At 63.5% G+C, this 110,373-nt stretch carries 114 protein-coding genes, 2 tRNA genes, 3 pseudogenes and 1 riboswitch (2 of these 120 cut by a window edge); of the genes and pseudogenes, 44 read left to right on the top strand and 75 right to left on the bottom strand.

Features of this window, described 5'->3' with window-relative positions:
- Positions 1-503 (top strand): annotated as a pseudogene (locus ASD63_RS02800) (transporter substrate-binding domain-containing protein); its annotated part reaches 274 nt to the left of the window's first position; the annotation flags it as partial.
- A 78-nt stretch (positions 504-581) separates the two neighbouring features.
- Here ASD63_RS02800 and ASD63_RS33880 read toward each other — a convergent pair.
- The 4 genes and pseudogenes from ASD63_RS33880 to ASD63_RS02785 all read right to left on the bottom strand — a co-directional run.
- Positions 582-773 (bottom strand): annotated as a pseudogene (locus ASD63_RS33880) (ATP-binding cassette domain-containing protein); the annotation flags it as partial.
- A gap of 2 nt (positions 774-775) precedes the next feature.
- Positions 776-1,498: an ABC transporter permease gene (locus tag ASD63_RS02795; protein ID WP_060528781.1), complete on the bottom strand. Its 723-nt coding sequence runs from the start codon at positions 1,496-1,498 to the stop codon at positions 776-778.
- Positions 1,498-2,217, bottom strand: a complete 720-nt coding sequence (locus ASD63_RS02790; protein WP_034788148.1) for an ABC transporter permease subunit — start codon at positions 2,215-2,217, stop codon at positions 1,498-1,500. Before ASD63_RS02790 ends, ASD63_RS02795 begins: the two co-directional genes overlap by 1 nt.
- 33 nt (positions 2,218-2,250) lie before the next feature.
- Positions 2,251-3,675 carry a M20 family metallopeptidase gene (locus ASD63_RS02785; protein ID WP_060528780.1) on the bottom strand — a complete coding sequence of 475 codons (1,425 nt, stop codon included), beginning with the start codon at positions 3,673-3,675 and terminating at the stop codon, positions 2,251-2,253.
- Positions 3,676-3,968: 293 nt separating this feature from the next.
- Between ASD63_RS02785 and ASD63_RS02780 the strand changes: the two genes are divergently transcribed.
- Positions 3,969-4,625: a GntR family transcriptional regulator gene (locus ASD63_RS02780; protein ID WP_034788143.1), complete on the top strand. Its 657-nt coding sequence runs from the start codon at positions 3,969-3,971 to the stop codon at positions 4,623-4,625.
- A gap of 28 nt (positions 4,626-4,653) precedes the next feature.
- On the opposite strand, the gene ASD63_RS02775 is transcribed toward ASD63_RS02780, so the two are convergent.
- Together ASD63_RS02775 and ASD63_RS02770 are read right to left on the bottom strand one after the other, a co-directional pair.
- A complete protein-coding gene (locus ASD63_RS02775; RefSeq protein WP_060520584.1) occupies positions 4,654-5,298 on the bottom strand; it encodes a VIT1/CCC1 transporter family protein in 645 nt (214 codons plus the stop codon).
- An 83-nt stretch (positions 5,299-5,381) separates the two neighbouring features.
- Positions 5,382-6,272, bottom strand: coding sequence for a LysR substrate-binding domain-containing protein (locus tag ASD63_RS02770; protein WP_034788138.1), 891 nt, complete (start codon positions 6,270-6,272; stop codon positions 5,382-5,384).
- A gap of 112 nt (positions 6,273-6,384) precedes the next feature.
- Here ASD63_RS02770 and ASD63_RS02765 point away from each other — a divergent pair, with 112 nt between their 5' ends.
- The 4 genes from ASD63_RS02765 to ASD63_RS02745 all read left to right on the top strand — a co-directional run bounded on the left by ASD63_RS02765 (position 6,385) and on the right by ASD63_RS02745 (position 9,515).
- The gene (locus ASD63_RS02765) at positions 6,385-6,663 is read left to right on the top strand and encodes a hypothetical protein (RefSeq protein ID WP_051659126.1); all 279 of its coding nucleotides are present in this window, start codon (positions 6,385-6,387) and stop codon (positions 6,661-6,663) included.
- 99 nt (positions 6,664-6,762) lie between these two features.
- The gene (locus ASD63_RS02760) at positions 6,763-6,966 is read left to right on the top strand and encodes a DUF1127 domain-containing protein (RefSeq protein WP_034788135.1); all 204 of its coding nucleotides are present in this window, start codon (positions 6,763-6,765) and stop codon (positions 6,964-6,966) included.
- A gap of 794 nt (positions 6,967-7,760) precedes the next feature.
- Positions 7,761-8,765: a GlxA family transcriptional regulator gene (locus ASD63_RS02750; RefSeq protein WP_034788530.1), complete on the top strand. Its 1,005-nt coding sequence runs from the start codon at positions 7,761-7,763 to the stop codon at positions 8,763-8,765.
- Positions 8,766-8,915: 150 nt separating this feature from the next.
- The gene (locus ASD63_RS02745) at positions 8,916-9,515 is read left to right on the top strand and encodes a YdeI/OmpD-associated family protein (protein ID WP_060528779.1); all 600 of its coding nucleotides are present in this window, start codon (positions 8,916-8,918) and stop codon (positions 9,513-9,515) included.
- A 250-nt stretch (positions 9,516-9,765) separates the two neighbouring features.
- Here the strand turns inward: ASD63_RS02745 and ASD63_RS02740 are convergent, their stop codons facing one another.
- The 6 genes from ASD63_RS02740 to ASD63_RS02715 all read right to left on the bottom strand — a co-directional run bounded on the left by ASD63_RS02740 (position 9,766) and on the right by ASD63_RS02715 (position 15,231).
- Positions 9,766-10,212 carry a DUF805 domain-containing protein gene (locus tag ASD63_RS02740; protein WP_127889108.1) on the bottom strand — a complete coding sequence of 149 codons (447 nt, stop codon included), beginning with the start codon at positions 10,210-10,212 and terminating at the stop codon, positions 9,766-9,768.
- A gap of 200 nt (positions 10,213-10,412) precedes the next feature.
- Positions 10,413-10,889 (bottom strand): VOC family protein, encoded by a 477-nt coding sequence (locus ASD63_RS02735; RefSeq protein ID WP_034788525.1) that lies wholly within the window; start codon positions 10,887-10,889, stop codon positions 10,413-10,415.
- 123 nt (positions 10,890-11,012) lie between these two features.
- Positions 11,013-12,305: a diguanylate cyclase gene (locus ASD63_RS02730; RefSeq protein WP_244497210.1), complete on the bottom strand. Its 1,293-nt coding sequence runs from the start codon at positions 12,303-12,305 to the stop codon at positions 11,013-11,015.
- A gap of 292 nt (positions 12,306-12,597) precedes the next feature.
- Complete coding sequence (locus tag ASD63_RS02725) at positions 12,598-13,431, bottom strand: response regulator (protein WP_034788121.1); 834 nt, start codon at positions 13,429-13,431, stop codon at positions 12,598-12,600.
- Positions 13,432-13,616: 185 nt separating this feature from the next.
- Complete coding sequence (locus tag ASD63_RS02720; protein ID WP_034788119.1) at positions 13,617-14,690, bottom strand: cyclic nucleotide-gated ion channel; 1,074 nt, start codon at positions 14,688-14,690, stop codon at positions 13,617-13,619.
- A gap of 130 nt (positions 14,691-14,820) precedes the next feature.
- Positions 14,821-15,231, bottom strand: a complete 411-nt coding sequence (locus ASD63_RS02715; RefSeq protein ID WP_051659123.1) for a GFA family protein — start codon at positions 15,229-15,231, stop codon at positions 14,821-14,823.
- Between the two features lie 180 nt (positions 15,232-15,411).
- On the opposite strand from ASD63_RS02715, the gene ASD63_RS02710 reads away from it, so the two are divergent.
- Both ASD63_RS02710 and ASD63_RS02705 read left to right on the top strand, forming a co-directional pair.
- Complete coding sequence (locus ASD63_RS02710) at positions 15,412-15,828, top strand: nuclear transport factor 2 family protein (protein WP_034788108.1); 417 nt, start codon at positions 15,412-15,414, stop codon at positions 15,826-15,828.
- Positions 15,829-15,948: 120 nt separating this feature from the next.
- A complete protein-coding gene (locus ASD63_RS02705) occupies positions 15,949-17,358 on the top strand; it encodes an adenylate/guanylate cyclase domain-containing protein (RefSeq protein WP_034788105.1) in 1,410 nt (469 codons plus the stop codon).
- 41 nt (positions 17,359-17,399) lie between these two features.
- On the opposite strand, the gene ASD63_RS02700 is transcribed toward ASD63_RS02705, so the two are convergent.
- The 11 genes from ASD63_RS02700 to ASD63_RS02650 form a co-directional block, all read right to left on the bottom strand.
- Positions 17,400-19,157 (bottom strand): adenylate/guanylate cyclase domain-containing protein, encoded by a 1,758-nt coding sequence (locus tag ASD63_RS02700; RefSeq protein WP_060528777.1) that lies wholly within the window; start codon positions 19,155-19,157, stop codon positions 17,400-17,402.
- Between the two features lie 171 nt (positions 19,158-19,328).
- Complete coding sequence (locus ASD63_RS02695; protein WP_034788518.1) at positions 19,329-20,090, bottom strand: MBL fold metallo-hydrolase; 762 nt, start codon at positions 20,088-20,090, stop codon at positions 19,329-19,331.
- 156 nt (positions 20,091-20,246) lie between these two features.
- Positions 20,247-21,803 carry a caspase domain-containing protein gene (locus ASD63_RS02690; protein ID WP_060528776.1) on the bottom strand — a complete coding sequence of 519 codons (1,557 nt, stop codon included), beginning with the start codon at positions 21,801-21,803 and terminating at the stop codon, positions 20,247-20,249.
- Positions 21,804-22,117: 314 nt separating this feature from the next.
- Positions 22,118-22,396, bottom strand: a complete 279-nt coding sequence (locus ASD63_RS02685) for a hypothetical protein (RefSeq protein WP_034788099.1) — start codon at positions 22,394-22,396, stop codon at positions 22,118-22,120.
- 168 nt (positions 22,397-22,564) lie between these two features.
- On the bottom strand, positions 22,565-25,366 hold the full coding sequence (locus ASD63_RS02680) for a mechanosensitive ion channel family protein (RefSeq protein ID WP_082572758.1): 2,802 nt from the start codon (positions 25,364-25,366) through the stop codon (positions 22,565-22,567).
- Positions 25,367-25,492: 126 nt separating this feature from the next.
- Entirely contained in the window at positions 25,493-26,053 is a 561-nt protein-coding gene (locus ASD63_RS02675) for a DUF924 family protein (RefSeq protein WP_034788096.1), read from the bottom strand.
- 91 nt (positions 26,054-26,144) lie between these two features.
- Positions 26,145-27,128, bottom strand: coding sequence for an iron ABC transporter permease (locus ASD63_RS02670; RefSeq protein ID WP_034788510.1), 984 nt, complete (start codon positions 27,126-27,128; stop codon positions 26,145-26,147).
- An 87-nt stretch (positions 27,129-27,215) separates the two neighbouring features.
- On the bottom strand, positions 27,216-28,169 hold the full coding sequence (locus tag ASD63_RS02665) for an ABC transporter substrate-binding protein (RefSeq protein ID WP_034788092.1): 954 nt from the start codon (positions 28,167-28,169) through the stop codon (positions 27,216-27,218).
- Positions 28,166-28,969: an ABC transporter ATP-binding protein gene (locus tag ASD63_RS02660; RefSeq protein ID WP_034788088.1), complete on the bottom strand. Its 804-nt coding sequence runs from the start codon at positions 28,967-28,969 to the stop codon at positions 28,166-28,168. The genes ASD63_RS02665 and ASD63_RS02660 overlap by 4 nt, the downstream gene beginning before the upstream one ends.
- A gap of 22 nt (positions 28,970-28,991) precedes the next feature.
- Entirely contained in the window at positions 28,992-29,405 is a 414-nt protein-coding gene (locus tag ASD63_RS02655) for a DUF1636 domain-containing protein (protein WP_034788085.1), read from the bottom strand.
- A 104-nt stretch (positions 29,406-29,509) separates the two neighbouring features.
- Positions 29,510-29,726: riboswitch (cobalamin riboswitch) on the bottom strand.
- A 177-nt stretch (positions 29,727-29,903) separates the two neighbouring features.
- Positions 29,904-30,380 (bottom strand): RidA family protein, encoded by a 477-nt coding sequence (locus ASD63_RS02650; RefSeq protein WP_200949942.1) that lies wholly within the window; start codon positions 30,378-30,380, stop codon positions 29,904-29,906.
- Between the two features lie 481 nt (positions 30,381-30,861).
- Here ASD63_RS02650 and aspT point away from each other — a divergent pair, with 481 nt between their 5' ends.
- From aspT to ASD63_RS02635, 3 genes are all read left to right on the top strand, one after another.
- Positions 30,862-32,550 (top strand): aspartate-alanine antiporter, encoded by a 1,689-nt coding sequence (gene aspT / locus ASD63_RS02645; protein ID WP_226020693.1) that lies wholly within the window; start codon positions 30,862-30,864, stop codon positions 32,548-32,550.
- A gap of 58 nt (positions 32,551-32,608) precedes the next feature.
- Complete coding sequence (locus ASD63_RS02640) at positions 32,609-34,261, top strand: bifunctional aspartate transaminase/aspartate 4-decarboxylase (protein ID WP_051659121.1); 1,653 nt, start codon at positions 32,609-32,611, stop codon at positions 34,259-34,261.
- A gap of 179 nt (positions 34,262-34,440) precedes the next feature.
- Entirely contained in the window at positions 34,441-36,120 is a 1,680-nt protein-coding gene (locus ASD63_RS02635; RefSeq protein ID WP_051659120.1) for a TrkA C-terminal domain-containing protein, read from the top strand.
- 177 nt (positions 36,121-36,297) lie between these two features.
- On the opposite strand, the gene ASD63_RS02630 is transcribed toward ASD63_RS02635, so the two are convergent.
- The 3 genes from ASD63_RS02630 to ASD63_RS34825 form a co-directional block, all read right to left on the bottom strand.
- Positions 36,298-36,777 (bottom strand): SRPBCC family protein, encoded by a 480-nt coding sequence (locus tag ASD63_RS02630; RefSeq protein ID WP_034788082.1) that lies wholly within the window; start codon positions 36,775-36,777, stop codon positions 36,298-36,300.
- 128 nt (positions 36,778-36,905) lie between these two features.
- Positions 36,906-38,681: an SLC13 family permease gene (locus tag ASD63_RS02625; protein ID WP_060528775.1), complete on the bottom strand. Its 1,776-nt coding sequence runs from the start codon at positions 38,679-38,681 to the stop codon at positions 36,906-36,908.
- Positions 38,682-38,889: 208 nt separating this feature from the next.
- Positions 38,890-39,045, bottom strand: a complete 156-nt coding sequence (locus ASD63_RS34825; protein WP_156552968.1) for a hypothetical protein — start codon at positions 39,043-39,045, stop codon at positions 38,890-38,892.
- 858 nt (positions 39,046-39,903) lie between these two features.
- Between ASD63_RS34825 and ASD63_RS02615 the strand changes: the two genes are divergently transcribed.
- Positions 39,904-40,203 (top strand): hypothetical protein, encoded by a 300-nt coding sequence (locus ASD63_RS02615; RefSeq protein ID WP_034788071.1) that lies wholly within the window; start codon positions 39,904-39,906, stop codon positions 40,201-40,203.
- Positions 40,204-40,221: 18 nt separating this feature from the next.
- Here the strand turns inward: ASD63_RS02615 and ASD63_RS02610 are convergent, their stop codons facing one another.
- Positions 40,222-41,115: a LysR substrate-binding domain-containing protein gene (locus ASD63_RS02610; protein ID WP_034788068.1), complete on the bottom strand. Its 894-nt coding sequence runs from the start codon at positions 41,113-41,115 to the stop codon at positions 40,222-40,224.
- 142 nt (positions 41,116-41,257) lie between these two features.
- Between ASD63_RS02610 and ASD63_RS02605 the strand changes: the two genes are divergently transcribed.
- Both ASD63_RS02605 and ASD63_RS02600 read left to right on the top strand, forming a co-directional pair.
- Positions 41,258-41,650, top strand: a complete 393-nt coding sequence (locus tag ASD63_RS02605; protein WP_034788065.1) for a RidA family protein — start codon at positions 41,258-41,260, stop codon at positions 41,648-41,650.
- A gap of 1 nt (position 41,651) precedes the next feature.
- Entirely contained in the window at positions 41,652-42,764 is a 1,113-nt protein-coding gene (locus tag ASD63_RS02600; protein WP_034788062.1) for an NADH:flavin oxidoreductase, read from the top strand.
- A gap of 72 nt (positions 42,765-42,836) precedes the next feature.
- Here ASD63_RS02600 and ASD63_RS02595 read toward each other — a convergent pair whose 3' ends face one another.
- Positions 42,837-43,802 carry an MBL fold metallo-hydrolase gene (locus ASD63_RS02595; RefSeq protein WP_034788060.1) on the bottom strand — a complete coding sequence of 322 codons (966 nt, stop codon included), beginning with the start codon at positions 43,800-43,802 and terminating at the stop codon, positions 42,837-42,839.
- Between the two features lie 74 nt (positions 43,803-43,876).
- Entirely contained in the window at positions 43,877-44,992 is a 1,116-nt protein-coding gene (locus ASD63_RS02590) for an alpha/beta hydrolase (RefSeq protein WP_060528774.1), read from the bottom strand.
- Between the two features lie 119 nt (positions 44,993-45,111).
- Between ASD63_RS02590 and ASD63_RS02585 the strand changes: the two genes are divergently transcribed.
- Positions 45,112-46,140: a helix-turn-helix domain-containing protein gene (locus tag ASD63_RS02585; RefSeq protein ID WP_034793840.1), complete on the top strand. Its 1,029-nt coding sequence runs from the start codon at positions 45,112-45,114 to the stop codon at positions 46,138-46,140.
- A 107-nt stretch (positions 46,141-46,247) separates the two neighbouring features.
- Here the strand turns inward: ASD63_RS02585 and ASD63_RS02580 are convergent, their stop codons facing one another.
- The 10 genes from ASD63_RS02580 to ASD63_RS33870 all read right to left on the bottom strand — a co-directional run bounded on the left by ASD63_RS02580 (position 46,248) and on the right by ASD63_RS33870 (position 54,487).
- Positions 46,248-46,622, bottom strand: coding sequence for a DUF1515 family protein (locus tag ASD63_RS02580; protein ID WP_034793518.1), 375 nt, complete (start codon positions 46,620-46,622; stop codon positions 46,248-46,250).
- The gene (locus ASD63_RS35935) at positions 46,609-46,866 is read right to left on the bottom strand and encodes a hypothetical protein (protein WP_082572756.1); all 258 of its coding nucleotides are present in this window, start codon (positions 46,864-46,866) and stop codon (positions 46,609-46,611) included. Before ASD63_RS35935 ends, ASD63_RS02580 begins: the two co-directional genes overlap by 14 nt.
- Before the next feature lie 120 nt (positions 46,867-46,986).
- Positions 46,987-47,190: a hypothetical protein gene (locus ASD63_RS02570; protein WP_034793500.1), complete on the bottom strand. Its 204-nt coding sequence runs from the start codon at positions 47,188-47,190 to the stop codon at positions 46,987-46,989.
- On the bottom strand, positions 47,187-48,071 hold the full coding sequence (locus ASD63_RS02565; RefSeq protein ID WP_177235700.1) for a hypothetical protein: 885 nt from the start codon (positions 48,069-48,071) through the stop codon (positions 47,187-47,189). Before ASD63_RS02565 ends, ASD63_RS02570 begins: the two co-directional genes overlap by 4 nt.
- Positions 48,047-48,535: a hypothetical protein gene (locus ASD63_RS02560; RefSeq protein ID WP_034793497.1), complete on the bottom strand. Its 489-nt coding sequence runs from the start codon at positions 48,533-48,535 to the stop codon at positions 48,047-48,049. The genes ASD63_RS02565 and ASD63_RS02560 overlap by 25 nt, the downstream gene beginning before the upstream one ends.
- Positions 48,535-49,443 (bottom strand): hypothetical protein, encoded by a 909-nt coding sequence (locus ASD63_RS34820; RefSeq protein ID WP_034793487.1) that lies wholly within the window; start codon positions 49,441-49,443, stop codon positions 48,535-48,537. Before ASD63_RS34820 ends, ASD63_RS02560 begins: the two co-directional genes overlap by 1 nt.
- A 64-nt stretch (positions 49,444-49,507) precedes the next feature.
- Positions 49,508-51,325, bottom strand: coding sequence for a phage portal protein (locus tag ASD63_RS02550; RefSeq protein ID WP_234798744.1), 1,818 nt, complete (start codon positions 51,323-51,325; stop codon positions 49,508-49,510).
- A 120-nt stretch (positions 51,326-51,445) separates the two neighbouring features.
- The gene (locus ASD63_RS02545; RefSeq protein WP_034793485.1) at positions 51,446-52,576 is read right to left on the bottom strand and encodes a hypothetical protein; all 1,131 of its coding nucleotides are present in this window, start codon (positions 52,574-52,576) and stop codon (positions 51,446-51,448) included.
- Between the two features lie 197 nt (positions 52,577-52,773).
- Positions 52,774-54,213 (bottom strand): terminase large subunit, encoded by a 1,440-nt coding sequence (locus ASD63_RS02540; protein WP_060528773.1) that lies wholly within the window; start codon positions 54,211-54,213, stop codon positions 52,774-52,776.
- Positions 54,098-54,487: a hypothetical protein gene (locus tag ASD63_RS33870; protein ID WP_143106225.1), complete on the bottom strand. Its 390-nt coding sequence runs from the start codon at positions 54,485-54,487 to the stop codon at positions 54,098-54,100. The genes ASD63_RS02540 and ASD63_RS33870 overlap by 116 nt, the downstream gene beginning before the upstream one ends.
- A 549-nt stretch (positions 54,488-55,036) precedes the next feature.
- On the opposite strand from ASD63_RS33870, the gene ASD63_RS02530 reads away from it, so the two are divergent.
- From ASD63_RS02530 to ASD63_RS02525, 4 genes are all read left to right on the top strand, one after another.
- Complete coding sequence (locus ASD63_RS02530; protein WP_051659282.1) at positions 55,037-55,405, top strand: tetratricopeptide repeat protein; 369 nt, start codon at positions 55,037-55,039, stop codon at positions 55,403-55,405.
- Positions 55,406-56,020: 615 nt separating this feature from the next.
- The gene (locus ASD63_RS34815; RefSeq protein ID WP_156400691.1) at positions 56,021-56,191 is read left to right on the top strand and encodes a hypothetical protein; all 171 of its coding nucleotides are present in this window, start codon (positions 56,021-56,023) and stop codon (positions 56,189-56,191) included.
- Positions 56,192-56,423: 232 nt separating this feature from the next.
- Complete coding sequence (locus ASD63_RS36540; RefSeq protein WP_255380915.1) at positions 56,424-56,555, top strand: hypothetical protein; 132 nt, start codon at positions 56,424-56,426, stop codon at positions 56,553-56,555.
- Between the two features lie 376 nt (positions 56,556-56,931).
- A complete protein-coding gene (locus tag ASD63_RS02525; protein ID WP_090425664.1) occupies positions 56,932-57,231 on the top strand; it encodes a hypothetical protein in 300 nt (99 codons plus the stop codon).
- A 113-nt stretch (positions 57,232-57,344) separates the two neighbouring features.
- Here ASD63_RS02525 and ASD63_RS02520 read toward each other — a convergent pair whose 3' ends face one another.
- Entirely contained in the window at positions 57,345-57,893 is a 549-nt protein-coding gene (locus ASD63_RS02520) for a BA14K family protein (RefSeq protein ID WP_034793472.1), read from the bottom strand.
- A 191-nt stretch (positions 57,894-58,084) separates the two neighbouring features.
- Positions 58,085-59,167 (bottom strand): D-alanine--D-alanine ligase family protein, encoded by a 1,083-nt coding sequence (locus ASD63_RS02515; protein WP_034793469.1) that lies wholly within the window; start codon positions 59,165-59,167, stop codon positions 58,085-58,087.
- Between the two features lie 186 nt (positions 59,168-59,353).
- Between ASD63_RS02515 and ASD63_RS02510 the strand changes: the two genes are divergently transcribed.
- The gene (locus ASD63_RS02510) at positions 59,354-59,935 is read left to right on the top strand and encodes a dienelactone hydrolase family protein (protein ID WP_034793467.1); all 582 of its coding nucleotides are present in this window, start codon (positions 59,354-59,356) and stop codon (positions 59,933-59,935) included.
- A gap of 71 nt (positions 59,936-60,006) precedes the next feature.
- On the opposite strand, the gene ASD63_RS02505 is transcribed toward ASD63_RS02510, so the two are convergent.
- The gene (locus ASD63_RS02505) at positions 60,007-61,659 is read right to left on the bottom strand and encodes an arylsulfatase (RefSeq protein WP_051659281.1); all 1,653 of its coding nucleotides are present in this window, start codon (positions 61,657-61,659) and stop codon (positions 60,007-60,009) included.
- Between the two features lie 507 nt (positions 61,660-62,166).
- Between ASD63_RS02505 and ASD63_RS02500 the strand changes: the two genes are divergently transcribed.
- Positions 62,167-63,123 (top strand): hypothetical protein, encoded by a 957-nt coding sequence (locus tag ASD63_RS02500; RefSeq protein WP_034793464.1) that lies wholly within the window; start codon positions 62,167-62,169, stop codon positions 63,121-63,123.
- A gap of 34 nt (positions 63,124-63,157) precedes the next feature.
- On the opposite strand, the gene ASD63_RS02495 is transcribed toward ASD63_RS02500, so the two are convergent.
- From ASD63_RS02495 to ASD63_RS34800, 9 genes are all read right to left on the bottom strand, one after another.
- Entirely contained in the window at positions 63,158-63,364 is a 207-nt protein-coding gene (locus ASD63_RS02495; protein WP_034793461.1) for a hypothetical protein, read from the bottom strand.
- 305 nt (positions 63,365-63,669) lie between these two features.
- Complete coding sequence (locus ASD63_RS34810; RefSeq protein WP_127889113.1) at positions 63,670-63,855, bottom strand: hypothetical protein; 186 nt, start codon at positions 63,853-63,855, stop codon at positions 63,670-63,672.
- Between the two features lie 8 nt (positions 63,856-63,863).
- A complete protein-coding gene (locus ASD63_RS02485; protein WP_034793455.1) occupies positions 63,864-64,082 on the bottom strand; it encodes a hypothetical protein in 219 nt (72 codons plus the stop codon).
- Positions 64,083-64,092: 10 nt separating this feature from the next.
- A complete protein-coding gene (locus ASD63_RS02480) occupies positions 64,093-64,374 on the bottom strand; it encodes a hypothetical protein (RefSeq protein ID WP_034793452.1) in 282 nt (93 codons plus the stop codon).
- Positions 64,375-64,928: 554 nt separating this feature from the next.
- Positions 64,929-65,102, bottom strand: a complete 174-nt coding sequence (locus tag ASD63_RS34805; RefSeq protein WP_156552970.1) for a hypothetical protein — start codon at positions 65,100-65,102, stop codon at positions 64,929-64,931.
- Positions 65,099-65,704, bottom strand: coding sequence for a hypothetical protein (locus tag ASD63_RS02475; RefSeq protein WP_034793449.1), 606 nt, complete (start codon positions 65,702-65,704; stop codon positions 65,099-65,101). The genes ASD63_RS34805 and ASD63_RS02475 overlap by 4 nt, the downstream gene beginning before the upstream one ends.
- Before the next feature lie 86 nt (positions 65,705-65,790).
- Positions 65,791-66,384 carry a helix-turn-helix domain-containing protein gene (locus ASD63_RS02470; RefSeq protein WP_060643541.1) on the bottom strand — a complete coding sequence of 198 codons (594 nt, stop codon included), beginning with the start codon at positions 66,382-66,384 and terminating at the stop codon, positions 65,791-65,793.
- The gene (locus tag ASD63_RS35400; RefSeq protein WP_159415454.1) at positions 66,374-67,051 is read right to left on the bottom strand and encodes a hypothetical protein; all 678 of its coding nucleotides are present in this window, start codon (positions 67,049-67,051) and stop codon (positions 66,374-66,376) included. Before ASD63_RS35400 ends, ASD63_RS02470 begins: the two co-directional genes overlap by 11 nt.
- Complete coding sequence (locus tag ASD63_RS34800; protein ID WP_060643539.1) at positions 66,972-67,706, bottom strand: hypothetical protein; 735 nt, start codon at positions 67,704-67,706, stop codon at positions 66,972-66,974. The genes ASD63_RS35400 and ASD63_RS34800 overlap by 80 nt, the downstream gene beginning before the upstream one ends.
- A gap of 814 nt (positions 67,707-68,520) precedes the next feature.
- Here ASD63_RS34800 and ASD63_RS02455 point away from each other — a divergent pair.
- A complete protein-coding gene (locus ASD63_RS02455; RefSeq protein WP_082566246.1) occupies positions 68,521-69,171 on the top strand; it encodes a S24 family peptidase in 651 nt (216 codons plus the stop codon).
- Positions 69,172-69,876: 705 nt separating this feature from the next.
- On the opposite strand, the gene ASD63_RS02445 is transcribed toward ASD63_RS02455, so the two are convergent.
- Positions 69,877-70,125, bottom strand: a complete 249-nt coding sequence (locus tag ASD63_RS02445) for a hypothetical protein (RefSeq protein WP_034793442.1) — start codon at positions 70,123-70,125, stop codon at positions 69,877-69,879.
- Positions 70,126-70,366: 241 nt separating this feature from the next.
- Between ASD63_RS02445 and ASD63_RS02440 the strand changes: the two genes are divergently transcribed.
- The 3 genes from ASD63_RS02440 (at position 70,367) to ASD63_RS02430 (ending at position 71,492) form a co-directional block, all read left to right on the top strand.
- Positions 70,367-70,798 carry a hypothetical protein gene (locus ASD63_RS02440; protein WP_034793413.1) on the top strand — a complete coding sequence of 144 codons (432 nt, stop codon included), beginning with the start codon at positions 70,367-70,369 and terminating at the stop codon, positions 70,796-70,798.
- The gene (locus ASD63_RS02435; protein ID WP_034793412.1) at positions 70,795-70,986 is read left to right on the top strand and encodes a hypothetical protein; all 192 of its coding nucleotides are present in this window, start codon (positions 70,795-70,797) and stop codon (positions 70,984-70,986) included. The genes ASD63_RS02440 and ASD63_RS02435 overlap by 4 nt, the downstream gene beginning before the upstream one ends.
- Before the next feature lie 101 nt (positions 70,987-71,087).
- Positions 71,088-71,492, top strand: a complete 405-nt coding sequence (locus ASD63_RS02430) for a hypothetical protein (RefSeq protein ID WP_034793402.1) — start codon at positions 71,088-71,090, stop codon at positions 71,490-71,492.
- A 35-nt stretch (positions 71,493-71,527) separates the two neighbouring features.
- Here the strand turns inward: ASD63_RS02430 and ASD63_RS02425 are convergent, their stop codons facing one another.
- Entirely contained in the window at positions 71,528-71,680 is a 153-nt protein-coding gene (locus ASD63_RS02425; RefSeq protein ID WP_034793400.1) for a hypothetical protein, read from the bottom strand.
- A gap of 547 nt (positions 71,681-72,227) precedes the next feature.
- On the opposite strand from ASD63_RS02425, the gene ASD63_RS02420 reads away from it, so the two are divergent.
- Entirely contained in the window at positions 72,228-73,214 is a 987-nt protein-coding gene (locus tag ASD63_RS02420) for a glycosyltransferase family 2 protein (RefSeq protein WP_034793796.1), read from the top strand.
- Positions 73,215-73,438: 224 nt separating this feature from the next.
- Positions 73,439-73,681 carry a hypothetical protein gene (locus ASD63_RS02415; protein ID WP_034793396.1) on the top strand — a complete coding sequence of 81 codons (243 nt, stop codon included), beginning with the start codon at positions 73,439-73,441 and terminating at the stop codon, positions 73,679-73,681.
- A gap of 124 nt (positions 73,682-73,805) precedes the next feature.
- On the opposite strand, the gene ASD63_RS02410 is transcribed toward ASD63_RS02415, so the two are convergent.
- Together ASD63_RS02410 and ASD63_RS02405 are read right to left on the bottom strand one after the other, a co-directional pair.
- Entirely contained in the window at positions 73,806-74,537 is a 732-nt protein-coding gene (locus ASD63_RS02410; RefSeq protein ID WP_051659275.1) for a class I SAM-dependent methyltransferase, read from the bottom strand.
- On the bottom strand, positions 74,534-76,105 hold the full coding sequence (locus tag ASD63_RS02405) for a GMC family oxidoreductase (RefSeq protein ID WP_034793394.1): 1,572 nt from the start codon (positions 76,103-76,105) through the stop codon (positions 74,534-74,536). The genes ASD63_RS02410 and ASD63_RS02405 overlap by 4 nt, the downstream gene beginning before the upstream one ends.
- A 250-nt stretch (positions 76,106-76,355) precedes the next feature.
- Here ASD63_RS02405 and ASD63_RS02400 point away from each other — a divergent pair, with 250 nt between their 5' ends.
- Positions 76,356-76,556, top strand: a complete 201-nt coding sequence (locus tag ASD63_RS02400; RefSeq protein ID WP_034793392.1) for a hypothetical protein — start codon at positions 76,356-76,358, stop codon at positions 76,554-76,556.
- A 73-nt stretch (positions 76,557-76,629) separates the two neighbouring features.
- On the opposite strand, the gene ASD63_RS02395 is transcribed toward ASD63_RS02400, so the two are convergent.
- Positions 76,630-76,896 carry a DUF1127 domain-containing protein gene (locus ASD63_RS02395; protein ID WP_034793390.1) on the bottom strand — a complete coding sequence of 89 codons (267 nt, stop codon included), beginning with the start codon at positions 76,894-76,896 and terminating at the stop codon, positions 76,630-76,632.
- A gap of 678 nt (positions 76,897-77,574) precedes the next feature.
- On the opposite strand from ASD63_RS02395, the gene ASD63_RS02390 reads away from it, so the two are divergent.
- Entirely contained in the window at positions 77,575-77,940 is a 366-nt protein-coding gene (locus tag ASD63_RS02390) for a GFA family protein (protein WP_244497218.1), read from the top strand.
- A 284-nt stretch (positions 77,941-78,224) separates the two neighbouring features.
- Here ASD63_RS02390 and ASD63_RS02385 read toward each other — a convergent pair.
- Positions 78,225-78,300: transfer RNA gene (locus ASD63_RS02385), tRNA-Lys, on the bottom strand.
- A 134-nt stretch (positions 78,301-78,434) separates the two neighbouring features.
- Positions 78,435-79,004, bottom strand: a complete 570-nt coding sequence (locus ASD63_RS35570; RefSeq protein WP_063979481.1) for a hypothetical protein — start codon at positions 79,002-79,004, stop codon at positions 78,435-78,437.
- A 296-nt stretch (positions 79,005-79,300) separates the two neighbouring features.
- Here ASD63_RS35570 and ASD63_RS02375 point away from each other — a divergent pair.
- Positions 79,301-79,376 (top strand) — tRNA-Lys (locus tag ASD63_RS02375).
- 55 nt (positions 79,377-79,431) lie between these two features.
- Here the strand turns inward: ASD63_RS02375 and ASD63_RS02370 are convergent.
- From ASD63_RS02370 to ASD63_RS02360, 3 genes are all read right to left on the bottom strand, one after another.
- Positions 79,432-80,349, bottom strand: coding sequence for a PhzF family phenazine biosynthesis protein (locus ASD63_RS02370; RefSeq protein ID WP_034793378.1), 918 nt, complete (start codon positions 80,347-80,349; stop codon positions 79,432-79,434).
- A gap of 251 nt (positions 80,350-80,600) precedes the next feature.
- Complete coding sequence (locus ASD63_RS02365) at positions 80,601-81,341, bottom strand: NUDIX hydrolase (RefSeq protein ID WP_034793376.1); 741 nt, start codon at positions 81,339-81,341, stop codon at positions 80,601-80,603.
- Positions 81,342-81,343: 2 nt separating this feature from the next.
- Positions 81,344-82,450, bottom strand: a complete 1,107-nt coding sequence (locus ASD63_RS02360; RefSeq protein WP_034793373.1) for an endonuclease/exonuclease/phosphatase family protein — start codon at positions 82,448-82,450, stop codon at positions 81,344-81,346.
- Between ASD63_RS02360 and ASD63_RS34795 the strand changes: the two genes are divergently transcribed.
- Positions 82,422-82,952 (top strand): hypothetical protein, encoded by a 531-nt coding sequence (locus tag ASD63_RS34795; protein ID WP_156552972.1) that lies wholly within the window; start codon positions 82,422-82,424, stop codon positions 82,950-82,952. The genes ASD63_RS02360 and ASD63_RS34795 overlap by 29 nt on opposite strands.
- Entirely contained in the window at positions 82,906-84,363 is a 1,458-nt protein-coding gene (locus ASD63_RS02355; protein WP_226020699.1) for a CYTH and CHAD domain-containing protein, read from the top strand. The genes ASD63_RS34795 and ASD63_RS02355 overlap by 47 nt, the downstream gene beginning before the upstream one ends.
- A 48-nt stretch (positions 84,364-84,411) precedes the next feature.
- On the opposite strand, the gene ASD63_RS02350 is transcribed toward ASD63_RS02355, so the two are convergent.
- The 6 genes from ASD63_RS02350 to ASD63_RS02325 all read right to left on the bottom strand — a co-directional run bounded on the left by ASD63_RS02350 (position 84,412) and on the right by ASD63_RS02325 (position 91,610).
- Positions 84,412-85,959: a DUF1254 domain-containing protein gene (locus tag ASD63_RS02350; RefSeq protein WP_082566244.1), complete on the bottom strand. Its 1,548-nt coding sequence runs from the start codon at positions 85,957-85,959 to the stop codon at positions 84,412-84,414.
- Positions 85,960-86,335: 376 nt separating this feature from the next.
- Entirely contained in the window at positions 86,336-87,253 is a 918-nt protein-coding gene (gene dapA, locus ASD63_RS02345) for a 4-hydroxy-tetrahydrodipicolinate synthase (RefSeq protein ID WP_034793367.1), read from the bottom strand.
- Positions 87,254-87,716: 463 nt separating this feature from the next.
- Positions 87,717-88,358 carry a hypothetical protein gene (locus ASD63_RS02340; RefSeq protein WP_034793361.1) on the bottom strand — a complete coding sequence of 214 codons (642 nt, stop codon included), beginning with the start codon at positions 88,356-88,358 and terminating at the stop codon, positions 87,717-87,719.
- 2 nt (positions 88,359-88,360) lie between these two features.
- Positions 88,361-90,514 (bottom strand): molybdopterin cofactor-binding domain-containing protein, encoded by a 2,154-nt coding sequence (locus ASD63_RS02335; protein ID WP_034793358.1) that lies wholly within the window; start codon positions 90,512-90,514, stop codon positions 88,361-88,363.
- 4 nt (positions 90,515-90,518) lie between these two features.
- The gene (locus ASD63_RS02330; RefSeq protein ID WP_060528772.1) at positions 90,519-90,974 is read right to left on the bottom strand and encodes a (2Fe-2S)-binding protein; all 456 of its coding nucleotides are present in this window, start codon (positions 90,972-90,974) and stop codon (positions 90,519-90,521) included.
- Positions 90,975-91,214: 240 nt separating this feature from the next.
- On the bottom strand, positions 91,215-91,610 hold the full coding sequence (locus ASD63_RS02325; RefSeq protein WP_034793353.1) for an Ohr family peroxiredoxin: 396 nt from the start codon (positions 91,608-91,610) through the stop codon (positions 91,215-91,217).
- A gap of 150 nt (positions 91,611-91,760) precedes the next feature.
- On the opposite strand from ASD63_RS02325, the gene ASD63_RS02320 reads away from it, so the two are divergent.
- Positions 91,761-92,246 (top strand): MarR family transcriptional regulator, encoded by a 486-nt coding sequence (locus tag ASD63_RS02320; RefSeq protein ID WP_034793351.1) that lies wholly within the window; start codon positions 91,761-91,763, stop codon positions 92,244-92,246.
- Positions 92,247-92,373: 127 nt separating this feature from the next.
- On the opposite strand, the gene ASD63_RS02315 is transcribed toward ASD63_RS02320, so the two are convergent.
- The 3 genes from ASD63_RS02315 to ASD63_RS02305 form a co-directional block, all read right to left on the bottom strand.
- Positions 92,374-93,405, bottom strand: coding sequence for a DUF3095 family protein (locus tag ASD63_RS02315; RefSeq protein ID WP_034793350.1), 1,032 nt, complete (start codon positions 93,403-93,405; stop codon positions 92,374-92,376).
- A gap of 199 nt (positions 93,406-93,604) precedes the next feature.
- Positions 93,605-94,087 (bottom strand): transcription elongation factor GreA, encoded by a 483-nt coding sequence (gene greA, locus ASD63_RS02310; protein WP_034793328.1) that lies wholly within the window; start codon positions 94,085-94,087, stop codon positions 93,605-93,607.
- 167 nt (positions 94,088-94,254) lie between these two features.
- On the bottom strand, positions 94,255-95,631 hold the full coding sequence (locus ASD63_RS02305; protein ID WP_234798746.1) for a phenylacetate--CoA ligase family protein: 1,377 nt from the start codon (positions 95,629-95,631) through the stop codon (positions 94,255-94,257).
- A gap of 322 nt (positions 95,632-95,953) precedes the next feature.
- On the opposite strand from ASD63_RS02305, the gene ASD63_RS02300 reads away from it, so the two are divergent.
- Complete coding sequence (locus ASD63_RS02300; protein WP_034793325.1) at positions 95,954-96,607, top strand: glutathione S-transferase family protein; 654 nt, start codon at positions 95,954-95,956, stop codon at positions 96,605-96,607.
- A 63-nt stretch (positions 96,608-96,670) separates the two neighbouring features.
- Here the strand turns inward: ASD63_RS02300 and ASD63_RS02295 are convergent.
- Positions 96,671-97,811 (bottom strand): annotated as a pseudogene (locus ASD63_RS02295) (amidohydrolase).
- Between the two features lie 157 nt (positions 97,812-97,968).
- Here ASD63_RS02295 and ASD63_RS02290 point away from each other — a divergent pair.
- On the top strand, positions 97,969-98,502 hold the full coding sequence (locus tag ASD63_RS02290; protein ID WP_034793323.1) for a putative immunity protein: 534 nt from the start codon (positions 97,969-97,971) through the stop codon (positions 98,500-98,502).
- A 7-nt stretch (positions 98,503-98,509) separates the two neighbouring features.
- Here ASD63_RS02290 and gcvA read toward each other — a convergent pair whose 3' ends face one another.
- Entirely contained in the window at positions 98,510-99,454 is a 945-nt protein-coding gene (gcvA, locus tag ASD63_RS02285) for a transcriptional regulator GcvA (protein WP_051659274.1), read from the bottom strand.
- A gap of 124 nt (positions 99,455-99,578) precedes the next feature.
- Here gcvA and ASD63_RS02280 point away from each other — a divergent pair, with 124 nt between their 5' ends.
- Complete coding sequence (locus ASD63_RS02280; RefSeq protein ID WP_034793321.1) at positions 99,579-100,283, top strand: SDR family oxidoreductase; 705 nt, start codon at positions 99,579-99,581, stop codon at positions 100,281-100,283.
- Positions 100,284-100,353: 70 nt separating this feature from the next.
- Here ASD63_RS02280 and ASD63_RS02275 read toward each other — a convergent pair whose 3' ends face one another.
- Positions 100,354-101,556 (bottom strand): histidine kinase, encoded by a 1,203-nt coding sequence (locus ASD63_RS02275; RefSeq protein ID WP_082936511.1) that lies wholly within the window; start codon positions 101,554-101,556, stop codon positions 100,354-100,356.
- Between the two features lie 249 nt (positions 101,557-101,805).
- Between ASD63_RS02275 and ASD63_RS35565 the strand changes: the two genes are divergently transcribed.
- The 3 genes from ASD63_RS35565 to ASD63_RS02265 all read left to right on the top strand — a co-directional run bounded on the left by ASD63_RS35565 (position 101,806) and on the right by ASD63_RS02265 (position 103,403).
- A complete protein-coding gene (locus tag ASD63_RS35565; RefSeq protein ID WP_034793319.1) occupies positions 101,806-101,949 on the top strand; it encodes a hypothetical protein in 144 nt (47 codons plus the stop codon).
- A gap of 293 nt (positions 101,950-102,242) precedes the next feature.
- A complete protein-coding gene (locus tag ASD63_RS02270; protein WP_034793767.1) occupies positions 102,243-102,740 on the top strand; it encodes an N-acetyltransferase in 498 nt (165 codons plus the stop codon).
- 246 nt (positions 102,741-102,986) lie between these two features.
- Positions 102,987-103,403 carry a hypothetical protein gene (locus ASD63_RS02265; protein WP_034793318.1) on the top strand — a complete coding sequence of 139 codons (417 nt, stop codon included), beginning with the start codon at positions 102,987-102,989 and terminating at the stop codon, positions 103,401-103,403.
- 38 nt (positions 103,404-103,441) lie between these two features.
- Here the strand turns inward: ASD63_RS02265 and ASD63_RS02260 are convergent, their stop codons facing one another.
- Entirely contained in the window at positions 103,442-104,344 is a 903-nt protein-coding gene (locus tag ASD63_RS02260) for a LysR family transcriptional regulator (RefSeq protein WP_034793316.1), read from the bottom strand.
- Between the two features lie 298 nt (positions 104,345-104,642).
- Here ASD63_RS02260 and ASD63_RS02255 point away from each other — a divergent pair, with 298 nt between their 5' ends.
- The 5 genes from ASD63_RS02255 to ASD63_RS02245 all read left to right on the top strand — a co-directional run bounded on the left by ASD63_RS02255 (position 104,643) and on the right by ASD63_RS02245 (position 109,674).
- Complete coding sequence (locus tag ASD63_RS02255) at positions 104,643-105,416, top strand: SDR family oxidoreductase (protein ID WP_034793314.1); 774 nt, start codon at positions 104,643-104,645, stop codon at positions 105,414-105,416.
- Between the two features lie 238 nt (positions 105,417-105,654).
- Positions 105,655-107,952 (top strand): mechanosensitive ion channel family protein, encoded by a 2,298-nt coding sequence (locus tag ASD63_RS02250; RefSeq protein ID WP_143106223.1) that lies wholly within the window; start codon positions 105,655-105,657, stop codon positions 107,950-107,952.
- Positions 107,953-108,128: 176 nt separating this feature from the next.
- Positions 108,129-108,260 (top strand): hypothetical protein, encoded by a 132-nt coding sequence (locus tag ASD63_RS36535; RefSeq protein ID WP_256385282.1) that lies wholly within the window; start codon positions 108,129-108,131, stop codon positions 108,258-108,260.
- 416 nt (positions 108,261-108,676) lie between these two features.
- Positions 108,677-108,799, top strand: a complete 123-nt coding sequence (locus ASD63_RS36530; protein WP_255380501.1) for a hypothetical protein — start codon at positions 108,677-108,679, stop codon at positions 108,797-108,799.
- Between the two features lie 482 nt (positions 108,800-109,281).
- The gene (locus ASD63_RS02245) at positions 109,282-109,674 is read left to right on the top strand and encodes a hypothetical protein (protein ID WP_034793299.1); all 393 of its coding nucleotides are present in this window, start codon (positions 109,282-109,284) and stop codon (positions 109,672-109,674) included.
- Between the two features lie 175 nt (positions 109,675-109,849).
- On the opposite strand, the gene ASD63_RS02240 is transcribed toward ASD63_RS02245, so the two are convergent.
- Positions 109,850-110,373, bottom strand: the 3' portion of a protein-coding gene (locus tag ASD63_RS02240) for a nucleotidyltransferase domain-containing protein (protein ID WP_309142277.1). The gene runs 277 nt beyond the window's last position; only the last 524 of its 801 coding nucleotides appear in the window; its start codon lies off the right edge, out of view — the gene reads right to left on this strand; it ends in the stop codon at positions 109,850-109,852.

The raw sequence follows: 110,373 nt of genomic DNA, 5'->3' as shown, positions 1-110,373 counted from the left end.
AGGCCTTCGCGACGCTGAAGGGCGGTGATCTCGAAACCCTGCCGATGAAGGGCGAGCTCTTCTCGCTTGCCTCAAACGAGGCCGGCGCGCGCAAGGCGGTCGACGAGCTGAAGCCGCTGATCGAAGGCAAGACCATCGGCGTCCAGACCGCCTCGATCGCGGCGCGCTTCATCGACGAATATCTGAAGGACGTCGTCGAGGTGCGCGAATACAAGACGACCGAGCAGCACGATCTCGATCTCGTCGCCGGCCGCGTCGATTTCGTCATGGCGTCCATGGGCTACCTGAAGACGACCGTCGAAAAGCCCGCCAACAGCGACATGGTCATCACCGGCCCCCGCTTCCAGGGTGGCTTCCTCGGCGCCGGCAGCTCCGTTGGCCTGCGCAAGAGCGACCCCGAATTGAAGGCGCTGTTCGACGACGCAATTGCCGCTGCCAAGGCCGATGGTACCATCAAGCGCCTGTCGGAGAAGTGGTTCGGCTTCGACCTGACGCCGCAGTAATCCGGGTCGGTTCGCCCTCTCAACCAAAGCACCGCGCGTTCCGTCGAACGCGCGGTGTTTTCTGTGTTTGGAATGCCCCGCGCTTCCTCGCGCGCTTGCGATGATGCAGCGAAGCAGCGTCGACTTGCCGGAGCCGGAGGATCCGAGGATGGAAATCACCTCACCCTCGCGCGCGTCGAGCGACACGCCTTTCAGCACCTCGACCGGGCCGAAACTCTTGTGAAGGTCGTGCACGCGGATCGCGACCGGTGCGGTGACGGCGGCGGACATGTTCAATGGGCTTCTCCCTTGAGTTCGGCGGAGATCGGCAATGGCGCGCGCAGCTGCGGGTTAAACCGGTGTTCGGCAAACGCAACGAGCCGGGTCAGCGCGAAGTTGATGGCGAGATAGATGAGACCGGCGACGACGAAGACCTCGATCACCCGGTAGCTCTCCGAGATCAGCTTGGCGGCGACGCCGGTGATTTCCATCAGCGTGATGATCGAGGCGAGCGAGGTCGCCTTGACCATGGAGATCATCTCGTTGCCGTAACCGGGCAATGCCTGGCGCAGCGCCTGCGGCATGACGATGCGCCGAAAGATCATGACGCGCCCCATGCCGCAGGCCCGCGCTGCCTCGACCTGGCCGTGCGGAACCGAAAGGAGGCCGCCGCGGATGATTTCGCTCGCATAGGCGGCCGTGTTCAGCATCAGCGCCAGCACGGCGCACCAGTAGGGTTCGCGCAGAAGCGGCCAGAAGATGCTGTGGCGAACGGCGGGAAACTGGCTGAGGCCGTAATAGATCAGGAAGATCTGCACGAGCAGCGGCGTTCCGCGAAACAGGAACACGTAAGTGCGGGCAAAGAGATCGAGCGCAAGAATGCCCGACAGACGGGAGAGCGCCAGCCCAAGAGCCAGCACCGAACCAAGCGCGATCGATGTCGCGGCAAGCTCCAGCGTCAGCGGCAGCGCCGTCGCCAAGCTCCAGAAGGTTTCGAGGGCAAATTTGATATCCATCAGCCCCTCCTGACGCCGCGCGAGAACCGGCGCTCGGTAACCTGAAGAACCAGGCCCGACACGGTCGAAATCGCGAGATAGATCATGGCTGCAATGAAGAAGAAGTCGAAGGGACGGCTGGTCGATCCGGCGCCGATCTGAGCCTGACGCAAGAGTTCGACGACACCCGTGACCGAGACCAGTGCTGACTCCTTCAACACCACCTGCCAGACATTGCCGAGACCGGGCAGCGCATAACGCAGCGTCAAGGGTGCAATGATGCGGCGAGACTTGAGGAGCCGGCCCATGCCGCAGGCGGTTGCCGCCTCCAACTCGCCCGGATGCACGGCGCGGAAGGCGCCGCGATAGACCTCGGTCTGCTGGGCGCCTGAGGTGATGCCGACCGCAAGCGCACCGGCGATGAAGCCGGGGAAGCTGACGAAACCCTCCGCACCGAACAATTGGCCGACGGCCGTCACCACGGCGCTGCCGCCGAAATAGAAGAGATAGATGACCAGGAGGTCGGGAATGCCGCGAAGGACCGTCGTGTAGGCCTCGGCGCAGCCACGGACGACCGGGCCGCCGGAGATCTTCGCCCAGGCGCCGAAGGTGCCGATGAGGCCGCCGATCGCAAAACCGGCAATCGCGATCAGGATCGTCATCCAGGCGCCGGCGGCAAGCGCCGGGCCCCAGCCGTCCGGCCCGAAGCTGATGATGTCGAGGAAACCGGGCTCAGTCATCGCAGCGCCTCCCTTCGCTTGTCGATCGATGACTTAACCATGGCTCACCCCGGGGATCGGCGGGTCGACATCGTCAGGAATGGGATTGACGAAGGGCGTGCCCTCGAGCCTTACGGCATGGTCGGCCTTGGCGGCGGCAATGAGCGCGGGATCGAGGATCAGCTCCACCGCCGTGCTCGCCATCACCTTGGCCGCGTGCTCCATGCCCTTGTGGGCGGCCGGCAGCTTGCCTTGCGCCACCAGCTGCCAGGAATGGCCGGGCGTGCCGATCGCGTAGGTCGCGCCGCGCATCTGCACGGTCGGCACCACCCAGCTCACCGTTCCGACATCGGTGGAGCCGACAAGCGTGCCGGCGCCGTTTTCCGGCGGAAAGATCGTGTCGCAGAGCGAAACGCCCCGTCGCAGCTTGAGCCCGAAACGCTCGAAGGCAGAGGCGATATCCTCGCCGGTAAAGGTCTCCTGGAACTTTGCCGCCGTCCGCCGATCGTCCTCGTCGAACTGCGGCGGTCCCAGATGCTCAAGCTGGCGGTGCATCAGCGCTTCGAGCGGGGTGTTTCCGACGAGGTTGGCGTCGCCGCTGACGATCTCGTCCGTGACCGTGGTGCCGGTCATCAGCGCCGCGCCCTTGGCAACGCTGCGGACACGTTCCACGAGATCGAGCAGTTCCGGCAGGCTGCGGGCGCGCACGAGATAGCGCGCCTTGGCGCGGGCCTGCACCACGTTCGGCGCGTTGCCGCCGGTGTCCGTCACCGCATAGTGGATGCGCGCCGACGATGGCATGTGTTCGCGAAGATAGTTGACGCCGACATTCATCAGTTCGAGCGCATCGAGCGCGCTGCGGCCGAGATGGGGGGCAGCCGATGCATGCGACGCCCGGCCGCTGAAGCGGAAGTCGAGCTCGTTGCAGGCAAGCGAAATGGGGTTGTTGACGCCGGCAAAGGGTGCGGGGTGCCAGGAAATCGCGATATCTACATCGTCGAACACGCCAGCGCGCACCATGAAGCCCTTGGACGAGCCGCCCTCTTCCGCCGGGCACCCGTAATAGCGCACCCGCCCCTTGATGCCGCTGGCCGCGAGGTAATCCTTGACGGCGGTCGCCGCCATCATCGCGCCGGCGCCGAGCAGATTGTGGCCGCAGCCATGGCCATTGCCGCCGTCGACCAGAGGCCGTTCCTCGGCAATGCCGGCCTCCTGGCTGAGGCCCGGCAGCGCATCGAACTCGCCGAGAATGGCAATGACCGGTCCGCCCTCGCCCGCCTCGCCCATGACCGCCGTCGGCATGCCGGCGATGCCGCGCGACACACGGAAACCTTCGGCCTCCAGCAGCGCGGCGTGTTCGGCCGACGAGGAAAACTCCTCGTAATTGGTTTCCGGCGTATCCCAGACCCGGTCGCTGAGCACGAAGAACCGTTCGCGCTTGGCTTCGAGGAGGTCCCAGACGGCATCGGCATTTTTCATCGTTTCTTGACTTCCGCAACAATAGTAACCAGAATTGGCGCCAATTTATGATAACATTTTTGGATACACAAGAGGGTCCTGAAACATTTCGAGCGATGTGCACAACGGCGAGAGGCAGGCAGGCAACGCCGCTCTCCCGCATTGAATTGTTCACGACAGCATCATAGTTTCTCCAAAAATGGAGCCAATTCCGCTGCGGCGGGCGACGCGAGGCACGCGCCGGGGACTTGGGACATGCACCAGCAACGTGCGTCAGAGGCCGGTGACAGGCGGAAAGAGAGTGTAAGGCAGGAATGAGCGACGATCTGACGGAAATGCTGGCGCCCGAGGAAAAGCCCGAGGACAAGAAGGACGTTACCGACCTCCTGCTGCACGACATCCTGACCGGGACCCTGCCGGCCGGCGCCTGGCTGAAGCAGATCGACCTGGAGCGCCGCTACGACTGCACGCGGCCGGAGGTGCGCCGGGCGCTCGACCGGCTGTCGCAGCGCAGGCTGGTGCAGCACAATCCCAACCGCGGCTACCAGGTCTATGAACTCGACGACCAGCGCACGCAGGAAATCAGCGATATCCGCGTGATTCTCGAAACCGGCGTCGCCGACCGCATGGTTGCCAATGCAACGCCCGCCACCATCGCCGAACTGCGGCAACTCGCCCGGCAGTTCGACGAGATGTCGTTTCGCGGCTCCATCATGGAGCACTATGACGCCAACCTCGCCTTCCACCGCGCGCTTCTCATGCTCTCGGGCAATTCCGAACTCGTCGACGTCGTTGCCGAAATCCGCCAGCGCACCGTATCGGCCCCGGTATCGCAATGGCGCACCCGCGCCCGCATCGAGCAATCGGCCCGCGAGCACCACCTGATGGTCGACGCGCTGGAAGCCCGGGATCTGCCCGAACTGAAACGGCTGATCGAAATCCACATCCGCCAGGCACCGATCAAGGTGTGAGCGAACCCTCGTCGCTCAAGGGCGAAAGTTATCCGCCAAAGAGGATCGTCACCGCCACCAGAACCGCGCCGATCGCAGCCATCGCAAAGGCCATCGGCCAGGGGCTTCGGCCCATGTAGCGGCCGAGGCGCGCGCCGATGACGAAGAGCATGACGAGCGCAATGGCGTTGGAGGCGCGCATGGCGAGCGCGACATTGTCCGTCAGCAGGAAGGGAATGCTTGGCGGCAACGTCGAGGCGACGACCAGCAGGAAGATCGCGACGGCTGCCTTAAGGTCGTGCGCAGTCACCACCCTGTGCCTGGGATCGGCGGAAAGGGCCCTCACCCGGACAAGCAGCGCTTCCGTTTCCTTGGGCGAAGAGACGCGGCGCACATCGTCCGGCAGGCTTTCGAGAAACAGTTCGCGGGCGCGATCGAGCCGCTCAGACCTGAGCCTGTCGAGAAAACCGCGCCGTCGCACGCGCTCCACCACCGTCGTCAGCACATACATGACGCCGTCGACGATGCCCCAGGCGATGTTGCAGCCGAGGGCGGCGACGAGCACGGCATTGACACCGCCCTCGCCGGCCGTGACCGTGCTCATGGTTCCCGTGAAGGACAGCGCCATCAAGAGGCCGAAGATGATCTCCGACAGGCGGTCGATCGGATCGAGAACGCGCGACCGTTCGCTCATGGCCGGGCACTCGACGAAAGTGGCCAGGACGACAGGAAGGCGGTGGGCAGCGACCGGGAAGAGCGCAACCGCGATATCTCCCCTTACTGGACCTGCAGATCGGCGAACGCGTCGCGCACATGGTCGGCGACCGCCAGTACAGGCGCCGGCGCATCGCTGATCACCTGCAGGCCGATATTGTAGTGGCCGAGATCCGGCAGGCCGTCGCGCTCGCCGAGTTGCACCATTTCCCCCTGGACGAGGTAACGCGGCAGCGGCGCGATCGCGAGACCGGCAAGCACGGCGGCGCGCTGCCCGGTGGTATAGGCGCTGAGGAACGCAATGCGGAACTTGCGGCCGGCGCGCGCGAGTTTCTCTACCGCATCCGCCCGCCAGACGCAGCCGTCCTCCCACATCGACACCGGCAGCGGATCCTTCAGATGCGCGCTGCCGCACTTTGCGCCGGCCCAGACCAGCTTTTCCTGCATCAGAATTTCGCCATTGCGGGGCGTTCCCTCGGTCAGGCTGTTGAAGATGGCGATATCGAGCCGGTGCTCGTCCACCTTCTTGCGCATGGCGTTGCTCATGCCGATCGACACATCGACCGTGACGTTCGGATAGGATTCGGCGAAACGCTTCAGCACCTCGGGCAGGATGCGCTCGCCAACGTCCTCAGGCGCGCCGACGCGCACGACGCCGTTCATATCCGGCAAGAGAAAGCGGGAAACCGTTTCGTTGTTGAGCGACAGCAGGCGGCGGGCAAAGCCGAGCAGCAACTCGCCCTTCGGCGTCAAGGTGACCGAGCGGGCGTCTCGCAGGAACAGCGTACAGCCGAGCATCTCTTCGAGCTTCTTGATCTGCATCGAGACAGCCGACGGCGTGCGGTAGACGGTTTCGGCGGCGGTGGTGAAGTTGCCGGTCTCGGCAATCGCGATGAAAGTCTTCAGCACGTCCATTTCGAGAAGCGGAAGCGCATGGCGCATCAGCATGTTCATGGCGTCAACCTCATTCAAAAAAACTGAAAGATAGCTTCACTTCATTTCGTTTGATTGAACATCAGCAATGGCCGATAGTCAAGCTCAAGGACGACGCAGGAAGGAGAAACGCATGTCCACCGCAGCCCTTGTTATCGCCGCTTCGAAGAGTTCCCTCCGTAACAGCCGCCTGCCGCAGGCAGTGGTAAAAAAAGAGCATAGCAGGAGCAACGACATGGTCCTCAACGCCCTCAATCAAATGATCGCCGTCCTCGACGGTGTTGCAAGGCAACGACGCGAAAAACAGATCGCGCGGAATCGGGTGGAAGCCCGGCGCGAACTCGCCAAACTGCCACAGAGAGTCCGTGACGACGTGATGTTTGCGGACCCGCTAATCAATCACCATGTTTGATGAAAGGCATCAAACATATTCGTTGGAATGATAAGTCAGGTTAGGCCATAAATACCATCATGGTCGCGACCGGCTGAGACACTCAGAAGGAGCCATGAAATGTCCAACACTCAGTTTTCATCGGCCTCGGAACGGGCATCCTCCCACTCGTCCCTTCCGGGTCTCTTCAATCTGCAGGTTCGTGCCTGGGCAGTATGGAAGCGTTATCGCCAGGAACGGGCCCTCGAGAACCTGTCCTATGACACGCTGAAGGACATCGGCTTCCCGTCGGTGGACGATGCGGTGCATAAGACCGAACAATGAATGACGGCGTGATCTGTCCCTTCTGAGGGCGTCACGATCCGGATGAATCGAAGGGCATCGCCGACAAGGCGGTGCCCTTTTCCTTTGCGTTCGAACGTGTCGTCGCGCAATCCGAAACGCAATGCGGCCTAGGTCAGCAACTCTGCGAGAAGCGACGGCCGACTGAGGAAACAGCCGGCGACAAGCCCCACGAACCCGAGCGCCAACGACCCCACGATGCCGTGGCCCAACCATCCGGCGTGGGCACCGATGGCGGTTGTCGCGACGATGACCGAAACAGTCCACAGGGCCTTCAGCAGCGAAACGGCGCGCCTCAGAGCTGTTGGCTGATTCTGCCCCACGCAAAGTACCCTTCCAAAGAGACCGCCGCATCGCATGTAATGTCGAAAGCACGCGCCGCCAATGGTGTGTGATCATCGGCCGATTTGGCTCGCACCTCTACTCGCAGTGCCGTTAATCAGGCTAGCGATCGATCCCACGAGGTCCACTTGTCTTTTACCGACACCCGCACCAGCCGTGTGAAGCGTCGCAATCGGCAAACACAACCCTGGAGAGCGCTTTGCGAATGTTGCGTATCTCTGGCAGTTCTTGTCCGATAGCGTCAACAGCGCTGTAAAAACTGCCGCTTTCCTTACAAAAGCCTGAAAGCGGGGCCGAGCCGCCTTTCACCGCGCGATGTCGCAATGCGAAATCTCTTTGCGGTCGCTGCTATCCATGCGAATGTCGCAAACAGACAAGCCGAAGAGTATCTTCCAAGCGACGAATATACCGCATCGCCAAGCATGGGAAGCCTCATGAACAAGCCACTGACCAAAAAGCGTTCTCTCGTCTTCTTCCTGGTGCCGAACTTTTCCATGCTGCCCTTTTCGGCGGCGATCGAAACGCTCCGCATCGCCAACCGCATGCTCGGCTACGAGGCCTATTCCTGGCGCCTCGCATCGTCCGACGGCGAAAAGGTCCTGTCGTCGAGCGGTATCGCGCTCGAGGTCAACTCGTCGCTTGCAGACGAGCGCAAGTTTCTCGGCGGCGAAAACCGCCCCTCGATGGTGCTGGTCTGTTCCGGCATCTATGTCGAGGACTTCAACAACAAGTCGGTCAATGCCTGGCTGCGCGAGGTCTACAATCGCGGCGTCGCCGTCGGCAGCCTCTGTACCGGCGCCCATGTGCTGGCGTCGGCCGGTCTTCTGACCGGCAAGCGCTGCGCCATCCACTGGGAAAACCTGCCGGGCTTTTCCGAAAGCTTCCCGCAGGTCGACGTCTATGCCGACCTCTACGAAATCGACAGCAACATCTACACCTGCGCCGGCGGCACCGCCTCGCTCGACATGATGCTGAACCTGATCGACCAGGATTTCGGCGAGAGCCTCGTCAACCGCGTCTGCGAACAGGCGCTGACCGATCGCGTGCGCGGGCCCCATGACCGCCAGCGCCTGCCGCTGCGCGCCCGTCTCGGCGTGCAGAACGCCAAGGTGCTGTCCATCATCGAACTGATGGAGGCAAACCTCGCCGAGCCGCTTTCGCTGCTCGAAATCGCCGAGGGCGCCGATCTCTCCCGCCGCCAGATCGAGCGCCTCTTCCGCCAGGAAATGGGCCGCTCGCCTGCACGCTACTATCTCGAAATCCGCCTCGATCGCGCAAGGCACCTCTTGATCCAGTCGTCGATGCCGGTGGTCGAAGTGGCCGTAGCCTGCGGCTTCGTCTCCGCCTCGCACTTCTCCAAGTGTTATCGCGAACTCTACAACCGCTCGCCGCAGCAGGAGCGCGCCGACCGCAAGCTGACGCTGCAGATGGCGCGATAAGCGGCAGATCAGATGGATCAGACAAGGGCGGAGCTTCTCCGCCCTTTTTCGTTGGTGACACTTTCCGCTTGTGCCGTCCTGGCGCTTGCACGCGCCGCTGTTTTGGATTGAATGGTCGGCGTTTCAGGAGAGCGAGGAGCACGCCAAACGATGGCCCCCGTGGAGATCAATCCCGCCAAGGTTCATGAATTCAAGGACTTCCAGAGCTTTTACGACTGGCTCGCCACCCACCACCAGAGCGAAACCGAAGTGTGGATCAAGACCCACAAGGTCAGCTCCGGCCTCGCCTCGGTCACGCCCAAGGAGGCGATCGACGCGGTGCTCTGCTGGGGTTGGATCGACGGCGTGCGCAAGGGGCACGACGACAGGAGTTTCCTCCAGCGCTATTCGCCGCGCGGCAAGAAGAGCATCTGGAGCCAGATCAATGTCGACAATGTCTCGCGCCTGATTGCCGAGGGCCGTATGACCGAGCACGGGCTCAAACAGGTCGATGCCGCCAAGGCCGACGGCCGCTGGGACCGCGCCTATGCCAGCGGCAAGGACATGCAGATCCCCGACGACCTGCAGGCGGCGATCGACGCTGAGCCCGAAGCCCGCGAAATGCTTGGCAAGCTCAGCGCACAGAACCGCTTCGCGCTCGCCTTCCGCACCCACAACATGAAGACCGAAGCCGGGCGCAAAAAGAAGATCGAGACCTTCGTCGAGATGCTGAAGCGCGGCGAAACGATCTATCCGCAGAAGAGCAAGTAAAGCGATTGAGGGGCACGACCGAAAGGTCGGCCCGAGACCGATCCGGCACCGGCAAGGCTCGACGCCCGACGGCCGGGGGCCCAAAGCTGTTTGCACGCTCAATCTTGGCAATATCCGGCTTGATCATGCCCGGCATCGCCACCGTCACGCGCTTGGCACGTGCAGGGGCGAAAAATGAACGCCGAAGGCGACACTCGTTCTGTCGGACGCACACAAACGTCGCCTTAGCCCTTTGACTTACAGCCCGGCGTCACTGACCGGCGCGGCCGAAGCGCGCGGCACCACCTCCGACGAAGCGTAGGACCGGCGGACCAAAGCGGTTGTCACCCTCCTCGCTCGCGAGGTAGCCCAACATGACGAGGCCCAAGAGCGGCCCGACGACCGGGACGAACAGCGCAAGGTTCCACCACCCGGAACGGCCATGGTCGTGCCAGCGCTCGGTGTTGACCGTGAAGCCGAAATAGAAACTCGCGGCGATGATGAGGATGACAAGCATATGCATAAGGCTGAAGCCCGCGGCATAATTGTCGACGCCCGAAAGCGCCAACAACGCCCCGCCGGCGAACATCGCGGCTATCGCCGCAATGCAGATAACGATCTGCGCCAACCACCAGGCCTGACGTCCGATACGGCCATCAACACTCGTAAACATCTGTAAATTCACGTCGTCTCCCCCCAACAGCCAGTGCGCTTCCAAGTGCCCCCGCGCCGGCCAGCCTTGTCATCCGATAAAAGGTTCCCTCATAAACGGGTAGATGTCTTCGCGCCAAAAAGCGCCCCATGGTTGCACAGGCAGGCGGCCTTGTGCCTGGCATCTCGAGCGTCGCTGGAGGCGGGGCATGGCCCGCCTGCCGCTTCCATAACTTGCGGGTCCTGCACCCACGAGACAACCGGCTTCTAGCCGTGAAACGCCCGCTCCAGTTCGGCGATATCGAGCTTGATCATACCGAGCATCGCCTCCGTGACGCGCTTGGCGCGCGCACGGTCGGAATGGGCGACCATGTCGCCGAGCACCCTTGGCACGATCTGCCAGCACAACCCCCAGCGGTCGCGGATCCAGCCGCATTGTTCGATCTGTCCACCGTTTTCGCTGATCGCGTTCCAAATCCGGTCGATCTCCTCCTGGGTATCGCACTGGATCATGATCGAGAAGGAATGGTTGAACGGATCGAGGGGCCCGGCTTCGAGCGCCAGGAATTCCTGGTTGCCGAGCGTGAACTCGATGGTCGTCACGCTGCCGGGCGGTCCGCTCGGGCTTTCCGCCGGCAAGGTGGTGACGCGGATGATTGCCGAATTGGGAACGAGCGAAACATAGAAGTCGACGGCCTGGCGCGCCTCCTTCGCAAACCAGAGATTTGAAACGACATTGGTCATGATTTGGTCCTCCTCGTGCCGCCTGATCATGGGCGGTAACCGAAGGACGATCGACTTCGTTCCAAGCCGACAGGTGACGGATCATTATTTCCGAGGGTGGGCCTGCCGGTCTGGCCCGGCAGTTTACGAGGCCAGCGCGTCGAGCAGCGCCAACTCGGAAATCACCCGGTTCCGGCCGGCATGCTTGGCCATGTAGAGAAACTGGTCGGCGGCATGCAGGTAGTTCTCGAAGGCCTCCGAGGTCTCGATCGTGGCAAGCCCGATCGAGACGGTAATCGTCAGCTCCTCGTCGTCGGCGACGATGCGGGATTTTGCGAGTTCCAGGCGCAGCGCGTCGCAAAAGGCGAAGGCGCGCCGCACGTCGCAGCCGTTGAAGAGGATGCCGAACTCCTCGCCGCCGAGGCGGGCGAGCAGATGGTCCTCGCCAACGAGCACGGAGAGGCGCTTGGCCACATGCTTCAGCACGATGTCGCCGATCTCGTGGCCATAGGTGTCGTTGAGGCGCTTGAAATGATCGATATCAAGCACGGCGATCGCCGTCGGCTCGCCGCGCCTGAGGCACTGCTCGACCAGCCGCGGCCCCGCCACGAAGAAGTGTCGGCGGTTGTAGAGGTCGGTGAGGTAGTCGCTGGCCGCCTGCCGCTGCAGCGTCTGCAGCCGCTTCTGCACGCCGGCCGCCTGCGCAATGCGCCCATTGAACTCCGCTTCGAGGAAGGGCTTCTGAATGAAATCCGTACCGCCCGCTTCGAGGAAACGGGCGCCGGCACGCCGGTCGCCGCTGTCGGAGAGACCGATGACCGGCACCGCACCGTCGCCCCGCCGCCGTTCCACCTCGGCAAGCAGCGCTGCGCCGGACATGTCGGAGAGATCAAGGTCGGTGACGACGAGATCGACGGCCTCGCCGCTGTCGAGCACCTGCAGCGCATCGGCGGCAGATGCGACCTCGCAGACGGAAATCCGCTTGCGCCTCAAGATGCCGGCCAGTTCGCTGCGCGAGGCGGCATCGGAATCAGCAAGCAACACCGTCGTCTTGCCGTTGGTCAGCGCCCGATCAACGGCGCCAATCAAGAGATTGATCGATTCCGGCTGGTGCTTGATGACACAATCGAGCGCGCCGCGCCTGAGGATTTCCTCGCGCGTATGGTCGTTGAAGGCCGCGGTGAAGACGACGGCCGGCACCTGGTTGTCGAGGATGAATTCGAGCGCCTCGCAATTGGGCGCATCCGGCAGGTTGAGATCGAGAACGGCGAGCGAGAAGCTCTCCGGCGCCTGCTCCAGCGCTTCCTTCAGCGCCGCCAGCGAGTTGCAATGGGTAACGCGAATGCCGTGGACGGACTCAAGCCCGTACTTCAGCGCCGTCGCAAACATCCGGGAATCTTCGACAACCAGCATGCGCTTGTCACTGTGCTTCTGCACAGAATTCACCCGGCCTGGCGTGCGGCGCAATCTCACGTCCCTGCAACCCCTCTCGAGCCACAGGCGTGCTTCCCTCAAGGGGTGACGCTGGCTCCCGAAATCTTCAACCCGGCCACTTGCCGCGCCTGGCCTTTCGGCCGGCGTGATCCGTGTGACCGGGTTCCCCGCTCCTGCTGCGGCGGATTGAAGACCGTTCGGATTGCAATTTCGTTAATACGGCAACCTGTGCGCGGCGTTTTTGGTGCACCCACCCAATAATTCTTAGGGGTTTTTACCCATCCTGCTTTGATGGTTAAGCAGGAACCCTAACTTTTTCACTGAGTGTGCGGATCTTGGTCAGCGTATCCAGGTTCTGGTTGACGCGGCAGTAGAATTCCTCGTTGACGAAGGGACGAACGACGAAGTCGTTGCCGCCGGCCTTGAGGAAGCGCGCCGACAGAAGGCGGTTGGTCGACGACGAAACACCGATGATGCGCAGCTGGTGCGGCCCGTAGGAACTGCGAATGCGCCGCGTCAGCTCGAAGCCGTCGATATCAGGCATGTTGTAGTCGGTGATGACGAGGCCGATGTCCGGATTGTTCTTGAGGAGCTCCAGCGCCATCGCGCCGTTTTCGGCCGAGCTGGTGCGGAAGTTGTAGCGCTTGAGCTGCGTCGTCAGCAGCGCGCGTGCGGTCGGACTGTCGTCGACGATCAGCACATGGTGCTTGTGGTTGGTGAGGAACCGGCAGACCGATTCTGCCAGCATGTCGACGGCAAAGACGCTGTCCTTGATGACGTAGTCGACGATCTCCTTGGCCAGAATCTTCTCGCGCGTCGATTCCTGGAACGAGCCGGTGAAGACGACCGTCGGCACGCTCATCTCGATCAGGTAGTTGAGCGCCTCGCCGTTTTCCGCCCCCGGCAGGTTGATGTTGGAGATGGCGAGCGAGGCCGGGAATGTCGCGTTTTCGACGGCGAACTGCAGATCGTCATAGTCACGGCAGACGATGACATCGATGTCGAACAGCTCTTTCAGCCGCTTCGAGACCATCGAGGAAAAGAGGTTGGAGTCCTCGGCAAGCACGATGCGGTGCTCGGCAAGGGATTCGCCGGAATAATACATTCCGGAAACGCCAAAAAATGACATTGAACGCCTATGTGAAAGAGTGTCCCCCTACAGCTCCGCGCGTTCTTCATGCCCGCCTAGTCGCTGTAACTTGCAGGCGCCATGCTAGAGGAGAAAGGCTTTCTTCGGTGTTAATAAGCGGCCGGCGAATTAACGAGACCGGCGTGCCGGCTTGAGACGTCCGGCCGCCGTGACGCCGGCTTTTCTCATGCCTCCGGGGCTCGGCCACGCCGCGTCTCGGCGGTCCGGCGGATGACCTCGGCGATCTCCGGATTGCTGCTCGACAGCATCTGGAAATCCTCCGAATAGAGCGACAGCAAAGAGACTTCTGTGGCAGCCGTGACGGTCGCAGAGCGCGGCTCACCCGATATCAGCGCCATCTCGCCGAAGAAGCTGCCGGGGCCGAGCTCGACCGGCGTCGGTGACGGCGTTGCAATCGTCACGCGCCCCTCGACGATGAAGTACATCTGGTCGCCCGGCTCGCCCTTGCGGCAGATGATGCTACCTGCCGGCACCGCCCGCGGCCGCAATGCCCTGACGATCTCGACGAAGGCGGCCGAGCCGAGCTTTTCGAACAGCGGCACCGCCGCGACCAGCTGCCAGTTGCGCACGAAATCCTGGCGGCGCACTTCTTCGAAAAACCCGGTGGCGAGAATGCCAGCCCAGAGCGCAAAGATGCCGATACCGCTCATCATCACCAGACCGGCAAGCACCCGGCCGGCCAGCGTCTGCGGGATCTCGTCGCCATAGCCGGTGGTCGACAGCGTCACCACCGCCCACCACATGGCCTGCGGAATGCTGCCAAACTTGTCCGGCTGGATGTCGCGCTCGATCAGATAGGCGACCAGCGATGCGCCGAAGAGCACGATGCCGAAGAGCGAGGTGACGCCGACGAGATTGGGCGCGGCGCGCGCCACCACCCGGCCGAGCAGCCGGAAGAAGGTGGAATGGCGCAAGGGCTTCAAGAGCCAGACTCCGCAATAAAGGCTCTGGTCGCGCGGATCGGCGAACAGGAAGGCGGCCAGCGGAACGACGACGGCCACCATATCAATGACGAGATGCGGCATCAGCGCGCGACGATCCGCCGTGGGCCAGGCGGCGAGCGTATCGGCCAGCTGCAGCACATAGAAAAGCCAGAGGCCGCCAAGCACCAGCTCCAGCGAGAGCCGCGCCGTCGCGCCGATATTGCGCGTGGTCAGCGCCGCGACGGCGGCAAGGCCGAGCGCTGCCAGCAGTCCGTTGAGCGGCGTGGAAATTCGTAAGGAAGGCCGTGCCGACATTCACTCCCCCAGCGTCCGCTCGCCGACGACGCCTCGGCCGGACGGGGGCGGCAACGCTTTGATCTAAAGCACAATTCACTGCATGAATCGATGCTCATTTAAGGGGATTCGAATTTGTAGCGAAACAGGCCTAGTAGCGGGTGTCGGACGGCTCCTCGTCGCCTGTGCGTTCGCGATCTTCCTGGTACTGCGCGGCACCCTCCACTGGCCGCAGCCAAGGCTCCCGGCGCTTGACCCAGAGTTCGTAGCTCGGCTTCAGCGTCGTCGGCGCCTGGGACAGGATGCCGAGCTTGACCTCCGCCTCGCGCGCGTCGACTGAAAAGACACGCGAGCCGCAATGCGAACAGAAGCACCGGCCCTGGAAATCCGAAATTTCGCCCGAATATTCAAACTGTTCCGCGGGCCAGATGCCATAGAAGGTGAAGGCGGATCCGCTCTCCTTGCGGCAGTCCATGCAATGGCAGATGCCGACCCGGATCGGTTCGCCGCGCACCGAGAGCGCGACCCGACCGCAAAGGCATTTTCCCGATAGCGCCGTCATGTTCCTACCCCCTGTCCCAACCGTGATGCCAGACCAGGGAAACGACGTGGTCGGTTGTTCGGTTCCCACGCTTGTTGCCGGCATCAAGATGCGCTCTGAGATCGCCTGAACCCGACTGTCTTGGCGGAACCTTTCGCGGTTTGACGCCTTCTGCCGGTATGCCAAACGGAGGTACGAACCATGGCACATGCCGACGAACAGGAGATTATCGACCTCGAACAGGAATTCTGGCGAACCATTCTGGAGAAGGACACCGAGGCATCCGTGGCCATGCTGCCCGAACGCTCGATTGTCGTCGGCGCGCAAGGCGCAGCGGTGCTCACGCCGGACGACTATCGCAGAATGGCAGAACAGGCCGAGCGTTCCTGGAAGCTCAAGTCGTTCCGCCTCGACGACGTCAGCGTGGTCTTTCCGCGCGAGGACGTCGCCGTCATCGCCTATACGGTGACGGAAGAGATGGATGTGGACGGGCAGCCTTTGACACTGAAAGCCGCCGACGCCACCACCTGGATACGCGAGAACAGCGGTTGGCAGGCCTGTCTGCACACGGAGTCCGTGCTTGGCGATCCCTTCGGTCGCGACCGCAAGGTAGCCTGAGGAGTGCTGGCGAGGTAGAGCGTAGCGAATGACGGGAAGGCGGTCGGCCGCTTTCCCCTCGACCAATCCTCACCGATAAACCGTCTGCCCCGGCGCCCGTTTTCGGTGTAGGATGCCGGCATGAGTGAAGCCCAGCCTCTGTTCGATATGCTGCGCCAGACCGTGCAGCCTGAAATCGCCGGCGTATTGGAGCGATTTGTCCGGGAAGCGCCGGACCGCAAACTCGGCCGCATCAACGCACTCGCCTTTGCCGCCGAGCACGGGCTCGACGAGGAGAAGGCGATCGCCGCCTTCCTGCATGCTTCCCGCCTCGGGCTTTTCGAGCTTTCCTGGAATGTGCTTTGCCCCGGCTGCGGCGGCGTACTCGATGCCAACACCTCGCTGAAGACCGTGCAGAGCGACACCTATACCTGCTCTCTCTGCGCCGCCGGCTATGAGCCGACGCTGGACGAGATGGTGGAGGTGACCTTCACCGTGAACCCGCGCATACGCCACATCGAGGCCCACAGCCCGCATGAACTGACGCCGCTCGAATATTTCCGGCAGATCTACTGGGGCTCCGGCATTGAGTTGCCCGAGGAGGGCTACGAGGCCCAGGTCGACGATTTCATGATCGAGGCACTGGAATTGCCGCCCGGCGAAAAGGCGGTGATCTCGCTGCAGATGCCGGCGGAATTCATCATCATCTTCGAGCCGGTGACCCATGCTGCGCAGTTCATCGACGTCAAGGGCGAGCCGACCAAGGAGCGGCGCACGCTGTCGCTCGTCTTCGACCGCGGCCATCGCCACGACGAAGCGCTGACCATGCAACCCGGTCCCTTGCGCATCCAGGTGGAAAACCACACGGATGTCCGCACCCTGCCCTCGGTCTGCATCGCCAACGACGCGCTGCACGATATCCTCGGCCGCCGCCGGCCGTTCCTGACCGCCAAGCGGCTGCTCTCCAACCAGACCTTCCGCGACATCTACCGCACCGACACGATCGACGTAGACCAGCGGCTGAAGATCACCAGCCTCACCTTTCTCTTCTCCGACCTGCGCGGCTCGACCGAGCTCTACGAGCGGGTCGGCGACCTCGCCGCCTTCGATCTGGTGAAGACCCATTTTAGTGTCGTCAACGAGATCGTCGCGGCGGAGGCCGGCGCGGTGGTCAAGACGATCGGCGACGCCGTCATGGCCACCTTCCCGACGCCGGACCGGGCGGTTGCGGCCGCCATGCGCATGCGAGACGCCATGCGACAGCTGAACGAGGACCGCGGCTCGGAAGACCTGCTGCTGAAAATCGGCATCCACGAGGGACCGTGCATCGCCGTCAGCCTCAACGAGCGGCAGGACTATTTCGGCCAGACGGTCAACATCGCCTCTCGGGTCCAACACCTCGCCAGCTCGCGCGAAATCTTTGCGACCGGTTCGGTGCTCGACGATCCTCGCGCCTCGAGCCTGCTCAGCGATCGCGGCCTCAACCCGCAATCGCACAATGTCGCGCTCAGAGGCATCACGAACGAGATCAGCATTTTCTCGATCCCGTGAGGCTGGCCGGGAACGGAACGCCCATATCCCGCGAGCGGCGATCAGCGTTCGGGCAAGCCGGCTTGCCGTAGCGCCTCGGCCATCTGATGCTGCCACTGCGGTATCCTCTGAAACCAGGGCAGTGCCCGATACCGCTCGATCGTGAACCCCGGCTCTGCTGCCAGCAGCTTCTGCGCCGCCCATCGGGCGGTCTCCATGTCCCCGGTCATCGCCGACCAGGCCGCGAGGTGGCGATAGGACCAGGTCACGTCAGGATAGTTGTTGACGACGTCCTGGGCGATCGCGATGGCTTCGGAGAGAGCCCCTTGCATGGCCATGGAAAAAGCCATCCCCAGTTTCATGTTGAATGCGAGCGGGTCTCTCGGGCTCAGCGTCATCCCACGCCGGAACCGCTCCGTTGCGCGTGCGGGATCGTCCGTGAAGATCGCGATCCAGCCGAGCCGAGCCCATGCCCAGGCATTGTTCGGATCAAGCGCCAGCGCCTTTTCGATAAAGGTGGCGGCGCGATCCTGATCGCCGCAGATGCTCATTGCCGCGCCAGCCGCAGTCAAAGCGGTCGGATCGTCGCTGATCGAGCCTGCACCTTCGATCGCTGAACGCGCCTGATCCAGTTCCTGCTCCGGCCGGTCGGTCCATAGGTAGGAGGCGCTCGAGGCATGGCACCACGCCAGAAGCGCATGCGCGCGGCCGTAGCCGGGATCGACCAGGATCGCCTGCCGAAGCAGTTCGATCGCCTGGTTGTTGCTATCCCTGCGGCGCCCCCATAGATTGGGGAAGGCGCGCATGACGAAATCATAGGCGCGCAGACTGGCCGGCGGCTTGCGCTTGGCAAGCTCGATCTCGGCATCGCGGATGGCCGGATGAATGGCGCCTGCCACCTGCGCGGCGATCCGATCCTGGAACTCGAAAATATCCTCGATTGCGCCCTCGTAGCGATCCGACCAGGATTGGGTCCGCGTCTCGGCGTCGACCAGTTGCACGGAAATGCGCAGCCGGTCGCCACCGCGGCGCACGGTGCCTTCAACCACATAGGTGACACCGAGCTCCCTGCCGACGTCACGCACGTCGACGAAGCGCCCCTTGTAGGTGAAGGCGGACTGGCGCGCGATGACGAAGAAATCCCGGACGCGCGAGAGCGCTGCAGTGATCTCCTCCACGACACCGTCGACGAAGTACTCGTCGCCTGGACCGCTCAGATTGTCGAAGGGCATGACGACGAGCGACGGCTGGTCCTTGCTGCGACCGGCCAGCGGCGCCCCGTTGAGGACGCCACCTCCGACAGCGATCTCGTCTTGCCATTCGACCCGGAAAACCAGAATGGGCCGGGGGATGTTCTTCAGGTTCCGCTCTCCGAGGCTGGTCAGCGCGAAGGGCACCTTGCCGTCGAGATGTTCGCGCACCGCCCCGGAAATACAGATGCCCGACGGGACGGCGATCTCCTGCAGGCGCGCGGCGATATTGACTCCGTCGCCAAGCAGATCGTCTCCCGACACGACGATGTCGCCGAGATTGACACCGATGCGAAACTGCAGGTGACGTTCGGGGGGCAGTTCCTGCGCATCGAGAAGACCGCGCTGGATTTCCACCGCGCAGCGGACGGCCTGAACAGCGCTTGGAAACTCGGCGACGAGACCATCGCCGGCACTGCCGAAGATGCGGCCGCCATGGTCATCCACCAATTCGGCAATCCGCCCCCGGCAAAGGTCGAGCGCGCGAAGCGTGTTCTCTTCGTCGAGCGCTGCGAGGCGACTGAAGCCGGCGACATCGGCCGCAAGGATGGCTGCGAGCTTTCGATCCACAACGGTGACCGCTCCTGCGGCGGAGGATTTCGTTGTGTTTAATATGCGCGAATTTTCGAATATTCACAGATACCTGTGGCAAGCGAGAGCGGATCAAGACCGCAGCCGGTCAAGAAGGGCCCCCGGCAGCCGTGCCGCGTAACAGCTTGTCTGCTGCGACCTGTCGGCCGCCTAGACCACGGGCGGTATCAAGGTCAACACGTCGCCATCATCCGGAATGAGCAGCCTGGGCAAGGCGATGCCGTGGGCGCTGGCGGCGGCGCGGAGATCACCTCGGCTGACCGTCGCATGGTCGAGCGCCTCCATGTGCGTTGCAACCACGATGCTCTTCTTGGAGGCCTCGCAGACCGCGATCGTCTGCGCCGCATCCATCACGATCAGGGCGCCGTCCCAGCGTGCGCCGCAGGAATGGGTGACGATCACATCCGGCTTCGTATCGTGGATGGTCTTTTCGATGGCCGGATAGAGCACCGTGTCGCCGGCCCAGTAAACCGTCGGCTCGCCCTTGGCCTCAAGGCTGAAACCCATGACCGGCCCCATGTCCTGAACGACAGGACCAAGGCCGTGGCTGCCGTCACGTCGGGTGAGCTTCAGGCCCTGCCACTGCGCCTTGCCGAGAAGGGGCGTGACGTCGCGAAAACCAGCGCCACGGATCGCCTCCTCGTCGCCCGGCTGGCAGAAGATCGGCAGCCCCTTCGGCAAGCGATGCTTGGCGGTGTCGTCGAAGTGGTCCTCGTGCAGATGCGAGATAATGACGAGTTCGACCCCGGCAAGAATGGTATCGGTGTCGAACGGCAGCCCGACCAGCGGATTGGGCGCCCGCCCCGCAAAGGACGGCAGGCTGTCCTTCGGCCCGAGAAAGGGATCGATCAGCACCGTGTGACCGGCATAGTCGAGCTTGAGTGTCGCATTGCGGATAAGCTGGAGCTTCATGGGGTGTCCTCCCTTGCCGGAACCGGCCTTGACCATCGCGGCGATCCTTGCGCATGCGGCAGCGAAATCAAGCCCTGAAATGACGCGCGAGGGTTGAGAAACGCCGCCGCCCTTCACGCCAACCCCGTTCGATGGCGCCAGCATGCGCTGTCCGCTTTACCGCCAGCCGCAATCCCACGGCTGGCCCCTTGCGGTGCGATGACAGGCAAAGGCCCGGCCGCAGGAATGGGTGGCGGAAATCGTCATGCGGCCCCGGCCCGAGCCGCGGGCAAACATCTGCCGGAACGCGACATCGGCATTTGCGGGGCAATTGGCAAAGCTCTTTTTCTGCAGTTCGGCCGGTGGGCTGATCGCGCGGGTGCCGGTGTTTTTCTGCGGTGCCTTGATCGTGCCTTGCGTCTCGCCTGGTTGCGGTAGCTTCGCCTCGCGCCGGATCGTGACGCAGCGCCCGTCCTTCGCCTCTTCGTTACGGCCGCAAGCAAGCGGGCAGATCCGCACCTTCTCCGACTTCAGGCGACCGAGCACGTCGCTGGAGGGTTCGAGCGTCGCAAGGTCGACCTTTGCGAACTTGCCGAAAGCTTCGAGCGCCTTGCGACTGCCGGCACCCCAGACGCCATCCTCGCTGCCGGCGCGACAGCCCAGCCGGTTGAGCTCAACCTGTACGGAACGGGCCAATGTCGTGTCGTCGGCATTGGGCGCGGCCAGCGCCGGATCGATGGCCGCCACGGCCTGGCCACCCGATCCGCCGGGCACGCCTTCGGATGTAGGCACTGAAGCCCGCTCGATGATCTTGATCTTTGCCTTGGCGAGCGATGCGAACGCACCGTCGGGATATTGCTGCAGATAGGCGTCGAAGAGGTCGCGGTCGGTCGCATCCTTGATCGTTTCCCAATAGGCAAGCTCGGCGGCCTCACCCGTCGCGGGCGCCTCGGCCGGCGCCGGCTTGCCGTCAACGGCGGGCTTCAGCACCACTTCGCCGGTCAGCGAGGAATTGTCCCAGGGCACCTGCTTGCCGCCGGTTGCCGCCAGCACGTCGCGGCGCACGTCGATCAGTTCGCGGGTGATGTCGCGCCCCGGCTGGCCGAGATGTTTCAAGAGCGCCGATGTGAACGGCGAATTGCGCCCCGATCCGTCGAGGGCAACATTGCCGGGCTGGGTGGAGAAAGCGATCAGCGTGCCGATGCCGGTGCCGACCTTGGCCAGGCCGCGGCCGACCGAGGCGGAGCGCGTGCCCATCGAGCGGGCGAGATTGACCGCTAGCGGATTGTCGCGGCAGGCGTCGAGCAGGATGATATTGACCCGCGTACTGCGCTCCATCGCCGACAGGATCAGGTTCATCGGCACTGCCTCGAATTCGAGATCGACAGAGGAAGCGAGCGTGGCATCGACGGGGGCGAGATAGTTTTCGCCGTTCACCTGCAGGCCGTGGCCGGCATAGAAGAACAGCGCGAGGTCGGCGCCGTCGAGCCGGCCGACGAAGTCCCGCACCGCCCGGCGCACACCCGAGAGGTCGAGATCAGCGCCGGTCACCACCTCGAAGCCCAGCCCTTCGAGCTTTGCCGCCATGTCGCGCGCGTCATTGCCGGGATTGGGCAAGGTGGCCACATGCTGATAGGCGGAATTGCCGATGACCAGCGCCACACGCTTTTCGGCCAGCGCCTCCGATGCGAAAAGCACCAGCAGAACGGACAGGGCGATGCGAAGGAATGGCATGGCTCCCCCCGGCAATGCGCGGATGATCGCGACCACGCGCGTCACCCCAACGCCCAAGCGTGCTACCGGCAATGCAGCCTGTCAATGCAAGGAGAGTGTCCGGCAGGCCCGACGCGGGCTTGCCCGCCCGAACGAATGAGAGCTTCGGCGCCCTCGCCCATCCCTTGGGATTAGGCTTCGAGCGAAGAGAGCACCGCGACCGTTACTAAAGGGGCTGCCGGCGCCATCAGCGACGGCACCTGCCGACCTATCGAGCGAATGGAGTGCCGCCCGACAGCGGCGCGCCTGCCGCACCGCCGTCGCGGAATGAAAGGTTACTTGACGACGACGTTGCCGTTGACGATCTCGACGTTCTCGTCGCCCTGCAGGCCGATGCGGTCACCGCTCGGCGCGGTGACGAAACAGCCGCTGGGGCAGATCATTTCGGTCGCTCCGGATGCGATCGCCACTTCCACACGGCTTTCACCCTCGACGACGATCAGAACGGCGGTCTCGCTGTCCTTGTTCGTGACAGTCGCGGCACTGGCAGCACCGGCCATCGGCGCGCCTGCCATCAGCAAACCGGAAAGCAAAGCAATCACAAATTTCTTCATCGCCCATCGACGCCAGACGCGCCGCCCTCTTGCCGAGCCGGCCGCCCCGTCGGTTACGCGACGCTGCGCCGGCCACCTCTTCAGCCGATGACCAGCGTAGTCGGTCACCAGAAGAATTGCATGCTTTTTATGGCAGGCCGGCTGAATAGTGGCTGAACGGTCCGTTTATCAGCGGTTTGGGTTTGCCCGGCGGCTGGCGCTCCGGCGGCTGCTTGCCCCCTCCACTTCGCGCTCCTCATCGAGCGGCGCCGCAGCGGCAGTTTTCTTGTCCGAAGCGGCAGACTTGGCTGCGGCCCTTTCCTCGGCGGAGGTGGCGCCCTTCGGCTCGCCGACCTCTTCCGGGTGGTGGCTTTCGATGCCGGTCTGGTCCTCGACCGGCACGTCCTCGATCTTGACCGGGAACGGCGCACCGATGCCCTCGTCGCGGAAGCGTTCGTAGATCGAGACACGCAGGTCGTTGCGCACGCCGCCGCCGGTCAGGACGTCGGCCACGTAGATGCGCAATTCGAAGGTCATGCGGTCATCGCCAAAGGCGGTGAAGCCGACGCTCGGCGACGGGTTCTTCAAGACCATGGGATGGGCGGCCGCGATCTCGGCGAGCAGCTCCATGATCCGGCGCGGCTCGCTGGCATAGGTGACGGTGATGGCGATTTCGGAGCGGCCGAGCTTGTTGCGGTGCGTCCAGTTGCCGACCGAGGCGTTGATGAGCAGCGAGTTCGGCATCATGATCGACTGGTGCTGGAAGGTCTCGATCTCGGTCGCGCGGACAGAGATGCGCTTGACGAAACCTTCGGTCGTGCCGCTGACGATCCAATCCCCCACTTTGAACGGGCGCTCGACGAGCAGGATGAGCCCCGAAACGAAGTTCGAGACGATGTTCTGCAGGCCGAAACCGACACCGAGCGAGAGAGCACCGGCAACGAGCGCGAGGTTGGAGAGGTCGATGCCGGCCGCCGACAGGCCGATCAGCCCCGCAAGCCCGACGCCGGTATAGCCGATGCCGGTGCGGATCGAGTTGCGCACGCCCGCATCGACCCGGCTGCGTGCCATGATGTTGCCGTCGATCCAGCGCTGCACGAAACGGGTGACGGCGTAGCCGAGCGCGAAGAACAGGATGCCGGCGAGGATGCCAACCAGCGAAATCGTGATCGAGCCGATCTTGATCTCGGTCACCATCCGGTAGGCCCAGGACTCGATGTCGGCGACCTGGAAGCCCCACTGCAAGAGGATCAGCGGGATGAAGAACATCACGACCAGCGCGTAGATGCTGAGGCCCGCGGCAAGGCCGATCTGGTCGAGCGCCACCTGTTCGAGATTATAGCGCCGCTCGAGATAACGCCCGGCGGCGGTCTCCGCAAAGGCGCCCTGCTTGGCAACCGCCCGGCCGGTGAGGATGCCGATATACATCGTGACAAGGATCGCGCCCGTAATGATGATCTGCGTGGCGATGAAGCGGGCAAGACCGACATAGCCCGACACAGCGGCAATGATGAGCAAGGCGCCGGTCGCGAGCAGCGCGAAAGACACCACCCGCGGCCAGGCGCGGCCATGGGCGTCGAAGGATTCATCCTTCCTGAGCGTCGGCTTGATCCAGGCCGAAGCCATGATGATCAGGCCGATGACGATGGAGGCAATGTAGCTCTTGACGACGGTCAGGACGACAGGCGAACCGAGCGCCTCGCTGACGCCGCCGAAGAGGTAGTCGAGGCCGTTGACCAGCGCCATGGCGAAGATCGCGATCATCAGCATCCGCGCGCCGCGATCGGAAACCCGGACGAGCCGCCAGCGCGAATCGCGCGGCGACAACACGGCCTGAGCGAGCCTCGTCACGAAGAAGACGACGACGGCGACCCCGAGCGTGATTGCAATGATCGGTGCGATATCGGAACGCAGCACGTTGAAGCCGCGCAGGAACAGGAAGCTCGAGACCGCGAAGGCTGCCGACGCGATGGTCGGGATCAGTGTCGACCAGAATGCGACGGAGAGCCGCCGGAAGTAGCTCGGCTCCTCATCGGTAATGTCATGCTCGATCAGCGGGCGAAAGAGCCTGCGGCTGCCGGAAAGGAACACGAGCGCCGCCAGCAGCGACAGGAATAGCGCCGTCAGGAGCGGCACGCGCTTGTAGTTCCAGGCAAAGCTCAGCCAGCTCCCGACGCTGCGCGACAGCACCCGGGTCTCGTCCGCCGTCGCCGTCAGCGCGTCGTCGAACATTCCGGTCGACACTTCGGTATTCTTCAGGAGCGTATTGGAAAACAGCGCGCGCCTTGTCGCGGTAATGGCGTTGGACAGCTTCGTCGCCTGCACCGACAGGCCTTCGGCCTCGCCGGTCAGCGCGTTGATCGCGCCGCGCTCGGCCATCAGCCGCTTGCGCTCGGCGGTCACGATGTCGGCTTCCGGCGGCTGTCCCTCGGCCGGCGGATCGCCAAGTTCGGTCAACCGCGCCTTGATCTCGTCGAGGCGCGGGCGGGTCGAGACCGAGACGCCGATGATCTGCTTGGCGAGCGCATCTACCTGCACCTTCAGTTCGGCAAGCGCTATGTCGTCGTCCTTGGCCTTCGCGACCTGGTCCGTCAGCCTATTCAGTTCCACGCCGGCCTTGGCAAGCTGCTCCGCCGTCTGGTTTTCGGCCGGCGGCGTCGCCTCGGCCTGAGCGGCATCCTGCGCCGGGGCCGGCGTGCCCTGTGCCGGTTGGGTTGCGGTTGCCGCCGGTGCGGCGGAATCCGGCGTCGTGCCGGCAGCAGCTGGCTGAGCGCCCTCCTCGGTCACCGGCTTGCCAGCCGGCTGAGAGGGGGTCTGGGTCGATTGCGCTGGCTGCGCGGACGGCCCCGACTTCTGACCCGGCTGGGCTCCATTCTGCGCGGTCGCCTGTGTCGGCTGCGCCGCCTTCTGGGCCATGACCGGGCCGCCCACGGCAAGCGCCAGCAGGCAGACGAGAATGGCGGGCAGTTTTCCGACAGAACGCAATTTCATGATCCTTGCAGATTGAGACCGTGGTCCGGAATCGCTCCGGCCGTCTTCACGTTTCGATGTGAATACGAAAGACGGCGGAAAGATGCAAAGAACGGCGATAAATCCCCGTCAGCGCCCGCTTTCCCGTTAAAAACCGGCGCCGGGCTGCGCCAGATAGGCAAGTTCGGCCTCCGTCGACGGCCGCGCCAGGAAGGCGTTGCGATGCGGGAAACGACCGAACTGCTCGATCACCTCGCGGTGCCGTATGGCATAGTCGAGATAATCGGCATCGCCGAGCTCGGTAAAGAGCTTCACCGACATGGTCTGGTCGGTAAGGTTTTCCGAATGCTCGAAGGGCAGATAGACGAAGGCGCGCCATTCCGGCTTGATCGCCATGTCGGCACCGGCGCCAACGGCGAGCTTGGCCTCGTGCAGTGCCAGGCAATCGGTGGCAAAGGCGAGCGGCGTGCCGCGAAACATGTTGCGCGGCATCTGGTCCAAAAGCACGATCGCCGCCAGCCGGTTTTCCGGGCTCGCGCGCCAGATCTCGTCGACACCACGCGCCAGCGCCAGGTGCGACGCCTGGAAGCGGCGGATACAGGCCTGGTCGAGTTCGTGGCTCGTCCCGAACCAGTCGTCATAGGTGAGTTCGCCAAACCAGAAATTCAGAACGTCCTGCGGCGTGCAGATGTCAGCTTCGTTCGCCATATGCTCCTCATGCGGGCCAATCGCCGATCCCTCGGCTGCGCTAACACATAGGCCGGAACCGGCCCTTGTCCATAACGTGTTCCTACCCGCCTTACGCGCGTCGCTTCAGGATGGCAATGAAGGCGATGCCGCCGACGAGCCCGGTGACGACGCCGATCGGCATGTCCTCCGGCGCCATGATGACGCGGGCGGCCAGATCCGCAAGGATGAGCGTCAGCGCCCCGAAGAAGGCCGAGAGCGGAATGACCCGCACGTTGTCGCTGCCGGCCAGAAGCCGCACGAAATGCGGCACCATCAGCCCGACGAAACCGATCGCGCCGGAAAAGGCGACCATCACCCCGGTCAAAAGTGCGGTGACGACGAACAGCGTCAGCCGGAAGCGGCGCACGGGAATGCCGAGCGTCATCGCGGTTTCGTCGCCCATGGCGAGCGCATTGATTTCGCGCGCCCGGATCATCAGCCAGCCGAGGGACGCGAAAAGCACCACGCCGGGATAGACGAGCTGCGACCATTGCGCCAGGCCAAGACCGCCGAGCATCCAGAAGATGACCGTATGGGTCGCCCTCGGGTCCCCAAGGAAAATCATGAGGTTGCCGACGGATGTCAAGACGAAGGCGACCGCGACGCCGGCCAGCACGAGACGGTCGGCGCTGCTCCCGAGCACGCGGGAGACGAAGGCGACGAGCACGGTTGCGAGCAGCGCGCCGGCAAAGGCAAAGAGCGGCACCGTGGCAAGACCGAGGATCATGCCGGTGTGCAGCAGCGCCACGATCGCGCCGAGCGCGCCGCCGGAGGAAACGCCGAGCAGATGCGGATCGGCAAGTGGATTGCGCGTGACCGCCTGCAGCACGGCGCCAGTCAGCCCCAGCCCGGCGCCGACGAGGCCCGCCAGCATGACGCGCGGCAGGCGCACGTCCCAGACGATGCTCTCGCGCCCCGCCGACCAGAAAGCCTCGACGCTGCCCAGAGAAATCTTGCTGGCGATGATCGACCAGACGGTCGCAACCGGGATCGGCGCCGAGCCGAGCGATACGCCGGCCGTGACGGTCAAGGCCAGCAGCAAAAGCGCCGCCATGAGACCGGCACCCGCCTTCAGCGCCCGTGCCGGCGCTAGGCGTGAAACGGCGACGGGACCAGGCGACGCATCCTCAGCCAGCATCGCTTACAGGCCCTCGCCCTGAAAGGCCTTGGCAAGCCTGGCAATGGCGTCGATGTTGCGCGGGCCTGGCGTCGCTTCGACATAATCGAGCACGACGAAGCGATCGTTCTTGACGGCATCGACATTCTTGAAGGCCGCATTGTTCTTCATGAAGGCGATCTTGTCCTCGGCCTTCACCTCGCCGTAGTTGACGATGACCACCACTTCCGGGTTGCGCTCGATCACCGGTTCCCAGGAGATTTCCACCCAGCTCTTTTCCACGTCGTCCATGATGTTGGCGCCGCCGGCGGCCTCGATCATCGCCGTCGGAATGCCGAAGCGACCGGAAGTAAACGGCTTCTCCTCGCCGGAATCATAGACGAAGACCCGCGTCGGGTTAGCCTTGCCGGCGTTCGCCTTGGTGATCTCGGCAAGCTGGCGGCGATAGCCGTCAACCAGCGTCTCGGCGCGATCCTCGACGCCGAAGATGCGGCCGAGATTGAGAAGATCGACGAACATGTCGTTCATATCAGGCTTCTGCTTGGCCATCACGTGGATGCAGGATTCGGTCAGCTCGTAGACGCCGATCTTGAAGGGCGCCAATGTCTCGGGCGTGACCTCGCCGCCGACCTTCATGCCGTAGTTCCAGCCGGCAAAGAGGAAATCGGCATCGGCGTTGAGCAGCACTTCCTTGGTCGGATATTTCTCCGAAAGCTCCGGCAGTTCCTTGACGCCTTCGCGCAGCTTCTCGTCCAGCGTCTTCCAGCCGGAAACGCCGGTATAGCCGACCATGCGGTCCTGGAGCCTCAGCGCCAGCATCATCTCCACCAGGTTGACGTCGTTGGCGATCGCCCGCTTCGGCGCCGCGTCGAAGGTCACCTCGCGGTTGCAGCTCTTGACGGTGACCGGATAGGCGAGCGCCGGCGTGGCGGCGGCAAGCACGAAAAGAAGGGAAAATGGGGCAATATTGATCTTCATGAAATCGATCCCTGTCGAGGAAGTGAAAAGGAAAAGCGGGCGCCGCCGGCAGCGGCATTGTGAACGGTGGCGGTGACGCCGAAGGCGGCCGAAAGCTCGCTGGGGCTGAGCACCTCTTCGGGCGGGCCGAAGGCCGTCAACCGCCCGGCGGTCAAGATCGCGACATCTGTCGCAAACTCGGCGGCGAGGTTGATGTCGTGCAGCGTCGAGACGATTGTCAGTTTCAGCGTTTGCAAGAGCTCGAGGATTTCGAGCTGGTGGCGGATGTCGAGATGGTTCGTCGGCTCGTCGAGGATGATGATGCGCGGTTCCTGTGCCAGCGCGCGGGCGATCAGCACCCGCTGCTTCTCACCGCCCGAAAGCGTCGAGAACTGGCGACCGGCAAGATGGGCGAGATCGAGATGCGCGAGCGCGTGCTGCACCCGCTCGCGGTCGAAATCGTTCCAGCCGCTCAAGCCCTCCCGCCGGGGAATGCGTCCCATCATCACGACGTCGCGCACGCTGAAGGGAAAATCGCCGGGCATCTCCTGCAAGACGACGGCGATTGTCCTTGCCGCCTCGCGGGCCGAGATCGACCAGAGATCGACGCCATCGACCGAAACACGGCCGGCATTCGGCTGCACCGCCCGGTAGAGGCAGCGCAGAAGCGAGGTCTTGCCGGCGCCATTCGGCCCGAGGATCGCAAGCCGGCTGCCGGCCGCGATCGCAAAGCCGATGTCGTTGACCAGCGTCAGGCCCGAACGCGGCCCCCAGCGAAGGCCCTCGACCGTGAGGGCTGCACCCGTTGCGTTGCAGCTCATGGGTTCGTTCCTCTGCGCGACCTCATTGGAAGTGCCCGCCGAGATCTTCGGAGACGAGCATCGCCGCGGGAATGCGGGCAAGCGTCTTGCCTTTCAGCCCGCGCGGCCGTTCCGCCGCCCGCGTCATGCCATCGCCACGCTCGGCATAGGTTGTGGCAAAGCGCACGAGATCGTCGATGTCCTCTTCCGGCGAGACGTCGCCGAAGAGATAGGTCGCCTTCCCCGTCGCCTGGAAGGCGATGGTGCAGGGCCGCGTGCAGGCCGCCATGCAGACCGTTCCGGCGATCGAGAAATCGCGATCGAGCGGTGCGCCGAGCGCTGCGATGCTCAGGTTGAGCCGCTTGATCAGCTCGGCACCGGGCACGCATGGGCCGCCGGTGAAGCGGCAATCGGTGCAGACCGTTATCTTGTGCTGTCGGAAATTCGGCTCAGCCATTCCTGCCCTCCGCCGGACTGACGGCAAGAGATGGCGAAACGGCAAGAGGACGGAAAACCGTCGTATGAAAGCCAGTTCTTTTCCATCGGAACACCCCGTCCGTTGTGGTTGATCGGTTCGATGGCAGGTCTCCTGGCTCGCGGGTCGTGGCGCATCCACGTCTTCCCGGTCTTCGACCAGTGACATGGTGTGAATGCGCTTTCCGCTCACAGTTGCGGGGGCAGCCACGGTCTCGGCCCCATCAGGGTCGTCCGTTCCGTGTTCCCTTTTCAGCCGCTTCCGCATTGTCGCGGACGCAGCACCATCAACGCCTTCCTCGCATGAATCGGCGGATGAGACAACCGCACGACACAGGCGGGAGGGATCTATCAACATGCGGCGTTTCGTCATGCGAGATTTGTTATAAAATAACATTACGTAGCGCAAGTCGAAAATTGGGCGCCGGACACAATCCGACGCCCGCGATAGCGACCACGCTAAAAGACGTGCCGTGCTACCTCAGAACTCCGGCGGCAAGAGTTCGGCCGTCAGCGTCACCGCGACAGAGGCGTTGCCCGGCAGGTTGCGCACGCCGCAGACGGAGCGAACATGGCCAGCCCTTTCGCCAAAGGCGGCCGCCAGAAGCTCGGAAGCACCGTCGAGTACCTTCGGGTGCTCCAGGAAATCCTCAGTGCAGGCGACATGTCCCTCCAGCCGGACGATCTGGCGAATACGCTCGAAACGGCCGAGATGCTCATGGATCTGCGCCAGCGCGTTGAGCACTGCCAACTCTGCGGCCTTGCGCCCCTCGTCGATGGTCACATCGCGCCCGAGCAGCCCCGTATGCACGAAGCGCCCGTCCAGCAATGGCCCCTGCATCGAAACATGAAGCATCTCACCCGCCTCGATCACCGCGCGATAGGCGCCGAGCGGCCTCGGCGGCGTCGGGAGCTGAACGCCAAGTGCGCCGAGCCTTCGGATAACCTCGTCCATCATTGCTTCCCCTCCTCGTCACCTTACGAACCGGCCGCCTTGCGGAGACGACACCGCTTTTTTCTCAAGCCCACGAAATTCTGCCGCCCCTATCGCAAGCAGCAAGACGCGCCGTTCCGTGCCCAGCAACTTTTCCAAGCATAACCAAGAGAAAACGCCTCATGCCTCACGTTGGGAGATAACGTTACGAATTACAACACCAGAGTTGAAGTGCCATCGCGATCCGGGCCAGTGCCGCGGTCTTGCGATCGAATGCGACCGACACATCGCGGCGGCCTCGATCCCCAACCCCAAGTAAAAACGCTGAAATGTAACATACGTTACGCTCACGTAACCCTATGCCCGTTGAGAATTTCGACAACCGAAGCGACAATTGCCGGGATTAAGATTGGGCATCGACAAGCCTCGGAAACAAGCTCAACTTAGCCGCGCAGATCCCGAAATGAAGTGACGGCAACTCAACTTTCAGAAGGGAATAGCATCAGTGAATCCCATTGATTTCTTCGTCGACACGCTTCGGACCTATCCGCCTGTCGCCGTCTTCCTCGCCCTCGGCATCGGCTTCCTCATCGGTCCGATCAAGGTCGCGGGGTTCAACCTTGGAAATGTCACCGCCACGCTGCTTGCGGGCGTTCTCATCGGACAGCTGGGTATCCAGGTTTCCGGCGACCTGAAATCCACCCTGTTTTTGATTTTCCTCTTCGCCGTCGGCTACGGCGTCGGGCCGCAATTCGTGCGGGGCTTGAGCACCGATGGACCGAAACAGATCGCCTTTGCGCTCTCCGTGCTGGTGCTGTGCCTCGTCGTTCCCTATCTCTGCGCGCTGATTGCCGGGCTGCCGCTCGGCTATGGCGCCGGCATGTATGCCGGCTCGCAGACGATCTCGGCTGCAATCGGGGTTGCGACCGACCAGATCAATTCGCTCGGGCTGACGCCGGAGCAGGCCAAGACCTTTGCCGACCAGATCCCGATCGCCTATGCGGTGACCTATATCTGGGGCACGATCGGCTCGGCGATCATCCTCGCCCAGCTCGGTCCCAAGCTTCTTGGCATCGACCTTCCGGCGGCCTGCCGCGAATACGAGGCCAAGCTCGGCGGTGGCAGCGAAAGCAGCGAGCCCGGCATTACGCGCGCCTATCACGACTTCGGCCTCCGGGCCTATCGCGTCGACGCGGCAAGCGGGCTCACCGGAAAACCGGTCAAGGACATCCTTCCCGGGATCCGCGTCTTCGTCGAGCGCCTGCGGCGCGGCGACCAGATCATCGAGGCCGATGGCAACACCGTGCTGCAGCCGGGCGACGTCGTCGCCTTTTCGGGCCGGCGTTCGCTGCTCGTCGAAAACCTCGACAACAAGCTGCTCGAGGTCGAGGACAAGGAGCTGCTCAACGCGGAAGCCGAAGTCCTCGATGTCTACGTGACCAGCAAGGCGCTCGCCGGCAAGACGCTGGCGGAAGTCAGCACCATGGATTGGGCGCGCGGCGTCTATGCTCGCAAGATCATCCGCTCGCTGGTTGAGATCCCGGTGCTGCCCGGGACGACGGTCGAGCGCGGCGACATCGTCACCATCGGTGGCGCGAAACGCCATGTCGAAGCGGCGATCAAGGCGCTCGGCTTTGCCGACCGGCCTGTCGAGACGACCGACATCGCCTTTCTCGGCTGGGGGCTTTTCATCGGCGCGATGATCGGTGCGCTGACGATCACGATCGGCGGCATCCCGATCGGCCTTTCGACCTCCGGCGGCGCGCTTCTGGCGGGCCTCGTGCTCGGCTGGCTGCGCACCACCTACCCCGCCTTCGGCCGCATCCCGTCACCGGCGCTGTGGCTGATGAACACGCTCGGCCTCAACATCTTCATCGCCGTCGTCGGGATCGGCGCCGGCCCGGGCTTTGTCGCAGGCCTGCAGGAGGTCGGCATTTCGCTGTTCATCTGGGGCGTGGTCGCCACATCGATCCCGATGATCGCCTCGGTGCTCCTCGGCCACTATGTCTTCAAGTTCCACCCGGCGATCCTGTTTGGCGCCTGCGCCGGTGTGCGAACGACGACGGCAGCGCTCGGCATGATCCAGGAGGCGGCCAAGAGCAAGGTGCCGGCGCTCGGCTACGGCATGCCCTACGCCATCGGAAACACGCTGCTGACCATCTTCGGCCTCGTCATCGTCATCATGCTCGCCTGAGGCGAACGGGCGAAGCCGACCATCGTTCAAAATGCATAGATCACAGGGAGTGTGGACCATGTTGGACAGAAATTTCTACGACAGCCTTTCCGATCTCAGCCCGTTCGAAATCAAGGACGAACTGATCAAGCTCGCCAAGTCGAGCTCACAGAAATCCGCCAAGGCTTTCCTCAATGCCGGCCGCGGCAACCCGAACTGGACGGCGACACGCGCTCGCGAAGCCTTCTTCCTGCTCGGCCAGTTTGCGCTGACGGAAGCCAAGCGCGCCTATTACGACCCGAAGGCCGGTGTGGCCGGCATGCCGCCGAAGGACGGCGCCCACGCGCGGTTCGAAAAGTGGACGAAGAAGCTGCTGCAAAACACGGCCGACTGGGACGAAGAGGATGAAGGCATCCCGCCGGCAAAGACGCTTTCCGACGCCGTCAACTACGCCATCACCACCTTCCGCTTCGATGCGGACGCCTTCGTGCACGAGCTCACGGACTCGATCATCGGCGACAACTATCCGGTTCCCGATCGGGCGCTGCACCACAACGAGATCATCACCCACGAATACCTGATGTGGGCGATGTGCGCCGGCCACCGACCGAAGGCAAAGTTCGACCTTTACCCGGTCGAAGGCGGCACCGCCGCCATGTGCTACATCTTCAAGGCACTGAAGAACGCCCGCCTGCTTAACGCCGGCGACACGATCGCGCTCGGAACGCCGATCTTCACGCCCTATCTCGAAATGCCGGAGCTGGAGGACTACGATCTCAAGACCATCAACGTCAGCGCCGAGCAGGAGGACCGGTTCCAGTTCACCGACGAAGACATCAAGGCGCTGGAGAACCCCAAGGTGAAGGCGTTGTTCCTGGTCAACCCTGGCAACCCGTCCGCAGTGGCGATGGATCCGGATTCGATCAAGCGCCTTGTCGACCTCGTCAACAAGAAGCGCCCCGACCTGATCGTGCTGACGGACGACGTCTACGGCACCTTCGTTCCGGGCTTCCAGTCGCTGCTTGGGCATCTGCCGCGCAACACGATCGGCGTCTACTCCTATTCGAAGTACTTCGGCTGCACCGGCTGGCGCCTCGGCGTCATTGCCGTCGCCGAGGACAACATCTTCGACGAGAAGATCAAGGCCCATGGCGAACCGATCCAGAAGCTCCTCGAAAAACGCTACAAGGCGATGACGCCGAAGCCGCGCGAGGTGAAGTTCATCGACCGCATCGTCGCCGACAGCCGCGACGTGGCGCTGAACCACACCGCCGGCCTGTCGCTGCCCCAGCAGGTGATGATGACGCTCTTCGGCCTGGTCGAGCTGATGGACGTCGAGAAGGCTTACCAGAAGGCCTGCATCGCCATCTGCACCAAGCGCTTCTGGAACCTGATCGAGGGCATGGGGGTCGAGTCCAATCCGGGCATCTATTTCGACCACTATTACGGCATCATCGACTTCGAGTTCTGGCTGCGCAAATATGTCGGCGAGGATGTCGTCACCTGGGTGAAGGACAACATCCACCCGCTCGACATTCCCTTCCGGCTTGCCGAGGACCACGGCATCGTGCTGCTCAACGGCTCGGGTTTCGATGCGCCGAGCTGGTCGGCACGCGTCTCCTTCGCCAACCTCAATGACGAAGCCTATTCGCAGATCGGCCGCGCCGTGCGCTCGGTGGCGCGCGGTTACGTCCAGACCTACCAGGCCGCCAAAGGCCTGAAGATCAGCTAGCCGATCGGGCGGCCGGCAGCCATGCCGGCCGCCCTTCCCCAACGCCTGGCCAGTGTTTCCCTCGGCCGACAAGCATCCCCGCATCTCCGGCTGGCGACTTTCTTTCCGCCGGCTCAGCGACCAGCGCATCATCCAGCTGAAGCGGCTTTCTTCGGCTTGGCACCGGGAGGAACCGCCGCGTGATCGACCACCTGTTCAGCATCCTGCGGGCGCATCCGGAGCTTGCCCTGTTCCTCGCGCTCGGCATCGGCTACGCGGTCGGCAAGATCACCATCTTCGGCGTCACCATCGGCGCCGTCACCGGCTGCCTGCTGGCGGGCGTGCTGATCGGCCAGACCGGTGCTGTGCTCTCCAACGACGTCAAGCAGGCGTTCTTCCTGCTCTTCCTCTTTGCTATCGGCTACCGCACCGGCCCGCAATTCTTCCAGAGCCTCAACGCCGACGCGCTGCCGCAGATCGCCGTCACCGTCACGCTCTGCGTCGTCGCGCTTGCCGTTGCGATCGTGCTCTCGATGCTCTTCGGCTTCGATCTTGGAACGGCAGCCGGGGTGCTCGCCGGCGGCGCGACGGAATCGGCGACCGTCGGCGTGGCGATCGACACCTTCCGCAAGACGGCACCGACGCCGGAAGCGGCGAGCCAGTTCGAATCCGCCGTGGCGACCGGCTTTGCCGTCGCCTATCTCGTCGGTGTCGTGACCGCCATCCTCGTCCAGTCGCAACTGGCGCCGCGGATGTTTGGCCGCAGCCTCAAGGAGGCCTGCGCCGAGCTAGAAGCCGAACTGAAGATCGCGCCGCAGACGAGCGGCGACACCGCACGGCGCGAAATCGAGGCGCGCGCCTTCGTCATCGCCGACGCCCTCGTGGGGCTGACGGTCGCGGAAGCCGAAGCGCGCGTTCCCGAAAACCAGAAGGCCTATATCGAGCAGATCCGCCGGGGCGAGGAGATCATCACCCCAACGCCCAAGGAGCGCCTGCAGGCTGGAGACATCATCGCCGTTGCCGGTCTTCGCGGCTTCCTCGTCGAATATTCCAGTCGGATCGGCACCGAGATCGACGACCGCACGCTGCTCGATATCCCGGTTGAAGTGCTCGATATCGTGGTGACGAACAAGGAGGTTGCGGGAAAACGCCTGTGGCAGCTGAGGCAGCAGCCGGAAGCGCGCTCGGTGTTCCTGCGCGGCATCCTGCGCGCCGGCCAGCCGATCCCGATCTTTCCTGGCCTCACCGTCCGCCGTGGCGACGTGATGTCGATTGCCGGCGCCAGACGCCATGTCGAGGAGGTGGCGAAGCTGCTCGGCTATGCCGACCGTGAGACCACCGCAACCGACATGGTCTTTGTCGGCGTCTTCATCTTCCTCGGCGGCCTCATCGGCATCCCTGCCCTGAAACTCGGCGCGCTCGAAATCGGCCTCGGCGTCGCCGTCGGCGTGCTGATCGCTGGCCTTTGCGCCGGCTGGCTGCGCTCGGTCCGGCGCACCTTCGGTTTCGTGCCGGAGGCAACCCTCTGGTTCTTCGACAGCGTCGGGCTGTGCGCCTTCATCGCCTGCGTCGGAATCTCGGCCGGCCCGAGCTTTGTCGCCGGCCTCGTCCAGTCCGGCCCGGCGCTGGTCATCGCCAGTCTGCTGATCTGCCTGATCTCGCATCTGGCCGCACTTGCGCTCGGCCGCTGGGTCTTCGGCATGAACGAAGGCGTGCTCGCCGGCACCTGCTGTGGGGCAGGAACCTCAGCCCCGGCGCTTGCCGCCGTGCAGGAGGCGGCCGGAAGCAAGGTCCCGACACTCGGCTACGGTCTCGGCTACGCGATCGGCAACGTGCTGCTGGCGCTCTGGGGCGCCGTGCTCGTCACCGTTCTGGCGTAGCGCAGCGAGGCTCCGCTCGGTGTCGAACTGCGAGAAGGTGCGGTTGCGAGGGGGCCAGCCGACCGGACAACCCCGCCGCGGCGCGCCCTCTCGTTACGACACAAGAACGCGCGGCCCACAGCGGCAGCGCCCGCAAATTGTTTCGAACGCGCCCGTCCGACTGACGACCTCCAGGGGCTAGACGCCTTCCAGAAAGTGCGCTTTCTGCGCCGGATAATAGTCTGAAAATGACGGCAAAGCCTTGCCGGCGCGCGCGGCGACCAGCATATCGAGGTAATATTCCCAGCCCGGCCCGACGTCGCCTGCGAGTTTCGGGTCGCTCAGATGTTGAACCAGGCGCAGCTCCGTCGTGTCGCCCGTCTGCGTAAACGTCAACGCGATGCGCCACTCGCCGGCGTCATCCTTCATCACCACGACCAGGCGGTGCGGCGCGGCGCACTCCTCGATCAGGACATCCGTCCATGGCTGGCTTTTCTCATGGAGCAGTTGCAGCCGCACGGTCTTGCCGGGCCCCGCTACGCCTTCCCAGCGGCCGAACCAGAGCGCGGTGCTCTCGGACTTTGTCACGCTCGTCCAGACGTCGGCGACGGGTGCATGAAACGTGCGCGTCAGGATCAGGTCATTGCCACTGACGTGGCCGGTGGGCTTGGGGCTCATGCCATCTTCTCCCTGTTGTCGCTCACGGATAGGCAAATCTGTGGCGGGCGCTACCGCGCGTCTACCTGTACACGGTAGCGGCTATTTATGCGAGCATCCCTGCCGGCGAGGCGCCACTCGCACCACACCTAGCGCAGCGGCCACACCAGCATCAGTGTCGGGATGCTGACGATCACGATCACCACCGACAGCGGAAGGCCGAGGCGCGGATAGTCGCTGAACTTGTAGCCGCCCGGCCCCATGACCAGCGTGTTGCACTGGTGGCCGATGGGCGTGAGGAAATCGCAGCCGGCGCCGATGGCAACTGCCATCAGGAAGGCTTCCGGCTTGTAGCCGAGCGCGCCGGCGAAACTCGCGGCGATCGGCGCCATAACGAGCACGGTGGCGGCATTGTTGAGGAACGGCGTCACCGCCATGGCGGCAAGCAGGATGATCGTCAGCGCGCCGGCCGGCGGCAGGCCTGCGGCAACCGTGCCGAGCCAGGCCGCAATGACATCGGTGCCCCCGGTCGTGCGCAAGGAATCGCTCACCGGGATCAGCGCCGCCAGCATCACCAGGATCGGCCCATCGACCGAGCGATAAAAATCGCGCAAGGGGATGATGCGGAAGACGACCATGGCGAGGGCCGCCGCGAAAAAGGCGATCGGCACCGGCACAAGTCCAACTGCCGTTGAGCCCATCGCGGCCGCCAGAACCAGAAGCGGCAGCGGTGCCTTTCGCGTCGTGCCAAGCAGGATCTCGCGCTGCGCCAGCGGCAGGCAGCCGAACTCCTGCAGGAAGAGCGTCAGTTCGCGCCGCGCGCCCTGCAGCACAATGATGTCGCCTGCCCTCAAGCGAATGCTGCCGAGCCGCTGCTTCAGCCTCTCGCCCTGGCGGCTGACGGCGAGCAGGTTGATGTTGTGGGTGTTGAACAGCGCCAGGCGCTGTGCCGACATGCCCTCGAGCGGCGAACCGCTGCCGACGACAGCTTCGATCGCCTCGATCTCGTCCCCGGCCTTTTCCCGCCCATGCGGCGCGCGGTCGCCGGCAATCTTCAGCTTGCCTTGCGAGACGATGCGATCGAGCGCTCCCGGACCGCCTTCAAAAATCAGGATGTCCTCGGCTTCGAGGGTAACGTCGGGAAGCGGCGCCAGATGCAGGCCGCGGCGAAAGATGGCGATGACGACGGCGCCGCCGTCGCCCAGTTTCACCAGATTGCTGAGCGCCTTGCCGATCGCCGGCGAACCGGCGGCAACAACCGCCTCGGACGTATAATCGGTGATCTCGATCGCCGAATGGACGGAGACCTGGCTGCTGGAGCGCTGCGGCACCAGCTTGTAGGCAAAGAGCAGGAAGATGCAGCCGACCAGCGCCAGCGTCGCGCCGACGGGCGTGAAGTCGAACATCGTGAAGCTCTCGCCGGTCAGCTCCTGGCGCACCCGTGAGACGACGATGTTCGGCGACGTGCCGACCTGGGTCATCAGCCCACCGATCAACGAGCCGAAGGCCATCGGCATCGGGAAGACCGAAGGCTGGACATTCGACCGCCGGGCAAACTGGAAGGCGACCGGCAGCATGATTGCCAGCGCCCCGATGTTCTTGATGAAGGCGGAAAGCACTGTCACCGTGATGACCAGCAGTGCGAGCTGGGCCCGGACCGACGAGATGTTCGGCAGGAACCGCTGGATGGCGGCGTCGACGATCCCCGAGCGCGCCACCCCGGCGCTGACGATCAGGGCGCTGCCGACGATGATGACGATGTCGTCGCTGAAACCATCGAAGGCATGATCGTAAGGCACGATGCCGACGGCGACCGCCAGCATCAGCGCCGAACAGGCGATCACGTCGTATCGAAACCGCCCCCAGATAAAGAAGACCATCATGGCGCCGATGACGAGAAACGCGAGAGACTGTTCGGCGGTCATGCAATATCCGGGTTCAGCAAAGAGACTGGGCGGGACGGAACGTGCGGCCGACACAAGCCGAAACGCGCAATCCGCGCAGAAGTTCACACAAGACGTAACCCATGTTTCGGCAAATCGGAATTCATCTCAGCGACAAATCTGGGCATGAGTGCGAAGCGCATGGACCGCCGGCCGCGCCCGGCGGCGAGGCGACAGCCCCTGCCGCCCGCTACTCGATGGTCCCGAATACGGCCGTCTTCAGCGTATCGATCGCCTCGCCCCGCTTCTTGCCCTTCATCAGAAATCTAACCATCCGCCAGGCGTCTCGCCCGCGCAGCGCAATGGTTATCTCGGCGGTGGCGTCCGGTTCCTTGAGCGACTTCATCGCCAGGCGCCCCTTGGCCGTTGATCATAACCGGCGTCCAGTCCGCGCTCGCCTCGTATCCCGCCCTCGCCTGCAGTTCGGCGAGCACCTCGGCATATGGCCGTTCGTTCATTGTTGCCGGGACCTGCTCGTGCCCGCCGCTTGCTTGGTCCGCGCTGATCGCGAAGAGCATGTTGTCGCGCGCGGGATCCTCGACGTGCCAGGCGGCCTCGAACGTCGTCTGCCAGCTTATCACCGGTTTGACGAAGGTCTGCATCGGGGGCGGCGGGCCACCAAGGCAGCCGGTATGTAAAGCAGCAGCATGTCGAAAATGCGCGCCAGAAAACGGGGCCATGGCCGGGCAAGCGGATATCCGGGCACTGGCGGCGGCACGTCGGCGGACGGTCCGGGTCCTGGCGTCGCGCGGCGGAGGCCGCTTTGATTTAGGCCATGTCGCAGGCCGGGATCCGCTCCCCGTGTCCCTGCCGCCAAACCAGCAGGTGAAAGCTCGTCCCGCGCGATCATCACCAGCAAAATGTTGTCGCTCACGGGCCCGTGTCGCTCGACCCGATCACATAGTGCCACGCTGCCATTTCGCCCCCAAAGGCGCGTCCAAAAAAGCTCGGAACGCACCCGAACGCTGGGTTGCGCACAAGCCCGCCGCAACTGTCGCGATCAGGCATTCCACAACTGGGACAAGCCGTGAACATTTGCAAGCATTGCTTGCCGGAATCCGCATGACAGAACTTGGAAATTTCCGTTTAAGCGCTACACTTTAGAAGAGAGTGCTGGACCGCACCGGCAACGATCGTCCAAGGCGTTTCCGCCTGACGCTTGACGCCGTGTGGGCCAGGCTCAGCCATTCTGAGGATCGCCGACATGAAACACGCTTTTGCCGCCCTCTCCGTCGTGCTGCTGCTCAGTGGCTGCACGGCGACCACCGGCCCCGACATCAGCTACGGTTACTCGCCGAACATGCAACCGATTCCTGGCAGCATCACCTATGGCGGGCAACCGCGCACCAAGCTGAAGAAGGCACCCGTCGGCAGCATCGTCCCGCACCAGTTCATCGATTCCTACGGCCGCAAGGTCTACGAGACCTATATCATCGAGCCTGACCGTTCGTTGCGCCTCACCAGTCGCCGTTGGGCGCCGGACTTCCTCGGCTTCGACGACTGAACGAGATCACCTCACAGATCAGGCATCGCCGCTGAACTGCGCGTGCACCCAATCGCGAAGCACGCGGGTCGCTGGCCGGTCCGCCATGCGCGGACTGTAGACCAGGTCGTATCGGTCGCTTTCCAGCGTCAGGTCGAACGGCTGGACGAGAATGCCGGAGGCAAGCTCCTCGGCGACCAGCGTGAGGCTCAAGAGGGCAATTCCCTGCCCGGCGATGGCCGACTGCACGGCATGGATCTCGTCGGTAAAGGAAAGCCCCGCGCCGGCCTCGACATCGGTGGCGCCAGCCCGTTCCAGCCATTGCCGCCAGACCGGCGCGCGCGCATCGTGGCGGCGCAGCGTGCCCCAATCGTAGTGGATGAGCGTCGCGTGCTTGAGGTCCGCGGCACTGGCCGGCGCCAGTCGCGGCACGCAAACCGGGGCGAAACGATCGGCGAACAGCGGTTCGGTGACGAGGCCCGGATAATCACCGCCGCCAAGGCGGATCGCAGCATCCGCATCCACCTCCAGATCGACCATCCGGTGGGAGGCGTCCAGCCTCAGCGTCCACTCGGGATAGGCTTCGCGGAAGGAACCGGCAAGCGGCGCCAGGCGCTTGGCGACGAAGGCGACGGTGGACGTCAACCGCGCCACCTTGCTCGCCTCCTGCCGGCGCATGTCGGCGATCGCCTGCTCGAAACGGTCGAGGCCATCACGCAGCACCGGAAAGAGCACCTGTCCCGCAGTGGTCAGCCGGACCTGCCGCGTCCCTCGTTCGAAGAGCTTGGTCTCCAGCATCTCCTCCAGCTGGCGGATCTGGTGGCTGACGGCAGTGGCCGAGACGTTCAGTTCCTCGGCCGCCAGCTTGAAGCTCATCCGCCGGGCGGCCGCTTCAAAGACCCTGAGTGCGCCGAGCGGCGGCAACTTCCTCATGATTTCCTCAATGGATGAACTCAGCTCATCTGTCGGCTGAGAAATCACTCTTTGTCAGCCGCCGAATGGCCCAGCATATTGAGATCAACAGTGAAGGCAACAGCGCCAAGCTGAGAAAATCTAAAGCATGAAAGGACATCTTATGTCTCTCGAACAGGTCGTCACCCAGCCGGATCCCTACGCGCCCTTCCTGCTTTCCCAGGCGATCAAGGCCAATGGCTTCGTCTTCGTCTCCGGTCAGGCGGCAATCGGCGACGACGGCAAGCTCGTCGGCGTCGGTGACTTCGACCGCCAGGCCGAACAGGCGTTCCGCAATCTCGAGCGGGCGCTCAAGGCGGCGGACTCTGGGTTAGACAAGATCGTCAAGGTCACGATCTTCCTGCGCTCCATGGAGAATTTCGCCAAGATCATCGAGCTGCGCCGCACGTGGTTTTCCGCCCCCTATCCCGCCGACAGCATCATCGAGGTCTCCTCGCTCTATTCGCCAGACGCGCTGATCGAGATCGAAGCGATCGCGCTCGATGGAGGCAAGTGACATGAACGCACCGTTTGGCATCGCGTCCCCCGCCTTCACCGGCACCCGTCTCAAGGGGCTTGATTTCGCCAATCGCCTGTCCGTGGCGCCGATGACCCGCATCAGCGCCACGGCGGCCGGCGCGCCCGGCGAGCGCATGCAGCACTATTACCAGCGCTTCGCCCGCGGCGGCTTCAGCCTGATCACGACCGAGGGCATCTACACCGACAAGGCCTATTCCCAAACCTACAAGGACCAGCCGGGCCTGACCGATCGGGAACAGGCTCTCGCCTGGCGACCGATCGTCGAGGCCGTTCATGCGGAAGGCGGGCGCATCTTCGCGCAGCTCATGCATGGCGGCGCGCTGGCGCAGGGTAACCCGCACAGGCCCGAGACGGTAGGCCCCTCCGCCGTCCGGCCGAAGGGCAGCCAGTTGACCGGTTATCACGGCGACGGCCCCTATGCCCTGCCGCGCGAGATCAGCGATGCCGAAATCGCCGAGGCGATCGAAGGCTTCGCCTGTGCCGCCCGGCTTGCAATCGAGGTTGCCGGTTTCGACGGCATCGAGATCCACGGCGCCAACGGCTATCTGCTCGATCAGTTCTTCACGGACTTTTCGAACCGGCGGGCGGATCGCTGGGGTGGAGATATCGTTGAGCGGCTCGGCCTGTCACTCGAAGTGCTGAAGGCAGTGCGCGTGGCGATCGGCCCCGACGTCCCGTTGGGGCTGCGGCTCTCCCAGAGTAAGGTCAACGACTTCAGGCACAAATGGGCAGAACGCGAACAAGGTGCAGCCCGCGTGTTCGAGGCGCTCGCCGAAAGCCCGGCAGACTTCGTGCACGTGACCGAGTTCGAAGCCTGGAAGCCGGCCTTCGAGGGCGGCGACGCCTCGCTCGTTTCCCTCGCCCGCCGCCACGCGCCGCGCCTGTTCATCATCGCCAACGGCAGCCTGCACGATCTTGACCGCGCCGAGGAGGTGATGGAAGCCGGTGCCGACATGATCGCGCTTGGCCGCGGCGCGCTCGTCAATCCCGACTGGCCACAGCTCACCGCGAAACGCACCGCTCTGCGTCCGTTCGACCTGCCGTTCCTTGCGCCGATCAGCGATATCAAGGACAGCGAACTGGCTCTCTGAATGCAGAGAAACGGGCGCGCCCCGCAGGAGGCGCGCCCGTCAACTGTCCTAGTGATTGCCGGCTCCAGGCGGTCACCCCGCCGCCACGAAGCGATAGGCCGCCCCGTTGCGCTCCGCCCGCCCGATCCCCGGATAGGCCCAATGATAGCCAAGCAGCGCCAGCCGCTCCGACGCGGCCCGGTCGATCAGGGCCTTGCGGTTCTTCAAGGCCAGCTCCGCATCCGTGTCGAAGCCGAAATGCCAGTCGGGGTGCTCAAAGAAGACGATGTTGCTGGTGACCGCATCGCCCGTGATCACCAAGCCCTCATGTCCGGCGCCGTCACCGCCGGAAAGCTGAAGCGAGATATGACCGGGTGTGTGGCCCCGCGTGTCGAGCACCTGCATGCCGCTGACGATTTCGTCGCCGGGCTTCACCAGGGTCAGCCGGTCCTTGACCGCAAAGAGATCGCGCTGCGCACCCTTGGCAAAGCCATGAAGCACCTGCGGCATGGTCTTTTCGAAGTTGGGATCGGTCCAGAACCGCCATTCCCCCTCCGAAACGAAGTACTGCGCATTCGGAAAGGCGAGCGTGCCGTCGGCGCCAACGGTGCCGCCCGCATGGTCAGGATGGGCATGCGTCAGCACCACCTTCGTCACCGCACTCGGGTCGATGCCGGCCGCAAGCAGATTGGCGTGAAGCTTGCCGGCGCTCTCCTGGAAACGTGTGCCCGAGCCGTCGTCGACCACGATCAGATCGTCGCCAGTGCGAATGACCGGAATATTGGTGTGAAACGGCGCCTTTTCGGGAGTGCCGCCAAGCCGGCGCATGATCTCCGGCCGCTCTTCCGCCGTTGCATCCGGCAGCACGATGCTGACCGGCAGCATGATGAAGCCGTCGCTGACGACGGAAATATCGAAGCCGCCATGCCGGAAACGTTTGATATCTGCGGCATAGGCACCTTTCGGCAGCAGGGCGGAGGCTGCAAGCGCACTGGTGCCTGCAAGGAATTCACGACGGCCGGGGCCGGAGACGTCGGTGGGATTGTGGGAAGAGGTCATGGCTCTGATCCTTGGCTGAAGCGTTTGACATAGGGTGCCGGCGCCACCTGTGAGGTGGCACCGGCGAACAACCATCAGGCCTTGGCGAAGGCGAGCAGGTCGGCGTTGAGCTGGTCCTTGTGGGTGTCGGTGATGCCGTGCGGTGCGCCGGCATAGACCTTGAGCTCCGCATGCGGCACCAGCGTCTTCGAGGCCCGTGCAGCCGCATCGATCGGCACGATCTGGTCGTCGTCGCCATGGATGATCAGCGTCGGCACGTCGAACTTCTTCAGGTCCTCGGTAAAGTCGGTCTGCGAGAAGGCGACGATCGAGTCATAGGTGTTCTTGTGTCCCCCCATCATGCCCTGCAGCCAGAAGCTGTCGATCATGCCCTGAGAGGCGACCGCGCCCGGGCGGTTGAAGCCGAAGAACGGACCGGACGCGATGTCGCGGTAGAGCTTCGAGCGATCCTTCAGGCTTGCCGCCTGCAGGCCATCGAAGACTTCCTTCGGCAGGCCGCCGGGGTTCTTGTCGGTCTTGACCATCAGCGGCGGCACGGCCGAGATCAAACCGGCCCTGGCGATCCGGCTGGTGCCGTGGCGGCCGATATAGCGGCTGATCTCACCGCCGCCAGTCGAAAACCCGGCAAGGAAGATCCCCTTCAGATCGAGCGCGTTGATCAGATCCGCGAGGTCGTCGGCATAGTGGTCCATGTCGTTGCCGTCCCAGGGCTGCGACGAGCGGCCGTGGCCGCGGCGGTCATGGGTGACGACGCGGAAGCCGTTGGCGGCAAGGTGGAAGGCCTGCGCTTCCCAGCTGTCTGACGACAGCGGCCAGCCGTGGCTGAGCACGACGACCGGGCCATCCTTCGGACCCCAGTCCTTGTAATAGATCTCGACGCCATCGCGGGTGATGATGCCAGACGACAGCGGCCAGCCGTGGCTGAGCACGACGACCGGGCCATCCTTCGGACCCCAGTCCTTGTAATAGATCTCGACGCCATCGCGGGTGATGATGCGGCTGCCCATGGTGTTTGCTCCCTTAGTGCCGGACGCGCCGGCGGTTGTTGCGGTGTTGGATGCGGCCTTGGCCGGCGTGTTCATGGCATTGACCGCGGCTACCGTCGCGGCAGCGCCAAAGGCGGCCGAGAGAACCGTGCGGCGGGAGATGCCGTTGGAAACGCTTGCGGAAACTGCTTTTGCCTGTGTCATTGTCCTCACCTCTTTGATCTCTGTTGCTCGGGCTTCCATTCGGCGGAAGCGATGGTTGAATTGATAAATCGGTGGGCCTAACCTCTCGACCGGCAAAGCTGACAACGATGGGGGCAGAAGTGACAAAACGACCCGAAAACGAGCCGGCGGAGATCGGCATCGTCGTCTATCCCCGCGCCCTGATGTCGGCGATCCATGGGCTGACCGACATGTTCCAGGTGGCGAGCATGCAGTCGGTGGAGCAAAGCGGCAGAGACGCGCCGCAAATCCGCATCAGCCACTGGAAACTTCAGGAAGATGGCTCGGTGTCGAAATCGCGCGACACCCACGAAGGCCCCTCCTCGGGCCTTGTGGCCCTGATCCTGCCGCCGACGCTCTCCGATCTGCCGGTCGGCGATCGCATCGGTGCCCTGCCCGCCTTCGTGCGCGAACAGCATCAACGCGGCGCGACGATCTGCTCCGTCTGCGGCGGCGCCTATCTGCTGGCAGAGTCCGGCCTCGCCACCGGTCGCACCATCACCACCCATTGGTCGCATCAGGACCTGATCTCCAACCGCTACAGCGACATCCGCGTCGACACCGACAGGCTGCTGATCGACGAAGGCGACATCATCACCGCCGGCGGCATGATGGCCTGGATCGACCTCGGCCTGAAACTCGTCGACCGGTTCCTCGGAACCGACGTCATGCTGGCAACCGCACGCTACATGATCATCGACCCCGGCGCGCGCGAGCAGAGCTATTACAGCGTCTTCGCCCCGAAGCTCGATCACGGCGACACGATCATCCTGAAGATCCAGCACTGGCTGCACGGCGCCAACACCAAGGGCGTGACGCTGCAGATGATGGCCGACCGCGCCGGTCTCGGCGACCGCACCTTCCTGCGCCGTTTCCAGAAGGCGACCGGCTTCAACCCGACCGAATATTGCCAGCGGCTACGGATCGCCAAATCCCGCGATCTGCTGGAGCGCTCACATCTCTCGATCGAGCAGGTTGCCTGGCAAAGCGGCTATGACGACACCAACGCCTATCGCAAGATCTTCCGCAAGATCCTGGGTCTCTCACCGAAGGAGTATCGCCTTCGCTTCTCGGTTTCGGAGAGCGTCCGCACTTTGGGCGCTCCGGCAAATCCGATACCGGCCGTGTGATCATCGACGGGCGAAACCCTTTAGAGCACCAAACGCAAAAAGCGCCGCGCACCCTTTCGGGTGCGCGGCGCTTTGATTAAAAGACGTAGGTCAAGCAGCCCTGAGCGCTAGGCTCTTCCGGCAATCACGAACACGATCCGCCGGATCGCTTCGGCAAAACTGACACCGAGAGCCATCGCAGCAATTCCCGTCACTCCTAGTGCGCCAATACCCATGAGCTTCCACCGCCTGACGTCATCGGTCACCGGCTTCATATCGGAGATTTCGGCACCGATAGCGGAAGCCGACGCTTCCAGTTCGTTGACCCGCTCAGCGAGTTCATCCATGCGCCGGTGAACGCTGGCTTGACTGGCGGCAGATTTATCCTCCGCCCGCCTCGCGCCATCCTCGATCCGATGAATGGACTCCTGCAGGCCGCGCATGCCGGCAACCAGTTCTCCCAACTGGCGATGAACAACGATATCGATTTCAGCCAGCGACATGATGGCCTCCCCCGTGCTTCGCGCATTCGGCCTTCGTCCAGATATCCGCGGCACAAAGGCCGACGACCGTGCGATCGATCCGGCGCTGATCCGCTGGCGATGCTCCGCGCGCGCCGACAAGATCAGTTCCGACCACGGCGCGCAGCCCGGGAGCACTGGCCGGACGCGAAGTCCCACACCCTGCCAGCATCAAGGCAGGAATCGTAATCAAGGCGCTTCCCACGAGCGCGGCTATGAGCGTCATTGTTCTGCCTTTCGATGGCATTGGCGTAGGATCGTGCGCCGTCTGCGCGGATTTCATGAATGAGCCAGACGAGACCCGAGACGATGAGGCCGGCGATGAGAAGCTTCGGCCAGGCAAACATCATTTCGCCCAACCAAGGCGTCGCGCCAGCACGTACCAGCACTCCGAGAGAATGCCCGCACCAAGGCCGATACCCACCTCCATCAGCATCTGCACGTCGGGATCATCGGCAAGCACCAGCCCCGCCTCCGGCGCCAGCAGCCCTTTAGCCACGAGCAGCCCCGCGCCGTAGCGCAGCAGGATACGGATGACGACAGCACTCATTTCGTCCACCGCGCAAGAAACCCGGCAACCGCCTCAATGAGACGGCGCAGGCGATTGAATTTGGCCCCGTGCGAAGCGTTGACGCTTTCCATGTCGGGCGCCCTTTCGACCGAGCCTGGCCGCAGCACGACAACAACGGAGGGATCGGCCGAAGCGCTCTCGCGACCATATCCGGCCGCACGCAGCGCCGCCTCGAAGGCGCGGCCGTAGGCCTCGATCTTCGGCCCGTTCTGCCTGATATCGCCGTTGATAATCGCGCGTGAGGCGGCATAACGATAGCCGGTCGCCGCCGCCGAACGGCTATCGTCCGTGTCGAAATCAGTCAGTCGCTTGCCCGTGAAAAGCCCGTGCACCATGCCGTCGAAAAGAATGCGAATGGCCGTCGCCGGATCACAGGCACGATCCGGCATCTCCACCAGACCAAACTTGCCATAGTTCGCGCGACCGGTAATTTGCGCCAGCCCTCGCCCGCGAAAGACCCACCCGTCGTCGTCTTCGACATTGCCAAGCCGCCCGCCATAGACCCGGTTCGCAAGCTTGCGCGGATTGCCCGCGTAGGGTTCCGCGCTAGCAAGCGTCGGAAATCGCGCCGGCCATACTTGCATGAGCCGCCTTGCCGAGTAGTTCAGATTCTCCTCGACCGGCCGCATTGTGCCGCCGGTTTCGTGATGGACCTCGGCGAGAATTGCGGCCAGATGGCAGAGGCCTACCGCACGCCGGCGCCCCTCCAGGACGACCGCGTCCAGGCTTTCAAACTGCTTTGCAGAATAGGACTTGAATACACCCGACGCGGGATCGCGCAGGGCCGCGTAAAACGCTGCTCTGTTCATGGATTCACCTTTTGGAGATTTTCCGGTTAAAGCGCGGCGGCCGCCACCCACAGGGCATCGATCTGGGTGTCAGAAAGACCAAGCGCCGTACCAACCGTCCCGATCAGCGGGTGCAACCGGTTGAACGTGGTTGCATACTCCCACTCGATCTGAGCCTTGTCCTGATCCGAGCCAACGGGCATCCCCGCGATCGCTGCGGTCACGGTCGACGGCGAGATGTCGGCATTCACCAGTCCCAGGCGGAATTGGCGGGCGGTCAGACTGGGCATCCGCTGCCGCAATTCGTCTTCCGTCGGCGGATCGGGGGGGATGTATGGCTCGATCTGGAAGCCGGGATTATCGAGCAACCACTGGCGGATCAGGGGATTGACGCCGACGGTGTCATCCGGACGACTGCAGTAGTCGGTGTCGTAGGACGCGCCGAGATAATCCGTGATGTTGCAACGGATGTTGTAGACGTCAGCCTCTTGAGTAGCTCGAACGGCATAAACCATATTAAGTGACATCGATGTCATTATGCCGTCCTCACGAAGCAATAGGTCCATGCACCCGACCCGGGCGAATCGTAGCCGCCTCGAGCACGCCAAGTTCCAGCAAGTTGCGCCCCAGCCCCGCCAAAGGCGTAGCCGTAACTGGAACTAAGATAAATCGCATGGGCGGAATTCCTCTCTTTGATGTCCCCATTACCCGTTTCGACCAGGATGGTATGTCCGATTGGGAAATTGGTTTCATCGCGGTTTGAGCCGGTGTAGATGCCGGCCTTACCGTTCACGACGTTGCCGAGATAGTCCCCCCACATTGGCATGTACATATTGCCGTCCGACTGGATAAAGAAGCCACCGCCCCAGTATAGACGATCGCCGACGGAGCCGTTGACGCCGAGCTTGTTGCCTCCATAGCCGAACTGTATCCAACCGTTGGCCAAGTTGGTCTGACCGCGAACGGAGAGTGTGTCTGCTTGGTTGATGTCACCGAGCCACACATCGTCGCCGACCTTGATGGCTTGGCCATCACCATTCGCGGTTGCTATAAACCGAGGGGCATATACGTTGCTCGGGAACGTAGCTTCACTGATCCCGCTCCAAGAAAGCAGCGTCGGTGCATTTGATACGAAACGGTCGCTGGACCGTTGAATATACAAGCCGCCGTCGTTCACCCCAATCATACGATAGCTGTGACCGTTGTTGTTGGTGAGCAGTTGGATTTCGCCGGATGATCCGTTGCCTCCAAGTCGTGCGATGTGGCCAGACCACGAATAAAGACCAGTTTCGTGCCAACTCGCCAGCTGCTGAAACACACCGGAAGTGTTCCACACGCCGATCTGCATCGCAGCGTTCGCTTGGCTCGAAACGATCGTGCCGCGAGTTACCGACGCTGCCGACTGGAATGCAAGCACTCTATCGCTGTTGGACAAGATGTACATTGCGCCGCCGCCCCCCCCGAAGCAACGAAATTGAGTGCCGACACGTTGCTTGAAAACGTCGCGCCTACGCCGATGATGCCACCAGTGAAGTAATGTCCACCATCCGCCTCTGGATGTCCTCGGGCGTCGGCTTGGTGAAGTAGAGGTCAGGCGATTTCAGCCCCGCCGCCTCCACGGTCTTGGCAATGCCGTTGTAGAGGTTGTCGGGCGAGACGTAAGGGTTGTCCGGCCCGAGCGTCGTCAGCAGCTTTTCCTGCAATTGCTGGATCATCTGGATCATCAGCATGTCGCGCTCGCGGGTGCCCGCACCGAGCCCGGTGTTGACGGTCGCATCCATGCCGGCGTTCCAGTGGCGCGGGTCGAAGGTCACCCATTTGCCGCGCAGACGCACCGCCCGCGGCCGGTCCTGATGCTTGATGGTAAGCCCGAGCACCCCCTTGAACACCCGCCTCAGCCCCTGCGCAAAGGTGCGCACCATCAGTTCCGTCTGGCCGATGCCCGCCTGTTCGACGAGTGCGGTCGCCTTCGCCGTCATGTTCTGCAGCGCATCCGGCGCCATGCCGCTCGACGCATCGGAAATCCCGGTCCGGTCAGTCGCCTCCTGGTCGAGATAGCCGAGCATGGAGAAGGATTCGCGCGCCACGAACGGCACCGCCGTATAGCCGACGGCGCCGCGCACATCGACGCCCTGGCCGACGCGGATCGGCTGGCCGAATTTTGGGTTCAGCACCGACTCCGGGTTCTGGATCATCCCTTCCTGCACAATCGGCTGCTGGTTGTTCTGCCAGTAGAGATTGTCGAGCGTCTGGCGCAGGAGCACGGTCTTCACCCGCTGGATCTCCGCCATGTCGTCGGTGATCGCATTGCCCTCGCGCTGGTGCGGCCGCCGCTCGGTGATGAGATCGGCAAAAGGCACCTCGTCCCATTCCGCATCCTCAAGCAGGTTGTCGGCCCCGGTGCCGCCGGCAAAGATCAGGCGGCGCAGCTCCGCAATGCCGTCATCGTCCGCATCCACCTTCACATAGAGCTCGTAGTAGTCGACCTCCTGCAGCGCCTTTGCCGTCTCCTCGCCATCGCCGAAGATGCCACGCCTTCGGGCAAATTCCTCGTCCTCGCCGTCGGTATTGCCGGCAAGGGCAAAGCCTTCGACGAGATCACGGTCATAGCCCATGGCGATCAGATCGGAGCGGCGCATCCGCCGCTTGATCCCGGCAATCGGGCTGTCGTCGATCGCGATCGCGTCCGGATGAACGAGGAATTCTTCGAGCGGCACGGCGGCCAGCCTTGTCGCCCCGCGCTCCGCCGTGCGGCGGATCTTCACGGCAAAGACCGGCTGCTCGACAGATCCCGTCGGCAGCTCGATCCGCTCGACCGATTGCGCCTGTTCCAGCACCTCCACCGTGTCGTCGGCAATGAGCTGCACCAGGGCTGCCTCGTCGAGCCCGCTATGGGTCGAAACCTCGACGCTTTTTCTCTTCTCGTACCACCAGCGGATCACCCCGTTGCCGAGCTTCAGCGCGTCGTGCGCGGCATCCTGCACCGCGTCGTAGCCGTCGCTTTCGGGAAAGACGATGTAGTTGATATAGTCGGTCGCCTGCTCGGCGCCGGCCTCGTCGCCCTGGTTGACCGGCTGGTATTCCACCACCTTGTCATTGCCGAGCACGGTGCGGATGAGCGAAGGCAGCACCTTCTTCACCGCCGCCCGCACATCGCGCGAAACCACCTTGGAGCGGTTTGCTTCCGCCGGCACGTCGGCCATCACGCCGTCGTAATATTCCATCGCCCTGATACGCGCCGCGGAAAGCTGGTCGCGATAATCCTCGCAATCCCTGACGAGCTGGCCCACGAGCTCCGTCAGTTCCGGTTTCGTCATCGCTGCCATCTGGAGAACCTTCCGATCGGTAAAGGCCCAGGCGGCATGAATGGCCTGCCCGGGCACAGCGTTCCGTCAATCGGCTCATAACGACCGAAAGAGCGTCATCACGTTGTTTTGCTTGTGAAATCAGGTGATCCGGATCGTGCCGATCTTGTAGCGCACGCCTTCGTCGGCCGTTATCACGACCGCGCTGTCACCGAGGATCGTCTTGTAGTTCTGATCCTGAGAGTTCGGATCGAAGACGCTGATGTAGTGGTTGCTGTGGTATTCGTTCGTGGCGCCGCCGCCGGCAAGGCTCACCAAACGGTGCCCGTTCGCCTCGAACTGCGGATTGGCGAGCGTATCCGAAACGCAGTAGCAGAAGCCGGGCGTCTGCAGGCCAGTGTAGCCGAACAGAACCCATTTCTGTGTGGGCACGTGGTAGCGGATGCTCTGCGCCATGCGGCCGTTCTGGTCATACATGGTGTAGGGGTTGTAGCCCGCCACCTTGAAGAAGATTTTCGGCTGCTGCGGCGCGATGTTGCCCTGGTAGTACTGGTGGTTCACCGTCTCCCACTGGTTGGCGTTGTTGTAGAACTGCCAGCCGACCGACGCGTCGAGGTTCGATGTTCGGATGATGGTGAAGCCGTTGTCGAGCAGCGTGGTGTTGCCCGGCAGATTGCGGACCTCGATGAAGGCATAATAGTAGTTGCCCTCTTGCACGATGTTCGACGGATGCAGGAAGCCATAGGCCGTGTCGATAGACTGGTAGGACCACGGCTCCGGGATCAGCACGCAGCGCACATTGTGATGGTTCTGGCCGAAATCCCCGGGATTGGGGACTGTCCAGGCCTGACCGTCATTGGTAGAGCGCACATAGCCGATGCCGTTGACCCAGCGGGTATTGAAGCCGTGGGCGTGGGAATTGAAGCCTTTGACCCCGCCGATCGTCGTCGACGATTGATAGAATTCGTGGTGGGTCAGGCCGACGACCAGAGAGCCGCGCGCGAACGGTGACACGATCCAGTGGCGGTTGGCATAGTGCCCTTCAACGGTGTCGCGCGGCGAGTTCCAGTGCCGGCCGGCATTCCAGTTGGTCCAGGTGTGGCCGTTGTGCCAATCGGAGAGGACGTTGTAGCGATACCCTTCGGAATGGCCGGTGATGAAGGTCGGCGTTCCATTGGCGTCGCGCCACGGATGCAAGGGACCGTCCACCCACAGGCCATAGGGCGTGTTACCGCCAACGTAGCCGTGCCACTGGTTCGTGCTGAAATCCATGCATGTCGTGTTTCCAGATGTGGTGACAACGCTGGTAACCATGACGACTCCTACTGTTGATATTGAAGGCAACGGGCCCCGTTCCACGGTCGTGGAAGCAGGCTCCTGGAAGGTCTGATCGATTTTCGTTCGCCGGCCCGCGGTTCGGGCCTCGAGGCCGCGACGGGCCTCGTTGGCGTTAGGTTTCACCACCGCGGCTAGAGAACCTTCCGATCGGTAAAGGCCCAGGCGGCGTTATCCGCCTTCACCCGGGCAAAGCGTTTCATCATCAGCGCGTAGCGGCTGGCCGAAATCACGTCGTCGCGTTCCTTGACGATCCGGCCGTCCTTGCGGTGGTAGAGCCTGAACTCCTCGAACCAGTCGCCACAGGTCGAAAACACCTTGAAGCGACCGGTCTGCATGCGCTGCAGCATGTCGGAGACCCCCGCCTCGACACCGTTGGTGCCGTCGTCGAAGGTCGCGCGCTCGGGCAGCATCACGAGCCCCTGCCCGCGATATTGCGCCGCAAGCTGCTCGCCCGAGCCCTTGTCGTGCTGCAGCCCGTCGTGCGGCCAGGCCCAGGGCAGCCAGGGTCCCCAGGGTTTCAGGCTTGCGGCATGGATGATCGGCGTCGCCTCGCGCTCGCGGTAGCAGCGGGTCACGTAAAAGACATCCGCATCGCGGTCCCAGGCGCAGAGCGCTGCGGCAAAGGGGTGATCCCAGCCGAAATCGAGCCCGCCGATCTGCACCCAGTGCCTGGGAACCTCGAATGGCTCGACCCGGATCTGCTCTTCCGTCACCGGGAAGATTCTTCCCGACCCGAGCGTCGGCACCCCCTTGGTGCGCGCTTCCTTCTCATGCGCGGGGTAGCTGGCGATGATCTTCGCGCGCTCCTGCGGCGTATAATGTTCGGCATCGTCGATCGTCATCGTCACCACGGTCCGGTCGTCTGATGGTTCCAGCAGATAGCGGCTGACGACCGAGCTCATGCCTTTCAGCGGCGTAAACGTCACGGCGACCGAGCCACCGGTCGCATTGGTGCGGGTGATGCCTTCGAAATAGACGTCTTCCGGCGGCTCCTCGTCGAACCAGAGATAGTCCACGGTGTTGGCCTGCCATTTCGCCCGGCCCTGCTCGTAAGCCTTCAAGAGCAGCGTCGAGGTGCCGCCCGAAGTGTGCCGCACGGTCACGCTGTCGAGCGCGCCGGAAGCGCTCGATCGTCGTGTCCAGCCGACAAGCGCCGCTTTCGGCAGATAGCCGGTGCCCCAGTCCTCCTCGCTCATTGGCGGGCCGACGAGCAGCCGCTGCACGCCATCGCGTGTCAGCTCGTGCGATTCCGAGCCGCCGATCATCGTGATCGGCCGGTCGAACCGTCGGCCCGCCCACCAAGAGGGATAGTCGCCTGTCAGATGCATCGCCGCTTCCGCGGCGCCGGCAAGCGTCTTGCCGAGCTGGTTACCGGCCATGAACAGCCGCTCGCGAAAGCTGGCCCCCGCCGCATGAAACTCGGTCTGTTTCGCATAGGGACGGTAATAGGCGAGCCTATTGGTTTTCTGCCGCCGCCCGATCTCCATCGTCAGTTCCATCCGCTCCCGAAGCAGCAAGGAAAGGCCTGATGGTCTGGTCGAGCTTGCGGATCCGCTCGAGGAGTTGTTCATCCGTCATCTCGCCCATCTGGTTTGGATTGATGGTCACGTCCTTCGGCATCAGCGCCGCTATCGTCTTCAGGAAGTCGTTTGGGTTCTTCTCGATCAGCGCGTGGATCGCGGCCGCCCCTCGGCTCTCCCAGGCCGAAAGCATGTCTTCGAGAAAGAGTTCGCCGAGCTTGGTGCGGACCGCCTTGCGCGTGCGCGTCCGGGGGACGGCCCCATCCCCTCCGGCGCGCGGCAGAAAGCGCCCGGTCTTCGGGTCCTTTGCGGGTTTCACTGTCATGGGATTTGCTCCGGGGCACGAGGCGATTGCTCCTCCTGCGCACGTTGGATCGGCCGCCGCTTGACCAAAAGTTGCATTCTGCCATCAAAGCCGACCGGTAGCGGCGGGATTTGGAGGCGATCGCAGGTGATCCGGCGTTTGTGGACGAAACTGCTTGGCATGTTCGCGAGGCCGGCTCCGGCCCTGGCCGAAGTCGACGAGCCGACATCTCCGAAGGTCTCGGCGCCCAAGCTGGGAACGCCAATGCCTGCGGGAGGCACCATCGTGTCGCCGCGGCTGTTCAAGCTAGCAAGCGTGACAGCCGATCACAGAAAAATGCGTGTGTCACGCCGGATGTCACGCTTGCAACCTTGACTTCAGGTTGCATTCGGTCATCAATACCGCTCACCGGGTTGCCCCACATCGGGTGCTTCTGGCGCAATGCATCGCAAGCGCTCCTGCTCTACCGGCAGTGGCCAGGGAAAAGTCGAATTAGTTCAAGATTTTAAGCAGTTTTTCAGCCTAGCAGTCCAGCCGCGGGAACCATGCAATGAATGCAACAGGTGCCAGATGATCCGCAACACGTTCAGCAAGTTGAAGACCATTTTCACCCCGCGGCCGTCCGCAACGAATATCTCGCCCAGGTTGCTTGAACTGGCGACGTCAGGAAATGTCGATGCCCAGGCGAAACTCGCCGAAATCTATTTCAACGATGGCGGCGCGGAACACTATGCCGCCTCGCTTCATTGGAACCGCCAGGCCGCCCGCCAGGGTCATCCGGCTGCCCAGGCCCGCCTCGTGACCATCTATCAGAGAGGCCTCGGCGTCGAGCGCGATCCGAAGGAAGCCTCGCGCTGGCTGCGCAGCATCGGGCAGCCCCGCCCGCGACATGAGACCGGCGCCTCCGTCACCGGCAAGATCGCCAAGCAGGAAGCCTAAGGCTTTTCGCGTAAAAGTGGGCAGCGGTATTGCCGCAACGACATGCATAAAAACAAGATCTTAAAGCCTGTCGCGTGAGCCCTTTCCACGCGACCAGCTTTAGGGCTTTCGCACCAGAACATGCGGCGATCTTGCGACAGCAGCATGCGGGCGCCGAAGACGTGAAGCCCAAGTTCGGATCCGAAAAATCGCGAAGCGCCGTGACGCCGTAGCGGCCGTCGTCACCCGCGTCTCAGCGGTCGCAGCCGGCGCCGGCGCGGATTTGACTTTTTTGGATATCGGCATCAGCGCCCAGGCAAGGCCGCGCCAATCCGCCGGAATCAAAAAGGCCGCTTCAATGACGAAACGGCCAGCCTGTAATATCCTTAGCCCGCTTCCGGTCGCTTGGCAAGCCCCTTTGCCAAAATTTGTTTCCGTTTTGTTCGTTTTTTCCTTTACCCCCGCCCCGCCTCTTTGCCAGCCCATGTGCGCGATCGGTGGTACAATCGCGAGCGCCATGCAAGGCCGCTGGCGCCATGTCTCCTTCCTCAACGGATCCGGGGCCGGCGGCGGCATGGTTGATCCGTTTCGATGCGGAAGCGGTTGATGCCGCTCCCACGACCACGGGAGATACCCATGACACGACAATACCTGATCGCCGCTCTTTGCGCGGCGCTTCTTGCGGCTGCCGGCTGCACCACCGACCAGGCGAGCCGCACCAGCACTCCTGCTCCGAGCCCCAGTTACCAGGGCATGCAAGGCGTCCAGGGCATGAGTCAGGGCGGCGGCGGTGCTGGCGGTTATTGAGGTCGCTGATGCTTCGTAGACGGCGAAGCTGGCGGGGCTCGACGTTGTCCAGATCGCCCGCCCGCAGTGTCGCTCCCGTGCAAAGCCTCGGCCGAACGCACCGCGCACCGAAGCCAATCGGATTGAACATCTTGGGCCGACATGCGTTGAGTAACCATGACGCGCATTCTCGCTGCCGCGCCATTTGTTTGCGCGCATTCTGTGTTAAGCTTCCCCTTGGGAGGAAAATGCCATGGAGAATTTCTTCGCACTCGCCGCCATCGTCGTCGGCTCCGCAATCCTGGGGCTCGCGCTCGCCTACGGGTTTCGTCGCAAGGACGCGCACCGCCCTCCCGAACATGACGACGCCCGGTTGAAGTTCTAGAAGACGTTGAAGTTCTAGAAGACCGGGCTTTTCCGACCTCGCCGGTCCGCGGCCGCTCCGCTTGTCTGCCTCTTCGCGGGGTTGCCGCAATGAGCGATTCCTAGCAGACGCCTCCCCTGCAAACGCGCGACGCGGCAGAGTTCGCCCCGATATCATCGACAGGATGTCTGGCTCGATAGCGCGTGCTTGGGATGCCGATTGCATCGCGGACCAAGACTTGGAAAACGACAGGAGCCGGATGCGATGTCCCCCAATCCGCACGGCCACGCCCCGTCATTGATCCACCTTCAATCTTGAGATCTTGAACGTCCAGACCGGAACCTTTTCCGCTCGCCTCGGCTTATTCCTGGCAAACCGCCAGCAAGGAGATGCGACGATGAACAAGGCAAACCCGAAATCCCGCGACCGAGAGACACCGGAAGACGTGCCCCCGTCTGGCGAAACACGCGCAGTGCCGATCGGTAAGATCCCGCCGCTCCCCGTCGACCAGCTTCCCGCGGGAGACCATCCGACGCCGGTCGATCAGGGTCGCGTGTCGCCCGTTCCGAGCCGCGACGAAGCCAATGTCGATCCGGACGATGCACTGCCTGACGACCGCGAAGAGAAAATCCTCGAGGATGATCCGGGGCGCGAGAAAACCCGCTTCGACGAGGAGATGCCGCGCAGCAGTCGATAGAGGCTGCGTTCCCACCCATGCCGGGCCGCGTTCCCTCAGCGCATGTGAATGCCAGAAAACAAAAAAGAGGCCCGCCGGTCAGCGACCGGCGGCCTCCTTAAAACACGCTCGCCTCAGAAGTAGGGCGAATAGCACTGCTGGCGCGGGCCACCATAGGGTTGGAACGAGTTGTCCCAGGCGCGGTAGGAGCGATAGCGCGCATAGCACCAGTCGGCATGGCGCGGGTTGACGCCGGTCTCGTAGCGACGCGCTGGCGGAGCGGCGATCGCGCCACCGATGATGACTCCGGTGCCGAAGGCCGCCAGCGGATACCACCAGCCGTCATTGTGGCGGCGATAGCCGTAGCGCTCGTAGCGATAGCCGCGGTGGCCGTTATAGTAGCCATAGCGGTAGCCGCCGTCCCAACCCGGACGCGGACGATAGCCGCCATGCCAGCCTGGCCGCGGGCGGTAACCGCCATCCCAGCCGGGGCGCGGGCGATAGCCGCCGTGCCAGCCCGGCGGACGCCGGCGATGGTGACCGCCGTTCCATTCCCGGTGCTGCACCAGTTGAACGTCGCTCTTCTGCACCCGCTCGATGGCAACAGCCGGCAGGGCGTTTGCCGGCGTGATGCCCGAAAGAGCCGTTATCGCCGCAAGCACGACGATGCCAATCTTCTTCATTTCATCACCTGTCCGTTTGTAACAGGTGCGAGTTTTGGCCGGGGCGACGTGAACCCACAATGAATGCGACAATCCTAATATGGACCGCAACTCATAGGTAGCATCGCAATACTCCAGGGTGACACTGCCGCCCGGCAAGCCCGCCATCCCCGGCGATGGCCTGCCATACCCGGGTTGCCCCTGTCATCCCCTCAGGTGCGCGCGCCCGCCTTGCCGCGCAGCTTCAGCGCATGGGCGATCAGCGTCTCCACCACCTGGCCGTAGGCGATGCCGTCGGCTGCCAGCGCCTTGGCATACATGCTGATATTGGTGAAGCCGGGAATGGTGTTGATTTCGTTGATCATGAGGCTTCCATCGGCGCGCAGGAAGAAGTCCACCCGCGCCATCCCCGCGCAGTCAAGCGCCCGGAATGCCCGCGCGGCCATGTCCTTGGCCTCTGCGATCACCTCCTCGGAGAGTTTGGCGGGCGCCTCGACGACTGCGCCGCCGGCATCGACATATTTGGCGTCGTAGCTGTAGAAGCCGTGGCTCGCAGCCGGAATGATTTCGCCCGGTCGCGAGACGGTGAGCTGTCCCTTCGCATCCTCCAGCACCGAGCACTCGATCTCGCGGGCCTGGACGAACTCCTCGATCAGCACCTTGTCGTCGTGCCGGAACGCCTCGTTAAGCGCCGCCTGAAGCGCGTCCAGACTGTCGACGCGGCTGACGCCGACGGAAGATCCCTGCCGCGCCGGCTTGACGAAAACCGGCAGTCCCAGGCTTTCGAGGATGGTCTCGCTTGAATAGGCGTCGCCCGCATGAAGGCCGATCGCCCGCGCAACGGCAATGCCTTCGGCGACCAGCAGGCGCTTGGCGAGCGCCTTGTCCATGGCGACCGCCGAAGCCGCGACACCGCAGCCGACATAGGCGACATCGGCAGTTTCCGCATAGCCTTGCACCGTCCCGTCTTCGCCGAAGGGACCATGCAGAACCGGAAAGATCAGGTCGATCGCCGGCAGCAACCCTTGGCGGCCGTCGGCCGCGATGGTGACCGCCCGCCCCCGTCCGCCGGGGATCAGCGCCACCTGCGTTCCCGACACGGGGATCGCCTTCGGCAGTTCCCCGTCTTCGAGATCGACCAGCATCCAGCGGCCATCCCTGGCGATCCCGATCGGCACGATCTCGTAGCGCGTCCGATCGAGCGCCGCGACGGCGTTGCGCGCCGACATCAGCGAAACCTCATGCTCCGCCGACCGGCCACCGAACAGCACGGCAATGCGCAACTTACCTGTCATGATCCTTTTCCCTCCAGAATCGTGGTGCATCGTGCGCAACCAAGCGAGCGAAGATGGCAAGAAAAGGTCGAGAGACGCGGCATCAGCGCGGGAGGAATATTTTCCTTAAGGGCAGCCTTGCCGCTTGAATTCCGCCGAACGAAATACAATTGATGCGCGAACACTGGTTTGAAGGAGAAGCTGCCGATGGCCGAAGTCCTCGTATTCCACCATGCCCAGGGGCTGACACCCGGCGTGCACGCTTTTGCCGACGACCTGCGCGCGGCCGGGCACGTCGTCCACCTGCCCGATCTCTTCGAAGGACGTACATTTGCGAGCATCGAGGAGGGCGTTGCCCATATCGAGGCGGTCGGCTTTGAAGAGATGCGCGAGCGCGGCGTGCGCCTCGCCGATGCCCTCCCCGAAAACCTCGTCTATGCCGGCTTCTCCTTCGGTGTCCTGCCGGCTCAGAAACTCGCCCAGACCCGCCCCGGCGCCCGCGGCGCCCTGCTCTTTTACTCCTGCATCCCGATCAGTGGCCAGTGGTCCTTCGGCCCCTGGCCGGCAGGCGTACCCGTTCAAATCCACGGCATGGACAACGACCCGATCTTCGTCGGCGAAGGCGATATCGACGCCGCCCGCGAGATCGTCGAGAAGGCAGAGGACGCCGAACTGTTCCTCTATCCGGGCGACCAGCACTACTTCGCCGACAGCTCGCTGCCCTCCTATGACGCGGCGGCAACTGCGCTGGCGATGAAACGGGTACTTGCCTTCCTCGAGCGGATCTGACCGGCGCCTCGAAAGCCCGACGGTCGAGCGGCGCTGCCGTGATCAGACAGCGCCGCTTCTCATTTTCCGGTTCAGTTGCCGGTCGGCATCGGCAGACTGAAGCCTTCCTTGCCGAGCTCATCGCGCAGCCACTGGAACTGCTGATACTTCGAGATTTCGATCGGACCGGTATAGGTCCCGCTTTGAAGCTTGCGCGGTGGATATTTGACGTAGGTCATCATCAATTGCTTGATGGAGTCGCTGATGGTCACCATCGTCCAGGTGCGCTCGGTGTAGTTGTTCATGAAGATGTCGTAGCGCTCCTGCGGGTCCTGCCAGAGGTCGAAGATCTGCGGCACCGTCGCCACATATTTGTTCGGACCCTTCCAGCCCTGATTGCTGTCGACGGCAAGGCCGCCGGTCGCCTGTCCATTGTCGCCACGCAGGTTGAACACCGCCTTGTAATTGCCGACGCGGGCAGCGCCGGGAGACAGTTCGTTCTCGGTGAAATAGAACCATGAGTTCCGTTCCGACTTGCCGGTTCCAAGCAGGACCGGCGACATGTCGAAGCTGTCGAAGATGATCGGCTGGCCCTCGCGGTCCTTGTCCGGCAGAGCGACACCGGCAACCGAAGCAAATGTCGCCATCAGGTCGAGGCCGCCGACGATGTCATGGTTCTTGGAGCCGGCCTTGATCTTGCCCGGCCAGACGGCGATGGCGGGAACGCGGTTGCCACCCTCGCGCACCGTGCCCTTGGTGCCACGAAACGGCGTATAGCCGGCGTCGGGATAGACATCCTGCCAGGCGCCATTGTCCGTCGTGTAGAAGACCAGCGTATTCTTGTCGAGGCCGGTCTCGCGCAGCTTGTCCATGATGCGGCCGATGCGGGTGTCCAGCTCCACGATGCTGTCGGCATATTTCGACTTCGACAGCGATTTATGCTCGAACTCGGGCGCCGGCATGTTCGGCTGGTGCACCTTCATGAAGTTGACGTCGATGAAGAACGGCTTGTCGGATTTCGCCGCGTCGTCGAGAAACTCGATGGCCGCCTTTTCGACGTAGCTGTCGAAATAGGGGATGCCGACGACCCCTGCCGCGCCATTGACCGTGGGCGTGTCGATATACTGGCCGTTGATCTTGAAGTCCTCGACCGCCGTTTCGCCGGCCTTACCGGAGAGCGCGCCCTTGGTGACCTTCTGGAACATGGCCCTGAGCTTGGGGTCCATATCCGGGAACCAGGTCGGGTCGGCGTAGGTGTAGGCGTTGAGGTGGTAAAGGCCGCAATACTTCATGACGTCGAAGCCATGGGCGTTCGGCAAGGCATAGTCCGCCTCGCCCAAATGCCATTTGCCGGTGAAATAGGTCTGGTACCCGCCGAGCTTCAAGACGGAGGCGAGCGTCCATTCGGCCGCCGGAAGACCGCCGCCTTCCCCCTGGAATGCAACCGTCGTCATGCCGCTGCGGTTGGGAATACGCCCGGTGATCATGGCGGCGCGACCCGGCGTGCAACTCGGCTGGGCATAGAAATCATAAAACAGCATGCCCTGTTCGGCCAGCTTGTCGATGTTGGGTGTCGGCATGCCTCGTCCTTCACCGCCGCCATAGGGGCCGAGGTCTCCGTAGCCGGTGTCATCGGAAACGATCAGAAGGATGTTGGGTTTTGGTGTTGCTTGCTGCGCACGCGCCGGGGTTGACAGGCCAGCGACAATGCTCAGCCCTGCCACGCACGACGCCAGAAGTTTCATCGGAAAAGTCCTCGACACGCAGCGGGACGAAGTTGAATGATCAGATGCCTTTATCATTGTCAGGTTCCTTCCTGCGATGAGCCATCGCGCGAAAAACTGATCTGGGAAGAAGCACGTCTCCATTGAGGTTCGACGCGCAAAGCCATGCCTGAATTTTCAAACAAATTTCGGCTGCCAAAACGGCAACTCACGACCGATTGCGAAAGGCCGTTGCCGTCTGCGCGGGCATGCTGCTCCTTTCGCGCGGGCAATCAAGTACGTAACTGTAACGAACGCCATAAACGTGGGCGCTCAACCGGTGGCGCAGTGACCGCATCGGGCCGAAATCGACCGGAAACGAGCCTCCCTTGAGCCGCGACCTCATTATTGGATTTGCCTTGCAGAAAGATCCAGGCACTGGAAATCTGATACAAATACGCAATACTGAAGAAATCCGAGGTGACCGCAAATCATTCTCGAACTTTCAAATAATATTGCTGCAAGAATTGAAATTGTTTTGGAGTAACCGTGCTGATCTACTCGGACGAAAATCTTGAAGTCATCCATCGACCGGGTTCATCCCCCTATCTGCTGGTGACCTTCAACGAGATGGAGATCCAGGCAAACGGCAGCCGCTACTGGGGCCAGCGCTTTTGCGAGAAGGCCGACATCTCAGCCCTCGGCTTCATCAGTAGGCGGCCCAACTGGTTTCCGGCGGCAAGCGTGGTCAAGGCGGTCGAAGCCGCAGCACCCATTCTGAATGCAGCTCCCGAGCGCATTCTGTACGGCCATTCGCAGGGTGGTTATGCGGCGCTTCGCTATCGCCGGCGCTTCAATGCCACCACGGCCATCGCCTTTTGCCCGCAGGTCTCGATCGACCCGAAATCCGTCCCCTACGACAATCGCTTCCTCCGGCATTTTTCGCCCGATCTGCACGCCAATATGGGCATTTCGGCCGATCAGGCCGCCGGCCGCGCCTTCATTTTTTATGATCCCTTCCACGCGATAGATCGCCGCCACGCCGAGCGCATCGCAGCACTTCAGGCCGAAACGCATCTCGTGCGCGTTCACATGACCGGCCACGGCACCGTCCGTGTCTTTACCGGCACCGAGCGTGCCCTTTCGCTGATCGCCGCCTGCAGAACCCATGACGTTTCGCGCCTACGGGGTCTTGCCCGCGCCGCCCGGGTCGATGCGCCCATGCGTCCCTATCAGGTCGCCGTCGCCGCCATGGCCCGGCATCCCGCCTGGTCCGACGCGCTCGACGCCCGCTTCGGCGACCGTTTTGCGCCAACGGAGCGGGTCAACTTCCTTTATCACCGCGCCAATCGCCACATCCGCGACGGCGATCTCGTCACCGCACGCAATATGCTGGCGAAGGCTCTCGCCCTCCTGCCCGGCGATCCCGCCCTCACGCACCGGCTGAAGGAACTCGACGCTCGCATCCTGCGCGAACGGAAGGTTGCGAGGAGCCTCGTAGGGTAGGATAGGCGATGTTATTCGGCCGGCTGCGCGTTGCTTAGCTTTCCTCGTGGGGCGGAGCGCGTCGGAGATAGACCTCATCGACGGCTGCCAGGAGAGAGCTTTCGGTTGAGGTAGACAAATTGAACTCGAACATAAGAAACCGGGCAAGATGTTCGGCGCAGCTTCCCTCCCGCGGTATCTGGTGCTCCGCGCAGGTCGCCTCGAACACACACCGCAGCAGCTCGATTTCCGCGACGCTCATCAAGACATTTCCATTCGCGTCAGACACGGGCGTTTACCTCGTCTTCTTCAGGCCCGCTGTGGTGCGTTGAGAAGCACAGCGGAGGCCAAATTGCTGGTCGAGGCCGGCCATAGTCCAGGAGCCGATATACAACCGCGCTCCCGTCCAGGACCCGTCACGTTCCACACGCCTGCCATATTGATCGAGTTCGCCCGTGTTGCCGGTTGCCCCACCGTTTCGCAGCCAAAGCGTAAGGCCAATCTGATGTGTGCGATGGAGCGGTTTCATCGGCGTCTATCTCCTTGTCTTGACGCAGATCAGTTGCTCTACAAAAGCCGGTGGCGCTCCTGCGTATCCCGGCTGCGCTTCAATATGCCGGAGCTGTCATGACGTTCCTGCGGCCTTTCGCGTGCCTTTTGACTGGCCGGCTTTGCGACTGTCAGCACAAGACCAACGTGACGGATTTCAGGTTTAACCCGGAATAGTCGCTTCAATGTTTCGACATAGCGCATGGCATTCCTCAGTGGCTGCGGGTCATTCCCCAGTCGATCGGTTCCAGATTGCTTTCAGCGCTGACCCGCTCCTGTCCGAGTTCATCGTTGCGAATTCGATATTGAGGGGCGTTGTCGCGTAGCGGCATCTTTGCGGTGATGCGATAGGTTTCGGCGGTTCTCGGTGAGAGGTTATGACGGTCTCGCAGGCGAACGGACAGCCCGACGGGATAGCGATGTTGGGACATGGTTTTATCCTCACTGTCCGGGCGCATCTGATATCTCGGCGCCGCTGAGCGCGACCAAACGCGCCAACTCGTCGGGTTCGATTTGTATCAACCGCATTCGGTAGTGGTTCTCGACTGTCGCGGGCAACTTGATGAAGGTGGCAACACGGCGGTAGGCGAGCCAGGAAAGCCCTTCGATCGGCACCTCGTCGTCATCGATTTCGTAGGCGCCGGCGACGATCGTCTCATCGACGCCCGGCAATCTGAACGGTCGGTCGAAATGGATTGTCCGGTGAATCGTTCGGTCGAACATGACATCTCCTCCCGATACCGGCAGTCGCCGGCACGCGATCTCGTTTGATACCGCTGCGTGCGGCAGCGCTACGACGCGGCGATCTAAGGGGGAAATGGCGGGTCGAGGTTCTGACGCCGCGAGAAGCCAAGCAGGCTTAAATCGATTTAATCAGGGTGCGCGTCAATTGAGGTCTATTCAAGGCCAAGATGAGGCAGACCCTTCGTGGCCTGGATACCCGGGCGCAGTCGGCTGGCGACCGCTGACGAAGCAATCGGCCGCATCAATGACCCGAAAGTCTGGCATGCGGTCAACGAAAAAGCCCGGGGCGAAATCGCACCGACCTTCCTCATCATCGCTCTTACACCAGTGCCAGTACATTCGTGGTCAAAAGTCTAAAGCGACACGGCAATTGCGAGCGGCGAAACGTTCAGCGCTCACCTGCATGATGTTTTCCTACGAACCGGAGGTGGCCGCCACGACCGAGGGAAGAGCCTTCCGCGGATAATCGTTACCGTGCCTGAGAGACCGCCGCGCGCCCCATCCACACGGCTCCGGTCGCGTCCGCCCGCCCCTCAGGCCGGTTCGAGCGTCGCGTGTTCAGCCGAACATGCGACGCTCGTCGCGGTGCGCAGCCGCGCTGACGCGAAGGCATTCGAACCCGCCATCGCGGCAAGCGGCGCGGCGAAGCGCGAGCCGGCTTGAAACCGCGCCACTGGCAGCGGCCGATCCGCGCCGCTCGCTTTCACGCCCCTTCCTTCTCCCGCGAAAGCCCCAGCTGCCAGTGCAGCTCCATCAGCCCGCGCTTCAGCCAGGCGAGCTGCGGTTCCGGCATGGTGCGTAGCATCTCGTAGTCCATGATGCAGACGTTGAAGACAGTGGTCTTCACCTGCGGCCCGTCCGGCAGTTTCAAGAGCACGCCTTCCAGCTCCATCATCCGGTTCGCCGCCTGGCGGGCGCCGCGGGCGCGCTCGGCGCTCGTCTCGCCGGCAAAACCCTTCACGTCGAACAGCGATTGGGCCCGCACGCTCGGGAAAGGAATGCCGGTGAGGCTGTAGTAACGCGCCATCTGCCGGCTGTATTCGTCGCCCGCCTCGCGCTCATGCGCCGTCAGCTTGCCGTCGAGGAACATGCGACCGAGCGTGTAGCCGGCAAAGGGGCTGGCAACATCGGCGTCGCGTCGGCCGGAAAAATGCATGCGCCGGCGCGCGTCCAGCGCCACGGAGCAGACCTCGCGCTCGCTTTCGCCATGCTTGATCTGCCCGCCCGGATAGCGCGCCACATTGGCCTTGCGCGGCCTGCCCGCCCGGCTGGCGCGCTTGATGCGGATGCGCTCTGCCTTGGATTTCATGGTCTCTTCTCCTTTTGCAATCTGCATGTGCCCTCGCCCGCTGCATGTGTCTGCGGCCGCGGGCGGGACTGAAATTCGTCGGAAAATCAAAATGCCGGCGCGCCGATCCCGTCGGCACCGGCATTCGCGGGCAAGCGGCCCGGCTGCTGGGTCCGTCCGCGCCGCCGCGCATTGCCGGGCTCGCGCTTGTTGACGGCGTGCAGCACCGAGGTGTGGTCGCGCCGAAAGATCCGCCCGAGCGCCGGCAGCGATAGATCCGGACGCTCGTCGTAAACAGCGGTCATGCAGCGGTGCCGCGGCTCGACCAGCCGTCGCTCGCGGCCAACCCCGATGATGTCCTCGAAGCTGATCCCAGGATAGGCGCCAAGCACCTCCTCGATGATCGCCCGCACCGGCCGGCGGTTGAACAGATCGCTGTTTGCCGCGGCCGTGGCACCGCAGATCAGCCGCGCCTGCGAGAGGATGCGCGCCTCGGCATCGGCGAGCGCCAGTTCCAACTCCTGGATCCGGCTCGCCTGCGCCCGCACCTGAACGGCGACGATGCCGACGAGATCGTCGAGCGTCGCCGGTTTTGCAGCCGCGCTCCCCGCTTCGTCCCCCGAGAGCATCCTTTCCGCCGACCCTTCCGCTGCGCGGCCCGGTGCCTGTCCTGTCGTCAATTCAGTGCCTTCAGACCGCATGGAAAGCCTCCCTCGAAACGGCTGGATTGAGATTTGCACGCTCGACGCCGGACACGAGCCAGTCGCGAAACGCATTCCGCGCCGCCGGATTTTGCGGGGCCGTATCATCCGGCTGCCTATCAGCTGCGCTTTCGGTCGGGACGTTCGCGCCTTGCGCCCGCCCGTCGGAGGAAACTGCATCCCGCCCGGCCTTCGCTGCCGCATGCGCCTGACGGAAGCTTTCGACCATCGCCCGCACCCGGCTGCGGCTTGCCGGCGATCGCCGATCGCGCGGCGTCAGCGCCGCAACCATCTCGCGTTTGCGGGCAAGATCCGCCCTGAGACCCAGCGCCTCCGCCTTGGCGAGCGCTGCCAGCACCGGCGGCTTGGGTATCGTGCCGAGAAGCACGTTGGGATTGGCGGCATAGTCGCCGCGGATCAGTTTCTGCGTCGCCGCCGAAAGCCCCGAGGCCGGCACGCCCGAAAGCGCGTAGTGGTAGACCGCAATGATCTTCCTCGGCTCGATCGTCGGGGGCATGGTCATGCCGGCCGTCTGCATCGCATCGAGGCTGCGCAGCACCGCCGCCTCGTTGACGCAAGCCAGCCGCTCAGTGAGCGCGGTAATCTCCCGGCCCAAGGTCGAAAGCCGGGCCTCCGCCGGCGAAATCATCATCTCTGAATAGGTCATTGTTCTCGTTTCCGTTCAGTTGGTTTTCGATTGTCTGCCTGCATTCCCGCTGATGGCGGGCAAAGGCGGTCTCGTGTGGCGGCGCTTGGGGGTGATGGCCGCGACGGGCCTGTCCGCCACCGCGCAACCCGCGGCCGCCGGCATTGCGCATCCAGTTTCGCCAGGTGGCGGCCCAGTCGAGCTTGGTCGCATCGCGTCCGGATTTGGCGCGCCAGTAGTCGCGGAACTTGTCGAACTCGACGCCGGCCTCGGCCCGGCCGAAGCCGAGGCCGGCGGCAAAGTCCCAGTCGGGCTCGAAATCTTCAGGCAGCCGCATCGCCCGGCCGCTCCCGTTGCGCCGCGAGCCTGCCGCATCCGGAACGGCTGCAGCCGGAACCGGCCGGTCGGCGTCCCCACCCGGATTCGGGTCGGGAGAGTTAGTTTCTTTAGGGGGTGTGGGGGAGCTTTCTTTATCAGAGAGGGCACCGTCGGCCGTCACCGTGACATCGCGTGACGTCACGCGGGCCCGACGGCGCTGCTGCCTTTCGCGGTCGCCCGCCCGGCGGCGCTCGATCTCGGATACGTGCCCCGCCTCGGCAGCGCGCACGGCAGAAAGGATTATCTCGGGCGACGCGCCCGATTGAACCAGGGCTTCGACGATTGCGGTAATGCGCATGCGCTCAAGCCCTCGCCGGCCGGGGGAAAGGAGAACGCACCACCTGGCGGGAGAAGACGCCCGCCACCCGGCTTGGACGACGAAGCCCGGCCTTGGAACCGACGTCCCCGGTCGCCAGCCGCCCCGGAGTTTCGCGCGTCGGCAAAACCCCGCGCCCTCCCGGCGCCTTCCCTGTCAAATCATTGTCAGCCATGCAGCTTCCCATGCCTTCCCCTTTGGCCGTGCCCATTGGCACGGCCATTCGTCGCGCCTGCCGCGCGCCCGCTTCCGATTGTTCTTCCCGTCACCGGCCAGTCGCCTCGCCGCCCACCGTCAGGCAAGCAGCCGGTCGCCTTCGCCGTCCCCTCCCGGTGTCAGGGGGGCCACGCCTCCGCCGAAGGAGGCACTGCAACGGCCGAAACCCGTGACCTTGGCGCCGCCGGCACGCACTGGCTGCGCGCCGGCTGCTCTCCACCGACGTGGCGCACGTCACCGACCACGGACCGTCATCGGCCCGCGTGGCAACCATGCGCCGGCGCGCCGGCATCGATTGGAAAAGCGAGAGGTCGCCGGGGAGGAAACGACGGCCTCTCGCCTGGACCACCGCACAAGATGCGGCGATCGATGCTGAATGCGCCCCCTGGTCGGCATCGGCTGAGACGGATCGATCATCCGCATCCAGTCCGCTTGCTGGCCCACTGGGCGCCGTGACGGTTGCTGCAGCGGTTTCTGCCGCTCATTTCCGTTGACATCCTATTCATAGTAGGATTTCTTATTGCCATCAAGAGGAAAAATCCTATTGGACGACGGAAACGGAATCTGGGATGCCAGTGCCATGGACGAATTGCGCCACCTCATCCGGGAAGCAGTCGACGCGAAGAAGACGACCTACAAGGATCTGTCGATCGCGATCGGGAAGAACCATGCCTATATCCAGCAGTTCGTGGAGCGGGAGACGCCGCGGGAACTGCGCGAGCGCGACGCCCGCGCGATCGTCGAGCTGATCCAGGGGGCTGCCGCCGCCGGCGAAGCCGCGCCCAGACGCGCGCCGGGTTTTGCGCCGCAGATCGTGCCCGGCGAGCAGCTCGTCGGCCATCGCGACCTGCCGATCTTTGCGGCCGCGCAAGGCGGCGACGGCCATGTGATCGTCACCTTCGATGCGGTCGAATATGTCAAGCGCCCGTCCGTGCTCGAGGGCGTCAAGGGCGCCTACGGTATCTACCTCACCGGCAGCTCGATGATCCCGGCCTATGAGCCGGGCGACATGGCGCTCGTCCACCCGCACCTGCCACCTACCCGCGACAAGGACGTGGTGCTCTACCACGTTCCCCCCGCCAACGATGCCGAGGCAATCATCAAGCGGCTCGTCTCGTTCAACGACCGCGAATGGACGCTGAGGCAATACAACCCCTTCCTGGAGTTCACCGAAAGCCGGGTCGAATGGTCCTTCTGCCACCGTGTCGTCGGCAAATACAGCGCGCGGTAAGCGGGGCGAGCACCACAAACAATCACAGGATTTTAAAGAGATTGAGCGGCAATCCGGTCGGGATCGCCGAGCAGCCGCCGCTTAGGTACGCCGCAATTTTTCAGCCCGCTCGTCGCGCTTTAAGTCTTTGATTTCTCGCCCATCGCCGCCGCAAACAGCACAAATAAGCGAGTTGCCTTAGTCGGAACACCGATCGACCAAGGCCTGAAAAGCAGCGTCAACCGCTGTCCGAGGGCTGGTTGCGACCACCCAGATCGGATCGGCCGCAGCGACGACCCTATCACCGGAACCACCAAGGTCAGCCGCCCGAACCGCCTCGAAAATGGCGCAGGCGCGCTTGCTCCTGCGATTGTACGCAAGCTCGAACATGGCCTCCGGAGGCCCGGCAGGATCGGCAAACACCTGCACGACATAGGCCCGAAATCCGCGCCTGTCGTCGCAAAAATTGATCTGTCGCAGGAGAACGGGGCTCAACTCGGCCTCGTCAACCGGAATGGGCGAAGACCAATATTGACCGGTAGACGGCTCGCCGCTTGCACGACTGTCGACGGACATCATTTCACGCCTCCCAACGTTGCGCGACGACATTACCACGGCGCACCCGGCTCGTAACCAATGAACATTGAGTGGCGCCCAAGCGGTGAGCGCCTTCTCGACCGCTCACGGATGTGACCGTTACGGGCCACCCCTGCCCGGCGACAGCCGTCACGCCGCCATCGCCTCCTCGATCTCCGTGGGCAGGTCGCCGATCGTAAAGAGCACCCTGGCATCCTCGAACTCACCGGTCGCCAGGTCGCCCGAGCGGCTGAAGGCAATCACCCCCACCTTGGTCGCCGCGAGCCTTTCGGCCAGCCGCTGGGCATGCTCGGGTCCGGTCGCCTGCACCGGATCGTCGGCGAGAAATGCGCCGCGGCTCCCCAGTGTGAAGCTCTGAACGACGAAGTAGGTGATCATCCCATGCTCCTTTTCCGCCACCTGGAATGGCGGCCCCACAGTGGCGCAATCACGCGAACAAAACAAGAACAAACAGGGCGTCATCGACAACTTGAACAAGGCAATTCCTGCCGGCAGTGTTTTTCCTATTGACTGGCAGATAGGATTTTTCCTATATCTACATCAGAAACACAGCCGGAGGGGCCGACAGGGAACCCGCGAAGGGTGTTCCAGTGCGCACCTCGAACAGACGAGGTGAACGATGTCGGATGCGATCTCCGTGGACGCCGCAACGGCGATGAGCGCAGCACCCTTTCTAAAGCGCCGAGAAATCATTCTCGCCATGATGACGCTCGGTGCCGGCACCTTCTGCAACGAGACCGACACGACGGGCACCACCTACCGAACCGCAGCCGACTGGCTCGATGTGCATGACGGCGAGCATGTGGAGCGGCTAATCCGCTTCGATCTCGACGCGCTTCACGGCGAAGATGTTACCGAGACCGTCGCCGATGCCTGGCTGAACGGTTTCGAGCAGAGCCCCGAGCAGGAACACAGACTGCCCGCTTTCGTGCGAACGTCGCAGGCATGGGAACGCTGGTGCGCCGATTTCAGCGCGCAGTGCGCGCCTTTCGGCCAAACCGCCCACGGCACCCTCAACCACCGCCAGCAGTTCGGAACCAGCCTGCGATGACCGTCACGCTCGACAGATCCGCCCTCTTTGCAGCCATCGAAGCCTTCTGGGAAACCGAAGGCGGCAACGATCGCGGCATCGAGGCGGCGATTTCGGCTTACCTGCAGCGCCAGGGGCTCACCACCTTCGACGGCATGGCGACGCGCAAACGCGCCACGCTCGCCGCCACCACCGCCCGGCCCGCCTGACCTTCGCCTGCCCGGACGCCCCCACACGCCCAATATTGGCAATCTCCAATCATTTGCGAACATGCTAATAGACAGCAAAGGCATCGCGGAGGAGACAGTCCATGCCAAGGCTTGCGCAACTCTATTTCAAGACCGCAATCATCTTTCTGATCATCGGCCTCTGCATGGGCCTGCACATGGCGATCAGCCAGGACCATGCAGCAACGCCGGCCCATGCCCATACGAACCTGCTCGGCTGGGTGACGATGGCGATCTTCGGCATCTATTACGCGCTCAACCCGGCCAAGGCCGAGCGGCGGCTCGCGCTGATCCAGTATTATGTCTACACGTCAGGCGTCGCGGTGCTCGTGCCCTCGCTCTATCTGATGACGACAGGCAGGCCCGAGATCGAGCCCATCGTTGCCGCCGCGTCGATCGTCGCCTTCCTCGGCGTGCTGCTATTTGCCGTGGTGATCTTCAGCAGCGCTGAAAGTCCCGCGCGCGCCAGCACCGCCCCATCGCGGTAGGTAGGCCGCTGCAGCCCGGGGCACCTCGTATCGCGTCACTTCGATGTCGATTTCAGCACGCGATGGGTCGCATCGTCCAGCGCATGGCCGGTTTCGACACCGTCCTGCCGAAAGCCGCGCGCCGTGTTGGCGCAAGCCGAAAGCACAAGCACCGCCAGGCACAGGAACGTCAGCATCGCCTTTGACATGATCGTCTCCGTCTTTTCCCCAATCGGAAATGAAGCTCCGACCGGCAAAGTCAATCGATAGCCTTGAAAACCGACCCGTGAAGCGACCACAGGGGCGCGCCTGCCCGCCCGTGCGCGGGCCACTTTATTTTGGCAACCGTACCAGAATCAGCGAATCCGGCCTTTCCCGCTCCGGCGGATGCACGTTAGCTTCCGTACCGCGCAGTACGTTCTTTCTGGACTGCGCTTCCCCGCACCCCGAGCCATTTTGGGTGCCTGCTTGCCCCGCCCTCGTGCGGGGCTCTTTCTTTCTAGGGGCCCTGCGATTGAAGGATACCCGCAGAAACTGTAGCAGCCGGGCGCACTCCACGTGTGCGAGCCACTCGACACAGCGATTTTCGCTCCCCATATCCGTGCGATCGTATGGATTGCCACGCCTGTGCTTTTGATTTAGTCCGGGTTCATATTGTTTATGACAAATGTCGGAATGAGCATGACGGATATCGCGTATCCCTTCAAGAATCGATCCGATGCCGAGTCGATCACGGATCGAAGCTTGTTTGATCGCATCGCGACCTGGTACGAGACGACCAAGGTCGAGCGGCGCGAGCGCAGGATGAACCACGCGGTCGATCTGCGCTGCGTCAGCCCCCAAGGGCAGACGTCGCTCTATCCCGATGACCTGCCGCTGATCTTCCTGACCCGCAACGACGCCAAGCTCATGCCGGGCTTCCTCGCCCATTACCGGTCACTCGGGATCACCCGCTTCATCTGCGTCGACGATGCCTCGACCGACGGCACCCGCGAATATCTGCTCTGTCAGCCGGATGTCGACCTGTGGGCATCCTCGGTCCGCTACAAGGATGCGCGGCGCGGACGCGCCTGGAGAGAGTCGCTGTTCGCACTGTATGGTGGCGAACGCTGGTACGTGAACGTCGATTCCGACGAATTCCTGATCTATGACGATTGCGAAAACCGCACGCTCTGGTCGGTCATCCACGCGCTCGAGGGCCTGAAGATCTCGCGCCTCCCGGCACCGATGCTGGACATGTATCCGGTCGATCTCGGGGCCGCCGACATCGACCAGTTGCAGACCAGTGCCCCCTGGGAAGTCGCCGATCATTTCGACAGCCGCGGCTACACGCTGACGACGACGAAGCGGGCGATCACCATCAAGGGCGGCGCTCGCCACCGCGAGTTCGACTCGGACCTGGAAATGATCAAGTACCCGCTGATCTATTGGGACGAAGACTGTCGCTTCGGCCCTAGCATCCACCAGCCGCTCCCCTATCAGCGCAATTTCTCGTCTATTCTTGGCACGCTGCTGCACTTCAAGTTCTTTGCCGACTACCAGAAGGTCATCAACGACGCGGTGGCCGATGGGCAATATTTCGACGGCTCGGCGGCCTACGCCAAGATGACGGATGCACTCTCCAGCACTGGCGCCCTGCAGCTCTTTTCCGAGTCTTCGATGAAGTTCGACGGATCGAAGCAATTGCTGCGGCTCGGCTTCATTACCGCGGTCCCGAAGGCTCCCGACGAAGGCACCCGCTAAGGCGGGTTTGTCGGTTCGCGCTTTCGCTTAGCCGGCTGTCGATGGGGAAAACCACCCGGCTCATGTTTACACTTCAGGGACAGCCGCACACGTCGGGGCGGTCACAGCCGCCCCACGCCACGTTTGGCATGTGTTTTTCAACCGACCCGCGAACCGGCCCGTTGATAATTCGACCAACCGCTCCATTTACAGCTTCAAGGCACTTAACCTGAGGAGAAGCCTTGATGAATCGAAACACCATCATCGGTATCGTGGTTGTGGTCGTGCTCATTGTACTTGCTGTGATGTTCCTGAAACCGGGGGCGAACCAGCAGGCAACCGAGACAGCGCCGACAACGACGACGACACAGCCGGCAACGACCGAGCAGCCAGCAACGACCCAGCAGCCCGCAACGACAGACCAGTCGGCGACGCCGCCAGCAACAACCACGCAGCCGGCCACGACGCAGCCCGCGACGACCCCGTAAACGCCCGCGAGCACCCGGCGCCAAAAACGCAATCACCCACGGGCGTCGCCCGTGGGTGATCCTTCATCGGAATTTTAAAGGCGAAGCGGCGACGGACGTCGCCCAAGCCGCGGGCGGGCCCGCGCTATTTCCTCACCACGGCCTGGATATTGGAAGGCATCATCGAATCGATCTTGTGATCGTCGGTGTATTTCCACGTCGTATCGTACTGCTGGGTAATGAAGACGTCGAAGAACCGGGCCGAGCGCGCCATGAGTTCGATGAACGGGCGCGCCAGCGGAAACACGTCGCACTGCAGCAGAATGCGCTGCATCAGAATGCCGATCGTTTCGAACGGCATGCTCGAGCCACGCAGGTCCTCGATCTCGCTCCAGTCCTTGAACAGCATCTTGAAGGAGAAGGGCGTGAAGTGGAAATAGTTCTCGGGCCCCTCGTGGAAGGAGAACACCGCCGAGGCGGAGATGATCAGCTTGCCGTTCGGCTTCAGGATGCGGCGCATGTCGTCGATCAGCCGCTGCGGATCGGGAACATGTTCGAGCAGGCCGGTGCAGAGCACGATGTCGTAGCTTTCGCTCTCGATGGCATCGAGATGGTAATGCGTGTCGACGACGAGATCGGCCTTCTTGCGATCGGACTTCGAGACCAGGAACGAGTTCGGGAAAAACTCAGTATAGTCAACGTCTTCGGTGTGAACGATGATCGTGCGCTTGTTCGAAGCATTTTCCTGGCATAGCCGGACCAGGTTCTTCGTCGAAAGCTTGCCCCCGAAGTAGTTCTTTCGCGAGAGCTTTTGCCAGCGCGTGCGTTTCGCCCGCTGTTCCTTGCCGCTAAGTTCCGGGGAAGTCATTTCCGTCATGGATTACCCGCCTTTGTTTTGTGGCGCTGGCATATCTTATCGGCGGTAAGCATTGCAAGCGCCATGACTGTCAGTACTGGATTGGCGTAGCCGTAGGAGGTGAAGACCGACGCGCCTGCCGCGTAGAGGTTGTCGACCCCGTGCACCCGGCCATCGCGATCGATGACGGACATGTCGGCCGAGCGGCCCATACGCGTCGTGCCCATGAAATGGGAATGGATGCCGGTGATGTCCCAGGGCTTGCCTGCCGGCGGCAGCGTCGAGATCAGCTTGCCGATATTGTGGCGCAGCAGCAGCCCGGAAAGCTCGTCCAGAAATTCGCGGATCGACGCCTGGTCATCTTCTGTCAGCGACCAGCGCACGACGCCCTTCGGCAGCCCATGGGGATCGCGCGCCTCGCTCAACTCGACCCTGTGCTCGGCATTGGGATGTTGGTCGAAGAAGCCGCGCACCACGAGGATCGAGCCGCCCGGCCCGAGCAACCCCATCTTGCCGATGACGTTGAAGGCGACCTGGCCGACAACCGCCAGAGCCGAGGTCAGGCGACGACGCAAGGTCGATTGCGGGCGATCGCCGCCCTCGCCGGCAGCCACCACGTGCTGCGCATGTTCGAGGAGCTTGAGCCCGATTGATTCAAAGCGCGGCGAAAACTGGACATAATGGTTCAGCTGCTCTCTCTTCTGACCCTTGCGCACGCCGACACCGAAGCGCAGCGAGCTGCTGCCGCTCTTGTGATCGCTGAACAGCGGCCCTGCCGTCTTCACCGTCTTGAACAGGTGAATGCGCCCGACATTCGCCTTCGGATGGGTGGAAAAGAAGCGGCCGATATTGTCGTTTACCAAAAACCCGCCTTGGCGGCTGTTCAGCATGATGCGCGGGTTTTCGAGCCCCCCCGCGCAAAGCACGAATTCCGGGGCGGAAAGCTCCACGGTTCGCCCCTCGCCGATCGCCGCCCGCACCGCACCGACGCGATCGCCGGCGGCGGTCGGGATCACCTGCAGCACGCGGCAATTATAGACGATGGTGAGATCAGGGTTCTTGCCCGCAAGCGCCTTCAGATAATCCTGACCGTTGAAGGCCGGACGGCTCCACTGGAACCGCTTGACCGAGACGGCCGGGTCGGAGACAAAATCCCGCCAAGGCGCCGAGCCGCCGTCATAGGCTGGCACCTGGTCGATGGCGCCGATCGGCTTCAGCTGCAGGAGTTCGATCGCCTGCTGGTAATATCCATCGAGTTCAGCGCGCTCCAGCGGCCAGTCGTTGCCGGACGTCAGGTCGACATCTTCCAGCGGCGCGACACGCCCGGACCAAAGATTGGTCGCGCCGCCGATCTGGAATGAAAGCCCGAACGGCTCCTGGTTGGCGATCTCGAAGAAGGGCGAGCTGTCGGAGTTGACGAGGTTGTCGCCGGTTTCAAGCAACGTGACCTTCAAGCCCTCCGCCAAGAGCCGCGTCGCCATGGCGCAGGCCGCAGCCCCCGACCCAACAATCAGCACATCGGAACCGATCGCCTGCAGGGCCTCGTCGCTGCACGCACGCGCGTCAATAATATTCCTGGTGTCCGTCATCGCTACTGCACTTCCACCCGCGGTTTCAAATGCCGGATGTCCCGACCTCGTCACCGTCATAGCTAATTGAGCAAACCGGGCAAGCGCGCTCGTCGATATAATCAGGGAAAACCGGCCCGGGTAGCAGACGGGAGGCGGCGTTCACACGCCAGAATAGAAGGTTTGTGATCAGGACATGAGTGACGTTTTCGATACCCAGCCTTCGCGCAACCAGTGCTATGAATGAGCCCTTGCCCCCACGGAGCCCCGAATGCGCGTCGTCTTCCTCTCTTCGCTGCTCTTTCTTTCATCCTGCATACCGCACATCCCGGAGGACGTTCTCGACGCCGGCTGGTGCAGGGAGATGGCGGCAGCAAGGGCGAAGGCGACAGGCAAAGGGCGGGAAAACCTTGCCGCGGCGATGATCAAGCATGACTGCGCGGCCAAGCTCGCCGCGCCAGTCCCCCAGTGAGCCGATTGCCCTCTGAGCCGTTGTTCATCGGCCACCGGTTGCTGCGGGAAAAGAGGCCCGCTTGACGCGGGCCTCAGTTGTGTCTCGTCACCGGATAGCCGACCGGCATCTGCCAGAGCGAGATGTCGGCGATCTCCGGCTTCTTCACGCCCTCTCCCGTCTCTGCGCCGATATCGCGCAGCATACGGTCGGAGAGGTGGCTGAGCTGGTTGAGCGTCCGCTGACGCCTCCAGGCAGCAAGCAGGAAAGCGCCGACCGTGCGGCGGAAGCCGAACGTTCGAAAAAGGTCGTCCATGATCGCCGGCAAGGCGCCAGCGGTGGTCAGTTGCAATTCGCGCATGATTTTTCCCGCCGCGCAAAGCGGTCGGGTCCTCTAGATTATGGATGCGCGCGGACACGGAACTACGTTCCGGAAGCCGGTCACATCAAGTCAAAATGGAAGATACGAAAAGGCGGAACTCAGGACGCAATTATGCGCCGAAGTAATACACAGGATTACGGCACACTCGTCGTGACGGGTGAACCATTCCACCAGAGGCGCGCATCTGAACAAAATTGATATTCATCGTATGCCTCCTCTAGTTTGAGCTCCGATTTGGGGAAAATTACACAGGATTACTTTGTCGGCAAGAGGACAATCTGCAGACGCAGGATTGAAGATGCGCCTGTTGCATGACGGCAACACCAGCAATGCGGCGGGCTTTGTGAGCCTTTCGACCACCCCTGGTTCGGGCGTGACCGTCATCAACGGAAACGATCCCAATTGCACCGTCAATTGAACGGAGCCTGCTGATCTCGAAAACATAGGGGCGGCCGACGCCGAACGGTGCCGGCGGCACAACCGGCCGAGGGTCGGTCGCGCCGGCCGCGACGCCTTGTGGCCCGCACTTGAGGATCGGTGATCCAGCCCTTATGGAACAGACATCAATTCGGCTCAGACCAGACGGATGTTTCCATGAATTTCGACGTTCAGGACCTCAACGGCGCCTGCCACTAAACGGTTCGCTTCAATGTTCGGCTGAAGAATGGCCTCCATACGGCCCGCCGCTGCACCTGCTCATACTGCCAGCTGAAGGGCGCGGTTGCCGTCTCGGCGGCCAAAGACGGCGTGACTGTGCTTTCGGGCGGCGAGGCGCTGACCAAGTATCAGTTCAACACAAATGCAGCAGAACACTTCTTTTGCTCGAAATGCGGCATCTACACCTTTCACAAGCCGCGCTCCAACCCCGATTTCTACGGCGTCAACGCAGCCTGTCTGGAGGGCGTGAGCCCCTTTGATTTTGAAGATTTGCCGGTCAACGACGGCATCAATCATCCGATGGACACCAAGGGCTCAACCGGCCCCCGGCTCGCCGGAACCCTGCGATATTTTCCGGCCAAGTGATTCACGAGCCCTGCAAGACACGGCGCGACGGCGGCCCGGCCGTCGCGCGTGCTTGGCGACTGATCGCCGGAAGACCGATCATGCTGGCCCAGCCCTGTCTTTGCGATCCTCATCCGCCGCCCGTCCCACGGGTCAGCGGAATGCGCGCCACCCACTGGGGTCGCAACATCGAAACGGTAGATTTTGCAACGGAAACGGGCCGTGACTTCTGCCCAGAAGCCCGGACACATGCGATCGACGTAAATATAGGAATTGTAATCTAATCAGCGCTTTAGGAGAAGTTTTGGTGGGTGATCACGGGCTCGAACCGTGGACCCGCTGATTAAGAGTCAGCTGCTCTACCAACTGAGCTAATCACCCATCCGTGGCGTCGCTTTAGCGCACGACCTCATCACACTCAAGAGGGTATTTGCATCTCGCAATGATAAACTCACAGCCGTTTCCGCCGGAGCGGTCAGAAACGGCTAGATTCTTGCCTTCAATCATCCCCGTCGTCAGCGCACGTCGATGAAGTTGCCCCTGAGGTCGAAGCGGCAGTTGAAGAAGGTGACGCCGCGGCCGCCATCGTAGTTGCCCTGCACCCAATAGTAGCGGCCGCTTCGGAAGGCCATATTGACGGTGATCCGGTTGGGACGCACGCCGAAGGCGGCAGACGCTTCGCCCTGGCAGAAGCGCGGCATCATTCTTGCGTCGACACGATCCGGCTGCTGCGTGTCGTCGTATTGCGGCGGGCGTTCCGGGCGTGGCCGTGTGTTGCCGCCGGCAGACGTGACACGGCAGACGCCGTTGCCGGCGCCCCGGCGCGTATAGCTGATTGAAGGCGAACCATCGCGGTTGACGCTGATCGAGATCGTGGTTCGTCCCTGGCTCGCCTCGTAATAATCGCTGCTGAACCGCTTCAGACGGGCCTGGCTGCCATTGATGAAGACGGGACCGCCCTGATCGGCGTGGACCTCGATACGGCCGGGGCAGGTGGCGTTGAAGAACGGCACTTCGGCCTTCGCCTCGGTGGCGAAGCCGGCAAGGATACCGACGAGCATTCCTGTGGCGATCGTGCTGCGCATGGGGATACCTCTCCAATCATCGCTCGTTTCGTGTGCCCGCTTCACTGCAGTATGCCGAGCATGCGCCTCGCGTCAAACGGGTCTTTCGTCGCGTTTCCCCTGTGGCCTGTACCCGAAGGGAGGCGCGAGGGGTGGCCGGAACGCGCCCGGTTGATAGCGGGCGAGTTCTCCACAGGGGGTGCTCTAGCCCCACGAGATTTTTCAAAAGATTTTCACAAAGGCGCTGGACAACCAAACCGAACGCCTTTATACGCCCCCTCACGACAGCAGCGGGACACACCGCAGCGGTCGCGGATGGGTGATTAGCTCAGTTGGTAGAGCAGCTGACTCTTAATCAGCGGGTCCACGGTTCGAGCCCGTGATCACCCACCAAAACTTCTCTTAAGACGCTGATTAAGCTGAATTTCCCAAGTCTTATGCCGACGCCTCAGACGTAGAGTTCGCCGGCCGCAATCTTCACCGCATGGCCGCCGATGCGGGCGTTGCTGATTTCGCCGCCCGAGATGTCGAGATGCAGATGGATGAAGGACGGCCGTCCCATTTCCACGCCCTGCTCGACCAGCACCGGATGATGGCCGTCGACGAACTGGTCGAAATAGTGGATCGCGCCGGAAAGGGCGGCAACGGCCGAGCCGGTTGCCGGATCCTCCAGATTGCCGGCACCAGGGCCGAACTTGCGGGCGTGAAAGCGCGCCGTGTGGTTCACGCCGCCGCGACAATAGACGTAAGCCGCGGCCAGCCGTCCCTCGGCCATCGGCGTCAGTTGCTCCCAGCGCAGCGAATCGAACTCGATCGACGAAGCCGCCGCCACATCATGCACCGGCACCATGACGAAGGGTGCGCCCGCGCTCCAGAACGACGGCACGTGATTCTCGAAACCGATCTGCGAGAGTTTCAGGCTTAGCGCATCGGCGATCGCCTGCCGGTCGAAGCGTGCGTCGAGCCTGACCGATTTTCGCGGCAGGTCGAATTCGGCAAAGCTCGCCTGCCCGGGCTTGAGCCGCACGGCGCAGCGCACCGGCCCAACCTTCTCCTCCAGCACCTGCACGAGGTCGAAGCCTTCCTCGGTCGCGCCACGCTGGGCCTCGGCGATCGCAATTGCCGCACCGACGGTCGGATGGCCGGCAAAGGGCAGTTCCTGGGCAGGCGTGAAGATCCGGAGCTTCGCCGTGTGCGCCGCACCGCCGGGCCTGCGGATAAACACCGTCTCCGACAGGTTGAATTCCTGCGCGATCGCCTGCATCGCTTCATCGTCGAGCCAGTCGGCACCGAAGACCACGGCCAGCGGATTGCCTTCCAGTCGCCTGTCGGTGAAGACGTCGTAGATCGCGTAGCTGAGCGCCATTCATGTCCCCTTGCGAATATGCGCGAACTTTGCAGCGTCGGGACGCGGGCGGCAAGGCTTAAAAGCGCCGGTACACAGCTCGGCGCGGATCACGTTTTCTTTAGCTCCGGCTCCGGCAGCACGCTTCGCCGCTCACGCGGCCAAAAACCCTCCCAGCCGTAACCGGCGCGCATCCGCCGCCGCGCGGCCGCGTGGCGACCCCCGCTAAAACGCACAAATACAAGGAGATGCGACGTCCCGTTGATTCGAAATCAGAGCGGTTTCTCGCGCCGAAACAGCCAGTCGAGGATCGGCGGTATGAAGGGTGGATAGTTGTGCGCCACGGGATCCGGGCCGAAAACCGCGATCGCCTCGTCAATCTCCGGCTCCGGGTCCGCGGCAATGTGCTCCGCCACGCGCGCAACCAGCGCTGCCGCCTTCTCCGGATAGCGATAGACGCGGATGAGCGTCACGGCGCGGCCCATATGCAGCAGGTGATAGCCGGGCTCCACCGTCGCGAGCGAAAGGTCTATGCCGGTTTCTTCCATCGCCTCGCGGCGGATATTGCCGTCGATGTCGCAGCCGCCATCGACGATATCCTCGGGCTCGAGCGAACCGGAGGGGCTGTAGACCCGGCCCGGATTGGCCGTGTGCCCGCCCATGCGCACGAGGATCAGCGCACCGTCGGAAGAAAGGATCGCCGGCATGGCAAAGAGATGAAAGGCACTCTTTGCTCGCGTCTTCCGCCACCAGAGAAAGGTCGAATAGGGCACCACATGCCCCTCGCCCCGCAGCCGGCCGTCCGCGATGCGAAGCGCCCTGAGCAACACCATCCGCCCGTCGAAGAGGTGCGGGTTGGCGGTAATCTCCCGTTGCCAGTTTTCCTGCGCGCGCTCCACCTGCTCCTGATGAAACGGATGCGCCGCGCCGGTGACGCGGACATCCACCGCATCGATCGGGATGATGACGCCTTCATCCGGCCAGGCGTCCGTGTTGCTTTCAAGCGCGCTCATGCTCACACATCCAGGGTGATGGCCACGGGGCAATGGTCGGACGCCTTCGGCCGGTCCCAGCCGGTGCGCGGATAGCGCTCCACCTCCAGATCAGGCGGAAAGATCGTGCGGAACGGCTGGCCGCCGCGAATGACCTCGGGCACCTGGTGCGCGTTGCGCTTGGCAAGCGCCGGCGAAAGCCAGATATAGTCGAGCTGGCAGAGATGCCGCTCCTGCGGCCCGCGGCTGTGGAACAGCGTCCAGCGATCCATCACCGGACGGCGCAGCATCGGGTTCTCGACAAAGCCGTCGCGGGTGAAGACGTCAAGCGAACTCGTCTCCTCCTCATGCGGCACGAACTGGTAGCCGGTGCGCCGGTCGCCGAGGATGTTCACCTTCTCCTGGTAATCGTTCATGTCGCCGCAGATCGCGAACATCTTGTCGGCCGTCTTCCCGCGGCCGAAGCGGCTTTCGATGATGTGGCGCACGGCCGAGGCTTCGGCCACGCGCAGCGGCATCGTCGCCTGCCGGCCGTCGAGCCCTTCGCGCGCCGGCCCCATCGACTTGAAATGCACCACGTAGAGCGTCAGCGGCCGCCCGCCGATCCTTAAGTCCAGCTCCAGGCAGTCGCGCTTGAAGATCCGGTCGGCCGGCCGGTTGGTAAGCGCTATTCTGTCGTTGAAGAGGTCGAGGTCCTCATAGGTCAGCCCCGCATGGCTCTTCACGTCGAGGCATTCGATCGGCTGGCCGTCGCGCGTCTCCTCGCGCATCAGCACGGCGACGTCGATCCCGCGCGAATCATTGCCCTCTATCAGGTACTTCTGGCGATAGCCGTTGCCGACCATGCGAAAAAGGTAGTTGTATTCGAAGGCCTGCAGCGAGGCCATGTTGTCGGCTTCCTGCAGGCAGAGGATATCGGCATCGCAATCGGCGATCGCCAGCGCCGACATCTGCCGCGTATCGTCCGTATGCGCAATCGTGCGCGCCTCCTCCAGCCGCTGGTACTCGGCTTCCGTCTTCACGTCGAAGAGCCGGAGCACGCGGTCCTGTTTCAGCTGGTTGCGAAAGCCGGAAAAATCGAAGCGGCTCAAAAGGTTTTCGATGTTGAAGGTGGCAAGGCGAAGCGACATTTATCAATTCCGTGGCATGAAATGCGGGGAGCTTAAGCAATTCCAGGAAAAGTGTGAAACGGTTTTCCGTTCGGAATTGCGTCATCTCAAAAAGCAATTCCAGGAAAAGTGTGAAACGGTTTTCCGTCCGGAATCGCGCCATCTCAAAAAGCAATTCCAGGAAAAGTGCGAAGCGGTTTTCCGTCCGGAATCGCGCCATCTCAAAAAGCAATTCCAGGAAAAGTGTGAAACGGTTTTCCGTTCGGAATTGCGCCATCTCAAAAAGCAATTCCAGGAAAAGTGCGAAGCGCTTGTCCGTCCGGAATCCATTGAAAACCCGTACACCCCGGCGGCCTTCAGCTTCGAGCGCGACCTATCGCGTGGGACCGCCGCCGCAAATATGATCCATGTCATCCAGAACACGAACCAATGTGCTCATATGGCATTATCGCGTTGTCTCTTGCACTTGTTGGAGGATGGGGTTGAACACGGAAATCGAAATCAAGCTCGAGCTTCTCCCTGAAGATCTCGATCGCTTCGCCGCATCCGGGCTTCTGGGTGAGCCGGCGCGCGTCGAAAGCCAGCGGTCGGTCTATTTCGATACGCGCGCCCGCGACCTGTTCCAGTCGGGTTTCACGCTGCGCATCCGCACGGTCGGTTCTGCCCGCACCCAGACGATCAAGGCGACGGGAGCGAGCGCCTCGGTTTTCGCCCGGCCGGAATGGGAGCAGCCGCTGGACAGCGACGAGCCGGTGGTCGACCACACCACGCCGCTTGCCGCCCAGTTCGACCTCGAGCCAGGCGATCTGCAGGCGCATTTTGCCGTCGATGTCGAGCGCACCACCTGGAAAGTGAAACAGGATGGCGCCGACGTCGAGGTCGTGCTCGACCGCGGCCTGATCACCGCGGGCACCCGCCAGACCGCGATCGGCGAGATCGAACTTGAGCTCAAGGACGGCGCGCCCGAGGCGCTCTTCACGCTCGCCCGCCGTATCGAGGCGATCGTTCCCATCCGCTTCGGCGTCATGTCCAAGGCGGAGCGCGGCTTCCGTCTCATCGATGCCGAGCAGATGGTCTTCAAGGCCGAGCCGGTCGAACTCGACCGCGAGATGCGGGTGGCAAAGAGCTTCCGCACGGTCGCCCTTGCCTGTCTTCGCCACCACCGCCTGAACGAAGACGTGCTGCGCGTGCGCCAGAACCCGGAGGCCCTGCACCAGGCTCGCGTTGCCCTTCGGCGCCTGCGATCGGCCTTCTCGCTCTACAGGGATTTGCTTCAGGACGACGAAAGTACGCGCCTGAAAGGCGAGCTGAAGTGGCTGGCGGGCGTCTTCGGCAAGGCCCGCGACGTCGACGTTCTCCTGGCCCGCGCATCCCAGCCGGAACTTGTCGAGTGGCTGAAGACGGCCCGCGCCGCCCGCTATCGGGAGGTGTTCGCGGCGCTCGATGACGGTCGCGGCCGCGCCCTCATGCTCGATCTCCACCAGTGGCTGCACTGCGGCGCCTATCTTTCATCGCCGCCCGCCGAACTTCACGATCGGCCCGTGACCGATTTTGCCGAGGCCGTGCTCGACCGCGAGCGCCGGAAGCTGAAGAAGCACGGCCGCGCGCTCGCCAAGATCAACGACGAGGAGCGGCACGAGGCCCGCAAGGACGCCAAGAAGCTGCGCTATGCCGCCGAATTCTTTGCGACACTGTTCGACGACAAGCGTGGCGCCAGGCGCCACAAGCGCTTCACGGCCGCAATGGCCGCACTGCAGGATGAACTCGGCACGCTCAACGATCTGGTTTCGGCGCCGAATGTGCTCGGCGAGATCGGCCTCGAAGATCACCCGGACGCCGGAACGCTCGTCGTTCAGGCCAACAAGGACAAGCTCATCGACCGCGCGCAGGCTGCGCTCGACGACGTGATCGACGTCAAGCGCTTCTGGCGTTGAGCAAGCCGGGCAAACCGACGTCGGTTTATCCCGGCACCTTGGCCCCCCTCATGCCGCAACCGTGATCTTCGGCGGCTGCCAGGTGCCGTCGAGGATCGCGTCCTTGCCCCAATAGGCGCGAATGTAGAGCGAGAAGATTCCGTGCGGCGCCGGCAGCCAGTTGCTGTCCTTTTCCCCGCCGGGGCGCTCGGCGCTCACGTAGAGCGTCAGCGAGCCGTCCGCATTGCGCTTCAGCCTGTCGCTCTTGGTGCCCAGCGAATAGCGCTTGAAGTCGTTGGTGTGGAAGAGGTGCTTGTCGTCATAAAGGGTCAGCGACCAGAAGCCGTTGACCGGCGGTTCCTGGCCGGGCGCAAAGGTGATCTCGTAGAGTTTCACGCCGGTCAGCTGGTCGCCGGCGCCGTCGAAGTCGGTATAGAAATACTGCGTCTCGCTCGGCCGGTTGTTGAACATGTTCGACTTGGCGGTGCCGGTCCGGTTGAAGTAGTCGATCCCCCATTGCGCATTGTTGACCGAGCGGTTCCAGCCATTGCCGGCCGGCAGCCCGTTGCGCTGCCATTCCAAGAAGGGGTGGATGACCTTGTTCTCGGTCTCGATCGCGGTGTCGACGAGCATGCCCCGAAGCTCGGGATCCCGCTCGGCCGCGTCGAGCAACAGGCGGAACTGGGCAAAAAGCGCCTCCTCCCCCGGCAGCGGATCGACCGCGGCGATGGCGTCGCCGAACTGGTCGAAGAACGTCTCCGGCGTCACCCATTTGGTTTCGGCGTCGGTCGCGCCGCCGTTTAAGGGCGGAGCCGGAATGTCGGTCAGCTTTGCCCATTCGATCGTCTTCGCCTCGCCGGTAAACTCTTTCAGCGGATAGAAAACCACCTGGTTGATCAGCGGCTGGACCGCCTGGTTGTCGTCGCTCACGTCGGTCTGGAAGATGCGGGGAATGGCGCTCGCAAGCGATGTCGGGGAGCGGATGATGTCGGTGATGCCGGCGGGCTTCAGCCCGTCCCAGTCGGGGCCGACAAGAAGATAGAAGCCGGGCCGCGTGCCATAGGGCTTGCCGAGCTGGCCGAACTGATCGGTGCGGGCATCGTAGAGCGAATAGAGCCAGAAGCGGTCGCCGAAGTCGGGCACCTGCGCGACGACGGGCTCATCGTCGAGCTCGAAGAAACCGAGGCCATAGACGACGTCCTGGTTGGGGCATGTGACGAAGGTTTCCGACGGCTCGATATAGTCGTGCAGCATGCCCACCTGGCCGCGCGGGGCCACCGGCGAAAGGCCACCGAGCAGACCCGCATAAGGCGCCTGGGTGACCTTGGCCCTGCGGTTCAGCATGTTGACGATCGGCCAGCCCCAGATATAGGCCATCTGCCCGATCGTACGGGCATAGCCTGGATGCATGGCAACGCCGGTCACCGGCAGCGTCGGCGCTCCCGGCCCGAGCGCTTGCTGCGCCTCGGCGGGCGTGGCCGAGGTAACGACCGAGGCGGCGGTCAAAGCCGCCGGAACGGCCGCGCCGGCACCGATCGCGGCAAGCGAGGCTGCTCCGATCCCGCCTTTCATCATGTCGCGTCGAGTGATTTCAAGATTGCTGCCGGATGTTTTCATCATCGTCTCCAGGCGTCCTGATCAATCAGCTTTCGAAAGGCACCCGCACAGGCGCCCCGTTTTTGGCACACCGTCCATCTCGCCCGGCTTCGTCCTCGCGCCGGAAAACCGGCCTTTCGCCCTCACCCGTGACGGTTCAGGACACGGATCGCTCGCAAGAATGGTTCTCTGTTTTTTTTCCTCAACTGCGGCATTTCAATGCCCAGCAGCACGGATCCGCACAGGGCCATCGGACACCGCGCGTGAGGACCGCTATCCTGCCGAAACAAGCCGTTCGGCGAAAGTACGTAACTGTTAAAATACGATGCAAACGATCACGTAAAGCAGGGCGATCTTCCTTTCACCGATCGCCCCGCCTTGAGGAACCGTCGCAGGCTCAGCGGCGGCCGTCCTGCGCCGCCATCGCCCTTTCGATCCTCAGCGCCAGGTCATCACTCACCGGCACCATCGGTAGGCGCATCTCCGGGCTGTCGATCAGCCCCGCGCGCCACAGCCAGTGCTTGATCGGTCCGGGGCTCGGCTCGGCAAAGAGCAGCCGCGGCAGGTCGGCAAGGCGCTGCCAGGCGGAAAGCGCCCCCGCCTGGTCGCCGGCAAGCAGCCTGTTGCGAACATCGGCGAAGGCTGCCGTCTGCACATGGGCGGACGCCGTGATCCCGCCTTCGGCCCCTTGCGTCAGCGCCGTGTAGAACAACGGGTCCTCGCCGGTCAGTACGGCGAAATCGCGCGGCTTGTGGCGCAGCAGATCGAAGGATTGCGTCGCATCCGCCGAACAATCCTTGACGCCGACGATGTTTCTCCGTTCCGCCAGTTGCAGCATCGTCTCGTTGCCGAGGTTGACGCCCGTCCGGTAGGGAATGTTGTAGATCAGGATCGGCCGGTCCGTGGCATCAGCAAGGGCCGAGAAATGCGCAAACAGCCCCCGCTGCGACGGCCGCGTGTAATAGGGGCAGGCAATCAGATAGCCATCGACGCCCCAAGCGGCCATCCGCTCCAGCGCCTTCACCGACTTCCGCGTATCGCTGCCGGAAAGCCCGAAATAGACCGGAATGCGCCGGCCGGATCCAGCCAGGGCCTGATTGGTGATCGCAACCACCCGCTCGCACTCCGCCTCGTCGAGCGCCATGCCCTCGCCCGTGGTCGCGCCGAGAATGAAGCCATCGATCGGCTCGGCCGCATAGTGGACGACCAGCCGGCGGAGTGAGCGCTCGTCCAGTTCACCATGGCGAAAGGGCGTGATCAGCGGCAGCCAGAGGCCGCCAAGGCCCGGCGATTGCGTTGAAGCTGTGCTTTCCATGAAATTCCATCTCCTTGAAAAAACCGGAGACGGAGAGCGCAAGCGAAAACCCCGTCCGAACCGGCGGGGTCGATCTGATCCTTGTGCTTGCTATGCTCTGCGCGCAACGACCGACAGCCCCGGGTGCGGGGCTTTTTTCACAGTCGTCAGTTTGGCGAGGCGGCAGGTCATGAGCGCGAAGGTCGAACAGTCCGGCTGCATTGTCAAGGAGGACCCGCTCCTAGCGACGACGTGCCTGCGCTCCCCGATCGTCGCAGCAACGCCTCGATCTTGCAATTTTCAGTTGTTTACAGTTACTTGACCGCATCAAATCCAATCTTGCAGCAGGCCTGGCGAAGGCTGCTGAAGATTGCATGACGCCGTGCGCGGCACGCGCTTCGACAGGCTGATACAGCGCTCGCCGGCAATCCAATCCGCTTAGCCCAAACTTGAGCTTCCGCTCAGTCCGGACATGCGCTTGCGCTCAGTCCGGACATTCCGCGCCGGTATCCACCCAGGCTGTGATCAGCGCGGCGAACTCCGGTTGCGAACCGGGCGGCGCACTGCGGCCCTCACCCGGATGCCAGGCCCAGCCGACCAGGTGATCCTCGCCCATGTGCTTGCTGAGATCGGCATGGGAGCGGTTGCCGTTACGCTCGGTGTCCTTCACCTGTTCGCAGATCTCGCGAACGGTGAGGCCCTGCCAGGCCATGCTTTCGGGCGCCAGCTGCCAATGGGCGTTGCCGGGGATGGATTTCAGCCGGCTGCCGACGATCGCCCGGTTCTCCGCGCCGTGGCAGGTGCTGCAGGCAAGGCCGGCCGGCCCCATCGAACTGTCGGCGGCGATCATCAGTGGCACATGCGGGTGCATGTCCTCGCCCTGCGTCGGGCTGCGCGTTGCCGGGTGACAGTTGATGCAGCGCGGATGGGTGAGCACCCGGCTTGCCTCGGCAAAGATCGCCTTCGAGCGCTGGCGCGCGTCGGTGATCGAGGCAAAGTCGGCCGCGCCTTTCAAGGCGCCGCCGCTGGCGGTTTCGGCAAAACCGTTGACCGGCTCGAAAGTGGCGATGAGACCTGCGGCCACGAGCGCGGATGCAAGCGAGAGAGCAAGAGCGGGCCTGTTCATGGTCACACCCTCCTCAGGTCGCCCTGGTCGATCGGCAGGGTTCTGAGCCGCTTGCCGGTCGCCATGAAGATCGCGTTCAGAAGCGCCGGCGCCACGCCGGGCGTGCCCACCTCGCCGATGCCGCCGGGCGCCTCGGCGCTCGGCACGATATGCACCTCGATCGGCGGCGTCTCGTGAATGCGCAGGACAGGCGCATCGTCGAAATTCCCTTCGACCACCGCGCCGTTTTCGACGGTGATGCGCCCGTAAAGTGCCGCACTCAGGCCGTAGACGACGCCGCTCTGGATCTGCGCTTCGACCGTGTCCGGGTTGATCACCTGGCCGCAATCGACCGCGCAGACGATACGCTCGGTCTTGAACCTGCCGTTCCCGTCGAGGCTGACTTCGGCGACCATCGCCGCGAAGCTGCCGAAATCCTCGGCAACCGCGATACCCCGCCCCCTGCCCTTGGCAAGCGGGGTCGACCAGCCGGCCTTCTCGGCTGCAAGGTCGAGCGCGCCGAGCAGCCGCGGCTTGTGCTGCAGCAGCCGCCGCCGGTATTCGAGCGGATCGATGCCCGCCAGTTCCGCCAGTTCGTCGATTCCGCATTCGACCGGGGGAATGTTGCGGGTGGCGCCGACACCACGCCAGTTACCGGTGAGCATGCCATCCGGCGCCTCCTGGCGGGCAAAATCGGTCTGCCTGTTTTCGATCGCATAGGGCGTTTCGGCCCCCGCCATCTGGTCGAGGTCGACACCGTCCTTGGTAAAGCCCGGGAACCAGCGCGCCATGACCGACGGGCCGATGACCCGGTGCCGCCAGGAGACCGGCATGCCGTCGGCCCCGAGCGTCGCCGTCACCTTGCTGTAGTTGAGGTAACGATAGCAGTCGTGACGGATGTCCTCCTCCCGGCTCCAGGTCACTTTCACCGGGCCCTTCACCTGCTTGGCGATCTTCGTCGCGAGGATCACGCCGTCGACATCGAGCCTGCGGCCAAAGCCGCCGCCGAGCAAGTGGTTGTGCACCACCACCTTTTCGACCGGCAGGCCGGTAACGTCGGCCGCCGCCTGCCGTGCCCGGCTCATGATCTGCGTCCCCACCCAGACCTCGCAGCCATCGGGGCGCACATGCACGGTGCAATTCATCGGCTCCATGGCGGAATGGGTCAGGATCGGCATGCGGTAGACGAATTCGTGCACCGGCCCATGCTCGGCCTCGGCCTTGGCGACATCGCCTTCGCTGACATGCGGCAGGGCCTTGCCGTCGATCGCCGCATCCATGAGGTGCTCGAGTTCGGCTTGCGAAACCGAGGCGCTCGGCCCCGGATCCCATTCGATCGAAAGGGCCGCGAGCCCCTTCCGCGCAGCGCCGGTATTGTTGGCGACGACCGCGACGGCCTCCTCGATGCGGACCACCTGGCTGACGCCCTTGATCGCCATGGCCGGGGCCTCGTCGACTGAGCGCAGCTTGCCGTTGAAGTGCGGACAGATCGCGATCGCCGCATAGGAGACGCCATCCGGGCGGGCATCGATGCCGAATTTCGCCGTGCCGTTCACCTTCTCCGGGCTGTCGAGACGATGCATCGGCTTGCCGATCACCCGGTAGCTGGACGCCGGCTTCAGCGGCACCTCCTGCGGCGCGACTTCAGAGGCCGCAGCCGCAATCAGGCTGCCATAGGCGGCGCGCCGGCTGCCGGCGGTCTCGACCACATGTCCCGCCTCGGCCTTGCAGGCGTCCGGCGAAACGCCCCAGTCGCGCGCCGCAGCGCCGATGAGCATGATGCGGGCCGCCGCACCCGCCTTGCGCATCTGCTCGTAGACACCGCGGATCGCAAAGGAACCGCCGGTGATCTGGTCGCCCAGCAGCGGATTGGCATATTGCTTGGGGTCGGCCGGCGCATGTTCCAGCACCACCTGGTCGAGCCCGACCTCCAGCTCTTCGGCAAGCATCATCGCGACCGCCGTATAGATGCCCTGCCCCATTTCCACCGAGGGCATGACGAAGGTGATCTTGCCTTCCTGGGGAATGCGGATGAAGGCGTTCGGCGAAAAGGGCTCGCCCGCTGCGACGGCCGCCTGCGGCCTGAAGCCGATCACCAGCCCCGCGCCGGTCAGCGATGCGCCGATCAGAAGCTGGCGGCGCGATAAGGAAAGGTTCGTTCTGTCGAAGATGGACATGGCATCACCCCCGCGCCGCAAGCTTGATGGCTGCACGAATGCGCGGATAGGTGCCGCATCGACAGATGTTTCCGGCCATGACCGCATCGATGTCGTCGTCGGTCGGCGTGGGATTGGCGGCAATGAGCGCGGTCGCCGACATGATCTGCCCGGATTGACAGTAGCCGCACTGCACCACGTCGATGTCGATCCACGCCTGCTGCACCCGTTTGCCCTCTGGCGTGTCGCCGATGGCCTCGATCGTGGTGATCGGTTTCTCCGCCGCCTCTGACACCGGCATCACGCAGGAGCGCGCCGCCTGCCCGTCGACATGGACCGTGCAGGCGCCGCACATGGCGATGCCGCAGCCGAATTTGGTTCCGGTAAGCCCTATCGTGTCGCGCAGGACCCAGAGCAGAGGGATATCGCCGTCCACATCGACGGCATAGCTCTTTCCATTGACCGTGAGGTTGTAAGGCATGCGACCATCGGCCCCTCAGGGCCGCTCCCCTGTACATGCGAAGGCGCGAAAATACCAACAAGGCGGACGATCGGCCAAATTACATTCTTGTGAGGTCCCGTCGGGAAAATCCCTCCGCCGCCGCCGCCGGACGCCATGCGTAGAGGAACGAGCGCTGCTGAAACGAAATCGGGATGCGCCGCGGCTGGTGACCAGCTCAGGCACATCCCGGTGATATCAATAGGTTTTTTTAAGCCGAAATCAGAGGAGATTGGTCTCGACGTCGATGTTGCCGCGCACTGCCTTGGAGTAAGGGCAGATATCATGGGCGGCGTGGATGATGTCGTGCGCAACGTCGCGGTCGAGACCATCCAGGCGAACGTTCAGGCGGGCACGCAGGAAATAGGAGCCGTCGTTGACGTTGAGATCGATCTCGGTATCGACCTGCGGCCCGGCCGGGAGCTTCACCTTGCGCTGCAGCGCTGCGAGCTCGATCGCGCCCAGGTAACAGGCCGACCAGGCGGCGCCGAACAGGTTTTCCGCGGCCGGATGCGGCTGGGTGAGCTTGAGTTCCAAAGTGCCGTCTTGGCTGATGGTGCCGCCGTCGCGGCCGCTGGTGTTGTGGGTCTTGCCGGTGAAAAGAAGCTTCTCGGTCATGTCATTTCCTCTCTGTTTGATTTTTTATCGGATCCGATTTAATCGGATGCGATGTTTATAGATGAAGCGTGAAGTACCGTCAACACCATTGCGATTTAATCGGATACGATTTATATTAAGTGCAGACAACGAAAAGGAAAAAAGATTCCCATGTCCACGTCCAAGACTGCCAAGGACCCTGGCACTGCATCGGCCAAGGGCGGCAAGAAGCTTTCGAACTTCCTGTGCTTTGCGATCTACTCGGCAAATCTTGCCTTCGGCCGCGCCTATAAGCCCCTGCTCGACAAGCTGGGCCTCACCTATACCCAATACGTGACCCTCGTGGCGCTGTCGGAAGAGGACGACCAGACGGTGAGCACGCTTGGTGAAAAGCTCTTTCTGGAATCGAACACGCTGACGCCGATCCTGAAGAAGCTCGAGGCTGACGGTTACCTTCAGCGTCGCCGCGATCCCGCAGACGAACGCCAGGTGCGGCTGACGCTGACGCCGGCCGGCCAGGCGGTGGTGGATGCCGAGCCGGGTGCTGCGCTGACCGACGTGATCGGCCTCGGTGACGACTTTGAGACGGTGCAGCGGTCGGTGGCAAAGCTGCGCGACAACCTGCTAGGCGCTGGTCAGCCCGGAAACCGGAAATAGTGAAGGTCGCTGAAACGCCCGCCTGCCGCTGCCGCGATTATCGCTCGCGCAAAGGCCGGCACGGCGATTGGAGCGGCCAGCATCACGCGCAAGGGCGGCTCTCCGCCGCCCTTGCCGCTTGGCCGGATCAGGCACTCAAGCGCTCACGCGGCACCATCATTTCCGCCGCTTTGGCGTAACCGCCGTCCATGCCGTCGAGAAAATGCAAGTGCGCATCCGGTCGCGCCGACGGCACAAGGCAGGTCATCAGCGCGTGGCTCTGCCGGTGCAGCCCGAAGATCACCTCGCCGCGCGCCTTGGCGGCCGCAAGGATCGCCTCGATGCGGTCGATCTGCTCCGTCGTGCAATCCACCGTCAGGCGCAGGCCGTCGTCATATTTGCGAAAATCGGAACTGGCGGCCACTCCCGCCCAGCGCTCGGGCGCAACCCGCACCCGCGCGTCCTTCGGCACACCCATTTCCTCAGGCAGAGGATGCGACTGCCGCGGCCCTTGATCGAAGACAGCGATCACCGCGCGCGCCACGGCGGCAAAGCGCTCGGGCGTCACGTCGTCGGCGGGTTCGGCCAGCAGCGACAGGATCTGCCCCTGCCGGCTTGGAAACGGCCGCCATTCGCAGGCAAGGCCGGTCAGATCCGGTTCGGCTCCATGGCTTTCCGGCGAAAGCAGGTAACGCCCCTCTTTCAACTGCCGCTCCGCCCACTTAAGCCCACCGCCGGCAAACATCGCATAGGTCGCGTTTTCCGATGCGGCATAGCGGGCGATGCGCACATCCTGGCCATGGTCCCTGATATCCCGGACCGTCAGCAGGCCGACGCGCAAATCGAGACCAAACCGGTCCCTTGCGAAGGCGGCGAGCTGCCGCAGCGCCGAAGCTGCCATTGCCGCGCCACCGGGCGCCAGCGCAAAGGCCGCGCCATCGCCGCGAAACACGAAGGGAAAATCGAAATCGCCGCGCGCATTGCCGATGGCGGCAATCGCCGAAGCGCCGACATAGTTGACGTCCTCGTAGCGCCCGGCCCGGATCGCGCCGGTGGAATTCACGACGTCGGTGATGCCGATCAGCCAGTCATCCGGCAGCGGCTCGTAGACATCGGGATCGAGCACGCGGGAAAACTCGCGATAGGCGCGAACGGGCGTAGCGTCACCAGTGTTGTGCATGTCCATTCTCCGTACCGACGAACCGAGGAAACCTCTTGGCCGCCTGCCTCCGGCAAGCGCCTCCGATCATCCGGCACCGCCAAATTAGATCGGACGCGATATAAATACCGAGCAACAGCGGAATGTCAAGATGACACTATTAAATCGGATACGATAATAATGGCCACGAATCCACGCGATCAAGCCGAAACGCTAAAGGTCAGGAAATCGCCACGACCTCGAGCTCCTGGTCGCCGACCGTGACGAGGTCGCCCACTGCCTTGCCCATGAGGATGCGTGCCACCGGCGAGACATAGGAGATCGATCCCGCCTTGGGGTCTGCCTCGTCCTCGCCGACGATCCGGTATTTTTGTACCCGCCCGTCGTCCCGGCTGAAGGTCACCGTGCTGCCAAAGGCGACGATCTCGTTGGAGGCAGGTTCGGGCATCAGCTGTGCGGTGCGCAGCCGTTCGGAGAGATAGCGCACGTCCCGCAAGGGTCCCGCCTGCTGCCGCCGCTTTTCGTTCACGTCGTCGATCGTGGCTGCCGCTTCATAGGCGACCCGCGCCTCCTGCATCTGCGCCTCCAGCGCCGTCAGCCCCGCCTTTGTCACCAGGTTCGGATGCGACGAAACCGCCCGGTCCGGCAGCAACGTTTCGGCGGCGGTTTCGGCACTTTCTTCCTTGGTGAAGGCAACGCTCAATCTTCAAAACTCCGTATCGCGGGCAAGAGGCCGGCTTCATATCGGCCCCGGACCGGCCTATCAACACTATAAGCCGCTTGCCCGCCCGCCGGCCACCGGAATGTCCACCTGCTGCCGCGTGGCCGAAGCCGGGCCGCGATTGCACCACGCGTGCATCCTGCCCTCTCCTAGTCGCCGCCGGAGACCACCAGCTTTTGCTTCGCGCCGCCGCCCGAACGCGCGATCGCATCCACCACCCGCACACGGAACTCCGCGGGTTCGGCTTCCACCGCCTCGAGTGCCGCACGCACGCCCAGTTCGACGGCAGCGTGGACGGCGGCCGCATCGGCGCCTTCAAACACGGCGATCGCGATTTCCAGACCATCCGGCAGTTGCACGAACTGGAATTGCCGCACCCCGGCCGCACCCGTCAGCGGCGAGCGAAGCCGGTGGGCGTGCACATTGACCGTCCCACCACCACGCCTGGGCAGCCGCAGCGTCTCTTCCCTCCGCCCGGCAATCGACCCGATCCGCCAGAACGGCAGGCCGCAGCGGCACGGCTCGGTCGCCATCGCCACGATGTCGGAGATCTCGTAGCGCACCAGCGGCAGCGCGCGATTGGCAAGGGTCGTCACCAGCAGCTTCGCGCCCTCCACGCCGTCGGGTACCGGGCGGTCGTCTCCGTCCACCACCTCGAAGACGAAGCTGTCCTCGGCGAGATGCAGCCCGTCGCCAAGCAAGCATTCGTGGCCCATGGGTCCCGCCTCGGTGCAGACATAGCTGTCGGCGATGGCCGCCTGCCAGGTCTCGGCCGCAAGCTCGCGCACCTCCTCCGTCAGCGTCTCGGCGCTGGTTCGGAAAAGCCGCGGCCTGATCTTCAGCCGCCCCGCCTGCTGCTCGCCCACCAGGACACGCACGAAGGACGGATAGGTCGAGATCACCTCGGGCTGGTTCAGGTTGAGGCCCTCCACGATCTCCTCGATCGGCATCAGCACGTTGAACCGGGGCGCCGGCGGCCTCAACGCCCGAAGCTCCACGCCGATATGGTAGGAAATATGGACCGGCGACGAGGCGAATATGGCAACACTGCGCGTCGTCTCGTCGATGCCGACGATCGCCTGGAAACGCACCATGTTGGCGATGGCCGATAGCCAGGCTGCGGGATCGAAGACCGCGACCCCACGCTCGCCGGTCGTGCCGCCCGTGGCAACGGCTCTGTATTCACCAAGCAGAAGCGAGCCGGAAGACTGTCCGCCGAGATGCCCCTCGACCAGTTGCCGGCTCAGCCTCGGGTCGGTAACGATCCGGTCGAAATTCTCCATAAGCGCCCGCTTCGTCAGCACGGGCAGATCCTTGAGTGCGGCCCCCTGCGCCAAGCGGTCGCCAATGGTTTCGCGATAGTAGGGTGACGCATTGACCGCATGCTTCAGGGCGGATTGCAGCGCGCCGCCTTGAAACGATCGCAACTGCACCCGCGACCATTCCGAGCGCAGCAGACGCTCCTGTGCCGCCTTCAGCAGAAGGTCGCGATCGAGCGTCGGAGACGCGGCGGTGACTGGCGACATCGGATCAATCCTCGTGTCCTGCTTCAGCCTGGAACCGCGCCAACAGCAACCGGGCACGGTCAAAATGTCGGCATGCGGACGAACCGTCGCTCCGGCAGATGGAGCCGGAGCCCCTTGCCGCGGAAAGCGGAATCGGCCCGCCTGCCCGCTGCAACCGGGATTTGCGGCGAAACGTCCAATTGCACCTCAGGGCCTTGATTGTATCGCGAAAGCGGGGATCTATGCGGCTGCAACGCGAAAAAGCCGCCCCGCCCCAGTCTCGACGCAGGGCGACCAGGCTTCGGCCGGATTCGTCGCGGCGCGATCAGGAGGAGAAAAGCAATTGGCCGAGCCGTTTGTCGTCTACGGAGCCTCAGGCTCAGGATCGGTTCCGATCGAGGCCGTTTTGAGCCTCATCGGCGTGCCCTACCGCGTCGAGGAACACGCCCCCTGGGAAGGAAAGCAGGAGGCGGACAGGCTGGCGCGCATCAATCCCCTGCGCCAGGTTCCGGCCCTCGCACTCCCGACCGGCGAACTGATGACCGAAAGCGCCGCGATCCTGCTCTGGCTTGCCGACGCACACCCTCAGAGCCGTCTGGCCCCGGCGATAACCGACCCAAAACGGCCGGCGTTTCTCCGATGGATGACCTTCGTATCCGCCGCCATCTACGCGCTCTACTGGATCACCGACGACCCGTCCCGCATCGCCGAACGGGAAGAGGACCACGCAACCGTCAAGGCCCGCGTGTTCGACCGCGTCGCCCATTGCTGGCAGCGAATGGGCGCGGAACTGCAACCGGGCAAATACCTTCTCGGCGATGAACTGTCGGTCCTCGACCTCTACGTCGCCACCGCCTCGCGCTGGTCACCCGGCCGCCGCCGCTTCTACGAGGTCGCCCCGACCCTTGCCGACATCGTCCGCCGCGTCGATACCGATCCGAAGCTCGCGACGCTCTGGGCGGAACGCTTTCCGTTTACCGAGGGCTGGGAGCGTTGAGGGCAGGAAACCTCGTTGATGTCGTCGCTGCAGCCGCAGCGCGATGGACATCCGGCCGATCGCTCAGAGCGGCATTCTGCCCTCCACGATGGCCCTGAAATAGGCCACGCCGAAAGGAATGGCATCGTCATTGAAATCGAACCGCGCGTCATGCACCGACGCGCTGTCGCCATTACCGATCAGCATGATGTTGCCGGGGCGCGCTTCGAGCATGAAGGCAAAGTCCTCCGAGCCCATCAGCGGCTCCAGGGCGTCGTTGACGTGCGCGTCTCCGACCAGGGATCGCGCCACGCTGACGGCAAAGGCGGTCTCTCTTCCATGGTTCACGGTCGGCGGAAACATGCGTTTGTAGGTGACCGTGGCGCTGGCTCCGTAGGCCTCGGCAATCCGTTGCGCGATGGAGGTAACGCGCGCCTCTATCAGGTCTCTCGTGCCGGGATCGTAGGTCCTGGCCGTCCCGCCCATCTCGGCCGATTGGGGGATGACGTTGCCGGCCTTGCCTCCTGCCATCCAGCCGACCGTGACCACGGCGCACTGACGCGGATGGACGTTGCGGGAGACGATCGTCTGCAAGGCCAGAAGTACATTGGCGCCGACCACCAGCGGATCGACGCTGACGTGCGGGGAAGCGCCATGTGCGCCCTTGCCGTCGATCCTGATCCTAAAGCCATCGGCGGAAGCGGCCAGAGGTCCACAAGCGGTGGCAAACTGCCCGATCGGCAAACCGGGCTCCGTGTGCATGGCATAGATCTCGTTGATTCCGAAACGCTCCATAAGGCCATCGTCGACCATGGCCTTGCCACCGCCGCCGCCCTCTTCGGCCGGCTGAAAGACGACCACGGCCGTGCCGTCAAATGCTCGCGCCTCGGCCAATTCCCGCGCGGCCCCCAGCAACATCGCCGTGTGGCCGTCATGACCGCAGGCGTGCATGACGCCCGTTGTCCTTGACGCCCAGGCGGCCCCGGTCGCCTCCTCGATTGGCAAGGCATCCATATCCGCCCGCAGGCCAATCACCCTGCCGCTCGACCGCTTCTGGCCGTGGATAACGCCCACGACGCCCGTCCGACCGATGCCGGTCACGACCTCGTCGCATCCGAACGCGGCGAGTTTGGAACGCACGAACTCCGCCGTCCAACTCCGGATGGGCATGAATGTCGCGCCGCCAGGCAACGACATCGCCATAATCGGAACCGACGGCCGGCATGGAGCCTCCCTTTTCCTGAGTTTGCGGCTGCAAATGGCTCGGCGGTGAAAGATATGGCGTTTATGAAGGGATGCAACCTGCGCCCTCTATACAACCGATCGGCTTGTCACGTGGCGACCGCATGATATGCATTCGGCCTGTTCACCATGAGCACCCCATGACCGACGAAGCCCCACCACCGCTCCTGACCGAAGACGACCTGCGCCATATTACCCGCTGGGCGGTCCTGTGCGCCGCGCGCGCGCTGCCGGTCTTCGAGGCGGCGGTGCCGGGCGATACCCGGCCGCGCGAGGCGATCGCCGCGGCTGTCGCCTTTGCCGAGGGTGGTCCGCGCACGGCCGTCTTGCGCAAAGCCGCCTGGGGCGCCCAGGCAGCGACGCGCGCGGTTGACGATCCCGCCGCCAAGGCTGCCGCCCGCGCGGCCATTGCTGCGGCCGGTGCGCCCTATACCCACCCGATCGAGACGCCGCACCAGATCAACCATGTGCTCGGCCCCGCCGCCTACGCCATCCAGGCGCTGTCGATCGGAACAGCCGACGAGGCAGCCGCCACCGAAACGGAACTCCGGCAGCTGATCGCGCTCGCATCGACGGAAATCCGAGGCATCGTCGGCAAGTTGCCGGGACGAAAGCCCAGCAAAGGCGCGTTTCACGCCCTGCTCTACCGGCTCGACACGGCGCTGCGTCGCTGATCGCGGATCAGGAACCCTCGCTCCGCCACCCATTTGCAGGATCCCGATCGGTCGGGCCTCCCCGCTCCTTTTTCGCCTCGTCACTGAGCCAGGCGATCACAGTTTGAAGGCTGAGCGACTTTCGGTAGCGCGGCCAGACCAGATAGAAGTCCGAGGGCCCAGTCATCGAGCCCTCGAACAGCCGGATGAGCCGCCCTTCGGCGAGATCGCGCGCGACGAAATCGCGGTTGGCAAGAACGATCCCCTGGCCTGCCGTCGCCGCCTCGATCGCGTGCGAGGTCTGGTTGAAGCTGATGCCCTTGAACGAGGCCTGCCGGCTGCCGCCGAAATGCCGCTCGATGAACTCCGGCCAGAAATTATGGGCGTCGTGCAGCAGCGTGTAGCTGGCCAGTTCCTCGGCGGTTTTCGGCGCCGGCCGCCCGGCAAGCAGCATCGGGCTGCAGACCGCGACGATCTCCTGCTCGAACAGCAGTTCCACCGCAAGCCCCGGCCCGAAGGGTGGCCGCCCATAGCGCACGGCGAGATCAACGCCATCGGCCTGGAAGCTCGACATGCGGTCGGTCGCCAGAATATGCAGGTCGAGATCCGGATGCCGCGCGGTGAAATCCGGCAGGCGCGGGATCAGCCAGCGCGACGCGAAGGACGGCGTGGTGCTGATCGTCAGCCGCACCGGCTGGGGCTTCAGCCCGTCGGTCGCCCGCGCGATGATCTCCAGCGCCCGCCTGACATCGGCGATATAGGCGCGCCCCTCGCCGGTCAGCGCCAGCGCGCGCGGCAACCGCTCGAAGAGCTTGACCCCAAGCTCGGCCTCGAGCCCGCGGATCTGCTGGGCGACGGCCCCTTGCGTCACGCCCAGTTCCTCGGCTGCGAGGCGAAAGTTCAGGTGGCGCGCGGCCACCTCGAACACTTTCACCCCATTCAGCGAAGGGAGCTTTCCCGGTGCATCACTCATCGGATAGTTTTTCTACTGCCATATGAAAGCGAAATTGCTTCGTCGTCGCATGGAGGAGATGGTATTTCAATGGCAGCACCCGCGAAAGCGGCATTCCACGAATATGGATGAGGAGATTGGTAAAATGGCAGTAGAAAAAGTGGCCGTAATCACCGCCGGCGGCTCAGGCATGGGTGCCGAGAGCGCCAGGCGTCTGGCAGCCGACGGCTACAAGGTTGCGATCCTCTCCTCCTCCGGCAAGGGCGAGGCGCTCGCCGCCGAGCTCGGCGGCATCGGTATCACCGGCTCCAACCAGTCGAACGACGACCTGAAGCGTCTTGTCGATGCGGCCATGGAAAAATGGGGCCGGATCGACGTGCTGGTCAACAGCGCCGGCCATGGCCCGCGCGCCCAGATCCTCGAAATCACCGACGAGCAGTGGCACACCGGCCTCGACGTCTACCTGATGAACGTCATCCGCCCGGTCCGCCTCGTCACGCCGATCATGCAGAAGCAGAAGGCGGGCGCGATCATCAACATCTCCACCGCCTGGGCCTTCGAGCCCTCGCCGATGTTCCCGACCTCCGCCGTCTTCCGCGCCGGTCTTGCCTCCTACACCAAGATCTTCGCCGACACCTATGCGGCCGACAATGTGCGCATGAACAACGTTTTGCCCGGCTGGATCGACAGCCTGCCGGCGACCGAAGAGCGCCGCGATGCCGTGCCGATGAAGCGCTACGGCACCAGCGCCGAGATCGCCGCCACCGTCGCCTTCCTCGCCTCTGATGGTGCCGCCTACATCACCGGCCAGAACCTGAAGGTGGATGGCGGCCTGACGCGTTCGGTCTGAACGCGAGCCACCCCTGTTACTCCCGTCGCGCGCCTCCCAGGGGCGCGCGCCAGCCATTGTCGCACCCCGTTCAGGCCGTCACGGCCGGCGCGGCGTTGATGGCAGCATCGGCAAGCCGATCGGCGGCGGGTGCCCTCAACGGCATGGTCAGGGTCACGCGGAAATGGGCCGGGGAGACCGGTCCGGCGATGAGCGAACCGCCCTCGGGGAAGCGCGCCTTGACACGCTCTTCGACATTCGCAAGCCCCACACCGAGCCCGGATCGATTGACCATCGGCAGGACTTCGCCGGCATCGGACACGTTGTCGACCGAAAGCTGCAGCCGGTCCTCCTCCTGCGACGCGCTGATCGTGATCTTCAGATCGCCGGACGAGCGCCCGAGCCCATGCTTCACGGCATTCTCGACGAGCGGCTGCAGGATCAGGCTCGGCACCAGCGCCGTTCTCAGCTCCTGCGGAATGTCGAGCGTGACGCTGATGCGATCGGAGAACCGCTCTTTCTCGATCGCCAGATATTCCGATTGCAGCGCCAGCTCCTCCGAAAGCGCCAGATCCCGCAGAGGATCCATCTCCAGCGTCTTTCGCAGAAACGACGACAGCGAAAGCACCACGCGGCTCGCCTGAGAGGAGGCGCCCTCCTCGATCAGACCGACGATCGAGTTCAGCGTGTTGAACAGGAAGTGCGGATTGATCTGGTAGTAGAGCGCCTGCATCTTCGCGGTCAGCGCCTCTTCGCGCGAGATCGCCAGCCGGCGCTCCTGCGCGCTGACCTTCAGATTGTACATGTAGGCGATGAAGAAGCAGGACCAGCCGAAGAACAGCGAGACGCCGTAAAACAGCGTGTAGCAGAAGTTCTCGATTGTATAGTCGACACCGACTGCGGGCTTCACATAGGTGAACAGGTGATAGTCGATGGTGGTTGCAACCGTCGACGCCAGAATGGACAGGACGGCCGACACGAAAACCTGGGCTGCGATGTTCCGCGCGCGCATCATCGCCACGATGTGCGAAATCATCAGCGTGATCAGCACGCAAACCAGCGACACGACGAGCTTGATCGGCGCGTAGTCGACCGGATTGACGCCCAGCACCACCCAGAGCCCGCCGGTCATGAAGAACTCGGCCGCCCAGAAGGAGAGCACGAGCTTGATCACGCGTGAGAAGAACGCCGCGGCGCTCGTGTCCGAATGGTCCATGTCGAAGGTTTTTCGGTAGAAACTTCCAAGCACCATTATTCCGGCCACCATCCGCATTCGGTCATTCGCGTCGTTCAATCTATTTGCCTCAATTAGCGAAAATCAACCAATGCAGGCAAATCAACCTTTGTACGCCACAGGAATAGAAGGCGCTGCGGGCGCGCTGAGGTTCCCCTGCGCGGCCACACAGACGCCAGCATAGTGGTCAAATCGGCCCCCTCAGTCGCTTGGCCGGGCCACCCTCCGTGCGCATGTTCGTCGCTATCCCGTTGTCTTTCCTTGAGAAGCTCCTATTTCCCTGACGAAACCGCGAAAAAGGAGTTCCGCATGAACCGAAACGGCCTCTATCTCGTCATCGCCCTGCTTGCCGTCGCCGTCGTCGGCCTCGGCATCTATGTCTACCAGGAAGAGACGAAGCCGGGCGTCGAGATCAAGATCGGCCAGGACGGCGTTTCGGTTCAGGAAAACTAGGACGCAGGCAACAGGCGCGAACGACGAAGCGGGAACGGACCTCAACCGGCCGCCGCGTGAACGCGTTGCGCTACCAGAGCCGCCTGTTGACCATGGCAAAGGCCTGGCCCTATACCGAACCTGCTCGCCTGAACTGAGCAGAGGAATTGTCGATGCTGGAGCTTGTTCTCACCCACTGAGCGTCTCGATCGGTCGAGACGCGAAACCGCGCCACCGGCGAACGATATCCGTCGTTCGCGGTCGACAGCGCGCGACTGAAGGGTTTCAAGAACAGGTTTTTGACAATGACCACCATCGACATACGCTCCGAACGAGCGACTGACATCGCAACCATCCGGCAGATCACCAAGGCCGCTTTTGCGCCGATGGCCTATAGCAGCCAGACGGAGGCCGAAATCATCGACGCGCTGCGCAACGCCGGCGCCTTGACGATCTCGCTGGTCGCCCTCGACCAGGGCGAAATCATCGGTCACGTCGCCTTCTCCCCGGTCACGATCGACGGGAAGGACAAGGGCTGGTTCGGTCTCGGCCCCGTCTCCGTCAGGCCCGACCACCAGAAGAGCGGCACCGGCGGCAGGCTGATCCGCGAAGGCCTTGCGCGCCTTGCAAAGACCGGCGCCAAGGGCTGCGTCGTTCTCGGCGAGCCCGACTACTACAAACGCTTCGGCTTCGAGAACCACGCCGCCCTGCGCCTTGAAGGCGTTCCGGCCGAATACTTCATGGCAAAGGCGTTCGAAGGTCCGGTACCGTCAGGGCGCGTCAGCTTTCACGCGGGCTTTGATGCAAGCTGATTGACCTGACGACATGCCTCGGAGCGCGATGTGGAAGCACATCGCGCTCCGATACTCGCCTGCTTCCTCGTCGCCGAGAAGGGACGCCTGTTCGGCGACGCCAGCGTCAGAACCGCGCCGGCGCTGGACGCATGAGCATCTTGATTTTGCATCCCGAATGACTGTCCATGACGACAACCGTCGCGACTCGCTGCTGCCAGGCGATCACGAGAGACCGCGACATCCCGAAACGCCAAAGGTGCCGCGTTGCCTGCAAGCCTTTCCTTCACCGCCGCGCTGCTGCTTGTGGCCGCATCCGCCTCTGCGGCGATGGCAGGCGAGACGAGCACCGCGCCCTCGGGCACCTATTGCGGCCAGCTTTCCTCCGCCGGCGTGCTCTCGGACGCCGAGACGCATTTCGAAACCGCTGCCGATGGTACGGTCGTCGGCAAATACGTGTTTTCCGATCAGGGCCAGTCCGTCGACGGTGAACTCGCCGAAACCGGCGACGATGGCGACGGCAGCGATCTCACCCGAAGCTTCATGTGGCGCGACAAATACGGCTACGGCCAGCTGATCGTCACCTTCACGCCGGATTTCTCCGAATTCGACGGCAAGTGGAATGCCGGCGGATCCGAGTTCCTGCCGTGGAACGGCAGGCGGTGTCATCAGACGATCAGCTAGAGCGCGCCAACAAAGCGAGCCCAAACCGCATCGCCGCCTCACGCCGCAATCACCCCCCGCATCAGCCCCTCCAGCCAGTCGGCAAACACCTTGAGCCGGCGCGACAGATGCTGGCGGTGCGGGTAGAGCAAAGCCATCGGCATCGGCGCGGCGACGTGATGCGGCATCACCTCGACCAGCCGGCCCTCTCGGATGTGATCGATCACGTCATAGGCCGGGATCTGGATCAGGCCGAGGCCGGCGAGGCAGCAGGCGATGCTGCCTTCGGCGCTGTTGACGCTGACCCGGCCGGCAACCGAAACCGTGCGCGCCTCGCCGTTCTCCACCCATTCCCAGTCCTCCACCCGGCCGCTCGAGGGTGAAGCGTAGTTGACCGCGACGTGGGCGCTGAGATCGTCGGGCGTCTCCGGCGTGCCGTGGCGCTCGAGATAGTCGGGGCTTGCGACATTGATCAGCCTGAGCGTGCCGAACGGCCGGGCAATCAGGCTCGAATCCTCGCGCGGTCCGACACGCAGTGCGCAGTCGACGCTTTCCTCGATCAGGTGCACCGCCCGGTCGGTCATGCCGAGATCGATGTCGATGCCGGGGTACCGCGCCAGGAACTCCGGCAGCGCCGGCGCCACGATCAGCCGGCCGATGCGGCTCGGCAGGTCGACCCGCAGCCGTCCGGTCGGGCCGGAGGTGTCGCGGCGAAACAGGTTCTCCGCCTCGTCCATATCGGAAATCAGCCGCAGGCAGCGCTCGTAGAAGGCTGCCCCATCCTGCGTCGGCGCAACCTTGCGCGTGGTACGATGGAGAAGTCGCGTGCCGAGCCGTGTTTCGAGCGTCTGCACCGCCGCCGAAACCGAGGAGCGCGGCAGGCCCAGCGTGTCGGCCGCGCGGGTAAAACTCGCGCTTTCGACGACACGGGTGAAGATGCGGAAAAGCTCGATCCTGTCCATGCCGGCGCGCGACGCCTCACTCCCATTGTTCGTAATTCCTGACAAGTCATGTCACGTTCGGGGACTTTATGCCAGCAGCGCCGACGATATTCTCCTGGTCGCGATGCCGGTCGCATCACCGACCGCTCACGTCGGCGGCGATAAGGCCCGCACCCTATGAAGCAAGAGACACGACGTCCGCAACGAGCGGCGGTCGCACAGGCGGCCCGTACTGGAGAGCGGGGCGATCTCGGGCAAATGCGTAGCCCGGCCCGCCGAACGAAAGCATCCGCCATCAGGCGCACAACAGGAGAAACCCATGGCAGACCACAGCATCAACGGCAAAACCGCCCTCATCGCCGGCGGCGCGAAGAACCTCGGCGGCCTGCTCGCACGCGATCTTGCCGCACACGGCGCCCGTGGCGTCGCGATCCATTACAACAGCGCGGCAACGAAGGCGGCAGCCGATGAAACCGTGGCGGCGATCAAGGCGACCGGTGCCGCGGCCCACGCCTTCTCCGGCGATCTCACCAGCGCCGCCAATGTCGAAAAGCTCTTTGCCGACGCCAAGGCGGCGCTCGGCAGCATCGACATCGCCGTCAACACCGTCGGCAAGGTGCTGAAAAAGCCCTTCGTCGAGATCACCGAAGCCGAATACGACGAGATGAGCGCGGTCAATTCGAAGTCCGCATTCTTCTTCCTGCGCGAGGCCGGCAGGCATGTCAGCGACAACGGCAAGGTCTGCACGCTGGTCACCTCGCTGCTCGGCGCCTTCACGCCCTTCTATGCGGCCTATGCCGGCACCAAGGCGCCGGTGGAGCACTTCACCCGGGCAGCAGCCAAGGAGTTCGGCGCGCGCGGCATCTCCGTGACCGCGATTGGACCCGGCCCGATGGATACGCCCTTCTTCTACCCGGCCGAAGGCGCCGACGCCGTCGCCTATCACAAAACCGCATCGGCCCTTTCGGCCTTCTCCAGGACCGGCCTCACCGACATCGAGGACATCGTCCCCTACATCCGCTTCCTCGTCTCCGACGGCTGGTGGATGACCGGCCAGACGATCCTGGTGAATGGCGGCTACACGACGAAGTAGGCCGGAGGACCTGGCACCGGAGCGTCCGCCCAGCGTCTCTCTCCCCGCTTGGCGGGGAGAGATGTCCGGCAGGACAGTGAGGGGGCAGCTTCGGCGCAGGGCAACCCTTGGTGAGCGGCGGCCCTGGCGCGGCCCAGTCCCCATCCCGCCCCACAAAATTCGATTGGAATTTTAGAACGTTATGTAATGTGATGGACAAGGCCGCAGGGCGGACAACCGATTTTGATGGATGAATTTCATGCTGCGTTTCCACTTCTTCTGCCGCCATCTGCTGGCGGGCCTCGTTCTCGTCCTGACCCTCGCCCTGCCCGCACTCGCCGAGACGACGCCTCCGCCGGTCACCGTGATCCTTACACCCGGCCAGAGTGCTGCCGAGATCGAGGAGACCTTGCGCGCCGCCGCCAAGGCCGGCGGGTCGGTGACCGTCGAGTGGCGCGACGCTGCGGCGCAGGCCTCGGGCGAAACGACGACGCCCGCTGGCGCTGGCGTCGCGGCACCGGCGCCCGCGTCGGGGGGCGCGGCCACGCATCAGGCTGCACCCGCAACCACGACGCCTGAACCAACGTCCTCGCCCGATCAGCCGGACACGCTCGACACGCTTTCCGCTCGTTTTGTCAATGGCTTGCAGATGGGCGTTGCCGGTATGTCCGGCATCGCCGGGGTGATGGCTGACGTTGCGGCAGGCATCCGCGCCGAGGGCTGGTCGGTGGTTTCGGTAACAGCCGTGGCCCTGCTCGCCGTCGCAGCCGGCCTTGCCGCCGCCTTTGCCAGCCGGCTCCTCATCCACCGGCTGTTCGGCGCCTCGTTCGAAGTGGTCGATCTGCTCCACCGCATGCGCGCCTCGCTGATCCGGCTTGGCTTCGACATCGCCTATCTGGCGATCATCGCCGTGGCCGCGCATGCCGTTGCCCGCCTGTTCCTGACGCCGGCCACTGCCTCTGCCGAACTCGCCCACGCCCTCATCACCATCGCCCTCGCCTCCGTGGTCTATGCAGTCGGCGCCCGCTTCCTGTTTGCGCCGACGCGGCCCGAGATCCGCCTGCTCGATATCGCCCACCCGCGCTTCCACGCCAACATGCTGACCGCCTATGGGGCGATCGGCGCCATCCTCGGCGCCAGCCTGCGCTTTGCCCACCAGCGCGGACTGGAGAATGCTGCAACCGATGGCTGGCTGTTGATCGGCGTGACCCTGTTGACGCTGTTGAAACTCTATTGGTTCATCGCCGGCGCCGGCGATATCCGCACGGTGTTTGCCGGTGAAAACCCAGGCCCGGTGCGCCGCGCCATCGCCTTCGGCGTGCCCGAATTCTATGCGGCAAGCGCCATCGTGCTCTGGCTGATGAGCGTCATCGTTGCCGGCAGCCCGAACAGCGCCGCCTGGAGCTTTGCCGGCGGCACGACACAGATCATCCTGCTCGCGCTTCCGATCCTTGCCTTCGGCATCCATTCGCTGGCGGGGGCTGCCGCCGAGCGCCGGCGCACGCCGGCCTCCCACGCGCTGCACGCGGCGATTTCGGGCAGCGTCCAGACGGCGCTTGCCGGCGCCATCTGGCTGATCGGCCTGCATCTGATTATCACGCTCTGGCGCCCGGTGCTCGTCCAGCATGATACGGCCGGTGCCATCGGCTGGATCGTCATCCTCGAGCGCATCAGCCTTGCGGTGGTCGCGAGCTGGGTGATCTGCAGTTTCCTCTGGAAGAGCTTCGAGGCCTTCGCGCCCACCGCCCGCCTCGCTTTGCCCGGCGACAGCGAGGACGATACGGTGGTCCACCAGCAAAGCCGGATTTCGACCATCCTGCCGCTCGTCCGCAACCTAATCTTCGGCGGTATCTTCGCCGTCACCAGCCTCGTCATCCTTTCCGCACTCGGCATCAATATTGCGCCGCTGATCGCCGGCTTCGGCGTGCTGGGCCTCGCCCTTTCCTTCGGCTCGCAGACGCTGGTGAAGGACGTCGTCTCCGGCATCTTCTTCATCGCCGACGATGCCTTCCGCGTCGGCGAATATGTCGATACCGGCAAGCTCAAGGGCACGGTCGAGCGCATCTCGCTGCGCTCGCTCCGGCTGCGCCACCAGAACGGCCAGATCCACACGATCCCCTATGGCCAGCTTCAGGCGGTCACCAATTTCAGCCGCGACTGGAGCACGGTGAAGTTCGAGTTGAAATTCGAGCGCGATGCCGACCCCGAGAAAATCCGCAAGACCATCAAGAAGGTCGGCCTTGCCATGCTGGAGGATCCCGAGATCGGCGGCGAATTCCTGGTGCCCTTGAAGATGCAAGGTATCCAGGACGTCACCGAAAACTCGCTCGTCGTGCGCCTCAAGTTCACCGCCCGCCCCGGCAACCCCAGTATCCTGCAGCGCGAGTCGATGAAGCGCCTGCTGCCGGCGCTGCGCGAAGCCGGCCTCGACCTCGCCTCCAACGCCGTCACCGTGCGCTCCGGCGCTGCCGGTGCAGCCGAGGCGGAAGCGGCCGCCGCCAACCTGGCGCTGGCGAAAAAGCCGGCAGCGGCCGAAACGGCGGAGGCGGAGGGATAAGCAGGCAGTCGATGGCGACAGCGGCATGGACATGCCGTGTCCGCCAACGGCACGCGTCCTCCACCGATCTCGGTCCGGCGACGAGGACACGCAATCATCCAGGTGCCGCGACGACCTTTGCGTGTATGGTGGGTCGCGCGGGCGCGGCAGCAGCGCCTTTCGATGGAGCGTCAGGAATGGATAACGATCACCTCTGGTACTGTCTCGTCGGCACGAAGGACACCAACACCGGCATGGCCCGCTTCCTGCTGGCCGTCGGCGCATTCATCGTGCTGTTCGGCGTCGTCTTCTGGATCCTCGGCCACTAGAGCCGTTCGGCGGCCATCTCTTCAAATCGACATCGAAGGTCCAGAAGCCCGAGGAGATGCGAAGCGCTCCTCACGCGTCCGAATTCACACGGCTGCGCCGCTTCACCCGCCCGTTGAACTTCTCGGTGGCCGGCCGCAACTCCGATCCGTCGTTCTCGCGCTACCGCTTCAACACGGCGTGTAGCTCCCCGGGGAAATCTCCGGCCTAGGACGGGCTGGAGCACACCGAAAAGCTGCATTCCTCCGCGATTTCCCGCTGTCCCCACGGGAACAATAGTCGGCCCCGCCCATTTGCTAGAACAGGTTCAACAAAAGGCCGGAAGGCCTTTGACCGGAAAGCACAGGGCTTCCGGATCGATCACCGCCCGGCGCAACGAAGGATCAAGGCCAGGCAAGAAGGAAGTCGGAGCAACGCCATGCGCATCATCCTGGTAGCCCTTGTCGCCTCAGTCATGAGCATCCTGGTGTTCAAATATGCCGATCATTCGCTTGGCAACACGCAGATCGTTGCAACAGCCGAACAGCTGGCCGCCCTTTAAGAACCTCCCGCTGATCGCGCTGCCGGTAGCAGAACGATGCTCCGGCCCGGCGCGACACCTCTCCATTCTCCCCATCTCTGGCTGAAGACGGCACTCGCGCTCGAAGCGCCACCACAGGGATTGCCTTTGTCCAGTTGGCGCGAAGGACATCGGTCGTGGCCCGCCGACCGTTACCGTTTCCATCCCAGGCGTCTCTGGCAGCTGCCCCGCAGGCGCAGCGACATAGCCCCGCCACCGATCGTGCCCTGCCCGCCCGTCCCCGCTCCGGCTGAGGGCGCAATTGGGAGCGCCCAATTTCGCAACCTCTAATAGACACCGAACGATCGGAGAACGGTCCAAGCACGAAAGTGGTTTTCCCGTAGCCTCCTCCCCCAAATGGGGGAGGAACATTTCGTGAAACCACTCGACGCGTAAGCGCGCCTCTTGCTAACCGTTAAAGTTGTCTTACATAGGCATGAGCAACAATTTATACGATTGAATAAATGGACTTTCGTCTCGTCGCCGGCGGCATGTTTGTCGCTCTGCTGTGCGCAATCGCCATCGTCCTGTTCGCGCCGCGAACCGAGCAATATATGAGCTATTCCAAATATGAGTGGACGATCTCCGCGTTGCGCAAGCGCCCGGGCGCGCAGCGGCAATATGTAGAGGCATGCGTATCGGAGTACCTGCCCGACCTAAAGGACAATGCGCTTGAGGGAACGCCCTATTCCAGCCGGAAAGAAATGGCGGAGGACGTCTGCCGGCGCTACTTCAAAGTGTTCATCGATGGCAGGCTGAGCTTCGCCGAGTTCAACCGCTCGATGTACGAGGAGCTTCCATTCTCCGTGGTCGAGGAGGCTGAGCGCCGGGAGCCACGCCCTCCGCGCAGCAAGTGAAGGCCAAAGGCCTCGCCTCTGCACTCGCCGTAGCTGTTGGCTCACCCAGAACTTGGCCGTCAGCCCTGCGGGCGCCGGCGCTCGTGTTGAAGCGTCCCGGCGGTTCCTCGCAAACAGATCATGTCCCCACCCGCGCCCAAGGCATCGGAGGAGGCCATCCCACGAGCCGGCGCATTCACTGCGCGAGAAGACCAGGACGCCGGGCATCCGGCGGCGCCGTCCGACGGTCCCCGGCAAACAACGGCCCGCCATGCGGCGCCAGTTCCAGCTCGGCAAGCCGGATCAGCTCTGCTGCCTGTCCTGCGCCCGCGTGGCGCAATGCCGTGTCGAAGCTTTCGGCAAGCGACGCGTCCGCCCGGACGAGCAACCGCGGTAGCCATTTGCCGCGCCCAGACCATCGTCCGCGGCCAAGCAGCATCAGATCGGCGAGCGGCTTCGTCAGTTCGGCGGCAATGGCGCGGATCTCGGCGGCCGGGCGTGCATCGCGCAGATCATCCACCAGATCGGTGATCTGGTAGCGTAGTCGGTCGCGTATCTCAGGCGTCAGCGGCGCCGGCCCTCGTTCCAGGCGCTGTTGCGCCCCGGCCTGAAGCGCTTCGGCACGCGCCCGCTCAGGCCCGATAGCAACGCCGCCCGCCACCATGTCCGCAAGCACCGGGCAACCGCCCGCCATATCCTGGTCGACAAACCAGTTGAGCG

The organism is Ensifer sp. Root558 (genome assembly GCF_001427045.1).
GTDB classification, from domain to species: domain Bacteria; phylum Pseudomonadota; class Alphaproteobacteria; order Rhizobiales; family Rhizobiaceae; genus Ensifer; species Ensifer adhaerens.
Note: the sequence above shows the minus strand (reverse complement) of the source record. Positions and strands in the feature narration are given on the sequence as shown.

Excerpts from the sequence above, each read along its gene's own strand:
- ASD63_RS02665 (WP_034788092.1), bottom strand. The coding sequence starts at position 28,169 with ATGAAGATCAATATTGCCCCATTTTCCCTTCTTTTCGTGCTTGCCGCC.
- ASD63_RS02750 (WP_034788530.1), top strand. The coding sequence starts at position 7,761 with ATGAACAAGCCACTGACCAAAAAGCGTTCTCTCGTCTTCTTCCTGGTG.
- ASD63_RS02710 (WP_034788108.1), top strand. The coding sequence starts at position 15,412 with ATGGCACATGCCGACGAACAGGAGATTATCGACCTCGAACAGGAATTC.
- ASD63_RS02365 (WP_034793376.1), bottom strand. The coding sequence starts at position 81,341 with ATGAGCGCGCTTGAAAGCAACACGGACGCCTGGCCGGATGAAGGCGTC.
- ASD63_RS02540 (WP_060528773.1), bottom strand. The coding sequence starts at position 54,213 with ATGAACAACTCCTCGAGCGGATCCGCAAGCTCGACCAGACCATCAGGC.
- ASD63_RS02675 (WP_034788096.1), bottom strand. The coding sequence starts at position 26,053 with ATGGCGAACGAAGCTGACATCTGCACGCCGCAGGACGTTCTGAATTTC.
- ASD63_RS36535 (WP_256385282.1), top strand. The coding sequence starts at position 108,129 with ATGGATAACGATCACCTCTGGTACTGTCTCGTCGGCACGAAGGACACC.
- ASD63_RS02590 (WP_060528774.1), bottom strand. The coding sequence starts at position 44,992 with ATGACACAGGCAAAAGCAGTTTCCGCAAGCGTTTCCAACGGCATCTCC.
- ASD63_RS02735 (WP_034788525.1), bottom strand. The coding sequence starts at position 10,889 with ATGACCAATGTCGTTTCAAATCTCTGGTTTGCGAAGGAGGCGCGCCAG.
- ASD63_RS02655 (WP_034788085.1), bottom strand. The coding sequence starts at position 29,405 with ATGGCTGAGCCGAATTTCCGACAGCACAAGATAACGGTCTGCACCGAT.
- ASD63_RS02680 (WP_082572758.1), bottom strand. The coding sequence starts at position 25,366 with ATGAAATTGCGTTCTGTCGGAAAACTGCCCGCCATTCTCGTCTGCCTG.
- ASD63_RS02445 (WP_034793442.1), bottom strand. The coding sequence starts at position 70,125 with ATGATCACCTACTTCGTCGTTCAGAGCTTCACACTGGGGAGCCGCGGC.
- ASD63_RS02355 (WP_226020699.1), top strand. The coding sequence starts at position 82,906 with ATGGGGTTGAACACGGAAATCGAAATCAAGCTCGAGCTTCTCCCTGAA.
- ASD63_RS34800 (WP_060643539.1), bottom strand. The coding sequence starts at position 67,706 with ATGCGCATTACCGCAATCGTCGAAGCCCTGGTTCAATCGGGCGCGTCG.
- ASD63_RS02325 (WP_034793353.1), bottom strand. The coding sequence starts at position 91,610 with ATGACCGAGAAGCTTCTTTTCACCGGCAAGACCCACAACACCAGCGGC.
- ASD63_RS36540 (WP_255380915.1), top strand. The coding sequence starts at position 56,424 with ATGGAGAATTTCTTCGCACTCGCCGCCATCGTCGTCGGCTCCGCAATC.
- ASD63_RS35565 (WP_034793319.1), top strand. The coding sequence starts at position 101,806 with ATGAACCGAAACGGCCTCTATCTCGTCATCGCCCTGCTTGCCGTCGCC.
- ASD63_RS02770 (WP_034788138.1), bottom strand. The coding sequence starts at position 6,272 with ATGAACATGCTGATGCGCCATGCGCTTCCGCTTCTCGAAATGGACGTG.
- ASD63_RS02485 (WP_034793455.1), bottom strand. The coding sequence starts at position 64,082 with ATGTCCCAACATCGCTATCCCGTCGGGCTGTCCGTTCGCCTGCGAGAC.
- ASD63_RS02505 (WP_051659281.1), bottom strand. The coding sequence starts at position 61,659 with ATGAAACTTCTGGCGTCGTGCGTGGCAGGGCTGAGCATTGTCGCTGGC.
- ASD63_RS02785 (WP_060528780.1), bottom strand. The coding sequence starts at position 3,675 with ATGAAAAATGCCGATGCCGTCTGGGACCTCCTCGAAGCCAAGCGCGAA.
- ASD63_RS35400 (WP_159415454.1), bottom strand. The coding sequence starts at position 67,051 with ATGACCTATTCAGAGATGATGATTTCGCCGGCGGAGGCCCGGCTTTCG.
- ASD63_RS02350 (WP_082566244.1), bottom strand. The coding sequence starts at position 85,959 with ATGAAAACATCCGGCAGCAATCTTGAAATCACTCGACGCGACATGATG.
- ASD63_RS02525 (WP_090425664.1), top strand. The coding sequence starts at position 56,932 with ATGAACAAGGCAAACCCGAAATCCCGCGACCGAGAGACACCGGAAGAC.
- ASD63_RS35935 (WP_082572756.1), bottom strand. The coding sequence starts at position 46,866 with ATGACGCTCATAGCCGCGCTCGTGGGAAGCGCCTTGATTACGATTCCT.
- ASD63_RS02315 (WP_034793350.1), bottom strand. The coding sequence starts at position 93,405 with ATGCACAACACTGGTGACGCTACGCCCGTTCGCGCCTATCGCGAGTTT.
- ASD63_RS02520 (WP_034793472.1), bottom strand. The coding sequence starts at position 57,893 with ATGAAGAAGATTGGCATCGTCGTGCTTGCGGCGATAACGGCTCTTTCG.
- ASD63_RS02305 (WP_234798746.1), bottom strand. The coding sequence starts at position 95,631 with ATGTCGCCAGTCACCGCCGCGTCTCCGACGCTCGATCGCGACCTTCTG.
- ASD63_RS02280 (WP_034793321.1), top strand. The coding sequence starts at position 99,579 with ATGGCAGTAGAAAAAGTGGCCGTAATCACCGCCGGCGGCTCAGGCATG.
- ASD63_RS02480 (WP_034793452.1), bottom strand. The coding sequence starts at position 64,374 with ATGTTCGACCGAACGATTCACCGGACAATCCATTTCGACCGACCGTTC.
- ASD63_RS02470 (WP_060643541.1), bottom strand. The coding sequence starts at position 66,384 with ATGCGGTCTGAAGGCACTGAATTGACGACAGGACAGGCACCGGGCCGC.
- ASD63_RS35570 (WP_063979481.1), bottom strand. The coding sequence starts at position 79,004 with ATGCGCAGCACGATCGCCACAGGAATGCTCGTCGGTATCCTTGCCGGC.
- ASD63_RS02640 (WP_051659121.1), top strand. The coding sequence starts at position 32,609 with ATGTTGGACAGAAATTTCTACGACAGCCTTTCCGATCTCAGCCCGTTC.
- ASD63_RS34820 (WP_034793487.1), bottom strand. The coding sequence starts at position 49,443 with ATGTACATCTTGTCCAACAGCGATAGAGTGCTTGCATTCCAGTCGGCA.
- ASD63_RS33870 (WP_143106225.1), bottom strand. The coding sequence starts at position 54,487 with ATGACAGTGAAACCCGCAAAGGACCCGAAGACCGGGCGCTTTCTGCCG.
- ASD63_RS02605 (WP_034788065.1), top strand. The coding sequence starts at position 41,258 with ATGTCTCTCGAACAGGTCGTCACCCAGCCGGATCCCTACGCGCCCTTC.
- ASD63_RS02545 (WP_034793485.1), bottom strand. The coding sequence starts at position 52,576 with ATGGATTTCAGCACGAACCAGTGGCACGGCTACGTTGGCGGTAACACG.
- ASD63_RS02775 (WP_060520584.1), bottom strand. The coding sequence starts at position 5,298 with ATGAGCGAACGGTCGCGCGTTCTCGATCCGATCGACCGCCTGTCGGAG.
- ASD63_RS02260 (WP_034793316.1), bottom strand. The coding sequence starts at position 104,344 with ATGGACAGGATCGAGCTTTTCCGCATCTTCACCCGTGTCGTCGAAAGC.
- ASD63_RS02550 (WP_234798744.1), bottom strand. The coding sequence starts at position 51,325 with ATGGCAGCGATGACGAAACCGGAACTGACGGAGCTCGTGGGCCAGCTC.
- ASD63_RS02705 (WP_034788105.1), top strand. The coding sequence starts at position 15,949 with ATGAGTGAAGCCCAGCCTCTGTTCGATATGCTGCGCCAGACCGTGCAG.
- ASD63_RS02250 (WP_143106223.1), top strand. The coding sequence starts at position 105,655 with ATGCTGCGTTTCCACTTCTTCTGCCGCCATCTGCTGGCGGGCCTCGTT.
- ASD63_RS02685 (WP_034788099.1), bottom strand. The coding sequence starts at position 22,396 with ATGAAGAAATTTGTGATTGCTTTGCTTTCCGGTTTGCTGATGGCAGGC.
- ASD63_RS02765 (WP_051659126.1), top strand. The coding sequence starts at position 6,385 with ATGTCCACCGCAGCCCTTGTTATCGCCGCTTCGAAGAGTTCCCTCCGT.
- dapA (WP_034793367.1), bottom strand. The coding sequence starts at position 87,253 with ATGGAAAGCACAGCTTCAACGCAATCGCCGGGCCTTGGCGGCCTCTGG.
- ASD63_RS02330 (WP_060528772.1), bottom strand. The coding sequence starts at position 90,974 with ATGCCTTACAACCTCACGGTCAATGGAAAGAGCTATGCCGTCGATGTG.
- ASD63_RS02320 (WP_034793351.1), top strand. The coding sequence starts at position 91,761 with ATGTCCACGTCCAAGACTGCCAAGGACCCTGGCACTGCATCGGCCAAG.
- ASD63_RS02530 (WP_051659282.1), top strand. The coding sequence starts at position 55,037 with ATGATCCGCAACACGTTCAGCAAGTTGAAGACCATTTTCACCCCGCGG.
- ASD63_RS02670 (WP_034788510.1), bottom strand. The coding sequence starts at position 27,128 with ATGGCGGCGCTTTTGCTGCTGGCCTTGACCGTCACGGCCGGCGTATCG.
- ASD63_RS02430 (WP_034793402.1), top strand. The coding sequence starts at position 71,088 with ATGCCAAGGCTTGCGCAACTCTATTTCAAGACCGCAATCATCTTTCTG.
- ASD63_RS02335 (WP_034793358.1), bottom strand. The coding sequence starts at position 90,514 with ATGTCCATCTTCGACAGAACGAACCTTTCCTTATCGCGCCGCCAGCTT.
- ASD63_RS02760 (WP_034788135.1), top strand. The coding sequence starts at position 6,763 with ATGTCCAACACTCAGTTTTCATCGGCCTCGGAACGGGCATCCTCCCAC.
- ASD63_RS02695 (WP_034788518.1), bottom strand. The coding sequence starts at position 20,090 with ATGAAGCTCCAGCTTATCCGCAATGCGACACTCAAGCTCGACTATGCC.
- ASD63_RS02580 (WP_034793518.1), bottom strand. The coding sequence starts at position 46,622 with ATGTCGCTGGCTGAAATCGATATCGTTGTTCATCGCCAGTTGGGAGAA.
- ASD63_RS02790 (WP_034788148.1), bottom strand. The coding sequence starts at position 2,217 with ATGACTGAGCCCGGTTTCCTCGACATCATCAGCTTCGGGCCGGACGGC.
- ASD63_RS02475 (WP_034793449.1), bottom strand. The coding sequence starts at position 65,704 with ATGAAATCCAAGGCAGAGCGCATCCGCATCAAGCGCGCCAGCCGGGCG.
- ASD63_RS02515 (WP_034793469.1), bottom strand. The coding sequence starts at position 59,167 with ATGACAGGTAAGTTGCGCATTGCCGTGCTGTTCGGTGGCCGGTCGGCG.
- ASD63_RS02795 (WP_060528781.1), bottom strand. The coding sequence starts at position 1,498 with ATGGATATCAAATTTGCCCTCGAAACCTTCTGGAGCTTGGCGACGGCG.
- ASD63_RS34810 (WP_127889113.1), bottom strand. The coding sequence starts at position 63,855 with ATGCGCTATGTCGAAACATTGAAGCGACTATTCCGGGTTAAACCTGAA.
- ASD63_RS36530 (WP_255380501.1), top strand. The coding sequence starts at position 108,677 with ATGCGCATCATCCTGGTAGCCCTTGTCGCCTCAGTCATGAGCATCCTG.
- ASD63_RS02440 (WP_034793413.1), top strand. The coding sequence starts at position 70,367 with ATGTCGGATGCGATCTCCGTGGACGCCGCAACGGCGATGAGCGCAGCA.
- ASD63_RS02340 (WP_034793361.1), bottom strand. The coding sequence starts at position 88,358 with ATGAACAGGCCCGCTCTTGCTCTCTCGCTTGCATCCGCGCTCGTGGCC.
- ASD63_RS02410 (WP_051659275.1), bottom strand. The coding sequence starts at position 74,537 with ATGACGGAAATGACTTCCCCGGAACTTAGCGGCAAGGAACAGCGGGCG.
- ASD63_RS02405 (WP_034793394.1), bottom strand. The coding sequence starts at position 76,105 with ATGACGGACACCAGGAATATTATTGACGCGCGTGCGTGCAGCGACGAG.
- ASD63_RS02435 (WP_034793412.1), top strand. The coding sequence starts at position 70,795 with ATGACCGTCACGCTCGACAGATCCGCCCTCTTTGCAGCCATCGAAGCC.
- gcvA (WP_051659274.1), bottom strand. The coding sequence starts at position 99,454 with ATGAGTGATGCACCGGGAAAGCTCCCTTCGCTGAATGGGGTGAAAGTG.
- ASD63_RS02560 (WP_034793497.1), bottom strand. The coding sequence starts at position 48,535 with ATGACATCGATGTCACTTAATATGGTTTATGCCGTTCGAGCTACTCAA.
- ASD63_RS02745 (WP_060528779.1), top strand. The coding sequence starts at position 8,916 with ATGGCCCCCGTGGAGATCAATCCCGCCAAGGTTCATGAATTCAAGGAC.
- ASD63_RS34795 (WP_156552972.1), top strand. The coding sequence starts at position 82,422 with ATGTTGAAGGTGGCAAGGCGAAGCGACATTTATCAATTCCGTGGCATG.
- ASD63_RS02595 (WP_034788060.1), bottom strand. The coding sequence starts at position 43,802 with ATGACCTCTTCCCACAATCCCACCGACGTCTCCGGCCCCGGCCGTCGT.
- ASD63_RS34815 (WP_156400691.1), top strand. The coding sequence starts at position 56,021 with ATGACACGACAATACCTGATCGCCGCTCTTTGCGCGGCGCTTCTTGCG.
- ASD63_RS02415 (WP_034793396.1), top strand. The coding sequence starts at position 73,439 with ATGAATCGAAACACCATCATCGGTATCGTGGTTGTGGTCGTGCTCATT.
- ASD63_RS02255 (WP_034793314.1), top strand. The coding sequence starts at position 104,643 with ATGGCAGACCACAGCATCAACGGCAAAACCGCCCTCATCGCCGGCGGC.
- ASD63_RS02780 (WP_034788143.1), top strand. The coding sequence starts at position 3,969 with ATGAGCGACGATCTGACGGAAATGCTGGCGCCCGAGGAAAAGCCCGAG.
- ASD63_RS02690 (WP_060528776.1), bottom strand. The coding sequence starts at position 21,803 with ATGCCATTCCTTCGCATCGCCCTGTCCGTTCTGCTGGTGCTTTTCGCA.
- ASD63_RS02610 (WP_034788068.1), bottom strand. The coding sequence starts at position 41,115 with ATGAGGAAGTTGCCGCCGCTCGGCGCACTCAGGGTCTTTGAAGCGGCC.
- ASD63_RS02245 (WP_034793299.1), top strand. The coding sequence starts at position 109,282 with ATGGACTTTCGTCTCGTCGCCGGCGGCATGTTTGTCGCTCTGCTGTGC.
- ASD63_RS02570 (WP_034793500.1), bottom strand. The coding sequence starts at position 47,190 with ATGAGTGCTGTCGTCATCCGTATCCTGCTGCGCTACGGCGCGGGGCTG.
- ASD63_RS02395 (WP_034793390.1), bottom strand. The coding sequence starts at position 76,896 with ATGCGCGAATTGCAACTGACCACCGCTGGCGCCTTGCCGGCGATCATG.
- ASD63_RS02290 (WP_034793323.1), top strand. The coding sequence starts at position 97,969 with ATGACCGACGAAGCCCCACCACCGCTCCTGACCGAAGACGACCTGCGC.
- ASD63_RS34825 (WP_156552968.1), bottom strand. The coding sequence starts at position 39,045 with ATGAAGTCGCTCAAGGAACCGGACGCCACCGCCGAGATAACCATTGCG.
- ASD63_RS02630 (WP_034788082.1), bottom strand. The coding sequence starts at position 36,777 with ATGAGCCCCAAGCCCACCGGCCACGTCAGTGGCAATGACCTGATCCTG.
- ASD63_RS02650 (WP_200949942.1), bottom strand. The coding sequence starts at position 30,380 with ATGATGGACGAGGTTATCCGAAGGCTCGGCGCACTTGGCGTTCAGCTC.
- ASD63_RS02495 (WP_034793461.1), bottom strand. The coding sequence starts at position 63,364 with ATGAGCGTCGCGGAAATCGAGCTGCTGCGGTGTGTGTTCGAGGCGACC.
- ASD63_RS02360 (WP_034793373.1), bottom strand. The coding sequence starts at position 82,450 with ATGTCGCTTCGCCTTGCCACCTTCAACATCGAAAACCTTTTGAGCCGC.
- ASD63_RS02370 (WP_034793378.1), bottom strand. The coding sequence starts at position 80,349 with ATGGCGCTCAGCTACGCGATCTACGACGTCTTCACCGACAGGCGACTG.
- ASD63_RS02720 (WP_034788119.1), bottom strand. The coding sequence starts at position 14,690 with ATGTCGGCACGGCCTTCCTTACGAATTTCCACGCCGCTCAACGGACTG.
- ASD63_RS02600 (WP_034788062.1), top strand. The coding sequence starts at position 41,652 with ATGAACGCACCGTTTGGCATCGCGTCCCCCGCCTTCACCGGCACCCGT.
- ASD63_RS02625 (WP_060528775.1), bottom strand. The coding sequence starts at position 38,681 with ATGACCGCCGAACAGTCTCTCGCGTTTCTCGTCATCGGCGCCATGATG.
- ASD63_RS02715 (WP_051659123.1), bottom strand. The coding sequence starts at position 15,231 with ATGACGGCGCTATCGGGAAAATGCCTTTGCGGTCGGGTCGCGCTCTCG.
- ASD63_RS02660 (WP_034788088.1), bottom strand. The coding sequence starts at position 28,969 with ATGAGCTGCAACGCAACGGGTGCAGCCCTCACGGTCGAGGGCCTTCGC.
- ASD63_RS02510 (WP_034793467.1), top strand. The coding sequence starts at position 59,354 with ATGGCCGAAGTCCTCGTATTCCACCATGCCCAGGGGCTGACACCCGGC.
- ASD63_RS02725 (WP_034788121.1), bottom strand. The coding sequence starts at position 13,431 with ATGTCATTTTTTGGCGTTTCCGGAATGTATTATTCCGGCGAATCCCTT.
- ASD63_RS02455 (WP_082566246.1), top strand. The coding sequence starts at position 68,521 with ATGGACGAATTGCGCCACCTCATCCGGGAAGCAGTCGACGCGAAGAAG.
- ASD63_RS02400 (WP_034793392.1), top strand. The coding sequence starts at position 76,356 with ATGCGCGTCGTCTTCCTCTCTTCGCTGCTCTTTCTTTCATCCTGCATA.
- ASD63_RS02425 (WP_034793400.1), bottom strand. The coding sequence starts at position 71,680 with ATGTCAAAGGCGATGCTGACGTTCCTGTGCCTGGCGGTGCTTGTGCTT.
- ASD63_RS02615 (WP_034788071.1), top strand. The coding sequence starts at position 39,904 with ATGAAACACGCTTTTGCCGCCCTCTCCGTCGTGCTGCTGCTCAGTGGC.